General features: G+C 69.2%; 108 protein-coding genes, 1 other RNA gene and 1 riboswitch (2 of these 110 running past the window's edge). Of the genes, 72 read left to right on the top strand and 37 right to left on the bottom strand.

Translation table 11 applies throughout. From position 1 onward, the window contains the following. Positions 1–156 carry the 5' end (the start) of an SGNH/GDSL hydrolase family protein gene (locus MPE_RS01800; RefSeq protein WP_011827956.1) on the bottom strand. 591 nt of this gene lie to the left of the window's left edge, so only the first 156 of its 747 coding nucleotides appear in the window; it begins with the start codon at positions 154–156; its stop codon lies off the left edge, out of view. A gap of 237 nt (positions 157–393) precedes the next feature. Between MPE_RS01800 and MPE_RS01805 the strand changes: the two genes are divergently transcribed. Further along, positions 394–789, top strand: coding sequence for a hypothetical protein (locus tag MPE_RS01805; protein ID WP_011827957.1), 396 nt, complete (start codon positions 394–396; stop codon positions 787–789). 19 nt (positions 790–808) lie between these two features. Here the strand turns inward: MPE_RS01805 and MPE_RS01810 are convergent, their stop codons facing one another. The 8 genes from MPE_RS01810 to MPE_RS01845 form a co-directional block, all read right to left on the bottom strand. After that, a complete protein-coding gene (locus MPE_RS01810; protein WP_011827958.1) occupies positions 809–1,441 on the bottom strand; it encodes a response regulator in 633 nt (210 codons plus the stop codon). Then, positions 1,438–2,874 (bottom strand): sensor histidine kinase, encoded by a 1,437-nt coding sequence (locus MPE_RS01815; protein WP_148210869.1) that lies wholly within the window; start codon positions 2,872–2,874, stop codon positions 1,438–1,440. Before MPE_RS01815 ends, MPE_RS01810 begins: the two co-directional genes overlap by 4 nt. Positions 2,875–3,044: 170 nt before the next feature. Further along, positions 3,045–4,190 (bottom strand): porin, encoded by a 1,146-nt coding sequence (locus MPE_RS01820; protein ID WP_011827960.1) that lies wholly within the window; start codon positions 4,188–4,190, stop codon positions 3,045–3,047. Between the two features lie 121 nt (positions 4,191–4,311). After that, on the bottom strand, positions 4,312–5,484 hold the full coding sequence (locus tag MPE_RS01825; RefSeq protein ID WP_049820743.1) for an alpha-hydroxy acid oxidase: 1,173 nt from the start codon (positions 5,482–5,484) through the stop codon (positions 4,312–4,314). Between the two features lie 153 nt (positions 5,485–5,637). Beyond that, positions 5,638–7,077 carry an aldehyde dehydrogenase gene (gene aldA / locus MPE_RS01830; protein ID WP_011827962.1) on the bottom strand — a complete coding sequence of 480 codons (1,440 nt, stop codon included), beginning with the start codon at positions 7,075–7,077 and terminating at the stop codon, positions 5,638–5,640. A 66-nt stretch (positions 7,078–7,143) separates the two neighbouring features. Further along, entirely contained in the window at positions 7,144–7,614 is a 471-nt protein-coding gene (locus MPE_RS01835) for a DUF1097 domain-containing protein (protein ID WP_011827963.1), read from the bottom strand. Between the two features lie 97 nt (positions 7,615–7,711). Beyond that, positions 7,712–9,430 (bottom strand): methanol/ethanol family PQQ-dependent dehydrogenase, encoded by a 1,719-nt coding sequence (locus tag MPE_RS01840; RefSeq protein ID WP_011827964.1) that lies wholly within the window; start codon positions 9,428–9,430, stop codon positions 7,712–7,714. A gap of 95 nt (positions 9,431–9,525) precedes the next feature. After that, positions 9,526–10,149, bottom strand: a complete 624-nt coding sequence (locus MPE_RS01845) for a QcrA and Rieske domain-containing protein (RefSeq protein WP_011827965.1) — start codon at positions 10,147–10,149, stop codon at positions 9,526–9,528. A 422-nt stretch (positions 10,150–10,571) separates the two neighbouring features. On the opposite strand from MPE_RS01845, the gene MPE_RS01850 reads away from it, so the two are divergent. The 3 genes from MPE_RS01850 (at position 10,572) to MPE_RS01860 (ending at position 14,763) form a co-directional block, all read left to right on the top strand. Beyond that, complete coding sequence (locus tag MPE_RS01850) at positions 10,572–12,602, top strand: sigma-54-dependent Fis family transcriptional regulator (protein WP_011827966.1); 2,031 nt, start codon at positions 10,572–10,574, stop codon at positions 12,600–12,602. Between the two features lie 25 nt (positions 12,603–12,627). Next, positions 12,628–12,799: riboswitch (yybP-ykoY riboswitch) on the top strand. 11 nt (positions 12,800–12,810) lie between these two features. Further along, positions 12,811–13,386 (top strand): TMEM165/GDT1 family protein, encoded by a 576-nt coding sequence (locus MPE_RS01855; RefSeq protein ID WP_011827967.1) that lies wholly within the window; start codon positions 12,811–12,813, stop codon positions 13,384–13,386. Between the two features lie 117 nt (positions 13,387–13,503). Then, positions 13,504–14,763 carry a putative Na+/H+ antiporter gene (locus MPE_RS01860; RefSeq protein ID WP_011827968.1) on the top strand — a complete coding sequence of 420 codons (1,260 nt, stop codon included), beginning with the start codon at positions 13,504–13,506 and terminating at the stop codon, positions 14,761–14,763. Between the two features lie 4 nt (positions 14,764–14,767). Here the strand turns inward: MPE_RS01860 and MPE_RS01865 are convergent, their stop codons facing one another. Continuing rightward, complete coding sequence (locus MPE_RS01865) at positions 14,768–15,625, bottom strand: LysR substrate-binding domain-containing protein (protein WP_011827969.1); 858 nt, start codon at positions 15,623–15,625, stop codon at positions 14,768–14,770. Positions 15,626–15,756: 131 nt separating this feature from the next. Between MPE_RS01865 and MPE_RS01870 the strand changes: the two genes are divergently transcribed. From MPE_RS01870 to MPE_RS01890, 6 genes are all read left to right on the top strand, one after another. Next, positions 15,757–16,311, top strand: a complete 555-nt coding sequence (locus tag MPE_RS01870) for an amino acid synthesis family protein (RefSeq protein ID WP_011827970.1) — start codon at positions 15,757–15,759, stop codon at positions 16,309–16,311. Next, positions 16,308–16,649 carry an EthD family reductase gene (locus tag MPE_RS01875; RefSeq protein WP_011827971.1) on the top strand — a complete coding sequence of 114 codons (342 nt, stop codon included), beginning with the start codon at positions 16,308–16,310 and terminating at the stop codon, positions 16,647–16,649. Before MPE_RS01870 ends, MPE_RS01875 begins: the two co-directional genes overlap by 4 nt. A 34-nt stretch (positions 16,650–16,683) precedes the next feature. Beyond that, positions 16,684–18,042 carry an aminotransferase family protein gene (locus MPE_RS01880; protein ID WP_011827972.1) on the top strand — a complete coding sequence of 453 codons (1,359 nt, stop codon included), beginning with the start codon at positions 16,684–16,686 and terminating at the stop codon, positions 18,040–18,042. A gap of 235 nt (positions 18,043–18,277) precedes the next feature. Next, positions 18,278–18,700 carry a zinc-ribbon domain-containing protein gene (locus tag MPE_RS01885; protein ID WP_011827973.1) on the top strand — a complete coding sequence of 141 codons (423 nt, stop codon included), beginning with the start codon at positions 18,278–18,280 and terminating at the stop codon, positions 18,698–18,700. A gap of 118 nt (positions 18,701–18,818) precedes the next feature. Further along, positions 18,819–19,130 carry a hypothetical protein gene (locus MPE_RS23835; protein WP_011827974.1) on the top strand — a complete coding sequence of 104 codons (312 nt, stop codon included), beginning with the start codon at positions 18,819–18,821 and terminating at the stop codon, positions 19,128–19,130. A 121-nt stretch (positions 19,131–19,251) separates the two neighbouring features. Next, complete coding sequence (locus tag MPE_RS01890) at positions 19,252–19,602, top strand: hypothetical protein (RefSeq protein ID WP_011827975.1); 351 nt, start codon at positions 19,252–19,254, stop codon at positions 19,600–19,602. 412 nt (positions 19,603–20,014) lie between these two features. On the opposite strand, the gene MPE_RS01895 is transcribed toward MPE_RS01890, so the two are convergent. After that, a complete protein-coding gene (locus MPE_RS01895) occupies positions 20,015–21,112 on the bottom strand; it encodes an IS110 family RNA-guided transposase (protein ID WP_011827982.1) in 1,098 nt (365 codons plus the stop codon). A 227-nt stretch (positions 21,113–21,339) separates the two neighbouring features. Here MPE_RS01895 and MPE_RS23105 point away from each other — a divergent pair, with 227 nt between their 5' ends. Together MPE_RS23105 and MPE_RS01900 are read left to right on the top strand one after the other, a co-directional pair. Beyond that, the gene (locus tag MPE_RS23105) at positions 21,340–21,825 is read left to right on the top strand and encodes a rod shape-determining protein (RefSeq protein WP_011827978.1); all 486 of its coding nucleotides are present in this window, start codon (positions 21,340–21,342) and stop codon (positions 21,823–21,825) included. Positions 21,826–22,779: 954 nt separating this feature from the next. After that, the gene (locus MPE_RS01900; RefSeq protein WP_011827981.1) at positions 22,780–23,205 is read left to right on the top strand and encodes a hypothetical protein; all 426 of its coding nucleotides are present in this window, start codon (positions 22,780–22,782) and stop codon (positions 23,203–23,205) included. Positions 23,206–23,540: 335 nt separating this feature from the next. Here the strand turns inward: MPE_RS01900 and MPE_RS01905 are convergent, their stop codons facing one another. Next, entirely contained in the window at positions 23,541–24,638 is a 1,098-nt protein-coding gene (locus MPE_RS01905; RefSeq protein ID WP_011827982.1) for an IS110 family RNA-guided transposase, read from the bottom strand. A 277-nt stretch (positions 24,639–24,915) separates the two neighbouring features. Between MPE_RS01905 and MPE_RS01910 the strand changes: the two genes are divergently transcribed. Further along, a complete protein-coding gene (locus MPE_RS01910; protein WP_011827983.1) occupies positions 24,916–25,875 on the top strand; it encodes an IS5 family transposase in 960 nt (319 codons plus the stop codon). A gap of 226 nt (positions 25,876–26,101) precedes the next feature. Here MPE_RS01910 and MPE_RS24260 read toward each other — a convergent pair whose 3' ends face one another. The 4 genes from MPE_RS24260 to MPE_RS01920 all read right to left on the bottom strand — a co-directional run bounded on the left by MPE_RS24260 (position 26,102) and on the right by MPE_RS01920 (position 29,215). Continuing rightward, complete coding sequence (locus tag MPE_RS24260) at positions 26,102–26,563, bottom strand: hypothetical protein (protein WP_158304593.1); 462 nt, start codon at positions 26,561–26,563, stop codon at positions 26,102–26,104. A 201-nt stretch (positions 26,564–26,764) separates the two neighbouring features. Next, on the bottom strand, positions 26,765–27,862 hold the full coding sequence (locus tag MPE_RS01915; protein ID WP_011827982.1) for an IS110 family RNA-guided transposase: 1,098 nt from the start codon (positions 27,860–27,862) through the stop codon (positions 26,765–26,767). A 475-nt stretch (positions 27,863–28,337) separates the two neighbouring features. Then, positions 28,338–28,463: a hypothetical protein gene (locus MPE_RS24830; protein WP_259372574.1), complete on the bottom strand. Its 126-nt coding sequence runs from the start codon at positions 28,461–28,463 to the stop codon at positions 28,338–28,340. A gap of 311 nt (positions 28,464–28,774) precedes the next feature. Continuing rightward, positions 28,775–29,215: a cupredoxin domain-containing protein gene (locus MPE_RS01920; RefSeq protein ID WP_011827985.1), complete on the bottom strand. Its 441-nt coding sequence runs from the start codon at positions 29,213–29,215 to the stop codon at positions 28,775–28,777. A gap of 244 nt (positions 29,216–29,459) precedes the next feature. Between MPE_RS01920 and MPE_RS01925 the strand changes: the two genes are divergently transcribed. The 10 genes from MPE_RS01925 (at position 29,460) to MPE_RS01970 (ending at position 38,230) form a co-directional block, all read left to right on the top strand. Further along, positions 29,460–29,834 carry a hypothetical protein gene (locus MPE_RS01925; protein ID WP_041929495.1) on the top strand — a complete coding sequence of 125 codons (375 nt, stop codon included), beginning with the start codon at positions 29,460–29,462 and terminating at the stop codon, positions 29,832–29,834. Between the two features lie 111 nt (positions 29,835–29,945). Further along, positions 29,946–30,506, top strand: a complete 561-nt coding sequence (locus tag MPE_RS01930) for a hypothetical protein (RefSeq protein WP_011827987.1) — start codon at positions 29,946–29,948, stop codon at positions 30,504–30,506. 77 nt (positions 30,507–30,583) lie between these two features. Beyond that, positions 30,584–31,129 carry a hypothetical protein gene (locus MPE_RS01935; RefSeq protein ID WP_011827988.1) on the top strand — a complete coding sequence of 182 codons (546 nt, stop codon included), beginning with the start codon at positions 30,584–30,586 and terminating at the stop codon, positions 31,127–31,129. Next, a complete protein-coding gene (locus MPE_RS01940) occupies positions 31,107–31,685 on the top strand; it encodes a hypothetical protein (RefSeq protein ID WP_148210870.1) in 579 nt (192 codons plus the stop codon). The genes MPE_RS01935 and MPE_RS01940 overlap by 23 nt, the downstream gene beginning before the upstream one ends. 25 nt (positions 31,686–31,710) lie before the next feature. Continuing rightward, positions 31,711–32,214: an SMI1/KNR4 family protein gene (locus tag MPE_RS01945; RefSeq protein ID WP_041929496.1), complete on the top strand. Its 504-nt coding sequence runs from the start codon at positions 31,711–31,713 to the stop codon at positions 32,212–32,214. Between the two features lie 92 nt (positions 32,215–32,306). Then, positions 32,307–32,762 (top strand): hypothetical protein, encoded by a 456-nt coding sequence (locus MPE_RS01950; protein WP_011827991.1) that lies wholly within the window; start codon positions 32,307–32,309, stop codon positions 32,760–32,762. Positions 32,763–32,824: 62 nt separating this feature from the next. Then, complete coding sequence (locus MPE_RS01955) at positions 32,825–33,292, top strand: DM13 domain-containing protein (protein WP_011827992.1); 468 nt, start codon at positions 32,825–32,827, stop codon at positions 33,290–33,292. Positions 33,293–33,494: 202 nt separating this feature from the next. Then, positions 33,495–35,126 carry a flavin-containing monooxygenase gene (locus tag MPE_RS01960; protein WP_011827993.1) on the top strand — a complete coding sequence of 544 codons (1,632 nt, stop codon included), beginning with the start codon at positions 33,495–33,497 and terminating at the stop codon, positions 35,124–35,126. An 18-nt stretch (positions 35,127–35,144) separates the two neighbouring features. Then, positions 35,145–36,338 carry a serine hydrolase domain-containing protein gene (locus MPE_RS01965; protein ID WP_011827994.1) on the top strand — a complete coding sequence of 398 codons (1,194 nt, stop codon included), beginning with the start codon at positions 35,145–35,147 and terminating at the stop codon, positions 36,336–36,338. Next, on the top strand, positions 36,335–38,230 hold the full coding sequence (locus MPE_RS01970) for a propionate--CoA ligase (protein WP_011827995.1): 1,896 nt from the start codon (positions 36,335–36,337) through the stop codon (positions 38,228–38,230). The genes MPE_RS01965 and MPE_RS01970 overlap by 4 nt, the downstream gene beginning before the upstream one ends. Before the next feature lie 33 nt (positions 38,231–38,263). Here MPE_RS01970 and MPE_RS01975 read toward each other — a convergent pair whose 3' ends face one another. Next, positions 38,264–40,258, bottom strand: coding sequence for a sigma-54-dependent Fis family transcriptional regulator (locus MPE_RS01975; protein ID WP_011827996.1), 1,995 nt, complete (start codon positions 40,256–40,258; stop codon positions 38,264–38,266). Between the two features lie 410 nt (positions 40,259–40,668). Between MPE_RS01975 and MPE_RS01980 the strand changes: the two genes are divergently transcribed. From MPE_RS01980 to MPE_RS02020, 9 genes are all read left to right on the top strand, one after another. Further along, complete coding sequence (locus MPE_RS01980; protein ID WP_011827997.1) at positions 40,669–43,086, top strand: efflux RND transporter permease subunit; 2,418 nt, start codon at positions 40,669–40,671, stop codon at positions 43,084–43,086. 71 nt (positions 43,087–43,157) lie between these two features. After that, on the top strand, positions 43,158–44,525 hold the full coding sequence (locus tag MPE_RS01985) for a DUF1329 domain-containing protein (RefSeq protein ID WP_011827998.1): 1,368 nt from the start codon (positions 43,158–43,160) through the stop codon (positions 44,523–44,525). Between the two features lie 2 nt (positions 44,526–44,527). Further along, entirely contained in the window at positions 44,528–45,535 is a 1,008-nt protein-coding gene (locus tag MPE_RS01990; RefSeq protein ID WP_011827999.1) for a WD40/YVTN/BNR-like repeat-containing protein, read from the top strand. Positions 45,536–45,557: 22 nt separating this feature from the next. Continuing rightward, the gene (locus tag MPE_RS01995) at positions 45,558–47,405 is read left to right on the top strand and encodes a DUF1302 family protein (protein WP_011828000.1); all 1,848 of its coding nucleotides are present in this window, start codon (positions 45,558–45,560) and stop codon (positions 47,403–47,405) included. A gap of 284 nt (positions 47,406–47,689) precedes the next feature. After that, positions 47,690–47,962, top strand: coding sequence for a hypothetical protein (locus MPE_RS02000; protein WP_011828001.1), 273 nt, complete (start codon positions 47,690–47,692; stop codon positions 47,960–47,962). A 79-nt stretch (positions 47,963–48,041) separates the two neighbouring features. Then, positions 48,042–48,599: a hypothetical protein gene (locus MPE_RS02005; RefSeq protein ID WP_011828002.1), complete on the top strand. Its 558-nt coding sequence runs from the start codon at positions 48,042–48,044 to the stop codon at positions 48,597–48,599. Positions 48,600–48,827: 228 nt separating this feature from the next. Next, positions 48,828–49,073 carry a hypothetical protein gene (locus tag MPE_RS02010; RefSeq protein ID WP_041929497.1) on the top strand — a complete coding sequence of 82 codons (246 nt, stop codon included), beginning with the start codon at positions 48,828–48,830 and terminating at the stop codon, positions 49,071–49,073. Positions 49,074–49,150: 77 nt separating this feature from the next. Continuing rightward, on the top strand, positions 49,151–49,801 hold the full coding sequence (locus tag MPE_RS02015; RefSeq protein WP_011828004.1) for a hypothetical protein: 651 nt from the start codon (positions 49,151–49,153) through the stop codon (positions 49,799–49,801). A gap of 67 nt (positions 49,802–49,868) precedes the next feature. Beyond that, a complete protein-coding gene (locus MPE_RS02020) occupies positions 49,869–50,522 on the top strand; it encodes a glutathione S-transferase family protein (protein WP_011828005.1) in 654 nt (217 codons plus the stop codon). A 47-nt stretch (positions 50,523–50,569) separates the two neighbouring features. Here MPE_RS02020 and MPE_RS02025 read toward each other — a convergent pair whose 3' ends face one another. After that, positions 50,570–50,947, bottom strand: a complete 378-nt coding sequence (locus MPE_RS02025) for a carboxymuconolactone decarboxylase family protein (protein WP_011828006.1) — start codon at positions 50,945–50,947, stop codon at positions 50,570–50,572. Between the two features lie 19 nt (positions 50,948–50,966). Continuing rightward, complete coding sequence (locus tag MPE_RS02030) at positions 50,967–51,164, bottom strand: YgaP family membrane protein (RefSeq protein WP_011828007.1); 198 nt, start codon at positions 51,162–51,164, stop codon at positions 50,967–50,969. A gap of 166 nt (positions 51,165–51,330) precedes the next feature. Between MPE_RS02030 and MPE_RS02035 the strand changes: the two genes are divergently transcribed. Next, positions 51,331–52,161: a 2-keto-4-pentenoate hydratase gene (locus MPE_RS02035; protein WP_011828008.1), complete on the top strand. Its 831-nt coding sequence runs from the start codon at positions 51,331–51,333 to the stop codon at positions 52,159–52,161. A 45-nt stretch (positions 52,162–52,206) separates the two neighbouring features. Here MPE_RS02035 and MPE_RS02040 read toward each other — a convergent pair whose 3' ends face one another. After that, on the bottom strand, positions 52,207–52,620 hold the full coding sequence (locus tag MPE_RS02040; RefSeq protein WP_011828009.1) for a GFA family protein: 414 nt from the start codon (positions 52,618–52,620) through the stop codon (positions 52,207–52,209). Between the two features lie 207 nt (positions 52,621–52,827). On the opposite strand from MPE_RS02040, the gene MPE_RS22610 reads away from it, so the two are divergent. The 3 genes from MPE_RS22610 to MPE_RS02055 are packed head-to-tail and all read left to right on the top strand — an operon-like array spanning position 52,828 to position 55,165. Next, complete coding sequence (locus MPE_RS22610; RefSeq protein ID WP_083767922.1) at positions 52,828–53,433, top strand: copper resistance protein NlpE; 606 nt, start codon at positions 52,828–52,830, stop codon at positions 53,431–53,433. A 20-nt stretch (positions 53,434–53,453) separates the two neighbouring features. Next, complete coding sequence (locus tag MPE_RS02050) at positions 53,454–54,263, top strand: mechanosensitive ion channel family protein (protein ID WP_011828011.1); 810 nt, start codon at positions 53,454–53,456, stop codon at positions 54,261–54,263. 53 nt (positions 54,264–54,316) lie between these two features. Then, a complete protein-coding gene (locus tag MPE_RS02055) occupies positions 54,317–55,165 on the top strand; it encodes a hypothetical protein (protein WP_011828012.1) in 849 nt (282 codons plus the stop codon). Positions 55,166–55,186: 21 nt separating this feature from the next. Here the strand turns inward: MPE_RS02055 and MPE_RS02060 are convergent, their stop codons facing one another. The 10 genes from MPE_RS02060 to MPE_RS02105 form a co-directional block, all read right to left on the bottom strand. Continuing rightward, entirely contained in the window at positions 55,187–56,023 is an 837-nt protein-coding gene (locus MPE_RS02060; RefSeq protein ID WP_011828013.1) for an SDR family oxidoreductase, read from the bottom strand. A gap of 46 nt (positions 56,024–56,069) precedes the next feature. Then, positions 56,070–56,840, bottom strand: a complete 771-nt coding sequence (locus tag MPE_RS02065; protein ID WP_011828014.1) for an enoyl-CoA hydratase — start codon at positions 56,838–56,840, stop codon at positions 56,070–56,072. A gap of 55 nt (positions 56,841–56,895) precedes the next feature. After that, positions 56,896–57,462, bottom strand: coding sequence for a DUF1569 domain-containing protein (locus MPE_RS02070; RefSeq protein WP_011828015.1), 567 nt, complete (start codon positions 57,460–57,462; stop codon positions 56,896–56,898). Positions 57,463–57,468: 6 nt separating this feature from the next. After that, positions 57,469–58,668 carry an acetyl-CoA C-acyltransferase gene (locus MPE_RS02075; RefSeq protein ID WP_011828016.1) on the bottom strand — a complete coding sequence of 400 codons (1,200 nt, stop codon included), beginning with the start codon at positions 58,666–58,668 and terminating at the stop codon, positions 57,469–57,471. A gap of 134 nt (positions 58,669–58,802) precedes the next feature. Further along, positions 58,803–61,199: a 3-hydroxyacyl-CoA dehydrogenase/enoyl-CoA hydratase family protein gene (locus tag MPE_RS02080; RefSeq protein ID WP_011828017.1), complete on the bottom strand. Its 2,397-nt coding sequence runs from the start codon at positions 61,197–61,199 to the stop codon at positions 58,803–58,805. Positions 61,200–61,240: 41 nt separating this feature from the next. Then, the gene (locus MPE_RS02085; protein ID WP_011828018.1) at positions 61,241–61,684 is read right to left on the bottom strand and encodes a DUF2147 domain-containing protein; all 444 of its coding nucleotides are present in this window, start codon (positions 61,682–61,684) and stop codon (positions 61,241–61,243) included. 14 nt (positions 61,685–61,698) lie between these two features. Next, positions 61,699–63,489, bottom strand: coding sequence for an acyl-CoA dehydrogenase C-terminal domain-containing protein (locus tag MPE_RS02090; RefSeq protein WP_011828019.1), 1,791 nt, complete (start codon positions 63,487–63,489; stop codon positions 61,699–61,701). 53 nt (positions 63,490–63,542) lie between these two features. After that, entirely contained in the window at positions 63,543–64,223 is a 681-nt protein-coding gene (locus MPE_RS02095) for a TetR/AcrR family transcriptional regulator (RefSeq protein ID WP_011828020.1), read from the bottom strand. Positions 64,224–64,365: 142 nt separating this feature from the next. Continuing rightward, positions 64,366–65,349: an FHA domain-containing protein gene (locus MPE_RS02100; RefSeq protein ID WP_011828021.1), complete on the bottom strand. Its 984-nt coding sequence runs from the start codon at positions 65,347–65,349 to the stop codon at positions 64,366–64,368. After that, a complete protein-coding gene (locus tag MPE_RS02105; protein ID WP_011828022.1) occupies positions 65,346–66,761 on the bottom strand; it encodes a S1C family serine protease in 1,416 nt (471 codons plus the stop codon). The genes MPE_RS02100 and MPE_RS02105 overlap by 4 nt, the downstream gene beginning before the upstream one ends. A 75-nt stretch (positions 66,762–66,836) precedes the next feature. Between MPE_RS02105 and MPE_RS02110 the strand changes: the two genes are divergently transcribed. From MPE_RS02110 to MPE_RS02120, 3 genes are all read left to right on the top strand, one after another. Beyond that, on the top strand, positions 66,837–67,829 hold the full coding sequence (locus MPE_RS02110; RefSeq protein ID WP_041929498.1) for a 2-dehydropantoate 2-reductase: 993 nt from the start codon (positions 66,837–66,839) through the stop codon (positions 67,827–67,829). A gap of 141 nt (positions 67,830–67,970) precedes the next feature. Next, a complete protein-coding gene (locus tag MPE_RS02115) occupies positions 67,971–68,528 on the top strand; it encodes an HNH endonuclease (protein ID WP_011828023.1) in 558 nt (185 codons plus the stop codon). 143 nt (positions 68,529–68,671) lie between these two features. Beyond that, positions 68,672–69,157: a glycine zipper 2TM domain-containing protein gene (locus tag MPE_RS02120; protein WP_011828024.1), complete on the top strand. Its 486-nt coding sequence runs from the start codon at positions 68,672–68,674 to the stop codon at positions 69,155–69,157. 15 nt (positions 69,158–69,172) lie between these two features. On the opposite strand, the gene MPE_RS02125 is transcribed toward MPE_RS02120, so the two are convergent. Further along, positions 69,173–70,978: a SulP family inorganic anion transporter gene (locus MPE_RS02125; protein WP_011828025.1), complete on the bottom strand. Its 1,806-nt coding sequence runs from the start codon at positions 70,976–70,978 to the stop codon at positions 69,173–69,175. A 188-nt stretch (positions 70,979–71,166) separates the two neighbouring features. Between MPE_RS02125 and MPE_RS02130 the strand changes: the two genes are divergently transcribed. From MPE_RS02130 to MPE_RS02150, 5 genes are all read left to right on the top strand, one after another. Further along, positions 71,167–71,895, top strand: coding sequence for a P-loop NTPase family protein (locus MPE_RS02130; protein ID WP_011828026.1), 729 nt, complete (start codon positions 71,167–71,169; stop codon positions 71,893–71,895). 216 nt (positions 71,896–72,111) lie between these two features. Beyond that, positions 72,112–72,402, top strand: coding sequence for a co-chaperone GroES (locus tag MPE_RS02135; protein ID WP_011828027.1), 291 nt, complete (start codon positions 72,112–72,114; stop codon positions 72,400–72,402). A 123-nt stretch (positions 72,403–72,525) separates the two neighbouring features. Beyond that, complete coding sequence (gene groL / locus MPE_RS02140; protein WP_011828028.1) at positions 72,526–74,172, top strand: chaperonin GroEL; 1,647 nt, start codon at positions 72,526–72,528, stop codon at positions 74,170–74,172. Between the two features lie 126 nt (positions 74,173–74,298). Then, complete coding sequence (locus tag MPE_RS02145) at positions 74,299–76,482, top strand: DUF1631 family protein (protein ID WP_011828029.1); 2,184 nt, start codon at positions 74,299–74,301, stop codon at positions 76,480–76,482. A 60-nt stretch (positions 76,483–76,542) separates the two neighbouring features. Then, positions 76,543–78,891, top strand: coding sequence for a patatin-like phospholipase family protein (locus MPE_RS02150; RefSeq protein WP_148210872.1), 2,349 nt, complete (start codon positions 76,543–76,545; stop codon positions 78,889–78,891). 15 nt (positions 78,892–78,906) lie between these two features. Here the strand turns inward: MPE_RS02150 and yihA are convergent, their stop codons facing one another. After that, positions 78,907–79,608 (bottom strand): ribosome biogenesis GTP-binding protein YihA/YsxC, encoded by a 702-nt coding sequence (gene yihA / locus MPE_RS02155; RefSeq protein WP_011828031.1) that lies wholly within the window; start codon positions 79,606–79,608, stop codon positions 78,907–78,909. A 71-nt stretch (positions 79,609–79,679) separates the two neighbouring features. On the opposite strand from yihA, the gene MPE_RS02160 reads away from it, so the two are divergent. From MPE_RS02160 to msrQ, 6 genes are all read left to right on the top strand, one after another. Beyond that, entirely contained in the window at positions 79,680–80,297 is a 618-nt protein-coding gene (locus tag MPE_RS02160; RefSeq protein ID WP_011828032.1) for a c-type cytochrome, read from the top strand. 131 nt (positions 80,298–80,428) lie between these two features. Continuing rightward, positions 80,429–82,546 (top strand): cytochrome c biogenesis protein ResB, encoded by a 2,118-nt coding sequence (locus MPE_RS02165; RefSeq protein WP_041929499.1) that lies wholly within the window; start codon positions 80,429–80,431, stop codon positions 82,544–82,546. After that, the gene (gene ccsB, locus MPE_RS02170; protein ID WP_011828034.1) at positions 82,543–83,964 is read left to right on the top strand and encodes a c-type cytochrome biogenesis protein CcsB; all 1,422 of its coding nucleotides are present in this window, start codon (positions 82,543–82,545) and stop codon (positions 83,962–83,964) included. Before MPE_RS02165 ends, ccsB begins: the two co-directional genes overlap by 4 nt. 37 nt (positions 83,965–84,001) lie before the next feature. Beyond that, complete coding sequence (locus tag MPE_RS02175; RefSeq protein ID WP_011828035.1) at positions 84,002–84,358, top strand: hypothetical protein; 357 nt, start codon at positions 84,002–84,004, stop codon at positions 84,356–84,358. 139 nt (positions 84,359–84,497) lie between these two features. After that, on the top strand, positions 84,498–85,496 hold the full coding sequence (gene msrP / locus MPE_RS02180; RefSeq protein ID WP_041929500.1) for a protein-methionine-sulfoxide reductase catalytic subunit MsrP: 999 nt from the start codon (positions 84,498–84,500) through the stop codon (positions 85,494–85,496). 2 nt (positions 85,497–85,498) lie between these two features. Beyond that, complete coding sequence (msrQ, locus tag MPE_RS02185) at positions 85,499–86,152, top strand: protein-methionine-sulfoxide reductase heme-binding subunit MsrQ (protein WP_011828037.1); 654 nt, start codon at positions 85,499–85,501, stop codon at positions 86,150–86,152. A gap of 10 nt (positions 86,153–86,162) precedes the next feature. On the opposite strand, the gene MPE_RS02190 is transcribed toward msrQ, so the two are convergent. After that, positions 86,163–86,594, bottom strand: a complete 432-nt coding sequence (locus tag MPE_RS02190) for an acyl-CoA thioesterase (protein WP_011828038.1) — start codon at positions 86,592–86,594, stop codon at positions 86,163–86,165. Between the two features lie 45 nt (positions 86,595–86,639). Here MPE_RS02190 and MPE_RS02195 point away from each other — a divergent pair, with 45 nt between their 5' ends. Next, the gene (locus tag MPE_RS02195) at positions 86,640–88,505 is read left to right on the top strand and encodes an ABCB family ABC transporter ATP-binding protein/permease (RefSeq protein WP_011828039.1); all 1,866 of its coding nucleotides are present in this window, start codon (positions 86,640–86,642) and stop codon (positions 88,503–88,505) included. A gap of 15 nt (positions 88,506–88,520) precedes the next feature. Here the strand turns inward: MPE_RS02195 and MPE_RS02200 are convergent, their stop codons facing one another. Next, positions 88,521–88,715: a hypothetical protein gene (locus MPE_RS02200; RefSeq protein WP_011828040.1), complete on the bottom strand. Its 195-nt coding sequence runs from the start codon at positions 88,713–88,715 to the stop codon at positions 88,521–88,523. Next, positions 88,716–89,021, bottom strand: a complete 306-nt coding sequence (locus MPE_RS02205) for a hypothetical protein (RefSeq protein WP_041929840.1) — start codon at positions 89,019–89,021, stop codon at positions 88,716–88,718. A 13-nt stretch (positions 89,022–89,034) separates the two neighbouring features. Between MPE_RS02205 and MPE_RS02210 the strand changes: the two genes are divergently transcribed. The 6 genes from MPE_RS02210 (at position 89,035) to MPE_RS02235 (ending at position 94,001) form a co-directional block, all read left to right on the top strand. Continuing rightward, positions 89,035–89,595 carry a YaeQ family protein gene (locus MPE_RS02210; RefSeq protein WP_011828041.1) on the top strand — a complete coding sequence of 187 codons (561 nt, stop codon included), beginning with the start codon at positions 89,035–89,037 and terminating at the stop codon, positions 89,593–89,595. 42 nt (positions 89,596–89,637) lie between these two features. Next, on the top strand, positions 89,638–90,609 hold the full coding sequence (locus MPE_RS02215) for a LysR family transcriptional regulator (RefSeq protein WP_011828042.1): 972 nt from the start codon (positions 89,638–89,640) through the stop codon (positions 90,607–90,609). 131 nt (positions 90,610–90,740) lie between these two features. Continuing rightward, the gene (locus MPE_RS02220) at positions 90,741–91,634 is read left to right on the top strand and encodes an amino acid ABC transporter substrate-binding protein (RefSeq protein ID WP_011828043.1); all 894 of its coding nucleotides are present in this window, start codon (positions 90,741–90,743) and stop codon (positions 91,632–91,634) included. Positions 91,635–91,765: 131 nt separating this feature from the next. Next, positions 91,766–92,506, top strand: coding sequence for an amino acid ABC transporter permease (locus MPE_RS02225; protein ID WP_011828044.1), 741 nt, complete (start codon positions 91,766–91,768; stop codon positions 92,504–92,506). A gap of 78 nt (positions 92,507–92,584) precedes the next feature. After that, the gene (locus tag MPE_RS02230) at positions 92,585–93,253 is read left to right on the top strand and encodes an amino acid ABC transporter permease (protein WP_011828045.1); all 669 of its coding nucleotides are present in this window, start codon (positions 92,585–92,587) and stop codon (positions 93,251–93,253) included. Positions 93,254–93,266: 13 nt separating this feature from the next. Beyond that, positions 93,267–94,001 (top strand): amino acid ABC transporter ATP-binding protein, encoded by a 735-nt coding sequence (locus tag MPE_RS02235; protein WP_011828046.1) that lies wholly within the window; start codon positions 93,267–93,269, stop codon positions 93,999–94,001. Positions 94,002–94,019: 18 nt separating this feature from the next. Here the strand turns inward: MPE_RS02235 and MPE_RS02240 are convergent, their stop codons facing one another. Continuing rightward, on the bottom strand, positions 94,020–94,910 hold the full coding sequence (locus MPE_RS02240; RefSeq protein WP_011828047.1) for a DUF4394 domain-containing protein: 891 nt from the start codon (positions 94,908–94,910) through the stop codon (positions 94,020–94,022). A gap of 159 nt (positions 94,911–95,069) precedes the next feature. Between MPE_RS02240 and pyrC the strand changes: the two genes are divergently transcribed. Continuing rightward, positions 95,070–96,116 (top strand): dihydroorotase, encoded by a 1,047-nt coding sequence (pyrC, locus tag MPE_RS02245; protein ID WP_011828048.1) that lies wholly within the window; start codon positions 95,070–95,072, stop codon positions 96,114–96,116. A 31-nt stretch (positions 96,117–96,147) separates the two neighbouring features. Further along, positions 96,148–96,903 carry an NYN domain-containing protein gene (locus MPE_RS02250; RefSeq protein ID WP_011828049.1) on the top strand — a complete coding sequence of 252 codons (756 nt, stop codon included), beginning with the start codon at positions 96,148–96,150 and terminating at the stop codon, positions 96,901–96,903. On the opposite strand, the gene cysK is transcribed toward MPE_RS02250, so the two are convergent. Then, positions 96,904–97,824 (bottom strand): cysteine synthase A, encoded by a 921-nt coding sequence (gene cysK, locus MPE_RS02255; protein ID WP_011828050.1) that lies wholly within the window; start codon positions 97,822–97,824, stop codon positions 96,904–96,906. It lies immediately after the preceding gene. Positions 97,825–97,881: 57 nt separating this feature from the next. Between cysK and rnpB the strand changes: the two genes are divergently transcribed. From rnpB to murG, 13 genes are all read left to right on the top strand, one after another. Beyond that, an RNA gene (rnpB, locus tag MPE_RS22930) (RNase P RNA component class A) lies at positions 97,882–98,220 on the top strand. Between the two features lie 51 nt (positions 98,221–98,271). Next, positions 98,272–99,486: a multidrug effflux MFS transporter gene (locus MPE_RS02260; protein WP_036231897.1), complete on the top strand. Its 1,215-nt coding sequence runs from the start codon at positions 98,272–98,274 to the stop codon at positions 99,484–99,486. A 75-nt stretch (positions 99,487–99,561) separates the two neighbouring features. After that, a complete protein-coding gene (locus tag MPE_RS02265; RefSeq protein WP_011828052.1) occupies positions 99,562–100,029 on the top strand; it encodes an SRPBCC family protein in 468 nt (155 codons plus the stop codon). 199 nt (positions 100,030–100,228) lie between these two features. Then, complete coding sequence (locus tag MPE_RS02270; RefSeq protein WP_011828053.1) at positions 100,229–100,669, top strand: division/cell wall cluster transcriptional repressor MraZ; 441 nt, start codon at positions 100,229–100,231, stop codon at positions 100,667–100,669. A gap of 5 nt (positions 100,670–100,674) precedes the next feature. Then, positions 100,675–101,631 carry a 16S rRNA (cytosine(1402)-N(4))-methyltransferase RsmH gene (gene rsmH, locus MPE_RS02275; RefSeq protein WP_011828054.1) on the top strand — a complete coding sequence of 319 codons (957 nt, stop codon included), beginning with the start codon at positions 100,675–100,677 and terminating at the stop codon, positions 101,629–101,631. After that, positions 101,628–101,933: a cell division protein FtsL gene (gene ftsL, locus MPE_RS02280; RefSeq protein ID WP_011828055.1), complete on the top strand. Its 306-nt coding sequence runs from the start codon at positions 101,628–101,630 to the stop codon at positions 101,931–101,933. The genes rsmH and ftsL overlap by 4 nt, the downstream gene beginning before the upstream one ends. Further along, positions 101,930–103,753, top strand: coding sequence for a peptidoglycan D,D-transpeptidase FtsI family protein (locus MPE_RS02285; RefSeq protein ID WP_011828056.1), 1,824 nt, complete (start codon positions 101,930–101,932; stop codon positions 103,751–103,753). The genes ftsL and MPE_RS02285 overlap by 4 nt, the downstream gene beginning before the upstream one ends. Continuing rightward, positions 103,753–105,264 (top strand): UDP-N-acetylmuramoyl-L-alanyl-D-glutamate--2,6-diaminopimelate ligase, encoded by a 1,512-nt coding sequence (locus MPE_RS02290; protein WP_011828057.1) that lies wholly within the window; start codon positions 103,753–103,755, stop codon positions 105,262–105,264. The genes MPE_RS02285 and MPE_RS02290 overlap by 1 nt, the downstream gene beginning before the upstream one ends. Positions 105,265–105,269: 5 nt before the next feature. After that, positions 105,270–106,673 carry a UDP-N-acetylmuramoyl-tripeptide--D-alanyl-D-alanine ligase gene (locus tag MPE_RS02295; protein WP_148210998.1) on the top strand — a complete coding sequence of 468 codons (1,404 nt, stop codon included), beginning with the start codon at positions 105,270–105,272 and terminating at the stop codon, positions 106,671–106,673. Positions 106,674–106,693: 20 nt separating this feature from the next. Next, the gene (mraY, locus tag MPE_RS02300; protein WP_011828059.1) at positions 106,694–107,875 is read left to right on the top strand and encodes a phospho-N-acetylmuramoyl-pentapeptide-transferase; all 1,182 of its coding nucleotides are present in this window, start codon (positions 106,694–106,696) and stop codon (positions 107,873–107,875) included. A 10-nt stretch (positions 107,876–107,885) separates the two neighbouring features. Continuing rightward, positions 107,886–109,610: a UDP-N-acetylmuramoyl-L-alanine--D-glutamate ligase gene (gene murD / locus MPE_RS02305; protein WP_011828060.1), complete on the top strand. Its 1,725-nt coding sequence runs from the start codon at positions 107,886–107,888 to the stop codon at positions 109,608–109,610. After that, positions 109,607–110,899 carry a putative lipid II flippase FtsW gene (gene ftsW / locus MPE_RS02310; protein WP_011828061.1) on the top strand — a complete coding sequence of 431 codons (1,293 nt, stop codon included), beginning with the start codon at positions 109,607–109,609 and terminating at the stop codon, positions 110,897–110,899. The genes murD and ftsW overlap by 4 nt, the downstream gene beginning before the upstream one ends. 115 nt (positions 110,900–111,014) lie before the next feature. Beyond that, on the top strand, positions 111,015–111,305 hold the 5' end (the start) of the coding sequence (murG, locus tag MPE_RS02315) for an undecaprenyldiphospho-muramoylpentapeptide beta-N-acetylglucosaminyltransferase (RefSeq protein ID WP_011828062.1). It continues 813 nt past the right edge of the window; 291 of the gene's 1,104 nt are visible here — the first part of the coding sequence; it begins with the start codon at positions 111,015–111,017; its stop codon lies beyond the right edge, outside the window.

Here is a 111,305-nt window from a genome sequence, read left to right on the forward strand (position 1 = left end):
CTGCCAGCGCGCCTCGACGGGCGTCGCGGCGGCCGCGGGCCCGCCGCTGCCGTTCGCGCGCGCCTGCACGGCAGGCCGCGTGGTCTGCGCATGCGCGCCCAGCACCCCGAGACCGAGGCCGCACAGCGCGAGCAGCCAGCGTGTCGATCGCTTCATCGTCTGTCACTCCTTGCCCGCCGCGGGCGCGGCGGGGCGAACTCCGGGAACGACCCCTTGAGGTCGGCTGCGGGCCTCGCGGTTCCGCGCCACGGCCCATTCTGCGCCGCGGTGATGCAAGGCCGCGCAAGACTTGCGACAGAACGTGGCTCGGGCAACTTGCCCTCGGCGGAACGCGCCGGCTTCTGCACACTCGCGGCGGCATCTGGACAACAAGGCCGAACCCCGGAGGAGACCATGATCGGAACCTGGAGCGCCCAAGCCCCCACCTACCTGCTGTGGCTGTGCATCGTGACCACGCTGGTGTTCGCACTGCCCATCACCTTCACGCCGCTGGCCTGGGCCCGGCTGATGCGCTGGCGCATCCCCGAGCACACCGACCTGGCGGTCTACTTCGGGCGCTGCCTCGGCTGCTTCATCCTGATCCTCGAGGCGATGATGCTGCGCGCCGCACTGACCGGCGTCGCACTGCAGCCCACCTTCGAGTTCCTCACCGCGGTGTTCGCGCTGATGCTGGTGGCCCACGTGGTCGGCGCACTGCAGCGCATCCAGCCCTGGACCGAGACCGCCGAGATCGGCATGTACGCGGCCCTGCTGCTCGTGACGCTGGCGTTTTTCCCGCGCGCGGGCTGAGCGCGCGCGCCCGCGGCGCTCAGCCGATCCAGCCGCGCTGCCAGGCCATGCGCGCGAGCTCGAAGTCGCTGGCCGTGCCGAGCTTGGACTTGATCTGGTAGTGCACGTTGTGCACCGTCTTCACGCTCAGGCTCAGCGACTGCGCGATCTCCTGCGGCGTGCGGCCGCCCACCAGCAACCGCATCACCTCGAACTCGCGCGGCGACAGGCCGTGCGCGGCGCTGTCCTGCGGGTCGAGCAGGGCGCTGGCCACCTCGCCCGAGACATCCGGGCTCAGCACGCGGCGGCCCTGATTCACCTCGCGCACCGCAGCCACCAGCTGCGAGGGCGCGCTGCTCTTGGTCACGTAGCCCAGCGCGCCGGCGCGCAGCGCCTGCGCCACCCAGACCGCGTCGCGGTGCATGCTGAAGGCGAGCATGCGGCAGGCCTCGTCGCGCTGGCGCAGCCGGGCGATCAGTTCCAGCCCCCCCATGCCCGGCAGGCCCAGGTCGATCACCACCACCGCCGGCCGCAGCGCGCGCCACTGGTTCAATGCCTCGCCGCCGTCGCCCGCCTCGGCCACCACGACGATGTCGCTCTGCAGCTCCAGCAGGCGCTTGTAGCCCTCGCGCACGATCGCGTGGTCGTCGACCAGCATCACGCGGATCGTCATGCCAGCGTCTCCTCCAGCGGTGGCAAGGGCAGCGTCACTGCCAGCCGCATGCCGCCGGGCAGGCAGGGCGCCACGTCCAGCGTGCCGCCCAGTGCCGAGACCCGCTCGCTCATGCCCAGCAGACCGTGGCCCGGCACCGGCACCGCCACGCCGACGTGGCTGCCGTTGTCGGTCACCTCGATGCTCACCTGCCGCTCGGTGCAGGCGAGCCGAACGCGCGCCTGTGCGGCATCGCCGTGGCGCACCGCGTTCGTCAGCGCTTCCTGCACGATGCGGTAGACGTGCACCCGCATCGAGTCCGGGATGCGTTCGGTGTCGCCGTCGATCTCCAGCGTGGCGTGCAGGTCGCCCTGCGCGGCCCGGCGCCGCGGCTGCGCCACCAGCGCCTGCAGGGCCTGTGCGAGCCCGAAGCGGTCGAGCGCCGGAGGCCGCAGGTCCGACAGCACCCGCTGCAGGCCCTCGAGCAGGTGCTCGGTGGTGCGTGACATCGCGTCGGCGCTCGGCCGCAGCTGCGGCAGCGACTGGCCGGCCAGCGTGGACACCACCTCGGCCTCGGCCCACAGCGCGGCCAGGCTCTGACCCATCTCGTCGTGCAGCTCGCGCGCGAGGCGCCGGCGCTCCTCTTCGCGCACCTGCAGCAGCCGCTCGGTCAGCAGGCGCTGGCGCGCCGTGGTGGCGGCCCAGCGCGCCGCCAGCCGGTTGAAGCTGCCGGCGATGCTGCGCAGCTCGCTCAGCGCGAACGGCGGCAGCCGCACGCTCAGGTCGCCGCCCTCCAGCCGCGCCAGCGCCGTCAGCACCTCGTTGGCCGGGCGCAGCGAGCGGTCCACCAGCAGCGCCACCGCCGCCACCACCCCCACGAAGCCGAGCGCGAAGCCGCCCAGCACCAGCCAGCGCTGCCACAGCATCTGGCCGAGGCTGTCCCAGTTCGGCGTGACCACGATGGTTCCGGCGCGGATGCCGGCCTGCAACTGCAGCAGCCGCGTGGCCTGGGCGTTGCCGATCGCGCCGGCGCGCAGCCACGGCGCCAGCAGGCGCCCGGCGTCCGTCACCGGCTCCTCGGACAGGCAGGACTGCGCCAGCGGCCGGTCGCGCATCAGGTGCTGGACCTCGACGCAGAACGAGATGCGCCGTCCCAGCCGCTCCAGCGGCGTCAGCGGCACCTCGATGTCGATGCGGTCGAACGACGAGGTGCGTCGCGCCAGATCGTCGTTCAGCAGCTGCGCCACCAGCGACGCGGTGGCCGGCAGCTCGGCGGTCGCCGCCTGGCGCAGCACGCGCACCTCCCAGGCGGCCAGCGACAGCAGCACCGCCACGGCGATCAATACGATGCGCCAGATCAGCGCGCGCCGCAGGTGCAGCACCGGCCGCGCGCCGGTGTTGGTGCCGGGCGCGGCGAGCGGCGGCGCGGGAAGGACGGAAGGGGGCAGGGACATGGGCGGCACGGTGTGCCGCGCATCTTGCATCAAGCAGGCGGCCGGCCCGGGGCGGGTGCGTCGCGGAAGGCAGTTTGCCCGTGGGCCGCCGGCGGGCGCGCCACAAAAAAGGGGTGCCCCCCGGGCACCCCAAAAGCCGTCGGCTCAGCTCTCTAACAAAACGGATCGGATTAGAAGGTGTGGTTGATGCCCACGTTCAGCAGCGTCGTCCTGGCGTCCTGCGCCGGCACGCCGGCCGCGACGATGGTGGTCTTGATGGTCGCGCCGGCCTTCGCATCGACGTAGGCGCCCTGCACGTAGAGCAGCGTGCGCTTGGACAGCGAGTAGTCGTTGCTGATCACCAGGCTGCGCGCCGCGTCGCTGCGGTTGCGCTGGTCCTCGTTGTCGTAGTACGCCACCGTCAGCTTGTTCTTCGGGCTCCAGTCGTAGTCGACGCCGAAGCTCAGGCCGTCGACGTCGGACAGCTCCGCGCCGCTCGGATCGGCGTTCTTCACGTTCAGGTAGTTGGCCTTGAGCGTGAAGTCGCCGATCGGCACCGCGCCGCCGAAGCCGACATGCTTCACCACCGGCTCGCCGGTCGTGCCGTCCTTCATGTTCTGGTACGAGAACGACAGCACCACCGGGCCGGTGTAGGTCACGCCGGCGGCGACCACGCTGTTCTTCTTCAGGCTGCCGGCGGCCTCGCCCAGGGCGTAGGCCAGGCCCACCTGCACCGGGCCGAAGGCGTTGCGGTACTGGATCGCGTTCTTCAGGAAGATGCCGACGTCGTTGTTCGCGTTGATGCCGGCCGGCGCCGGGCCCAGCGTGGCCGCGTACTGGTTGTAGGCGAACAGGTAGATGTTCGAGAACTGCTCCTTGAACGCGCGCGGCTCGGTCGCCAGGTGGGCCAGCAGCGCCGGGCCGTACTGGCGCCCGAATGCCACCTGCCCCCAGTCACCCGACAACCCGAGGTTGGCCTGGCGACGGAACAGGATGGGGCCGGAGCCGGCCGCGTCGCCGGTGCCGTGGAACTCGCCGGTGTCCACGTCGAAGTGCGTCTCGAGGTTGAAGAAGACCTTCAGGCCGTTGCCCAGGTCTTCCTTGCCGCGAAAGCCCCACACGCTCTGGCGGTAGCCGCTGGTGGCGACCTGCGTCAGGCGCCCCGAGGTGCCGGACTTCGACTGCGTCAGCACGCCGATGTCGACGATGCCGTAGATCTGTACCGAAGGCTCGTCGGCGGCGCCGGCGAGGCCGGCGCCCAGGCCGAGGGCCAGGGCGGCGGCCGTGGCGCGCCAGGGAAGGGCGGGCACGGAAAGGTGGGTGTGCTTGGTGAACATGCTGGGTGTCTCCTCTGTGCTTGTTGGTGTTCGATGCGCGGCCGCATGCGCCCGTCGGGGGCCGGGCGGCCGGTGTGTCTTTTGTCGGTGGGGTGTGCGTGCGTCGGGATCGAGGGCGGGCTCACCTCCCTCGGTCCGTGCGGACAGGCGGCGTCGGCGCGTTCAGCAGGATCTCGCGCCCCACCCGTCTGATATCGGTATGGCCGGTGAAGGCCATGGTGATGTCGAGCTCGTTGCGGATGATCTCGAGGGCGCGTGTCACGCCGGCCTGGCCCATCGCGCCCAGCCCGTACAGGAAGGCCCGCCCGATCATCGTGCCGCGCGCTCCCAGGGCCACCGCCTTGAGCACGTCCTGGCCCGAGCGGATCCCCCCGTCCATCCACACCTCGATCCGGTCGCCCACCGCCTCGGCGATCGCCGGCAGCGCCGCGATCGAGGACGGCGCCCCATCGAGCTGCCTCCCCCCGTGGTTCGACACCACGATCGCGTCGGCCCCGCTGTCGGCCGCCAGCTTCGCGTCGGCCACCTCCATGATCCCCTTCAGGATCAGCCGGCCGCCCCAGCGCTGCTTGATCCACGCCACATCGTCCCAGCTCAGCCGCGGATCGAACTGCTCCTTCGTCCACGTCCCCAGCGAAGACATGTCGCTCACCCCCTTGGCATGCCCCACCAGGTTGCCGAAGCTGTGGCGCCGCGTCCCGGCCATCCCCAGGCACCAGCGCGGCTTCATCGCCAGGTTGATCAGGTTCGCCAGCGTCGGCTTGGGCGGCGCCGTCATGCCGTTCTTCAGATCCTTGTGGCGCTGCCCCAGCACCTGCAGGTCCAGCGTCAGCACCAGCGCCGAGCAGCGTGCCGCCTTGGCTCGCTCGATCAGCCGCTCCATGAAATCGCGGTCGCGCATCCAGTACAGCTGGAACCAGAACGGCGCCTTCGTGTGCGCGGCGATGTCCTCGATCGAGCAGATGCTCATCGTCGACAGCGTGAACGGCACCCCGAAGGCCTCGGCCGCGCGCGCGCCCAGGATCTCGCCGTCGGCGTGCTGCATGCCGGTCAGGCCGGTGGGGGCGATCACGACCGGCATGGCGCAGTCCTGGCCGGCCAGGGTGGTGCGCAGCGAGCGGCCCTCCATGTTCACCGCCACGCGCTGGCGCAGCAGGATGCGGGCGAAGTCGGTCTCGTTGGCGCGGTAGGTGCCCTCGGTCCAGGAGCCCGAGTCGGCGTAGTCGTAGAACATCCTCGGCACCCGGCGCCGGGCCAGAACCCTCAGGTCTTCGATGCAGGTGATCACGGGCATGGGAGTGGCGTCGCAGTGGCGGGGCGTGCGCGGTCCGGCATCGGCGAGGAACTCGCCGTCACCGGGCCGTTGTGATGTCGGGAAAAAAGGCCCGCCCCGCAGGGCGGAGCGGGCTCAAGCGTCGCTGCGAGGCGACACGATGACGAAACTGGCTCAGCCGTGCTGGATGTAGACCACGTGCGTCTCGGTGAACTCGTACAGGCCGTGCTTGCCATCGGCCCCGCCGATGCCCGACTTCTTGCGGCCGGCGTGGAAGCCCTGCATCGCCTCGAAGTGCTCGCGGTTCACGTAGGTCTCGCCGAACTGCAGGTCGCGCACCGCGCGCATGGCCGAGTTCAGGTCCTTGGTGAAGATCGACGAGGTCAGGCCGTAGTCGGAGTCGTTCGCCAGCGCGATCGCCTCGTCGAGCTCGTCCACCACCTGGATCGGCAGCACCGGCCCGAAGATCTCCTTGCGCATGATCTCCATGTCGGCGCTGCAGTTCGCGATGACGGTGGGCTCGTAGTGGTAGCCCTTGTCGCGGTTGGCCTTGCGGCCACCTTGCACGATGCTGGCGCCGGCCGCGCGGGCGCGGTCCACCATGCCCGCCACCTTGTCGAGGCCGGCCTGGCTGACCAGCGGACCCATCGCCACGTCGGGCTGGGCCAGCGGGTCGCCGTACAGCGTGCCGGCCATGCGCGCGGCGATCTTGCTGGTGAACTCGTCGGCCACCTTGCGCTGCACGTACACGCGCTCGGCGCAGTTGCACACCTGTCCGGTGTTGATCACGCGCGAGTCGTAGATGGCCTTCACCGCCAGGTCGAGGTCGGCGTCGGCCAGCACGATGGCCGGTGCCTTGCCGCCGAGCTCGAGGTTCACGCGCGTGAGGTTCTTCGACGCCGCGGTCATGATGCGCGTGCCGGTCTCCACGCTGCCGGTGAACGACACGATGCCCACGTCGCGGTGCGAGGTGAGCTGCGCGCCGGCGCCGGCGCCGGTGCCGCCCACCAGGTTGAACACGCCGCGCGGCAGGTCGGTCTGCGAGGCCAGGCGCGCGAACTCGAAGGCGTTGATCGGCGTGATCTCGCTCGGCTTGATCACGATGGTGTTGCCGGTGATCAGCGCCGGCGCCAGCTTGCGCGCGATCAGGAAGAACGGGAAGTTCCACGGCAGGATGCCGGCGGCCACGCCGATCGGCTTGCGCATCAGGAAGATGCTCTCGCCGACGCGGTCACTGGTGAGCACCTCGCCCTCGAGGCGGCGCGCCCACTCGGCCATGTAGTCCATGTAGTCGGCGGTGAAGTTCACCTCCACGCGCGCCAGACCCAGCACCTTGCCCTGCTCGGCGGTGATGGTGTGGGCCAGTTCCTCCACGTTCTCGCGCAGCCGGGCGGCGATGGCACGCAGGTGCTGGGCGCGCTGGATCGCGGGCAGCTTCGCCCACCCCGGCTGCGCGGTGCGTGCGGCCTGCACGGCCAGGTCGACGACGTCGTTCGGGGCGTCGGGCACACGGGCGAGCAGCTCGTGGGTGGCCGGGTTGTGCACGTCGATCAGGGCGCCCGAGCGGTTGGCCAGGAACTCGCCGTCGATGTAGTTTCTGTATTCGGTGACCATGGTGGTCTTCTCCTTATGGGGTGGGGATGAGCGCTGGCGGGGGGTGGAACGGGGGAGGAAGCGGCGTCACATCGCGGGCCGCGCGAAGCGCTTGCCCATCAGCTCGGACGCGAAGCCGAAGGCCACGCCGGCGAGCCAGGTGATCGAGACGAGCAGGATGGTTTCGTCGGCCTTGCCGCCGGCGCCGAAGAAGGACGCGGCGCCCAGGAAGGCGGCCGGCGTGTAGGCCAGCGCGGGGATGTCGGCCATCGCCACCAGCACGAAGGCCAGCACCGCGATCAGTCCGATCATCCAGGGCAGGCCGCCGCCGAGCGCGCCGACGGCCGCCATGGTGCCGGCCGTCAGCAGGATCGCGGCAATGCCGCCGGCCACCGACTTGTAGGCGCCCTGCGTGCCGCCGCCGGCGGCGAAGAACGCCGCCCAGGCCACGAAGCCGATCCACGGGTTGAAGCGCAGCTCGGGCCGGCCGATGCTGAGGTAGACCCACAGGCCCACGAGGGCGGCGATGCTGAGGGCGAGCGCGTGCAGCAGTTTCATGATGTCTTGTCTCCGGGTGAGTTGTTTTGGGGACGAGTCACCCCAGCGGCAGCGGACCGAGGGGTCCGCTGCCGTCCGGGATCGAACGGGGGAGGGCTTACTTGCCCAGCTTGAAGACCATCACCGTGCCGCCCTGCGGCACGACGGTCTTGTTCTTGAGCACCGCGTTGAAGGCCCCCTGCATGCGCTCGGCGTCGACGCCCCAGCCCGACTGCACGGCGATGTACTGCTCGCCGTCGACCTCGAAGGACGAGGGCACGCCGGTCACGCCCGAGCTGGCCGGGAACTCCCACAGCAGCTTGCCGGTGCTGGCGTTGAAGGCGCGGAACAGGCGGTCGTTGGTGCCGCCGCCGAAAACCAGGTTGCCGCCGGTGGCCAGCAGCGGGCCCCAGTTCATCTCGGGGTAGGTGTGGGTCCAGGCCTTCTTCTTGTCGCCCAGGTTCCAGGCCTGCACCTCGCCGACGTGGGTCTTCGAGGCCTCGGTCATCCGCACGTTGGTGAGGATGTTGTCCAGCGCCACGCCGATGTAGAGGTCACCCTTTTTGTAGGTGACCGCCTCGCCGGTAAGCTCCGAGCAGAGGTTGTTGTTGGCCGGCACGTAGAACATCTTGGTCTTCGGGCTGTAGGCCTCGGGCACCCAGTCCTTGCCACCCCACAGCGAGGGGCAGAAGTTCACCGTCTTGCCGGTCGCCGGGCGGCGGCTCTCGTCGTAGGTCGGGCGGCCGGTCTTCGGGTCGATCGAGGTGAAGACGTTCTGCTTCACGTAGGGCCAGGCGTCCACGAACTTGATCGGGCCGCTGGTGCGCTCGAGCTGCCACAGGTAGCCGTTGCGTCCCGCGTGCACCAGCGACTTCACCTTCTTGCCGTTGCGGTCCACGTCGACCAGCAGCGGCGCCGAGACCTCGTCCCAGTCCCAGGTGTCGTTCCAGTGGTACTGGTGGTAGCCCTTGAGCTTGCCGGTCTCGATGTCCAGCGCGATCACCGAGGTGCTGTAGAGGTTGTCGCCCGCGCGCGTGTCGCCCATCCACGGCGCGGCGTTGCCGGTGCCCCAGTAGGACAGCTTGGTCTCGGGGTCGTAGGTGCCGGTGATCCACACCGAGCCGCCGCCCTTCTTGTAGGTCTCGCCCGGCCAGGTGTCGCCGCCCGGCTCGCCGGGGGCGGGGATCGTGTAGGTGCGCCACGCTTCCTTGCCGGTCTCGGCGTCGAGCGCGATCACGTAGCCGCGCACTCCGTACTCGCCGCCCGACACGCCGGTCACCACCTTGCCGTTGGCCACCAGCGGCGCCAGCGTCGAGTAGTAGCCCGCCTTCCAGTCGCCGACCGAGGACTTCCACAGCTCCTTGCCGGTCACCGGGTCCAGGGCCACGAGCATCGCGTCGGTGGTGGCGAGGTAGAGCTTGTCGTTGTAGAGCGCCACGCCGCGGTTGGTGGGGTGCAACTGCTGCAGTTCCTCGGGGATCTGCTTCTTGTAGCGCCACAGCTCCTTGCCGCTCTTGGCCTCGAAGGCGATCACCTGGTTGTTCGGCGTCGTCACGTACATGTAGCCGTTGTTGACGATCGGCGGCGACTGGTGCCCCTCGCTCATGCCGGTCACGTAGGACCACGCGAGCGTGAGCTTGGAGACGTTCTTGTCGTTGATCTTCTCCAGCGGGCTGTAGCCCCAGCCGGCGTAGTTGCCGCGGTACATCAGCCAGTTCTTCGCCTCCGGGTTGGTGAGGCGCGCGTCGGTGACGGGCGCGTAGGCGGGCAGGTCGGCCAGCGCGGCCAGCGGCGCCAGGGCCAGGCAGGCCGCGATGTGCGTCAGTTTGAGTTTCATGGGTCGTGTCTCCTCGGGTTGGTTTTTCTTGCGGTGGGAAATCGATCAGGGCGGGGCCGGCCGTTGCCGCAGCCGGTCCGTCGTGGGGAAATGGGTCAGGCCTTCTTCACGCCCGGGCTGGCGCTGAACGGGCCGTTCACGGCGAGCTCGCCGCGCTCGAGCGCGATCGGCAGGTGCGGCAGGCTGCGTGGCGCGGGCCCTGCCAGTACCTGGCCGGACTGGCAGGGATCGAAGCGCGAGAAGTGGCAGAAGCACAGCAGCGACCGGCTCTCGGGGACCCACTCGCTGACGTCGCAGCCCTGGTGGGTGCACACCGCCGAGAAGGCCAGCACGCCGTCGGCCGAGCGTGCGCGCGTGGCCTCGTCCAGCGAGCCCGGCTCCAGGCGGATCAGCAGCACCTTGTTCAGGCGCGAGCCGTCGCGCACCAGCTTCTTGTCGGCGTCGTACGGGAACGCGAACACCGGCTTCTCGCCGAGCTTCACGTCGGCGGCGGCCAGCAGCTTGGGCGTGCCGTCGGCCCCGACGACGACCAGCCGGTCGCCCTTGGTCGGGCGTTGTTCGGCAGGTTCGTCGGCCAGTGCGCGGTTCAGTCCTGCGGCGTCGAGGCCGAAGCCGATGCAGGCACAGGCGCCGAGCTTCAGGGCTTCGCGGCGGCTCGCGCAGGCGGGGGTCTGGGGCGCGTTCGTCGCGCTCGGGGGCGTTGTCTCGTTGTCGTTCATGGCAGCGTCATCGGGGGTCGGTGGCGGGGCCTTTTTGCAAACCACATGCCACCGTCGGCGGGCCCGATGCGCTGTCTCTCCGGGCATCGATTTGTCCATGCGAATCAAGCACTTGCGTTGTCGCATTCGGGTAATTGCGAGTGATGCGGCGGGCGCCGACAGGTGTGGCGCGCGAGGCCACAGGTGAGGCCTTCGGTGTGGCGTTGCGGCGCGCTCGACCGCCGCACGGCCCGTGCAACGCAGCGCCGATGCCACCGATGCGCAGACGGGCTTGCGGGCCGATCCCGACACACGACAACGCGCGCTTCGCTTAGAGTCCCGCTCGCGCAGCCGGACGCAGACGCCGGCATCAGGAGCCGTGAGCTCCTCGCACTGCGAGGCCACTCAACCACCGCCGTGCCGACTCTCAAGGAGCAGCCGACTTGATCCTGTCCCACCAACACGTCGACGAGATCCGCCGCATCGCCGCGGGTCACGCCCCCGCGGCCGGCACGCCCGACAGCCTGATCCACCGCTCCTGGCACCGCTGCGTCAACACGCACGGCCTCGATCCCGCGCAGTCCTTCGGCCCGCGCGTCGAGAGCCCGACACGGCTGCGCGAATCGCGCGAGCGCATCGAGGAGTACCTGCAGGTCGCGCGCGGCGGCATGGAGCAGCTCTTCAAGCGCGTGTCCGACCTCGGCTACGTGCTGCTGCTGACCGACGCCGACGGCGTGACGGTCGACTACATCGGCAACGACTCCTGGGGCAAGGACGCGCAGCGCGCCGGCCTCTACCTCGGCGCCAACTGGAAGGAAGAGATCGCCGGCACCAACGGCATCGGCACCTGCATCTACGAACAGGCCGCGCTCACCTGCCACCGCGACGACCACTTCTACACCGGCAACGTCGGCCTGAGCTGCAACACCGCGCCGCTGTTCCATCCCGACGGCAAGCTGATGGGCGTGCTCGACGTGTCGGCGCTGGCCATGCCCAACGCGCGCGAGAGCCAGCACCTCGCGCTGCACCTCACCACGCTGTACGGGCAGATGATCGAGGACGCCAACTTCGTGCGTCACTTCCGCGATCACTGGATCCTGCGGCTGGCCACCAGCTGGGCGCTGGTCGACGTGCTGGGCGACATGATGCTGGCCTTCGACAGCGACGGCGTGCTGGCCGGCGCCAGCACCGGCGCCCGCAAGTGGCTGTCCGGCCTGGCGCTGCAGGGCGGCGACGACGCCCCCATCGAGGGCCGCCACCTGACCGACGTGTTCCGCTGCTCGATGGACGACATCTGGCGCCTCGCGCGCTCGTCCAACGTGATGGACCGCGCGCTGCTGTCGGCGTTCGACCACCAGAGCTACTTCGGCAGCGTGGTCGCGCCGCGCATGCGCAGCGCGGCCAGCAGCGCCGCGGGCCCGCGCGACGTGACCGACGCGGCGCCCGCGCTCGCGCCGGCCAGCCCGGCGCTCGAACGCCTGGCCGGCGACGACAAGCAGATGCGCGCGCTGCAGGACCAGGCGCGCCGCCTGGCCAACAAGCGCATCAACATCCTGATCCAGGGCGAGACCGGCACCGGCAAGGAAGTGTTCGCGAAGGCGCTGCACGAGTCGAGCACGCGCCACGACAAGCCCTTCGTCGCCGTCAACTGTGCGTCGATCCCCGAGTCGCTGATCGAGAGCGAGCTGTTCGGCTACACCGCCGGCACCTTCACCGGCGCGCGCAGCCGCGGCATGAAGGGCCTGATCGTGCAGGCCCACGGCGGCACGCTGTTCCTCGACGAGATCGGCGACATGCCGCTGCATCTGCAGACGCGCCTGCTGCGCGTGCTGTCCGAGCACGAGGTGCTGCCGCTCGGCGCCGACCGGCCCATCCGCGTGGAGCTCACCGTCATCGCCGCCTCGCACCGCGACCTGCGCCAGCTCATCGCCGCCGGCAGCTTCCGCGAGGACCTGTACTACCGCCTGTGCGGCGCCACACTGCCGCTGCCGGCGCTGCGCGACCGCCGCGATCTCGGCTACCTGATCGAGCTGATCCTGCGCGAGGAAGCCGAGCACCTGGACACCCGCGCCTACATCGCCGACGAGGCGCTGGAGCTGCTGGAGCGCTACGAATGGCCGGGCAACGTGCGGCAGCTGCGCAACGTGCTGCGCTTCGGCCTCGCGCTGTCGGACGGCGAGGGCATCTATCCCGAGCACCTGCCGCCCGAGGTGACCGCGCCCCCGGTGCTGCTGTTGCTGCCGCCGGCCTCGGGCGCGGTGCCGGCGGTGTCCGTGGCGCAGTCGCCTCCGGCGCGCGCGATGACGCGTCCGCCGGAGGCCGAGCGCCTGCTCGCTGCGCTGCAGGAGCACCGCTGGAACATCACCGCGGTGGCCGCGCAGGCCGGGCAGAACCGCACCACCATCTACCGGCAGATGAAGCGCTTCGGCATCGTCTCGCCCACGCAGCTGCCGCCCGAGGGCGAACGCTCCTAGCGGGCCCTGGCTAGAATCGCGGCTCCCACCCGTCATCGGGGAGTAGCCGCCCTGCATCCGTTGCAGGGGCTCGCGTCAACACACTTGGCCTGCAGGCCATGGTGCGAGCAGCTTCCACAGCCTGGCAAGACCTTTGACCGCACAGCCTCCGCGTGGCCGGAGAGGCCGTGTGGTCATTGCGTCATCCGGCCCAGGACCTCTCGCACGCATGGAAGCCTTTCTCGTCTCGACCGGCATCGTCGCCCTCGGTGAAATGGGCGACAAGACGCAGCTCCTCGCGCTGCTGCTCGCGGCCCGCTTCCGCCGCCCGCTGCCCATCATCCTGGGCATCCTGGTCGCCACCCTCGTCAACCATGCCTGCGCCGCCGCGGTGGGCGACTGGATCGCCCGCGCGCTGGGCCCCGACGTGCTGCGCTGGGTGATCGGCGGCTCCTTCCTCGCCGTGGCCGCCTGGATGCTGGTGCCCGACCGGCTCGACGACGAGGCGGAGGGCAGCGGCCGCCTGCGCCTGGGCGTGTTCGGCACCACCGTGGTCGCGTTCTTCCTCGCCGAGATGGGCGACAAGACGCAGATCGCCACCGTGGCGCTGGCGGCGCGCTACACCGATCTGTGGGCGGTGGTGACCGGCACCACCTTCGGCATGATGCTGGCCAACGTGCCGGCGGTGCTGCTGGGCGATGGCGTGGCGAAGCGGGTGTCCATGAGGCTGGTGCACGGCATCGCCGCGCTGCTGTTCGCGGTGCTGGGCGTGCTGACGCTGTTCAACGTGGGCCATCTCCTCTGATCCACGGCGCCCTCCAGCGCCCCGTACACTCCCCCCGGGTGTCGGACCGCGAGCGCGGTGCGGCAGGTTCATGCGAAGGTCGGGCCGCCTCGCGGTTGCTTCACGACCCTGCTGCCCATGACCGACCCCACGATCGACTGGATCGCCGCCGCCCTCTTCGGTGTGGCCCTCGTCCACACCTTCGCTGCCAAGCAGCTCGAGCGCCTCTCGCACCGCCATCCGCGCCACGCCGGCCTGTTCCACCTGCTGGGCGAGGTGGAGGTGGTGTTCGGCTTCTGGGCCATCGTGCTGGTGCTGGTCATGGCGCTCGTCGCCGGCCGCGGCGCGGCGCTCGACTACGCCGAATCGCGCAACTACACCGAACCGCTGTTCGTCTTCGTCGTGATGGTGGTGGCGGCCTCGCGGCCGGTGCTGCAGACCGTGATGCGTGCCGTGGGCGCGATCGCGCGGCTCGCGCCGCTGCCCACGCCGCTGGTGTCGGCCTGGCTGGGCCTGGCCGCGGTGCCCCTGCTCGGTTCGCTGATCACCGAGCCTGCCGCCATGACCATCGCGGCGCTGCTGCTCGCGCCGCTGGTGTTCCGGCCCGGCGTGCCCGAGCGCATCAAGTACCTGGCGCTGGGCGTGCTGTTCGTCAACGTGTCGATCGGCGGCACGCTCACCTCCTACGCCGCGCCGCCGGTGCTGATGGTGGCCGCCGCCTGGCAATGGGACAGCGCCTTCATGCTGGCGAACTTCGGCTGGAAGGCGGCGCTTGCCGTGCTGGTGAACGCCTCGGTGGCCGCCTTCCTGCTGCGCCGGCACCTGGTGGCCGGGCCCGACGAAGCGGGCGCCGCCGGTGCGGAGCCGGTGCCGCTGGCGGTGGTGGGGGTCCACCTGGCGCTGCTGGCCGGCGTGGTGATGCTGGCCCATCACCCGGTGGCCTTCCTGGCGCTGTTCCTGCTGTTCCTCGGGTTCACGCAGGCCTACGCGCGCCACCAGGACCCGCTGATCCTGAAGGAAGCGCTGCTGGTGGGTTTCTTCCTCGCGGGCCTGGTGGTGCTCGGCGGCCTGCAGCGCTGGTGGCTGCAGCCCATCGTGGCGGGGCTGGAGCCGCTGGCGCTGTTCTTCGGCGCGCTGGCGCTCACGGCCGTGACCGACAACGCGGCGCTCACCTACCTGGGCTCGCTCATCTCCGGCATCTCCGACGCGTCGAAGTACATGCTGGTGGCCGGTGCGGTGGCGGGCGGCGGGCTGACGGTCATCGCCAACGCGCCCAACCCGGCCGGCGTGGCGCTGCTCAAGCGCGGCTTCGCCGACGAATCGGTCGGCGCCGGCGGCCTGCTGCTCGGCGCTCTGGGCCCCACGCTGGTGGCTGCCGCCGCCTTCCTGCTGCTCTGACGCGCTAGCCCCTCACCCGCCTCAACGGCCCCCGCATCTGCTCCCCCAGACGCTGCGCCAGCGCCGCGTCGGTGGCCGGCGAGGCGGCCAGGATGATCGTCACCGCCGGCAGCGCCGGAAAGCCCTGCTGCGGCGTGAGCACCACCGCATCGGGCGGCACGCAGCTCTCGGCCACCACCGACACCGCGAAGCCGGTGCGCACCGCCGCCTGCACCGCCGCCATGCTGCGGCTGGTGCAGACGATGCGGTGCTCGCGCCGCCGCTTGCGCAGCTGCGCCAGCGCCCACTTGCGGAAGATGCAGCCCTCCGGGAACAGCGCCAGCGGCAGGCAGTCGGCGTGCGCCACGTCGTGCTGGGCCGAGGCCGTCCACACCACGCGCTCGGTGCGCAGCACCACGCCCTCCTGGGTGTCGGTCTCGGCCGACAGGATGGCCAGGTCGAGCTGGCCGTCGGCCAGCAGCGGGCGCAGCTCGGCGCTGGGCGCGCACTGCACCTCCACGTGAGCGCGCGGCGCCAGCCGCGCCAGCGCCGCCAGCAGCGGCGCCATCAGCACCGGGATGTAGTCGTCGGGCAGGCCCACGCGCAGCGTGCCGCCGAACTCGGGCGCGCGGAAGTGCGCCAGCGCCTCGCTCTGCAGCGCCAGCATGCGCCGCGCGTAGCGCACGAGCTCGGTGCCGTCGTGCGTGAGCACCAGGCGCCGGCCCTGGCGCTCCAGCAGCGGCCGCTCCAGCGAGGCCGCCAGCTTGGCCAGGTGCACGCTCACCGCCGAGGGCGTCTTGTGCACCAGGTGGGCCGCGCCCTTGCAGCTGCCGGCGTCGGCAAACGCCACCAGCGTGCGGAGCTGATCGATGTCCAGCAGCATGGGCGCTGAGTTTACGAAACGTGAACTGTCGCGCCATGAAGTTTCGTTTTTCAGCGGCTTTCGATCCGCCTAGAGTGAAACGCTGACGTTCCCGTTTTCCCCCTCCCTTGTCTTCCAGGACGAACCCGACGATGTCGCTGCTGCAACTGCGCAAGCTGGTGGTCCAGCTCGAGGAGATCCACACCGAGATCGGCCGCCCGGTCGACCCGCCTGCCCGCAAGGTGGTGGTGGCCGCCGTGGTGAAGAACCCCTATGCCGGCCGCTACGTGGAGGACCTTTCGCCGCTGTACGAGCTGGGCGCCGAGCTCGGCGACCTGCTCGGCCGCCGCGGCGTGCAGGCGCTGGGCGTGGCGCCCGACGCGGTGCAGAGCTACGGCAAGGGCGCCATCGTGGGCCTGGACGGCGAGATCGAGCACGCCGCGGCCATCCTGCACCCGAAGTTCGGCGCGCCGGTGCGCCGCGCGGTGCACAAGGGCGAGGCCATCATCCCCGGCAGCAAAAAGATGGGCGGGCCGGGCTCGCTGATCGTGATGCCGGTGACCAACAAGAACGACATCTGGAATTTCGACGACATGGATGGCGCGGAGATCGCCATCGCCGACGCGCCGCATCCCGACGAGATGCTGGTGGCGCTGGTGCTGGCCATCGGCGGGCGACCGCTCCATCGTGTGAGGAAGCCCGCATGAGTGCGAAGGAGACCTCCATGTTCTTCAAGGCCATCATCCTCCTCAAGCGTCGCGAGGACATGAGCGCGCAGGACTTCGCCGCGTGGTGGCTGGGCCAGCACGCCGCCCTGGCGCGCCAGCTGCCCGGCCTGCGCGGCCTGCGCTTCAACCTGGTGACGGCCGACGGCGAGGGCGCCATCGACGGCGTGTCCGAGCTGTGGTTCGACAGCAAGGAAGCCTTCGACGCCGCCTACGACACCAAGCACGGCCGCGCCGTGGCCGCCGACTCCATGGCCCACGTGTCGCGCCGCGAGCGGCTGTTCGTCGACGAACACACGCTGGTGGACACCGGCGTCTGAACCCGCGACCCCCGCAACGCACGGAGCCAGCCACATGGGCGACAGCCTCAACGCCGCGCTGCTGCAGCGCGACCACCGCCACCTGGTGCATTCGCTGCACAACGAGGCCGCCCACCTGGCCGGCAACGTGTGGGTGAAGGGCGAGGGCACCACGCTGACCGACGCCGACGGCAAGCGCTACGTCGACGCCATGTCGGGCCTGTGGAACGTGACCCTGGGCTACGGCCGCCGCGAACTGGTGGACGCCGCCGCCGCGCAGATGGGCGAGCTGGCCTATGCCTCCGGCTACGCCGGCAGCACCAACCTGCGGGCGATGGAGCTGGCCGAGAAGCTGGCGGCCGACCGCGTGTACCCCAACATGCACCGCTTCTTCTTCACCTCCGGGGGCGGCGAGTCGACCGACAGCACCATCAAGACCGCGCGCTACTACTGGAAGGCGCAGGGCAAGCCCGGCAAATTCAAGACCCTCAGCGTGATGGGCGGCTACCACGGCGTGACGCTGGCCGCCATGTGCGCCACCGGCATGCCGGCCTACTGGCCGTCCTTCGAGCCGCGCATGCCGGGCTTCGTGCACATACCGAACCACGACGCCTACCGCTACACCGTGCCGCCCGGTGGCGACCCGGCCACCGCCGCGGCCGACGAGCTGGAGCGCGCCATCCTGGCCGAGGGCCCCGACACGGTGGCCCTGTTCATCGCCGAGCCGGTGATGGGCGGCGGCGCCTATGTGCCGCCGGCGGGCTACTTCCGCCGCATCCGCGAGATCTGCGACCGCTACGACGTGCTGTTCGCCACCGACGAAGTCATCACCGGCTTCGGCCGCACCGGCAAGCTGTTTGCGCTGGGCCACTGGGGCAGCGACGTGCAGCCCGACCTGGTGCAGTTTGCCAAGGGCATCACCAGCGGCTACGTGCCGATGGGCGGCGTGGGGTTGTCCGACAAGGTGGCCGCGGTGTTCGACCGCCCGGGCGCCGACACCTGGATGCACTGCTACACCTACAGCGGCCACCCGGTGGCCTGCGCGGTGGCGCTGGCCACGCTGGACGTCATAGAACGCGAAGGCCTGCTGGCGCGCGCGCAGGTGCTGGGCGACCGGCTGCTGCGCGGCCTGCGCGGCGCGCTGGGTGGCCACCCGAACGTGGGCGACATCCGCGGCCTGGGGCTGATAGCCGCGGTGGAACTGGTGGAAGACCGCTTCTCCAAGAAGTCCTTCGACCCCGCCCGCAAGATGGGCCCGCAGGTGCTGGCACAGGTGCGCCAGCGCGGCGTGATCACGCGCGGCCGCGGCGACACCATTTACCTGGGCCCGGCGCTGGTGAGCGACGAGGCCACCATCGACCGGATCGTGGAGGCGGTGGCGGAGGGGGTGGGGGCGCTGTTGCCTGCTGCTTGAGCGCCCACCACGTCGCGCGCTGAGCGCGAGCGGGATCGAAACGCCTTCTTCTTTTCACGGCGTCGGGTACTCAGCCGACGCCGTGGTCATTTGGGCCGCCTAAACGCCACTGCGCATCGGCATGGAACGGGCCTTCTCCAGGGCGTAGCGCAGGTGCTGGCGTCCAAGCAGGGGTTGCGTTAGCTCAACAGCGCCAGTACGGTCGCGCATGTCTAAATCTAGTTAGGCGTTTCGTATGAAGCAAACGGACAGGCCAACGACGATCCCGGCAGATCCGGAGCAGTGGACGGAGGAGAACAAGCAAACCTTGTCGTATCACTTCATTCGCGAGTACACCGACAAGCCATACAAGTGCTGGCGTTGCCATGCTGAGAGTGTTTTCACAGCACAAGATCAGAAGTACACGTACGAGGTCAAGAAGGCCAACATCGACCAGCAGCGCTTGCTCTGTGCAACCTGCTGGTCGGAGTCGCATCAAATACGCGCCGCGCTTGAAGACTGTGAAGAGCAGTGGAGCGCGGGCAAACCTCAGCTGCAGAGCAACAAGCCTTTCCTTTCTCGTTGGTTAGAACTTTTGGTCGCTTTGGAGGCATATGTTCCGTACAAGCCAGACACAGCCAAGAAAAACATGCTCACGAAGTTGCTGGGGAACGCCTAACCAGTCGGTCAAGCGGACCCACAACGGCGGGCAACAGGTGCGCCCTTCGGGTCCATCGGCGGCGCCGTTGCGGTCCGCTTACCGCCAACGTTAGGCGCCTCCCTACCACCGGAAGTCGATGACTATGCGCGATCTCAATGAGTGGAGCGTTCTTTACGGGCGGTTGCTTGAAGAGTTGGCCGTTCATGGCCGGAACGATCCCTTTGGTGATGGTGACTTCTATCTGATTGACGACGACTATGGTTCCAAGCAACAGAAGATTGAAGTTACATCATCCGGCTCGTTTACACCAGCTTTGGTTACGGGCATTCAGCGAATCCTCGCTAGTTTTCCTGGTTGGGAAGTAATCGTTTCACTGCCCTCAGATAATGGGGTTGAACATGGTTTTAGCGTCACTGCAACTTCTTGTGTTGAGTCTCGCGGCGCCTAACCATTCGTTCAACCGGAAGCAGTGGGGCATGCCGCCGTTTGGGGCTCCATTTCATTCTGCTCCAAACGTCGTCATACCCCACTGCTCCGGTTAACTCGCACGTTAGGCCGCATGCAACCCAATGGCGTACCTCAAAGCCTTGTTCAAGGACCCGCTCTTCTTTCGGGTGTGCATGCTCATCTGGGCACTTGCACTCGGCCTCTTTGCTGGTTTCGTTCTTGTAGCCTGGCGCCCCACCGACGCCATCGAATGGGCAATCTACGCCTTGGTCGCAAGCATCGGTGTTCTTGCCACGTATCTTGCGTACACGGCGCTCCGTGGCTCGGAAGCCTCAGTAGATAAGGCCGCCGGTTTCATGGGCGACGGGGCTGACATAGTCGGTTTGGTTGCTGCCATCGCGGTCTGTGTCGTAGCGCTTCCTACTGTTGCACTGCTCCGCGTCTTCTTTCCCCGTCGGAGCGCTGACCCCTAGAAGCGCAGCAATCGCGCATGTGGCGGGTAAGCCTGCGCCCTTCCTCCTGGCAAATCCAGTCGCTGTCATCTTGGGCGGTCACCGAATGCGGCCTAACCCTTCTACAGGGACTTCCCTTCGCGTCAACGATCTTGGTTGATGGCATTGCCTCTCTGATCTTCTCGATGTTCGTGCGCTGAAGCTGCATGGCCACAGAGAACAGACTGCACATCTACAGGCGGCCTTGTTGCGCACGATGTCGGCGCGGGCCCAGATACCAACCGCTCGGCGGGGCTCCATTCGCTCATCGTCGGCGCCTTGCGGCGCGACACAGGGTTAGTCGAGCTAGCCCGCCGCCGGTCTGACCTGTGGATGCATCTACGTGCGCACGTCCTCGGGAAGATCGATTTTCGTCAGATGCCTGGGTCGTTGGTCAGGCCGCCGTGGCCGGGACAGCCATCGCGCAACCATCGGGCTTGACCGAGACGTGATCGGCGTCGAAGCGCCGCCCCCTGGCCAGCACCGCCCACAGGATGCGCGCGTTCTTGTTGGCCATGGCCACCACGGCCTTTTGCCAGCCCACACGCGCCGTGAGCTGAACCAGCCACTGCGAGATCCGGTCTCGTCGCTTGTGCGCCGTCATCACCGCCGACTTCGCCCCTTGAATCAGCAGCGTGCGCAGGTAGTCGTCGCCGCGCTTGGTGATGCGCCCGAGGCTGGTCTTGCCGCCGCTGGAGTGCTGGCTCGGCACCAGCCCGAGCCAGGCGCCGAACTGCGCGCCGGTGCGGAACTGCCGGAACTCGCCCACGCTGGCGGCCAGCGCGGAGGCCGTGACCGGCCCGATCCCCATGAGCTGCGCTGCCGTCTTGGCTTGCTCGTCCGTCTTGACGTGCGCCGCGATGCGCTCGTCGCACCAGGCGAGGTGGCCTTCCAGCTCGCTCCATTGCAGCTGAGCACGCTGCAGCGCCACGCGCGCCAGGTGCGGCAGCTCGTTGCTTGCGTCCTCGATGACGTCGGCCAGCTCGGTGCGCAGCACTTCGGGACGTTGCGCGAAGACCAGGCCGAACTCGGCGAGCAACCCGCGGATGCGGTTGATGCACGCGGTGCGTTCTTCCTTGACACCTTCGCGCAGCCGGTGCACGGCCAGCACGGCTTGCTGCTCGGCGGTCTTGGTCGGCACGAAACGCATGTGCGGGCGGCCCGCGGCTTCACACACCGCGGCCGCGTCGTTGGCGTCGTTCTTGCCGCGCCGGCCTTCCATGCGGTACGGGCCGACGAAGTGGCCGGCGACGAGCCGGGACTCCAGACCCATGGCCCTCAATCGGCGCGCCCAGTGGTGCGCACCGCCACAGGTCTCCATCGCCACGACGCAGCCCGGCGGCAACTGCGCGCACCACGGCAGGAACTTCTCGCGTGCCAGCGCGCGCGCCGTCACCACCCGCCCGACCGCGTCCACCGCGTGCACCTGCATCAAGCGCTTGGCCAGATCCACCCCTACTCGAACGATTGGCCTTGCAGTAATCTGTTCCACGGACTTCCCCTTTCAATGGCTTGAGATTGATGACTCGACACCACCAATCTTGGCGCTTTGACGCCGTGGCCCGAAGGTGGGAAGTCCCTTCGTATTCGCTCGAGCCGACCCGCTCCGGCATGGCACCTTGGCCGCGAACCGGTCATGTTTATCATCCGTTTCGCGGCCAAGGCGCCATGCCTCCACGGTCGGCTCAGCTCAAACGTTAGGCCGCACAGCGCCCACATATGTTCTCCGCATTCCAGCCGATCGTCTACGTCCAAATTTCGCCCGAGCGGCTCACGCTCAGGAACCTCAAGACAGGTGAGTCAATCGCGGAGGTGCCGGAACTCGCGATCAGCGCGCCTCCGAAGCCGAAGATTCTCGCGGTCGGTCCGCAAGCAAGAGTGGCGGCCGCTTCACAGCCTGCAGAAGTCGTCAATCCATTTGCGCATCCGCGGAGCCTCGTCTCTGACTTCACCGTTGCAGAGCAACTCCTGAAGCATCAGTTGCGCAAGGTCTTGGGCAACTCCCTGCTATCTCTTTCGCCCTGCGTCGTCGTCCATCCCCTCGGTTCGCCAGCCGGAGGATTTACTCAGGTCGAGCGCAGAGCCTTCCGAGAAATGGCACTCGGTGCCGGGGCCTCGGAGGTGCACGTGTGGACGGGGCGGCCGCTCACCGATCAAGAACTCTTGTCCAGGCGGCCGCCTCCAAGTGGTGGCGAGTGGGAGTGATGGGTGTGGCCTAACCATTCATTCCAGCGGACCGCCTCCGGCGGCCGCTGAATTCAAACGTTAGGCGCCGCACACATGCGAATCGTTGCCGTAGTCATGGCCATGTTGGTGCTGCTTGCCGTCGCTGGGAAAGAGTTCATGTGGCGCATTGATCACCCCCTCGTCCAGGCTGCCTCTTTCTCCCCTGACGAGTCGCAAGTTGTAGAGGTTCGCTCATTGCCGGAAGGGTCCGCGGCCCCCTACGGCTACGGAGTATTCGTATTCCAATCATGGGCGGCGCTACGCAGCGCTCAAGCGAGTCTTGCGTATGCCGGCTATTGCCGGCAGATCGTCACTAGCTGGCAAACTGCCAGGCAACTGAGGATTAAGTGCTTGCAGCCCGAAGGGGAGCCAAAGTTGCTGGCACCAAAGGTCAAAGGCGTCTCGGTAGAACTCGTGGCCTACCAACGAGCGGCGCCTAACCCTTCCTTCAAGCGGACTGGCTTACGGCCAGCCGCTTAAGTCAAACGTTAGGCGCCATGAATCATCGTCGAACTATTGGGCTTGCTTGGGCGCTTGCGTTTGGCGGCGGTGCGGTCTTTCTCGCTAACCACCTGCTTCGGGTGGCCATGGGCGCAGGTACTGGCGGTCATGAGGTTTCGTTTTGGGTGGTTCAAGTCGCAGCTCTGGCTGCTGTTACAGGGTGTGCGGCCGTGGGCGGAGGTCTTGCTGTCGGCGCCCGCTGGGGCTCCCTCGGTATGCGGGTGCTGGGACCCCTCGTCTTGCTCTACTTGTTTGCCTACAACGTGTTCGGCGGTGAAAGGCCATGGTGGCTCGGCGCTGGCGCGCTTGTTCTAACAGCCTTGGTCGCGGTCTCTGTTTTTCTCGCCTACAAGAGTCCAACCAAGGTGCCGCCTAACCCTTCCTTCAAGCGGACGCCTGACGGCGCCGCTTAAGTCACACGTTAGGCCGCACTTGAACCAACCGCGCTCAAAGGGTCGCACTGTCGAGCGGAAGCCCCAGCCTACGGAAAGCTGGTGGTGGCGCGCACTCGAATGGCTGTTCGAGCGGGAGATCAGGTTTGTGCTCCTGTTCGCCATCATCTTCGCCGCTGCTGTAGCGGTTCGAATCTTTGGGGTCAGCCACTGGTCACTCGACCTTGCGACCGTTCAGATCCTTGCCAGTCTCTTAATCATTGGCGCGTTCCTCGGCGTAGTCGTCGCCACCGACTCAGCGCGCGCCTACAAGAAGACTGGCCTGCGCATTCGCACAGTTTCTGGTGTAGTTGCGGGAGCTGGCGTCGCCGTGGTCTTTGGGGCACCGTTCGAGGCGGCAGCCTTGTGCGCACTGGTTGGCGGGGTGCTCGGCTACTTCGGCATGCGGTGGGCCCAGCACATCTAGCCACCGCAGTGCGGCCTAACCCTTCTACAGGGACTTCCCTTCGCGTCAACGATCTTGGTTGATGGCATTGCCTCTCTGATCTTCTCGATGTTCGTGCGCTGAAGCTGCATGGCCACAGAGAACAGACTGCACATCTACAGGCGGCCTTGTTGCGCACGATGTCGGCGCGGGCCCAGATACCAACCGCTCGGCGGGGCTCCATTCGCTCATCGTCGGCGCCTTGCGGCGCGACACAGGGTTAGTCGAGCTAGCCCGCCGCCGGTCTGACCTGTGGATGCATCTACGTGCGCACGTCCTCGGGAAGATCGATTTTCGTCAGATGCCTGGGTCGTTGGTCAGGCCGCCGTGGCCGGGACAGCCATCGCGCAACCATCGGGCTTGACCGAGACGTGATCGGCGTCGAAGCGCCGCCCCCTGGCCAGCACCGCCCACAGGATGCGCGCGTTCTTGTTGGCCATGGCCACCACGGCCTTTTGCCAGCCCACACGCGCCGTGAGCTGAACCAGCCACTGCGAGATCCGGTCTCGTCGCTTGTGCGCCGTCATCACCGCCGACTTCGCCCCTTGAATCAGCAGCGTGCGCAGGTAGTCGTCGCCGCGCTTGGTGATGCGCCCGAGGCTGGTCTTGCCGCCGCTGGAGTGCTGGCTCGGCACCAGCCCGAGCCAGGCGCCGAACTGCGCGCCGGTGCGGAACTGCCGGAACTCGCCCACGCTGGCGGCCAGCGCGGAGGCCGTGACCGGCCCGATCCCCATGAGCTGCGCTGCCGTCTTGGCTTGCTCGTCCGTCTTGACGTGCGCCGCGATGCGCTCGTCGCACCAGGCGAGGTGGCCTTCCAGCTCGCTCCATTGCAGCTGAGCACGCTGCAGCGCCACGCGCGCCAGGTGCGGCAGCTCGTTGCTTGCGTCCTCGATGACGTCGGCCAGCTCGGTGCGCAGCACTTCGGGACGTTGCGCGAAGACCAGGCCGAACTCGGCGAGCAACCCGCGGATGCGGTTGATGCACGCGGTGCGTTCTTCCTTGACACCTTCGCGCAGCCGGTGCACGGCCAGCACGGCTTGCTGCTCGGCGGTCTTGGTCGGCACGAAACGCATGTGCGGGCGGCCCGCGGCTTCACACACCGCGGCCGCGTCGTTGGCGTCGTTCTTGCCGCGCCGGCCTTCCATGCGGTACGGGCCGACGAAGTGGCCGGCGACGAGCCGGGACTCCAGACCCATGGCCCTCAATCGGCGCGCCCAGTGGTGCGCACCGCCACAGGTCTCCATCGCCACGACGCAGCCCGGCGGCAACTGCGCGCACCACGGCAGGAACTTCTCGCGTGCCAGCGCGCGCGCCGTCACCACCCGCCCGACCGCGTCCACCGCGTGCACCTGCATCAAGCGCTTGGCCAGATCCACCCCTACTCGAACGATTGGCCTTGCAGTAATCTGTTCCACGGACTTCCCCTTTCAATGGCTTGAGATTGATGACTCGACACCACCAATCTTGGCGCTTTGACGCCGTGGCCCGAAGGTGGGAAGTCCCTTCGTATTCGCTCGAGCCGACTCGCACCGGCATGGCACTTGGCCCGCGAGCCCGTGGTTCTTATCATCGGTCTCGCGGGCCAAGCGCCATCCCGGCGCTCGCGCCTCAGCTCAAACGTTAGGGAACGTCTGCAAAACTCGTCCGAATCTTGCATGAGTTGAAGCGACGACGCATCGGAGCACGACGACCATGAAGCAGCTGGGTTTGGGCCTGAACCTGTCGACCAAGAAGACGCGCAAGCGCGAGTTCCTGGAGGACATGGAGCGCGTGGTGCCGTGGGCGGTGCTGGTGCAGATCGTGGCGCCGCACTACCCCAAGGCCAAGACCGGCCGCCCGCCCTTCGGCATCGAGACCATGCTGCGCATCCACTACCTGCAGCAGTGGTTCGGCCTGAGCGACCCGGCGATGGAAGAGGCGCTGCACGACGTGCCGCTGTACCGGGAGTTCGCCAAGCTCGACAGCGTGACGGCACGGCTGCCTGATGAGACCACCATCCTGAGGTTCCGCCACCTGCTGGAGCGCCACAACCTGGCCGTGGACATGCTGCGCGTGGTCAACGATCTGCTTCAGCACAAGGGCCTGATGATGCGCACGGGCACGGCGGTGGACGCCACGCTGATCTCGGCGCCGAGTTCGACCAAGAACGCCGAAGGTGAGCGCGACCCGGAGATGAAGCAGACCCGCAAGGGCAACAACTGGTACTTCGGCATGAAGGCCCACATCGGCGTGGACGCGCAGTCGGGTCTGGTGCACACCGTGGCCACCACGGGGGCCAACGTCAACGACCTGAACATGGCCGGCGCGCTGCTGCACGGCGATGAGGAAGCTGCCTTCGGTGACGCGGGCTACCAGGGCGTGCACAAGCGGCCCGAGGCCAAGGGGCCGACCTGGCACGTGGCAATGCGCCCGGGCCTGCGCAGGAAGCTCAACCCCTTCATCGAGCCCGACTTCATCGCCGAGCGCATCGAGAAGATGAAGGCCAGCATCCGGGCCAAGGTCGAGCATCCGTTCCGGGTGATCAAGCGCCAGTTCGGGTTCACCAAGGTGCGCTACCGGGGGCTGAAGAAGAACACCGCGCAGATCGTCACGCTGTTCGCGCTGTCGAACCTGTGGATGGCGCGACGGCAGTTGATCGGAGCGCGGGGATGAGTGCGTCCGCGATACCCGCAGCGGGCTCGCGAGGTGCCAAAAGCACCTGCGAAACGGCACGACCGAGCCGCAGAACAGACCGGATCGAGGGCTTCGGCGCGGCATCGCCATCACGTCACTTCAAACAGCACGGCGCATCGCGTTGTGCAGACCTTCCTTAGGCCTCATGACGACGACCGCAGTGTCACCGCCAACAGTTCTCCGAGTTCTTCGATGGACCTCGTTGCTAGTTGCACTCGCTGTCGGCCTCTTCTTCCTGAACGATGCATTCTTCAGTGCTTGGGTTGCGGGCGGTCCGCCGAGCGAGCACAAGCTCGGTTGGGAGCGCCGTTCGCAAGGAAGTTTGGCCTTTGCTCTTGCAAGCCTCTTCGCAGGCGCGTTTCTCTTCCGGGCGCTCGTTCGCTTGCCCAAACCAGGCCGCCTTTCTTGGTTCCTTGCCGCAGTCGCAATCCTTCTCGCAGCGGCCCCGCTCGTCGCCAGAGAGGTTCTCATCGATAAGTGCCTCGATAGTGGAGGTCGCTGGAACAACATGTTCATCGAGTGCGAGCGCTAGAGCCACGAGATGAGGCCTAACCCTTCTACAGGGACTTCCCTTCGCGTCAACGATCTTGGTTGATGGCATTGCCTCTCTGATCTTCTCGATGTTCGTGCGCTGAAGCTGCATGGCCACAGAGAACAGACTGCACATCTACAGGCGGCCTTGTTGCGCACGATGTCGGCGCGGGCCCAGATACCAACCGCTCGGCGGGGCTCCATTCGCTCATCGTCGGCGCCTTGCGGCGCGACACAGGGTTAGTCGAGCTAGCCCGCCGCCGGTCTGACCTGTGGATGCATCTACGTGCGCACGTCCTCGGGAAGATCGATTTTCGTCAGATGCCTGGGTCGTTGGTCAGGCCGCCGTGGCCGGGACAGCCATCGCGCAACCATCGGGCTTGACCGAGACGTGATCGGCGTCGAAGCGCCGCCCCCTGGCCAGCACCGCCCACAGGATGCGCGCGTTCTTGTTGGCCATGGCCACCACGGCCTTTTGCCAGCCCACACGCGCCGTGAGCTGAACCAGCCACTGCGAGATCCGGTCTCGTCGCTTGTGCGCCGTCATCACCGCCGACTTCGCCCCTTGAATCAGCAGCGTGCGCAGGTAGTCGTCGCCGCGCTTGGTGATGCGCCCGAGGCTGGTCTTGCCGCCGCTGGAGTGCTGGCTCGGCACCAGCCCGAGCCAGGCGCCGAACTGCGCGCCGGTGCGGAACTGCCGGAACTCGCCCACGCTGGCGGCCAGCGCGGAGGCCGTGACCGGCCCGATCCCCATGAGCTGCGCTGCCGTCTTGGCTTGCTCGTCCGTCTTGACGTGCGCCGCGATGCGCTCGTCGCACCAGGCGAGGTGGCCTTCCAGCTCGCTCCATTGCAGCTGAGCACGCTGCAGCGCCACGCGCGCCAGGTGCGGCAGCTCGTTGCTTGCGTCCTCGATGACGTCGGCCAGCTCGGTGCGCAGCACTTCGGGACGTTGCGCGAAGACCAGGCCGAACTCGGCGAGCAACCCGCGGATGCGGTTGATGCACGCGGTGCGTTCTTCCTTGACACCTTCGCGCAGCCGGTGCACGGCCAGCACGGCTTGCTGCTCGGCGGTCTTGGTCGGCACGAAACGCATGTGCGGGCGGCCCGCGGCTTCACACACCGCGGCCGCGTCGTTGGCGTCGTTCTTGCCGCGCCGGCCTTCCATGCGGTACGGGCCGACGAAGTGGCCGGCGACGAGCCGGGACTCCAGACCCATGGCCCTCAATCGGCGCGCCCAGTGGTGCGCACCGCCACAGGTCTCCATCGCCACGACGCAGCCCGGCGGCAACTGCGCGCACCACGGCAGGAACTTCTCGCGTGCCAGCGCGCGCGCCGTCACCACCCGCCCGACCGCGTCCACCGCGTGCACCTGCATCAAGCGCTTGGCCAGATCCACCCCTACTCGAACGATTGGCCTTGCAGTAATCTGTTCCACGGACTTCCCCTTTCAATGGCTTGAGATTGATGACTCGACACCACCAATCTTGGCGCTTTGACGCCGTGGCCCGAAGGTGGGAAGTCCCTTCGTATTCGCTCAACCCCCGACCCGCTACGGCAGGCGCTGTAAGCCCGGCCTGCGGTGCTCGTAGCAACATTGAAGTCCGGGCTTACAGCACCTGCCTCCGCGGTCGGGGTTAGCTCGAACGTTAGCCGTCATGCAAGAGCCTCCGCTGCGGCCGCCTCAACCGCTCGTGCGCACATACCTCTACGTGCTGGCAGCTGTTGTCGGCGTCGTCGGAGGTATTGGGGTTTGGCTCGGCACTGAGCTCTGGCACCTTGCCGTAGGTGCTCCATTGCTACTCATCGCGGGTGCACTTATCCGCCTTGCGCGGCATGGTGGCTAACCAGTCAATCGAGCGGACGGCTTCCGGCACACTTCGTGTGCCTCCAGCGTCCGCTCATCTCCAACGTTACTCGGCAACGACATCGGCACGCGAGAGGGCGGTGCCCATGCCGGCGTGGTCCATCGTGGTCATCGCCTGGGCGGTGCCCATGAATGACAACGCAACGAAGGCCAGAGTGGTCAGCTTGTTCATGATGAATGTTCCTTGGTGAGTGGGTTCGTGTCGTGTGGCAGCGCCCACCGCGGCCACAGGGTTCTGTCGTGGCCGCACCGAAATCATTACCACCATATTTCTTCGAGGCTGCGTAAGGTTTCGGTGGTTCGGGGCGACGGGCGGCTGCCGGCGCTGGGTTCACCACCCGCCTCGCATTCGTCAGATGCAGAGGGCACCCCGCCAGCCAGCTCGAATCACGAGGGTTTCGTGGTCTGGCCTGCTGTTTCACCACGCTCAAGCGCAGCGCGTCGATCTGTCGGGCCGCGCGCGGTGGCCTCGGTCGCCAGGCTTCATTTCACGTCGATGGTGGCTCGCATCCCAGCTTCCGTGTGCGTCCGCGTCGACATCACGTCTTCGAAGCGTCCTGTCCTCACCGGAAGGAACCACCACTCCACGACGCTGCCAGGCTTCAGCTCGACTCGCCGAACCGGCCCATACACCTCCGCCACCGCCTTCGCATCTGGCCCGAGCACCACCACCTTGCGCGAGTACACGGCATCCGCCAGTCCCTGCGAGCCAAAGTAGTACTCGTTGGCACTCGGGTTCTCCAGGCGCAGCACGTAAAGCTTTCCGGTCTCCAGCGTCAGCGAGTCCGGGCTGAAGCGATGCTCACCCTTCGCGTTCCCAAGCACCATCGTCACCCGGGTGGGTTCCTGTCGTGTCAGGTCGCCAGCGCCATAAGCGCTTGCGCATGCCAGGGCCAATGCCAGCGCGAGACCCGTCGTCTTCATTGTTGTCTCCTCGAGTGTCCAAGTCGGTCGCCATGCTGCCGGTTCGGTGGGCACCGACCCCAGCTTCTCGAACCTGATTCAACTCTATCGGACCGAAGCAGTTGAACGGGTGCTTTCTGTCGCTGGCGCGCCGTCGTGGGTGTCCTTCTTGTCGATGCGGCCTGCCAGAATGTCGTGCGTCAGGCCCCTGGTCCCCCCTATGCAGCCCACCGCTCATCCCCGCAAGCGTCCCGCTCGCCGGGTCATGCTCGGCTTGCTCACGATCACCATGGCCGCGTGCACCACAGCCATGTACGACGGTGCGCCGCGCCCCGACGGTGAACTGGCCACGCTGGTCGGTGATCGCATGTACCTCGTGTCGGTCGATGGCAAACCCGTTCCCTACAGCGGCGGAAACTTCGCAACCATCAAGGTCTTGCCTGGGCAACGCACCATCACCGCGCGACTCAACGACGCGGGACCGTATCGCACGGTCACCTCGAACGCGGAACCCCCTGTCACGTTCAGCGCCGTGGCAGGCAGGCGCTACGCGATTCAGCCGCAGTTCGTTGAACGTCAACGGTGGTATCCGCAGGTCATCGACGTGCACACCGGGGAGGTTGTGGGGCGAGCCGACTAGCTCGGCTCTCCCCCGATTTCCGGGACGCGTCGAGACACGCTGTGGACAGGAGAGCGCCATGAGCCGGACAAGAACGCGCTTCACAGTCGAGCTCGAACCTTCGGCGTCGTCATGAAGCGCCGCACCTTCCTTGCTGTCACCTCGGTGGCGATGTCGGCACATGCGCAGCTCCGCTCGCCTGCGCAGTGGCTGGAGCCTGACGCCACGCCGCGGATCGGCTCGGAGGCCTACGGAGCCAACGGTCCGCTTCGCGTCTGGCTGGTCGCCATGCCCATGCCGCTCTGGCGGGACTGGTGGAACCTGCTGCCGGTGGTGTCCGAAGCGCCACGGCTGGTCGACGGCCTCGTCCAGAGCTACCGGGCCGATGACGAGATCGCGCTCTCGGTGCTGGTCGCTGGTGCACTGCGCGACGATGCACGCAAGCGCAAGCTCGTCGCGAGCCTTTCCGCTGTCGGGCCCGACGGCCTTACCCATCCCCCGATGCGGCAGGACTATTTCTGGGAAGGCATGCCGTTCAATCGCGCCAACAGCGTTGGCATCCTCGAGCCGGTCCTCAGCATGAGCGATCTGCTGGGCCGCTCCGCGGGGACCTGGACGCTGCAGCTGGAGCTCACCGACACGCTTGCCTTGGTGAGCGTCGCCGTGTCTCAGAAGGTGGAGGTGGGGGCATGATGCCGAGCGCTCGGCGCGAGCGGAGCCGGGGCCTGTCGCGGTTTCGCCGACACTCCGACCCGCCGAAGGAGTGACCGATGCGCAAGCCCAGTTTCCTCGTCGTATTGCTGTTCGCCCTCGCCGCCGGCGCGCAGGCCGCTCCGCCCGGCGAGTTCGCCGGCGTGAACCCCAAGGATCTGCAGCCGTCCCCGGAGGCCGGAGCGGTGGACCTCGCCGAACGCCTGGTCTGGACCCGCAGCGCCAGGAACACCGAACTCGGCGTGCTGCCCGGCAAGTACACCGCCCATGGGCAGGACGCCCAGGGCCGGTACTTCCTGGCCACCAGCCCCGCCTTCGCCTTCTACATGCGCTCGGTCCGCGGCCAGTACCTGCTGGCCCGTGGCGGCGTTCTCCTGCCGCACGCGCCGACGGCGCGTGCCCGCTTCTTCTTCGTCCAGGACGATCGCGTGAAGACCGGCAAGACCCTCGAGGAGGCCATGGCCCACACGCCGGACGAGCCTGCTGCGGTGCCCCTGCTCGACGCGCTGCTCAACTGGGCGAGCCAGGGGCACCTGGTGGCCCTGGCCGAGATCGACGACGACGCGCTGAACGAACGGTTGCGTGCTGCCTTCGCCGCCCGGTAGCCGCCGCTGCGCGCGGCAACTTTGCAATCATCCCGGTCCGCTGCTTCCCCTTCTTCGTGCCGACACCATGCTGCAACTCGCCAAGACGCTTTCTGCACCGGTTGCCGCCGCCCTGTTGGCCGGCTGCGCCTTTCATCAGGCGCCCTACGTTGCGCACGAGCCCGGTCTCGCGCCCAGCGAAACCAGCGTGTTCTCGGTGATCACCGAGAACGCGGCCAGGAACGGCGCGCTGGAGATCACGCATGTGGACGGCAAGCCCACCGCCTGTGCCCAGGCGGGGTGTCCGGTGTGGGTGCGGGTCAAGCCCGGCACGCACGCGTTCGGCCTGCGGTTCAACGGCGACTACAAGCTCGCCGGTGCCTTCATCCGGTGGCAGACCGCGGTGCTGTCGGTCGAGGTGCCGGACATGCAGGCGCGGCACGTCTACCTCGGCCGGCAGGTGCTCTCGAACGACCGCGTGGCCGTGCAGCTGCAAGACCTGGGCGAGCGGCCCGACCATGGCCTCTCCCTGGGCCTGGAAGGCGCCAACCGGAAGTACCACCCGGTCACCTTCTAGCCGTCGTCGGCTGGAGTCCATCGCCATGCCTGCCCCCAGCACCGAAGACACCGCGGCATTTGCGGCCGTGCTCGCCCGGCTCGACACCGCTCTCCCGCCGCAGGTGTGCGCCACCCTGCGGCCGCCGGCGCGCGCAGAAGACCTGGCCGCGCTGGCCGCCCTGCTGCCAGAGGGCGCCAGGCTTCCGGCCGACCTTCAGGCACTGCTCGCCTGGCACGACGGCCAGTCCTGGAACGCGCCTCTCAGCACGAAGAACAATCGCCGCCTGCTGTCGGCTGGCGAGATCCGGAGCGAACTGGCCTACTTTTCCGATCCCCGCTCCGATGTCATGGCGCCGTGGAGCGCGTCGTGGCTGCCGGTTCTCACCAACGATGCCGGTGACTTCGTGGTGCTGGAGACGGTGGGCCCGCAGGCGGGCTGCCTGCGGCTCTACTGGCACGACGATCCCTCGCGCAGCGTGGCCCATCCCTCACTGCTGAAGTGGGCGGAAGCCCTGCTCGGCGAGTACCTGCCGCCGCCCGCAGGCTGAGCGGCCCGGCATTCGCGACGAGTTGGGGATGGCGGCCGGGTCGTCGGCGCGGTCCCATGCAGCCCTGACGGCACATTCCCGGGAGTCCACGCATGCAGTCCCTGCTCAGCAGTTTGCTGGTTACGTTGGCGTTGGTGTTCGTCGCCGCGCCCGCCGCCGCCAACCCGCCGCTCACCCCGTCCGCCGTGGTGGGCCCGTGGAAGAAGCTGTCGCACACCGTCGTGCTCGACGGCCGGTCGATGGACTCGCACGCCGCGCTGCTGCAGCAGCGGCCGTGCGCGGCGCAGGTGGTCTACGAGATCCACGCCGACGGCCGCTATCGGCTCGACGCCAGCGGCAGCCACTGCGACGACAAGTACAAGCGCATGCAGGAGAAGCTCTACGCCAAGACGCAGTGGAAGCTCGAAGGCCAGAAGTTCACCACCTCGGCCACGAACTTCGCCGTCGGGCAGAGCTACAACGTCAGCGTTGCGGGGCAGCGCATGACCTGGGTCGGCACCGAAGGGCAGGGCACGCTGGTGTTCGAGAGGGTGAACCCGGCGAAGTAGCGGCCGTCGCGCGCCGGGCCTCAGGCTGTAAGCCCCGGCCCCCTCGCCGCGACTGAACCGCCATGAAACGCACCGTGCTCCTGGTCTCCCATCTCCTGGCGCTGGCCATCGGGTTCGCGCTGGGCATCTACGCGCTGCCCATCCTGGTGGCGCCCAGCGCGCTGGCGCCGAAGGACATCGAAGCGCTGATGGGCCCCGCGCAGTGGACGGCGCAGTTCCGTCGTGAGCTGAAGGACAGCGACGCGCTGCACTGGGGCGAGGGCATGGTGTTCGTCGGCCCCCGGAGCATCAGCCTGCTGGGCAGGCTGGCGCCGGGGCCCGACTACAAGCTCTATCTGTCGCCGGAGTTCGTGGAGACCGAAGCCGACTTCCAGCGTCTCAAGCCGCAGATGCTGCGGGTCGGCGACGTCAAGACGTTCGAGAACTTCCTGGTGCCCGTGCCGCAGGGCGTGGATCCGTCCCGGTTCAACACGGTCATCGTGTGGTGCGAGGCCTTCGGCCAGTTCATCACCGCGGCGAAGTACCGCTGACGGGTCGTTTCCCTGGCCGCCGTCGTGCCTGTCCTATTTGTCGGACACGCTGTCCGAGGGTGGGCGCGCGGCGGCGGCGCCGAGCCGGCCGGCAGGCCCTGATCGCGCCGTCGATCGAGGGTGAACCCTCAGGAATCCGTGGGCCGGCCGTGGTCCGTGAATTGCGATCTGCCCCGGCAAATCGCGAACCCCCGGAGACCCCATGGCTGCCTATTCGAACCCCAACGCCCCCGTCACGCGACTCGATGCCGTCGTCATCGGCGCCGGTGTGGCGGGCCTGTACCAGTTGCACAAGCTGCGCGAGCTCGGCCTGAATGTGCGCGCCTACGAAACCGGTTCCGGCGTCGGCGGCACCTGGTACTGGAACCGCTACCCCGGCGCCCGCTTCGACTCGCAGGCCGAGATCTACCAGTACTGGTTCTCGGAGGACCTGTACAAGGCCTGGAAGCCGACCGAGCGCTTCCCGGCGCAGCCGGAAACCGAGAGCTGGCTGAACTGGGTGGCCGACCGGCTGGACCTGCGCAAGGACATCCGCTTCGGCGCACGCATCGACTCCGCCCACTACGACGACACCATCGGCCGCTGGAGCCTCGTCACGCAGCAGGGCGAGACCATCGACACGCAGTACCTGGTGTGCTGCATGGGCATGCTGTCGGCGCCGCTGACCAACCGCTTCCACGGGCAGTCCAGCTTCAAGGGGCAGATCCACCACACGGCGCTGTGGCCCAAGGAGGGTGTGGACCTGAAGGGCAAGCGCGTGGCGGTGGTGGGTGTGGGCGCCACCGGCATCCAGGTGATCCAGTCCATCGCGCCCGAGGTGGCCGAACTGAAGGTGTTCGTGCGCACGCCGCAGTACATGATCCCGATGCGCAACCCGAAGTACGGCGAGAAGGAGTGGGCCGACTTCGCCGCGCGCTTCCATGAGCTGAAGGCGCGCGTGCGCGGCACCTTCGCCGGCTTCGACTACGACTTCGACGCCGGGCCCTGGGCCGACAAGACGCCGGCCGAGCGCGAGGTCGTGCTGCAGGGCCTGTGGGAGGACGGCTCGCTGTCGATGTGGCTCGCCTCCTTCCCGGAGATGTTCTTCGACGAGTCGGTGAGCTTCGAGGTCTCGGAGTTCGTGCGCCGCAAGATGCGCGAGCGGCTGGGCAACGACCCCGCGCTGTGCGAACTGCTGATCCCCACCGACTACGGCTTCGGCACGCACCGCGTGCCGCTGGAGAGCGGCTACCTGGAGGTCTACCTGCGCGACAACGTGGAGGGCGTGAACTGCCGGGCCACGCCGATCGAGCGCATCGTGCCCGAGGGCATCCAGACCTCCGATGGCAAGGTGCACGAGGTCGACGTGATCATTCTCGCGGTGGGCTTCGACGCCGGCTCCGGCGCGCTGACGCGCATGGACATCCGCGGCCGCGGCGGCCGCTCGCTGAAGCAGGAGTGGAGCAAGGAGATCCGCACCGCCATGGGCATGCAGATCCACGGCTACCCCAACCTGTTCAGCACCGCCTCGCCGCTGGCGCCCACCGCGGCGCTGTGCAACATGCCCACCTGCCTGCAGGCGCAGGTGGAGTGGGTCACCGACTGCATTGCCTACGCGCGTGCCACCGGCAAGAAGGTGGTCGAGCCGACCCGCGAGTTCGAGGAGTCCTGGGTCCGGCACCACGACGAGGTGGCCAACCGCACGCTGCTGGTGAAGACCGACTCCTGGTACATGGGCTCCAACGTCGAGGGCAAGCCGCGGCGGCTGCTGTCCTATGCCGGCGGCGTGGGCAACTATCACCGGCAGTGCGACGAGCAGGCGGCCATGGGCTACCCCGGCTTCGCCATGCGCTGAGCGCCAGGGAGACCCGCCATGAACAAAGACAGGCTGGGCAGCGCGCTCGACGCGCTGCTGGATCGCAGCGTGCTGCAACCAGGCGGCGTGCCCGGCGTGGTGGCCATGGCCACCGACCGCAAGGCCGACGTCTACCGCGGCGCGGCGGGCGTGCTGCAGCTGGGCCAGGACGCTCCGATGTCGACCGACAGCGTGTTCGCCATCTTCTCCACCACCAAGCCGCTGACCGCCACGCTGGTGATGCAGCTGGTGGAGGAGGGCGAGCTCGCGCTCGACGACGAGGCCGGCCGCTACGCGCCCGAGATCGACGAGCTGCAGGTGCTCGACGGCTTCGATGCGGCCGGGCAGCCGCGGCTGCGCGCGCCCAGGCGCCGGATCACGGTGCGCGACCTGATGCTGCACACCTCGGGCCTGTGCTACGAGTTCTTCAGCGCCGACGACCTGAAGTTCCGCGCCGCGCGCGGCATTCCCACCGTGGTGTCGTGCAGCCTCGACTCGATCCGCACCGTGCTGCTGCACGACCCCGGCGAGGCCTGGACCTACGGCGTCAACATCGACTGGATCGGCCGCATCGTGGAAAAGCTGCGCGGCGACCGGCTGGGCCACGTGATGCGCGAGCGGCTGTTCGACCCGCTGGGCATGGAGGAGATCGGCTTCGGGATGTCGGATGACATGCAGCCGCGCCGCGCCGTCATCCATGCGCGTGCCGACGATGGCACGCTCACGCCGCAGCCCGACCTGAAACTGCCCGACCCGCCGCCGATGGACATGGGCGGCCAGGGCCTGTACGCGACGGTGGGCGAGTACATGAAGTTCATCCGCATGCTGCTCAACGACGGCAGCGGGCCGTTCGGTCGGGTGCTGAGGCCGGAGACGGTGGACGCGCTGGCGCAGGACGGGCTGAAGGCCCTGGGCCTGTCGGCGGGTGGGTGGACCACGTCGATCCCCTCGCTGGCCAACACCGGCGAGTTCCTGCCCGGCACCGACAAGGGCTGGGCCTACAGCTTCATGACCAACCGGGAGCGCGCGCCCACCGGCCGCAGCGCCGGTTCGCTGATGTGGGCGGGCCTGGCCAACTGCTTCTTCTGGGCCGACCGCCGGGCCGGCATCGGCGGCTACTGGGCCACGCAGATCCTGCCGCTGATGGACGCCGCGTCCTACCCGGGCTTCGTGGAGTTCGAGTCCACCGTCTACCAGCACCGCAGCGCATGACCGACTACGCCACCTTCTACCGCCGCTCGATCGAAGACCCGAAGGGTTTCTGGGCCGAGCAGGCCGAGCTGATCGACTGGCACCGCCCGTTCGACGAAGTGCTCGACGACAGCCGGCCGCCCTTCACCCGCTGGTTCGTCGGCGGCCAGACCAACCTCTGCCACAACGCCGTCGACCGCCACGCCGCCCGGCGCCCCGACGACAACGCCCTCATCTGGGTCTCCACCGAAGTCGGTCAGGAACGCACCTACAGCTACGCCCAACTCCAGCGCGAAGTCGAACGCATGGCCGCCGGCCTCGTCGAACTCGGCGTCGGCCAGGGCGACCGCGTCCTCATCTACATGCCCATGATCCCCGAGGCCGCCTTCGCCATGCTCGCCTGCGTGCGCATCGGCGCCATCCACTCCGTCGTCTTCGGCGGCTTCGCCAGCGTCAGCCTCGCCAGCCGCATCGACGACGCCCAACCCAAACTCATCGTCAGCGCCGACGCCGGCAGCCGCGCCGGCAAAGTCGTCCCCTACAAACCCCTCCTCGACGAAGCCATCCGCCTGGCCAAGAACAAACCCCGGCACGTCCTCATGGTCGACCGCGGCCTCGCCCCCAGCCAACCCGTCGAAGGCCGCGACATCGACTACGCCACCCTCAGGGCGCGCCACCTCGACAGCCGCGTCCCCTGCACCTGGGTCGACGCCACCCACCCCAGCTACACCCTCTACACCAGCGGCACCACCGGCACCCCCAAGGGCGTACAGCGCGACACCGGCGGCTACGCCGTCGCGCTGGCCGCCAGCATGAAACACATCTACCTCGGCAACGCCGGCGAAACCTACTTCTCCACCAGCGACATCGGCTGGGTCGTCGGCCACAGCTACATCGTCTACGGCCCGCTCCTCGCCGGCATGGCCACCATCATGTACGAAGGCCTGCCCATCCGCCCCGACGCCGCCATCTGGTGGAGCCTGGTCGAGAAATACAAAGTCACCGCCATGTTCAGCGCCCCCACCGCCGTGCGCGTGCTCAAGAAACAAGACCCCGCGGCCCTCAAGAAACACGACCTCAGCAGCCTGCGCGCCCTGTTCCTGGCCGGAGAGCCGCTCGACGAACCCACCGCCCAGTGGATCGCCGACGCCCTGGGCGTGCCCATCGTCGACAACTACTGGCAGACCGAATCCGGCTGGCCCATCCTCAGCATCGCCAACGGCGTGCAGCGCCAGCCCAGCAAGTTCGGCAGCCCCGGCATCCCCACCTACGGCTACAAGGTCAAGCTCGTCGACGACGCCAGCGGCGAAGAACTGCACGGCGCCCACCAGAAAGGCGTGCTCGTGGTCGAAGGCCCGCTGCCGCCCGGCTTCATGCAGACCGTCTGGCGCGACGACGACCGCTTCGTCAACACCTACTGGAAAAGCGTGCCCGGCCAGAGCGTCTACAGCAGCTTCGACTGGGGCATCCGGGACGAAGACGGCTACTACTACATCCTCGGGCGCACCGACGACGTCATCAACGTCGCCGGGCACCGGCTGGGCACCCGCGAGATCGAGGAAAGCGTCTCCAGCCACGCCAACGTGGCCGAAGTGGCGGTGGTCGGGGTGGCCGATCAGCTCAAGGGCCAGGTGGCCGTGGCCTTCGTGGTGCCCAAGGACGCGCGGGGGCTGGAGGAGCCGCAGGCGCGGCTGAAGCTCGAGGGCGACATCATGAAGACGGTGGACCAGCAGCTCGGGGCGGTGGCGAGGCCGGCGCGGGTGCACTTCGTGACGCTGCTGCCCAAGACCCGCTCGGGCAAGCTGCTGCGCCGTGCGCTGCAGGCGGTGGCCGAGGGCCGCGACCCGGGCGACCTGACCACCATCGAGGACCCCACGGCCTTGCAGGCGATCCGGGAGTTGCTCGGGCGGTGAGGCAGGGGGCGGTGGCCGCGCGGCGGCCACCGTTCAGTGGATGCCGTCGCGCGCGATCGGCCGCTCGTCGTGGCCCGCCTGGGTGAACTCGCTCTGGTCGATGGCGAGTTCCGCGAACTTGCGGTACAGCGTGGAGCGCGCAATGCCCAGCGCGCTGGCCACGTGGTTGACCTTGCGGTACTTGCGCAGCAGGCCCAGGATCAGCTGGCGCTCGTAGTCGCGCACGGCGGCCAGACCTTCGCCGGCCGTGCCGGCCACCACCGGTTCGGTGCTGGTCTCGGGTGGACGGGTCACTTCGGGCGGCAGGCATTCGAGGCCGATCGCGCCATCGGCGCACAGCACGGCGGCCTCGATCACGTTGCGCACCTCGCGCGCATTGCCCGGCCAGCGGTAGCGTTCGAGCGCGGCGCGGGTGTCCGGCGGGAGCTGCACCGTGGGCAGGCCGTGCTTCTGGCGCATGGCGTCGCCGAACTGGTCGATCAGCAGCGTCAGGTCGCAGGGCCGCTCGCGCAGCGGCTTGATGGACTTCTGGACGATCTTCAGTCGGAAGTACAGGTCTTGGCGGAACCGGCCCTGCGCGACCAGCTGCTCCAGGTTGCGGTGCGTCGCGGCGATGATGCGGCAGCGCGCCTGCTGGGTTTCGCAGGAGCCCACGCGCTGGTAGCTGCCGTCCTCGAGCACGCGCAGCATCGCGGCCTGCATGGCCAGCGGCAGCTCGCCCACTTCGTCGAGGAACAGCGTGCCGCCCTTGGCGGACTCGAAGTAGCCGGCCCGGCCGCGCGGGTCGGCGCCGGAGAACGCGCCCCTCACGTAGCCGAAGAAGGTGCTCTCCATCAGGTCTTCGCTGATCGCGCCGCAGTTCACCGCGATGTAGGGCTCGGCGCGGCGCGGGCTGCTGGCGTGCAACTGGCGCGCGAGCAGCTCCTTGCCGGTGCCGGTCTCGCCGATGATCAGCACGTTCACGTCGGCCGCCGCCACGCGCTCCAGCTCGGCCAGCATGCGCCGGGTGTCCGGGTCGCGGGTGAGGAAGTGGCCGAAGCGCTTGACCGGCTCCACCGCGTCGCGCAACGAGGACGGCGTGTTCGACGGCAGGAACACGCGGTCGTAGCTGGCGGGCTTGGCCAGCAGGATGAGGGTGCCGATGCGCGATTCGGAGTTGGGAGCCGTCACCTCGAAGGTTTCGCGCACGGCGGGGGTGCCCTCGAAGCCGCCCGAGGCCCAGTTCTCGGCGATGCGCCGGCAGCGGTCGCTGGGCGTGTGGATGGCCAGGCGCCCGGCATGGTCCAGCGCCAGCATGTCGTCGAAGGGGTAACGGCGAGCCGCCTCGCTGAAGGCGGTGACCAGGCGGCTGCGCTCGAGCTCGCGGTGCATGGTCATGCGCGCCTGGATGGAGTTCGCGACCGAGACCGTGAGTGCGAGCGCCTGTTCGCGGAAATCCGACGCCATGGTCGTGTAGTCGATGACGCCGAGCACGGTGTGGCCGTCGGCGTCGAAGATGGGCGCGGCGCAGCACGACCACGACTGCCAGCCCTCGCAGAAGTGCTCGGAGGCGAACACGTGCACCGGCTGCCGCTTCGCGAGTGCCGTGCCGATGCCGTTGGTGCCTGCCGTGGCCTCGTCCCATTGCGAGCCCACGACGATGCCGGTGCGGCTGGCTGCGAACTCGCCGACACGCGGGTCGCCGCTGATGTGCAGCGCGCAGCCGGAGCGGTCGATCAGGATCATGATCCCCGGCACGTCGGCGAGGAAGCGGTCGACGTCCCTCACGATCGGCACCGCGGTTTCGAGCAGCAGCTGTTCCGCCTGCATGCGCAGGCGGAATTCGCTGTCGCTCAGGCGGCGGCCCATGGTCATGGCGACATCGACGCCCAGCGCCTTGCAGCGCTGCCATTCGTGCAGCAGGAGCTGCTGGTAGGTGTCGCGGCGCTCCTCGGTGTCGATCAGCCCGGCGTTGAAGCGCTCCCACAGGCTCTTGACCCCGCGGGCGTCCTTGTCGAAGCCGAGGTAGGGGCTGGCGTTCGGCTTCATGACAGACCTGCGCTCATCGCGTGAATCCCGTGCGGTGGTGAGTGAGGAAAGGTCTGCCGATTACACCGGTTGGCCGGCTTCTTCTCAAGCAGATCAAACCCTGTCCGGTGTCCCAGGAATCGGACAGCCGGCGCCGCGCGGCGCGCGGCGATCGGGCCTGTCCGGAGTCTCGGACACGCTGTCCGAAAGTGGGGCGCGCCCGAACGCCCGGACGGCCCGCCGAGGCCCGCGACAGGGTCGCCGGTTCAGGGTGAACCCTGGCGCCAGGCCGGCAAACGCCATGGCCCGTGATTTGCGATTCCGGGGTCGGTGCCGCTGCGCGATGCAGCGGTCGCTGCGCGCGCTGGCCGCCCCGGGAGCGACGGCATGCGGTTACTCAACGAATGGATGAACGGATGCCCAGGTGCCTGATGGAAAAGATTGACCTGCGACGCAAGCTGGCGCGATTTGCACTGGGGAACCGGTGGGCGATCCTGGTGGTGATGGGGCTGATCACGGCGTTCTTTGCGGTGGGCCTGGTGCGCGTGGACGTGAAGACCATCTTCTCGGACCTGTTCCCGAAGAACCACCCCTTCGTGCAGGTCTACAAGGACCACCCCAACTTCGGCAATCCGCTGACCGTCACGCTGATGATCAAGCGTGTCGATGGCAAGGACGTGTTCCAGGCCGACACGCTCGAGAAGATCTGGCGCATCTCGCGCGACATCGACCTCACGCCCGGGGTCGACCACGACCAGATCCTCTCCATCGCCACCTCCAAGGCGCGCTACACCGTCATCACCCCCGACGGCATCTTCTCGCAGCCCATCATGGACGACGAGCTGCCCAAGACGGCAGAGCAGCTCGCCGAGATCCGCCGCCGCGTCGACGAATCCCCCGGAGCCAACACCTTCCTCGTGTCCTCCGACGGCACCGCCACCATCGTCAACGCCACCTTCATCGAACAATCCGTCGACTACGGCAAGGTCTTCGACGCCGTCCAGGCCATCGTCAAGAACGAGACCGACGCTGCGCACGAGATCCACGCGGCCGGCTTCCCCGTCATGACCGGGTGGATCTACGCCTTCGGCGACAACACCCTCGAGATCTTCGCGATCACCCTGATCCTGATGTTCGGCGTGCTCGCCTTCCACATGCGCAACGTCGCCGGCATCCTCGTGCCCGTGCTCGTCAGCGCCGTCTCGGCCATCTGGGGCTTCGGCCTCGTCGGCTGGCTCGGCCTGCCCGTCGAGCCCCTGCTCATGGTCGTGCCGCTGCTGCTCATCGCCCGCTGCTTCAGCCACTGCGTGCAAGCCACCGAGCGCTACTTCGAACTCCTGCACGACGGCCACCCCAAGGACAAGGCCGCCGAACTCTCCCTCGTCTCCCTCGTCTACCCCGGCACCCTGGGCATCTTCACCGACGTGTGCGGCCTGCTCCTCGTCGCCCTCGCGCCCATCCCGGCCATGGAGCGCTTCGCCCTCTTCACCGGCCTGTGGGCGCTCAACCTCGTCCCCTGCAGCGTCTTCCTCACCCCCATCCTGCTCAGCCTCATGCCGAGGCCGAACAACATCGAGCACCTGCTCGGCAACGACCAGCACAGCGGCCCCGTCCAGCGCGGCATCCAGGGCACGCTCGGCGGCTTCGCTGCCCTCTCCACCGGACGCAACGCCCGCTACACCGGCATCGTCTTCATCGTCCTCGGCATCGTCGCCGTCTTCCTCATGCTGCGCGTGCAGGTCGGCAACCCCGTCGAAGGCACCAACCTGCTGCGCTACGACTCCAAGTTCAACCTCGCCGTGCGCGAGATCAACCAGCACTTCCCCGGCTCCATGACCATGGAAGTCGTGTTCGAAGGCAAGGGCAACGCCCGCATCGTGCGCCAGAGCGACACCCTCACCACGATGCGCGACCTCCAGCACTGCCTGGAGAGCAGCCCCAACCCGCCCACGGCCACCCTGTCCTTCGCCGACCTCGCGCCCGAAGCCAACCGCGTCTTCAGCGGCGGCAACCCCAAGTGGTCGCCGCTCGACAACGACGATGCCTCCGCCTCGGCCGCCGTCACCGGCCTCATGGCCGGCACCAACGCCAAGGCCTTCCTGCACGTCACCGACTTCGAACAGAAGAACGGCACCGTCTCGCTCTGGTACTCCAACAACAAGCAAGAGACGGTGGACACCGCGCTGGCCCAGGCCCGTGCCTGCGTCGAGAAAGTCGGCCCCGAGCACCCCACCTTCACCATCCGGCTGGCCTCCGGGGCGATCGCGCTGCAGCAATCCATCAACGACACCGTGGTGCGCTACGAAAGCCGCATCCTGCTGGCCTTGAACCTCGTCATCCTGATCGGCTGCTCGCTCGCCTACCGCTCCATCGTCGCGGGCCTGCTGCTGCTCATCCCGGTGAACCTGGCCAACGCCATGCTCACCGCCTCCATGTCGCTCGCCGGCGTCGGCCTGGACGTCAACTCGCTGCCCATCCTGGCCATCGGCATCGGGGTCGGCATCGACTACGGCATCTACCTCATGACGCGCATCTGCGAGGAATACCAGGTGGCCAACAAGGACCTGGGCGTGGCGATCCGGGTGGCGCTCAAGACCTGCGGCAAGGCCATCTTCTTCACCGCCTCGCTGATGACGATCGGGCTGGCGCCGTGGTACTTCCTGTCGGAGCTCAAGTTCCTCTCCGACACCGGGCTGCTGCTGGTGATCCTGATGCTCATCAACATGGTGCTGGCGCTGGTGCTGCTGCCGCTGCTGGTGTACCTGATCAAGCCCAAGTTCCTCGACAGCGACATGTCGGCCCTGTCCGAATCCCTGGAGAAGAAGCCTCAGACGGCGGTGCCTGCCTGAGCCCTGTGAGAGTGCGCCGCCCCCCGCTGGGTGGGGACTGCGAATTGTCGACAACGAAGTAGGAGACGACCATGCATATCAGAAAGTACGACCACGACTACAGCCGACGCTTCTTCATGGAGCAGGCCGCCAAGGGCATTGCGACGGCGGGGGTGCTGGGTCCGCTGTGGCCGATGATCGCGAACTCCGCGGACATCACCAAGGCCTACCCGGACGAGCTGATGTCGATCGACGCCTGGTCCAAGGGCAAGATCAAGACCGGTGACTTCATCACCGCCGAGAACGTCGACATCGTCAAGGACCTGCTCGACCCCGTGGCTTACCAGGAAGTCAAGACCATGGGGCGGCGCATCCGCATCGTGCCGACCACCAAGGATGTGACCCGGATGTTCCCGCACGAATACCTGGAGGCGACCCTGCGCAACCAGGGCAAGGCGAAGTTCGACGCCGGCGGCAACATCGTGTCGCCCGATGGCAAGCCCTGGATCGGCGGCAACCCCTTCCCCGATGCGAAGACCGGTGTGGAGGTGGCGGCCAACCTCACGCTGTGCTGGGGTCGCCACGACAACTCCATCTACGCCATCCGCGACTGGGAGATCGCGCCCGACGGTTCGCAGAGCTACCAGTACGACTTCGCCTGGGTGGAGGAGAACTCGGTCGCGCGCGCCCAGGCCAAGAGCTTCCCCGGGGGCGAGGACAAGCTGCGCTACCAGGCCGTGTTCTTCACCTCGCCGGTCGACGTGAAGGGCACCAGCTACCTGAGCACCTGGTACTACGACCAGCGCAAGTTCCCCGATCTCTCCGGCTACCTGCCCGCCTTCAAGCGCGTGCGCAAGTTCCCGACCAACCAGCGCTTCGAGCCGCTGGTGGCCGGGGTGAACTTCTATCTGTCCGACGCCTGGGCGTCCGGCGACCCGATGCTGACCTGGGGCAACTACAAGATCGTCGGCCGCGGCCCGATGCTCGGTGCGCAGTCGCAGACCTGGTACGGCGATCACCCGAACTGGGAACGCCCGGTGCATGGCGGTCCCAAGGGCATCACCTTCTTCGACACCAACATGGAGCTGTGCCCCGACGTGGTGGTGTTCGAGGCCGAACCCGTGGGCTACCCGCGTGCGCCGGTCAGCAAGAAGCGGGTGTGGGTCGACACGCGGAACATGATGTTCGTGGCCTACGTGACCTACGACCGCCGCGGCGATCTCTTCAAGTCCTTCGAGCCGCAGTTCAGCCTGTACGAGAAGGGCGACAAGAAGCTGATGGACGGCAGCCACACCGCGTGGTCGTGGACCGCGGTGACCTGCCACAACATCCAGGACGGCCGCATGACGCGCTTCCTGCAGACCAAGAGCATCGCCGGAGGCGTTTCGCAGGGCTACAACGTCGAGGGCACCTTCGACAAGTACCTGACCGAGCAGGCGCTGCAACGTCTGGGGACCTGAGCATGTCCGAAGGTCGGCAACACGCGCGGCCCGCCGCTCGCGCCGGGCTGTTCGCGCGGTTCGCGGCGATGGCGGTGCTGCTGTCGGGGGCTGCGGTGTCGATGGCGGCACCGCCGTCATCCGGCGCCAAGCTTCTGCGCCACGGCACGGCGCACGATGCTCTGTACGACGTGGTGTTCGAAGGGGAGAAGGGCATCGCGGTGGGGGCGTTCGGCAACGTGCTGGCCACGACCGACGGCGGGGCGACATGGCAGGTCCAGGCCTTCCCGATGAAGCACCTGGCGCTGATGGCCGTGGCGATGCGCGAAGGCAAATGCATCGCCGTCGGCCAGACCGGCCTGGTGTATGCGGCAGCCGACTGCAAGACCTGGAAGGCTGCGCCCTCCATGACCAAGTCGCGCCTGCTCGCCGTCGACGTCACCCGCCAAGGCCTCGCCTACGCCGTGGGCGCCTTCGGCACCATCCTCAAGTCCACCGACTGGGGCCAGTCCTGGGCCGTGCAGACCGTCGACTGGAGCACCATCACCGATGACGGCGCCGAACCCCACCTCTACGACATCCACGTCGCCGAGGACGGCAGCGTCACCGCCGTGGGCGAATTCGAACTCGTCCTGCGCAGCAGCGACGGCCAGCAGTGGAAAGCCCTGCACAAGGGAGAACGCTCCCTGTTCGGCCTGTCCGTCGTCGAAGGCGGCAAGAAGATGTACGCCAGCGGCCAGAGCGGCGCGCTGCTCAGCAGCGCCGACGGCGGCGCCACCTGGACCTCGCACAAGACCGGCACCGGCGCCATCCTGACCGGCGTGCACGCGACCGCCCAGGGCGAAGTGCTCGCCAGCGGCATCAACGCCGTGGTCCTCAGCCGCGACGGCGGGGCCACCTGGAGCCCGCTGAACTCCAAGCTCGTGCGCAACGCCTGGTACCAGGCGCTGGCTGCGAGCGAAGGCACCGGCGGCAAGCGGCGCCTGGTGGCGGTGGGAGCCGGTGGAACGATCCTGGAACTCGATCTTTGACCTACAACGAGGAGACAACAGCGTGAAGAAGATTCGTACAGAAATCTCTCAGCGGCACGCCATCGCAGTAGCTGCGTTGGTCGCGCTGTGCGGGTCGGCCCAGGCGGCCGAATGGGCCTTCTCGGGCTTCATCCGACAGGAGTTGGCGGTCAAGACCACCGACGACCAGAACCTCACGACCCAGAACGGCAACTCCACCAACGGAGTGACCTACCCCAACAACAGCGTGCTGTTCCCAGGTACCACGCTGACCCGCCCGGGCGAGTACAAGAAAGACGCCGACATCAACTGGTTCGCCACCCGCGTGGACCTCAACTTCGACGGCAAGCTCACCGAGTCACTCAAGGCCACCATCAAGCTGCGCGGCATCGTCGACGAGACCCGCGCCGTCGAAGACGCCTACGGCACGCGCACCGTCGGCGGCGCCAGCACCGGCGTGGGCGACATCAACTCCGGCAGCAGCTTCCGCCAGGCCTTCGGCGGCACCGCTGGCGGCCCGCTGGCCTACGCCACCGACCGCGCGCTGATCGACCTGCCCGCCTTCTACCTCGACTACAACAACGGCCCGCTGTGGCTGCGCGCGGGCAACCAGCAGATCGCCTGGGGCGAGGCGCTGTTCTTCCGCGTCGCCGACCAGCCCAACGGCCTGGACCTGCGCGGCCACCTGTTCGGCGTCGCCGCCGAAGAGTACTCCGACACCCGCCGCTCCGCGCTCGGCCTGCGCGCCAACTACCGCGTCAACGAGAAGATGGATGTCGACGGCTTCGTGCAGCGCTTCGCGCCCACGCTGCTGCCCAACGGCGAGACCGGCTACAACCTCATCCAGGACCAGTTCACCGTCGACCAGCGGCCCGGCTACGAGGACGTCAAGAACAAGTGGAACGTCGGCTTCCGCCTGAAGGGCGAGGCCGGCGGCTTCGGCTACCAGGCCTTCGCCATCAACCGCACCAACCCCGACGGCGTCTACAAGTGGTCGGCCGCCAAGGGAGAGAACGTCTTGCCGGGCACCGCGTTCGCGGTGCAGCCGACCGGCGTCTGGAGCGCCGAGGAATGGTTCCGCGGAGCCTCCAACTCGCGCCTGAACGGTATCGAGGGCGTGGCCACCTCCATGAACTTCATCACCGCGGCCGGCGACCCCTACGGCCTGGTCGGTCTGGCCACCGCCTGCGGTGCCGAACGCGCGGTCTACGGCGACTTCAAGCTCGGCAGCAAGGCGGCAGCGTCGTGCATCCTGGACACCTTCTTCACGCCGGGCGTGGCCGGGCCGCTGCGCGGCTGGCTGAGCCGCGAGTACAAGCGCGAGACGGTGTTCGGTGGCGGCATCAACCGGGTGTTCGAGGGCGAGCCCGACTCGCTGCTCGACCAGCTGATCGGGCGCTTCGAGTTCTCGTACACGCCCAACAAGCACTTCACCAACCCGACGCTGGGCGACTACATCGAGAAGGACGAGTACCAGTTCGCCTTCATCATGGAGAAGTACCACAAGTTCACCAGCGCCTTCCCGGCGACCTACTTCGTGGCGCAGTGGCTGCACAAGTCCAGGAGCGACCTGTTCGGGCGCTACCTGGGCGGCGTGGGCAACACCCCGGGCGACAACCCGAGCGGGCAGTCGGGCGGCTTCAACGCGGTGGCGCTGGCGCTGCAGCAGCCGTCGCCGACGCTGGAGTACCGCTTCGACTTCGCGATCCTGACCGACCTCAAGGGCGGCTGGTACGCGCAGCCGGGCGTGAAGTGGAAGCCCACCAAGTCGATCCAGGCCGACCTCTACCTCAACGCCGTGTACTCCCAGAACAAGGGCGAGTACCGCGACTTCGTCGACGGCCTGCAGCACAACAACGAAATCTTCGCCCGCGTGGCTTATCAGTTCTGAGTGGTCGTCATGGTGTATCGATCCTGACCCTGTCGCGCTCGCGGCAGGGCTCGATACCCATTTGCACCGGCTGCCTGTCCGGCAGCCGGTGTCTTTTTGCATTTGCAGAACGCTGCCGGCGCTGCTGCACCGTTGTGGGCGGGCCGCAGACCCGAGGCCGTGCATGCGCGAGCCAGCCTGGCGCAGGCACTCCCCAGCTTGGACGCCGCGTTTCACGGCGGGCCCCCACCATCCCCCCTCCGGCGGGGTGGATGGTGCCGGGCGCTGGAACTACGCTCATTCGCATGAGCTACGCCGCCTTCCTGTCGTTCAACAATCGCGCCGCGCTGGCGCGCTCCGCCAGCGCCGGGTGCTACACCTGCCTGGGCAGCTTCACGCCCGCCGACGTTCGCCACTGGATCCACGACGACACCACGGCGCTGTGCCCGATCTGCGGTGCCGACACGGTGCTGCCCGGCGTGAGCGATGCGGCGACGCTGCATTCGGCACGCGCTTCGCAGTTCGAGGAAGCCGAGACGGTGCCCGCCGCTCTGTCGATCACGCCCGAGTGGCTGTAGCCGGCGCCGGCTGTCGCGCGTTCGGCGCACCTGGCGCTGCGTACACTGGCGCCGCTCGCACCGGGGAGAGGGGTCACCGATGAACAATTGCAGGCGCCATGGCGCCCTCACGCCGGCTCGAACCGGCGGAGACGGCGGCCCCGTCGGGTCGCTCGATGCCCATCCGCGGCGGCCCCTCGAGGGCCGTGCTTGCGGTGGGGGCCGGCGGGGGCTCATTCCGGTCCTGGCAGGTTCGCTGCTGCTGTGGCTGCCGGTCGCCTCCTCGGCCGGCGAACGCGCCTACCGCTGCGAGGTGGTCGAACATTTGATCCAGCAGGGCCCGAACGGCGCGATCGCCCGGCCGGCCAATCCCTACCTGATCGGCGTGGTGTTCACCGTGGATCGCACGGCCGGGCGGCCGGCCGCGGGACCTGCCGTGGGGACCGGTTCGACGCCGGCCTTCGGACGCGTCGACGGCCGGGTGCAGGTGCTGGCCGCTGGCAATAGCGAGAGCTCCTTCGTGGCCACATCGGTGGCGCCTGCCACGGGCGGCGGTGTCCACTTCTCGGCCATCCGGGTGGAGGAGTACGCATTCGAGGCAAAGAAGCCCTTCGTGCTGATGGAAGGTTCGATGGTGATCTCCGGGACCTGCGAATAACTCCGGCGACGACGACGATGACGAAAGGGGTCCGTGCGACCCGGGCCGCCGCCGCGCTGTTGCCGCGGCTGCTGTCCGGCTGCGCCAGCCACTACTCCAGCCGCCGCCGGGCCCCACCGCGCAGCTGCGGTTCAAGACCTGGAGCACATATGCGCACATCGACCCCGAACGCTCGTGCAAGACCCGCTGGCGGCTCGACGTACCGGTGGTCAAGGGCAAGGACGCGTGGTGAGCATCCAGGCCGGCGTGCCGCTGCGCATCGAGGAGGGCATGACGATGGACACGGTGTTCTCCGGCGGCCATTGCACGGTGGCGGCGAGTTTCCTGCCCGAGGCCGATGCGGTCTACGAGTCGGAGTTCATCACCGACGCCCGACGCTGCCGCCTGCGTCGGCGGCTCGATCCCGATGGCGCCCGCATGCCCGAGCCCAGCGCGAAACCCGACACGCCGATACATTGCGAGTTCTCGCTGTAGCGTGGTGGGCGCCGCGGATCTCGCTCCGTGCACGTTGCGTTGCTGATTCGCTTGCGTAGCCACTTGAAAGGACAGCCTTGATTCGACGAAAACTGATCATCGCCACCGGACTGTTGTCGTTCTTGGTCGGGTGCGGCACCCCTGTTTCTCGCAACACAACGCCGGCCGCGCTTGCGGAGAAGGCCGTCATCATCGTGTCGGTTTCGCACGATGTCGAGTTTCGCGCAGGGGCCAATGCGATCGTCCACATGGACGCGGAGTCGATGAGCACGCAGGTGCTGCTCAAGTCCGTCCAGGAGGGTCTGGTCGTGCCGGTGGCCAGCGATTTCAGTGATCGAAGAGGGCATCTGTACGTGCTGGAAGTCGAGCCAGGTCCGCACAGGTTCAACGGGTGGCAAGTCGTCAGTGGCGGCATGCGAATCGTCCGCAAAGAGCCCGTCGGTGATCTGACTTTCGACGTGAAGAAGGGTGACGTGCTTTACCTCGGCAACATCCACTCGCGGCTCGAGGATGGTCATTGGGTGCTTGGGGGGCGGTCGGCGCGCAGCGGCGTTCCGGTGGTCGTCGACCGAAGCGACCAGGACATCCCTCTCGCGGAAGCGAAGATTCCCGCGCTCGCCGGCAAGGTGCAGAGCGCCGTGCTGCCGGTCGGGCTGTGGGCACGGAGTTTGTCCAACGACGCGCGGAGCGTTGCACCGATCGTCGTCCCCCCGCCGATCCGGAAGTAGCGCCGGGAAAGCCCGAAACCTCCGCAGCGCTGTCTTCTCTCTTCGTCCGCCATCGGAGTCCGTGACCATGCAACTCATTGGCATGCTCGATTCGCCCTACGTCCGCCGCGTCGCGGTGTCGCTGCAGCTGCTGGGGCTGCCGTTCGAGCACCGCTCGATCTCGGTGTTCCGGGGCTTCGACACGTTTCGCCAGATCAGCCCGGTGGTCAAGGCGCCGTCGCTGGTGTGCGATGACGGCAGCGTGCTGCTCGACTCGAACCTGATCCTCGAACACGCCGAGACGCTGGCGGCGGCCCTGCCCGCGGCGCGGCGCCGCAGCCTGATGCCGGCCGACCCGGCCGCGCGGCTGCGCACGCTGAGCCTGCTGGGCCTGGCGCTCGCTGCCTGCGAGAAGAGCGTGCAGATCGTCTACGAGAACCTGCGCCCGGCCGACAAGGTGCATGCGCCGTGGTTCGACCGCGTCAGCGGCCAGCTGCGCGTGGCCTACGGCGAACTGGAGGCTGCGCTGGCGCAGCGGCCGCTGGCGGTGGACAGCGACCACATCGACCAGGCCGGCGTCTCCATCGCGGTTGCCTGGCGCTTCACGCAGGCGCTGATCCCCGAGATGGTGGACGCCGCGGCACATCCGCGGCTCGCCGCGCATGCGGCGCAGGCCGAGGCGCTGCCGGCCTTCCGTGCCGCGCCCCACGGCGAGGGCAGCTACCCGGCCGCGACCGTGTAGCGCCGGCCGGCGCATCGCCGTCTCATCTCGCGTGTGACGGCGGTGCGCTAGATGTCGGGGCCACGCGCGAACTCGTCGTAGGCGGCCACCGCATGGGCCGCATACATCAGCGACGGTCCGCCGCCCATGTAGACGGCGACGCCCAGCGCTTCATCCAGCTCCTGCCGCGACGCGCCGAGCTTCGCCAACGCCTGCATGTGAAACCCGATGCACGGGTCGCAGCGCGCGGCCACGCTCAGTGCCACCGCGATCAGCTCCTTGGTCTTCTTGTCCAGCGCGCCATCGGCCATCGCTGCGCGGCCCAGCTCGCCGAAACCCTTCATCACGTCGGGGACGCCCGTGCGCAGGGTGGCGAGCCGAGCGGAAATATCCAGCGTCAGCTCTCGGTACGGGGCGGGAGGGCGGTTGTCGGTGCGGTCGGCCATGGCAGTGCGTGCCTGTCGCTCACTTGCCGCTGCGCGTGGCGCAGGTGTTCAGCCCGAACGGCAGGTAGGCGGGGCAGAAGCGGAACAGACCGGTGGCGATCGGCACCACGCCGAGCCAGCCCCAGGGACCGATGACGCCTGCCACGGTGGCGGCGATCAGTGCGGCGCCGACGACGATGCGCACGCTGCGGTCGAGGGTTCCGACGTTGGGGTTCATGGCGTTTCTCCTGGAGTGAAGCCGGCCTCATCATCTCGCCGTGCGGCGGGTGCGGCGCTGACGTGGATCAAGACTGCGGTTCGAACAGGAAAAGGGATTGACTTCGTTCGACCGCCGCCGCTAGCGTGCCGCTGTCGATTTCGAGCGACGCCTCGGGGATGCACGCATGTCGATGACCATCGCACCGCCTTCTCTCGATGCCCTGGCTCGGCAGATCCAGACCGCACAGGACGCGACCCGGCAGATCGAGCCCTTCACGTCGCAGCTCGACGGCTTCGACGTGCCGGCCGCGTACGCGGTGGCGCAGCTCGTGCACGAGGCACGGCTGCGGGAAGGCGCGCGCGCGATCGGTCGCAAGATCGGCTTCACCAACCCGGACATGTGGTCGCTGTACGGCGTGCGCGACCCGGTATGGGCCCACGTCTACGACCGGACCGTGGTGCGCGTGGCGGGCGGACGGCACGTGTGCCGGCTGGCGCCGTTCACCGAGCCGAAGATCGAGCCCGAGATCGTGCTGCACTTCCATCGCGCGCCGCCGGCGGGTGCCGACGCGGCCGCACTGCTGGACTGCATCGACTGGGTGGCGCATGCGTTCGAGATCGTGCAGTCGCATTTCCCGGGCTGGAAATTCCGCGCTGCCGATACGGTGGCCGACGCCGCGCTGCACGGCGCGCTGCTGGTCGGCGAGCCGCAGCCGGTGGCTCGCCTGCAGCCAGGCCTGCGCTCGGCGTTGGCGGCCTTTTCCTTGGAGCTGGTGTGCGACGGCGCGGTGCGCGAGGTGGGCGTGGGCGCCAACGTGCTGGGCAGCCCGCTGGCCGCGCTGGCGCACCTGGCCGGCGTGCTGTCGCGTCAGCCGCAGGCGCTGCCGCTGCAGGCCGGCGAACTGGTGACCACCGGCACGCTCACCACCGCGCAGCCGGTGCGTGCGGGGCAGACCTGGCACACGGTGCTGCGTGGCATCGATCTGCCGGGGCTGGCGGTCGAGTTCGTCGACTGACGTGCCCGCGGCGCGGTGCGGCGCCGCGGGGTTCTCGGCGGCTCCTCAGCCCAGCGGCGGATTGGCCGGCATGCGGGCCCGGCTCGGATCCTGCGCCACCCAGGGCTGGGCGTGGTCGCACCAGATCTCCATCTGAGGCTGCAGCGCCGACGTGTCGTCGAGCGTGCCGGCCTTCAGGAAGGTGAGGGCAGGTGCAGCCGCCACTTCGGAGACGATCGCCGAGCCGCAGTTCGGGCAGAACTTGCGATCCACCGGCAGGCCGCTCTCGCCGGTGTCGCGGTAGGTGGACACCGGGCCGCCTTCGATCACCAGGCTCTCGCGCGGCAGGCCCAGCACGATGGAGAACGAGGTGCCCGACTGCTTCTGGCAGTGCTTGCAGTGGCACACGGCGGTGAACACCGGTTGTGCCGAGCCGTGATAGCGAACCTTGCCGCACAGGCAGCCGCCGACGATTTCCATGGGAAAGTCTCCTTCAGATCCGGGCATCGGACGTGCCCGCTGGGACGACGCTAGCACCGCGGGTGGCGACGCGCCAGCGGGCGGTTGCGGGTGTTCCGGCGCATGACAGTCGGATCGGCGCAAGACGGCGGTGCGGTCGCGCCGTGACGGCCTGGAAATCGGCTACAAAGCGGTGGGAGCCAGTGGGGACTGGAGCGAGGGCGGTCGATGATTCGAACAGTTGGCGGCGGCGCCATGGCGCTGGCGCATCGCGCGTCGGGACTGCGGCGGTGGCTCGCGCCGTGTCTGGCTTTCGTCCTGATGGGCGGAGCGCTCGCCAGCGCGTGGGCGCAACCGACCCTGCCGGTGCCCGCCACTTTCGCCGGCGTCCTGCCCTGTGCCGACTGCGCCGGCGTGGCGCAGACGCTCACGCTGCGTGCGGACGGCCTGTACCGCCTGCGCCGCACCTACCTGGGCAAGCCGGAAGGGCCGTTCTCCGAACTTGGACACTGGAAGCTGAACGCCGCCGGCACGCTGCTGATGCTGCGCGGCGAGACGGACACGCTGCTGTTCGCGGTGATGCCCTCGGGCGCCGAGGACGAGGGCGGGCTGCGCCTGCTCGACCGCCGCGGCCAGCCCATCGAGTCGGACGCCAACCTGGCCCTGCGCCGCACGGCGGCGCTCGACCCGGTGGCGTTCACCGACTGCGACGGCGGCGTGCGAGAGCGCGTCGCCGACGATGGGCCGGGCAGCGCCGACGCCCCACCTGGCGTGGCCTGCGGGGCGCCGCAGGTGCCGGCGCACGATGCCCCGGAGCCTCAGCCCAGGCACTGACCACGCAACCGGAGGATCCCATGGACATCGACGCATTGCAGACCTTCCTCGGCACCACCGTGACTGCGGTGATCCTCAAGATCCTGGCCGCGCTCGCGTTCTGGCTCGTCGGCCGCTGGCTGATCGGCCGGGTGATCGCGCTGGTGCAGGCGGCCATGAGCCGCAACCACGTCGACCCCACCCTGACCAAGTACCTGGGCTCGATCATCGCCGTCGCGCTGAACATCGCGCTGGTGCTCGGCATCCTGGGCTACTTCGGGATCGAGACCACCTCCTTTGCGGCGATGCTGGCCGGCGCCGGCGTGGCGATCGGTGCGGCGTGGAGCGGGCTGCTCGGCAACTTCGCGGCCGGCGCCTTCATGCTGATCCTGCGGCCCTTCAAGGTGGGCGACTTCGTCAGCGTGGGCGGCGTGGTGGGTACGGTGCGAGAGCTCGGCCTGTTCGGGACCACGATCGTCACGCCCGACAACGTGATGACGATCGTGGGCAACGGCAAGATCTTCGGCGACACGATCCAGAACTTCTCCGTGCTGCCGGTGCGGCGCGTCGAGCGGGTGGCGCAGCTGGCCCACGGCGTGGATCCGCTCGATGCGATCGCGCGCCTGAAGGCCGCGGTGGCGCAGATCCCGAACATCTCCAAGGACATGCCGCCCGAGGTCAACCTGCTCGACTTCAAGCTCGAAGGACCGCAGATCGCGGTGCGCCCCTACGCCCACACCGACCACTACTGGCAGGTCTACTTCGACACCAACGAGGCGATCGTGCGGGTGTGCCAGGAGGCCGGCTGGCCGGTCCCGTCGGCGCTGCACCAGATCGTGAAGCCGGCGTGAGCCGCGGCGCACTGTCGGCCCCGGCACATCCCTTTTCACGCTGAGCCGTCCGCGTGGCCGCGCTGCTCGAAGTCCTGGCATCGATCCCGGCCGCGGTGTGGTCGGGCCTGCTCGGGGCGCTGCTGGCCTTGAGCGGCGTGCTGCTGTCCAACCGCGGCAACACCCAGCGGCTGAAGGTGCAACTGGCACACGACGCCGCCGAGAAGGCGAAGGAACGCACCGCCACGCTGCGCCGCGAGACCTGCCTGCGCACCGTGGAGTCGCTGGCCAACGTGAGCGCCTTTCTCGGCGGCCTGCCCCAGGCGGATCTGGCCAAGGCGAACGCCACCGAAGCCCTGCAGGGCTTTCTCGCCGCGGCGGCCCGCCTGCAACTGGTGGGCGAGCCGAAGACCGCGTTGCTGGTCAGCGAACTGGCCGCGGCCTACGGCGAGTTGCTGTTGCGCCTGATGGTCGACCTGCAGCCGATGCAGCTGCTGCGTGCCGAGATCGCGGCGTGCGATGCGTTCCACGACAAGGCGCAGGCCGAGATCAACCGACTGCTGGGCGAGATGTCGAAGCTCGACGAGACGGCGCAACCCCATCCCGCGGTCTTTCAGGCCTTGAGCCGCACGCTCGACTTCCATCGCGGTCGCGCCGCCGAGCTGAACGCCGAGCGCATCCGACACGGCCTGCGCTTCGCCGAGCTCCAGGCCGTCTTCATTCGCCATCTGTTCGCCGAGATGAAGCACATCGGCGCGCAGCAGATCCCGGTGCTGGTGGAGATCCGCCGCGACCTGGGCCTGGGAGGCGACCTGACGGCATACCGATCGCAACTCGAGGCCCAGCACCAGCGCGTCGCCGAGCAGCTGGACCGCACGCTGGCCGCACTGCAGGCGGCCGCGCCGCCGGGGGCCGCTGCCTGAGCGGAAGAACGCCCGCGCGTCTCAGTCGACGAAGAAGTCCAGCACGAAGTCCTTCGTGCCGGGCGTGACGCTGTACTTCTCCAGGTCGGTGATGCCGTGCTGCGCGAGCAGCGTGTCGTCGATGAAGAAGTTGCCGGTCACCGTCTTCGCGTCGCGGGTCAGCACCAGCCAGGCGGCGTCGGCCAGGATCTCCGGCGTGCGGCAGCGGGCGATGTCGATGCCGGGGATCATCTGCAGCGCCGCGGTGGCGATGGCAGTGCGCGGCCACAGGCTGTTGACGGCGATGCCATGGCTCCTGAACTCGGCTGCGTGACCCAGCGTGCATTCGCTCATGCCGTACTTCGCCATCGTGTATGCCACGTGGTTCTTGAACCAGTGAGGCTTCATCGACAGCGGGGGGCTCATGTTCAGCACGTGCGGGTTGCGGCCGGCCGCGGCGCTCTTTAGCAGCTCCGGCAGGCAGGCCTGGGTGCACAGGTAGGTGCCGCGCACGTTGACGCCGAACATCAGGTCGAAGCGCTTCATCGGCGTCATCGGCGTCGGCGTGAGGCTGATCGCGCTGGCGTTGTTGACCAGGATGTCGATGCCGCCGAAGCGCTCGACGGTCTGCGCCACCGCGGCCAGCACGCTGGCCTCGTCACGGATGTCGCCGGCGATCGCCAGTGCCTGGCCGCCCGCGGCCTCGATTTCCGCCGCCGCGCTGTAGATGGTGCCCGGCAGCTTGGGGTTGGCCTCGGTGGTCTTGGCCACGATCGCGATGCGCGCACCGTCGGCCGCGGCGCGCTTCGCGATCGCCAGGCCGATGCCGCGGCTGGCGCCGGTGATGAACAGGGTCTTGTCGCGCAGGGTCGTCGTCATGGCAGCATCCTCGAGGCAGGGCAGGCAGGGGCGGGAGTGCGTGGGCTCAGACCTTGCTGAAGTCCGGCTTGCGCTTGTCCATGAAGGCCGAGAACGCCTCGCGTGCCGCCGGCCCGCGCAGCAGCGGACCGAACACCTCGCCTTCGGCGGCCATCGCCGTGGCCACCGCGTCGGCCGATGCGGCCTTCATCAGGCGCTTGGTCGCGACCAGCGCGCTCTGCGGCTTGTCGGCCAGCCGGCGCGCCTGCGCCTGCGCGAAGCTGTTCACCTCGCCGGGCGGCAGGATGCGGTTCACCAACCCCCACTCCGCCGCCTGCTCGGCGCCGAAGGGCTCGCCGAGCAGCAGCGCCTCGGCGGCGCGCACATGGCCGAGGCGCGCCGGCAGCAGCAGGCTCGACGCCGCCTCGGGGCACAGGCCCAGGTTCACGAAGGGCAGGCTGAACTTCGCGTTGTCGCCGGCGTAGACCAGGTCGCAATGCAGCAGCAGCGTGGTGCCGATGCCGACCGCTGCGCCGCAGACGCCGGCCACCAGCGGCTTCGGGAAGCTGCGCAGGCCGTGCAGGAAGCGCCACACCGGCGCATCGGCGCTGGCCGGCGGATCGTTCAGGAAGTCGGCGAGGTCGTTGCCGGCGCTGAAGATCAGCTCGTGGCCCTGGATCACCACGGCGCGCACCGCGGCGTCGTCGCGGGCCGCGGCCAGTGCGTCGGCGAGCGCCGCGTACATCGCTGCGGTGATCGAGTTCTTCTTGTCGAGGCGGTTGAAGGTCAGCGTCAGCACGCCGGCTTCGGCGTGGCTCAGGAGGTCGTCGTGGCTCATGTCGGGGCTCCGAGGGGTTGTGCGAGGGCGAGGGGTGTCGATCCGGTGCGGCGCCTCAGGCGAGCCGGGTTTCCTCGAACTGCTGCCAGTGTGCGGCCAGGTGCATCTGGTGGGCGCGGGCGTAGGCCGGCTTGTCGAGCACACCGTAGGCGAAGTGCGGCGCCAGCGTGCCATCGTGCGCCTCGAACGCATCCATCGCGCGCAACAGGCGGAGCGCCGCGGCGTCGGGCGGCAACGCCGCATCGAGCGGCGCAGCACCGGGGAGGGGCTCGTCGAGCGGGTGCGTCATCCGGCCGCGCGCTTCGAACACCGCATGCGCCGCGGCGCCGACGGTGTGCGTGAACCAGGCCGGCTTCAGGCGTGGATAGCCGGCCAGCGAGCCCTCGACGCTCTGCGCGAGGTGCTGCAGGGCCTGGCTCAGCGACCAGTGGCCGTTGCTGCGCCAGCGTGAACCCGGCTGCGCCAGCGCGAAGACCGCGTTGCGTGCTTCGGCCCAGGTCGCGAAGCGCTCGATGCGGCCGGGCGCGCAGCCGGCCAACCCGCCGGTCGCGAGGCTTGCGAGGCCGGCCACCAGGACGCGCCGGCGTGGCAGGACGCCCGAGGTCAGGGGAATCGCGTTCACCGCGCGTCAGACGCGTTCAAGGATGCCCGCCGCCCCCTGGCCCATGCCGACGCACATCGTCACCATGCCGTACTTCAGGTTGTGGCGTTGCAGCGCGTGCACGACGGTGGCCGAGCGGATGGCGCCGGTGGCGCCCAGCGGGTGGCCGAGGGCGATGGCGCCGCCCATCGGGTTGACCTTGGCCGGGTCGAGCCCGACGCTTCCGATGACCGCCAGCGCCTGGGCCGCGAAGGCCTCGTTCAGCTCGATCCAGCCCAGGTCGTCGAGCTTCAGCCCGGCGTGCTTCAACGCCAGCGGGATCGCCTCGATCGGACCGATGCCCATGATCTCGGGCGGCACGCCGCGGATCGCATAGCTGACGAAGCGGGCCAGCGGCTTCAGGTCGAACTGCCGCACCGCCTTCTCGCTGGCGAGGATCAGCGCGCCGGCGCCGTCGCTGGTCTGCGAGCTGTTGCCCGCGGTCACCGACCCCTTGGCGGCGAACACCGGGCGCAGCCGGGCCAGGCCTTCCAGCGAGGTGTCGGGGCGCGGGCCTTCGTCGAGGGTGACCGTACGGGTCTTGCTGCCGACCTCGCCGGTGGCCAGATTCGGAAAGCGGTCGACCACGTCGATGGGCGTCATCTCGTCGGTGAACTCGCCGGCCGCCTGGGCCGCGAGCGCCCGCTGGTGCGACTGCAGCGCGAAGGCGTCCTGCGCCTCGCGGCTCACCTTCCACTGCGCCGCGACCTTCTCGGCGGTGAGGCCCATGCCGTAGGCGATGCCCACGTTCTCGTCCTTCTCGAACACGGCGGGGTTGAACGAGGGCTTGTTGCCGCCCATCGGCACCAGGCTCATCGACTCGGCGCCGCCGGCGATCATCACGTCGGCCTCGCCGATGCGGATGCGGTCGGCGGCCATCTGCAGCGCGGTCAGGCCCGAGGCGCAGAAGCGGTTGACCGTGACGCCGCCCACCGACTGCGGCAGGCCGGCCAGCAGCATCGCGGCGCGCGCGATGTTCATGCCCTGCTCGCCCTCGGGGAAGGAGCAGCCGACGATGGCGTCCTCGATCGCCTTCGGGTCGAGCGTGGGCACCTGCCGCAGCGCACTCTGCACCGCCGCGACCAGCAGATCGTCGGGCCGCGTGTTGCGGAAGTAGCCCCGCCCGGACTTGCCGATCGGGGTGCGGGTGGCGGCGACGATGTAGGCGTCTTGAACTTGCTTAGCCATTTGAAGACTCCTTGATGTTCACTCGCTCTCCCGCGGGCGGAAGAGAGTCGGGGTGATGTCCTGCCCCCTATCCCGCAAGCGGGAGAGGGAGTCCGTTGGTGCCGGCTCGCGGGTCATGCGCGTCTCGTCGAGGATCAGTTCCGGACCGGCTTGCCGGTCTGCAGCATGCCCATGATCCGTTCCTGGGACTTGGGGTGCTCCAGCAGCGAGCAGAAGTGCCTGCGCTCCAGCGCCATCAGGTACTCCTCGGTGACCAGCGATCCGGCGTCGACCTCGCCGCCGCACACCACGTCGGCGATCAGCGCGCTGATGTGGAAGTCGTGGGAGCTGATGAAGCCGCCGTCGCGCATGTTGGCGAGCTGGCCCTTGATGGTGGCGATGCCGCTGCGGCCGGCCACCGGGAACAGCCGCTTCACCGGCGCGCGGTAGCCCGACGCGAACAGCGCCTTGGCTTGCTGGGTCGCCACGTAGAGCAGCTCGTCCTTGTGCGGCACGATGACGTCGCCGTCGACCAGGTAGCCGAGCTTGCGGCTCTCGATCGCGCTGGTGCCCACCTTGGCCATCGCAGCGCTGGTGAAGCCGTCGGTCACGAACTTCAGGAGGTCGGCGTTGGCATTGCCGGCGTTCGCCATCTCGGCCGCGCGCCGCGCGATGTAGGTCAGCCCGCCGGCGCCGGGGATCAGGCCCACGCCCACTTCCACCAGGCCGATGTAGCTCTCCATCGCCGCCACGCGCCGCGCGCTGTGGAGGGCCAGCTCGCAGCCGCCGCCCAGCGCCAGGCCGCGCACCGCGGCGACCACCGGCACGCCGGCGTAGCGGATGCGCAGCATCGCGTCCTGCAGCTTCTTTTCCTCCGGCGCGATGCCCTTGGCGCCGCTCTTCATGAACACCGGCATCAGCGCCTCGAGGTTGGCGCCGGCCGAGAACACGTCGTCGGGCGACCAGATCACCAGGCCCTGGAACGTCTCCTCGGCGATCTCGACCGCCTTCAGCAGCCCTTCGGTCACCGTCGGGCTGATCAGGTGCAGCTTGGCAGTGATCGATGCAATGAGCACCTCGCCGTCGAGCGTCCAGACGCGGATCTCGTCGTTGCGGTACAGCTCGGTGCCGCTCTTCAGCGCATCGACCGCACCGCTGCCCAGCACGCTCTCGGGGAAGGGCTGGCGCTGGTAGGCCGGCAGCTCGCTGCGCGGCACGAAGGCCTGGCGCGACGGCGACCACGAGCCCTCGGGCGTGTGCACGCCGCCGCGCTCGGCGACCGGGCCGTCGAACACCCAGGCCGGCAGCGGCGCCTTCGCCAGCGCCTTGCCGGCGTCGATGTCGTCCCTGACCCAGCCCGCCACCTGCAGCCAGCCGGCGGCCTGCCACAGCTCGAACGGGCCCTGCTGCATGCCGAAGCCCCAGCGCATCGCGAAGTCGACGTCGCGCGCGTTGTCGGCGATGTCCTCCAGATGCACCGCCGCGTAGTGGAAGGCGTCGCGCAGGATCGCCCACAGAAACTGCGCCTGCGGGTTGCTGCTCTCGCGCAGCAGCTTCAGGCGCTCGGCCGGCGGCTTCTTCAGCATGCGGGCGACGATCTCGTCGGCCTTGCCTCCGCCGGGCACGTAATCCTGCTTGGCAGGGTCGAGCCGCAGGATGTCCTTGCCGACCTTCTTGTAGAAGCCGGCGCCGACCTTCTGGCCCAGCGCGCCCTTGGCGATCAGTGCCGACAGCACCGGCGGCGTCGCGTAGCTCGGGTAGAACGGGTCATCGGCCAGGTTGTCCTGCAGCGTCTTGATGACGTGCGCCATGGTGTCCAGGCCCACCACGTCGGCGGTGCGGAAGGTGCCGCTGCTGGCGCGGCCGAGCTTCTTGCCGGTGAGGTCGTCCACCACGTCGACGCTGAGGCCGAAGGTCTCGGCCTCCTTGATCGTCGCCAGCATGCCGGCGATGCCCACGCGGTTGGCGATGAAGTTCGGCGTGTCCTTCGCGCGTACCACGCTCTTGCCGAGGAAGGTGGTGACGAAGCTCTCCAGCTCGTCGAGCACGCGATCGTCGGTGGTCGGCGTGTCGATCAGTTCCACCAGCGCCATGTAGCGCGGCGGGTTGAAGAAATGGATCCCGCAGAAGCGCGGCTTGATGGATTCGGGCAGCGCCGCCGACAGCCGGGTGATCGACAGGCCCGACGTGTTGGACGCCAGGATCGTGCGCGGCGCCACGTGGGGCGCGATCTTCGTGTACAGGTCGAGCTTCCAGTCCATGCGCTCGGCGATCGCCTCAATCACCAGGTCGCACTCGCCGAGCAGCGCCAGGTGCTCCTCGTAGTTGGCGGCGCCGATCAGCGCGGCGTCCTCGGGCACGCCGAGCGGCGCCGGCTTGAGCTTCTTCAGGTTCTCGATGGCCTTCAGGACGATGCCGTTCTTCGGCCCTTCCTTGGCCGGCAGGTCGAACAGCACGACCGGCACCTTCACGTTGACGAGGTGGGCCGCGATCTGCGCGCCCATCACGCCGGCGCCGAGCACGGCGACCTTGCGGACTTGGAATCGACTCATTTCGGTGTTCTCCAGGGATTCATTCGGGGCGTGCGCCAGCGTCACTCGACGCGCGTCCAGGTCTGCGTGCGGCCGAGCAGCGGTGCGCCGATGTAGCCGCGCACCTCGAGCTTCTGTCCGCCGTCGACCGGCTTCACGCGCAGCTTGTAGGTCTTGCCGTTGTTCGGGTCGAGGATCTCGCCGCCGTCCCACAGCGCCGCGTCGCCGGCGTTCTGCTTGATGTTGCGGAGGATCGTCATGCCCAGCACCGGCTGGTCCTTGCGCTCGTCGCTGCACTTGTCGCACCTGGCGTCCTGGCGGGCCGGGTCGAGCAGCTTCTCGACCTTGCCGGTGTACACGCCGCCGGCCTCGGAGATGCGCACCAGCGACTTCTCCTTGCCGGTGTCGTCGTCGACGGTCTTCCACAGGCCGGCCGGCGTGGCCTGGGCCTGGACGGCCAGGGCGGCAAGCGACAGCAGACAGGCGGTGATCACGTGTTTCATCATCGTCTCCTCGTGTTTCAGAACAGCGCCTCGTCCATCGCGAGCAGCGGCTGGACGCCGCTGCGGGCGGTGCGGATCAGGCTCGCGGTCTCGGGCAGCAGCTTGGCGAAATAGAAGCGCGCGGTGGCGAGCTTGGCGGTGTAGAACGGGTCACCGGTGCCCTGCTTCTCCAGCGCGACCTTGGCCGAGCGCGCGAAGAAGTAGGCGAACACCAGATGGCCGACGACGCGCAGGTAGTCGACTGCGGCGCCACCCACCTCGTCGGCGTTGCCGAAGGCCTTCATGCCGAGTTCGCTGGTCAGCTTGGTGACCTTGTCGCCCAGGTCGGCGAGGGGGTTCACGAACTCCTGCATCGCCTCGACCACGCCTTCCTCCTCGACGAAGTCGACGATCAGCTGGCCGAACTTCTTCAGCTTCGCGCCGTTGTCGGCCAGCACCTTGCGGCCCAGCAGGTCGAGCGACTGGATGGTATTGGTGCCCTCGTAGATCATGTTGATGCGGGCATCGCGCACGTACTGTTCCATGCCCCATTCCCGGATGTAGCCGTGACCACCGTAGACCTGCAGGCAATGCGAGGTGGCGAGCCAGGCGTTGTCGGTCAGGAAGGCCTTGACGATGGGCGTCAGCAGTGCCACCTGGTCGGCCGCGTCCCGGCGAACCGCCTCGTCGGGGTGCGAAAGCTCGCGGTCGATCAGCAGCGCGCAGTACAGCGACAGCGCGCGGCCGCCCTCGGCATAGGCGCGTGCCGTCAGCAGCATCTTGCGCACGTCGGGGTGCACGATGATCGGGTCGGCCGGCTTGTCGGGCGCCTTGGGGCCCGACAGGCTGCGCATCTGGATGCGGTCCTTCGCGTAGGCCACCGCGTTCTGGTAGGCCACCTCGGTGAGGCCCAGCGACTGCATGCCCACGCCGAGACGGGCCGCGTTCATCATCACGAACATCGCGGCCAGGCCCTTGTGCGGCTCGCCGACCAGCGTGCCCACGGCGCCGTCCAGGCTGATCTGCGCGGTCGCGTTGCCGTGGATGCCCATCTTGTGCTCGAGGCCGGTGCACCAGATCGGGTTGCGCGCGCCGAGCGAGCCGTCGGGTTGCACCAGGAATTTCGGCACCACGAACAGCGAGATGCCCTTGCTGCCCTGCGGCGCGTCGGGCAGGCGGGCGAGCACCAGGTGGACGATGTTCTCGGCCAGGTCGTGCTCGCCGGAACTGATGAAGATCTTGCTGCCGGTGATCCTGTAGCTGCCGTCGGCCTGCGGCTCGGCCTTGCTGCGCAGCAGGCCGAGGTCGGTGCCGCAGTGCGGCTCGGTCAGGCACATCGTGCCGGTCCAGTGGCCGCTGGTCAGCTTGGGCAGGTAGGTGCGCTTCTGCTCGTCGGTGCCGTGCGTGTGCAGCGCCTCGTAGGCGCCGTGCGTCAGGCCGGGGTACATGGTCCAGGCCTGGTTGGCACTGTTGAGCATCTCGTACAGGCACTGATTCAGCACGATCGGCAGGCCCTGGCCGCCGTAGGCCGGGTCGCAGCTCAGCGCCGGCCAGCCGCCCTCGACGTATTGCGCATAGGCGGCCTTGAATCCCTTCGGGGCGGTGACCTCGTGGGTGGTCTTGTCGAGCGTGCAGCCCTGCTCGTCGCCGCTGGCGTTGAGCGGGAAGGTCACCTCGGCGGCGAACTTGCCGCCTTCCTCGAGCACGGCGTTGAGCGTGTCGGCGTCGATCTCGGCGTGCGGCGGCATGGCCTTCAGTGCATCGGTCACGCCCAGCAGTTCGTGCATCACGAACTGCATGTCGCGGATCGGGGGGGTGTAGGTGGCCATCGGTTGCTCCGGAGAGGGATAGAACGAAGAGGAGGGACGAGACCCGAAGGCCCTCAGCGGGCCGGCATCGGCGGCGCGGTCGCGGTCAGGTGGTCGGCGAGGATGCGTTCGAAGCCGCGACCGGCACGCTCGACGGCGCCCGGGTTGCGCATGAAGCGCGCATCGTGGTGCAGCGCGAGGATCAGCCCGTGGATCTCGAACAGCAGTTGCGCGGGGTCGGTGTCGGGTCGCAGGTGGCCCGCGTCGATCGCGAGGCGGATCGCGCGCTGCAGGGCCTGGTGCCAGGTGCGCACCATGGCCACCAGGGCGTCGCGCACCGGGCCGGGCCGGTCGTCGAACTCGACCGCACCGCTGATGTAGATGCAGCCGGAGTCGACCTCGACCGACACCCGCTTGACCCAGCGCTGGAACAGGCTGCGCAGCCGTGGCAGGCCGCGCGGCTCGTCCATCGAGGGCACGAAGATCTCCTCCTCGAACCGCGTGTGGTACTCGCGGATCACCGAGATCTGCAGTTCCTCGCGCGAGCCGAAATGGGCGAACACGCCCGATTTGCTCATGTGCGTGACTTCGGCCAGCGCGCCGATGGACAAGCCCTCCAGGCCGATCTGCGAAGACAGGCCGAGCGCCGCCTCGAGGATCGTCGCGCGGGTCTGCTGGCCCTTGTGCTGGCCGCGCGGCTGGGCGCGGACGGTGCGGCTCGCGGGGGTGTCGGGGTCGAGCGTCGGGTCGGCCAAGCGGGTCTCCGATGAAAATCGAACGATCGTTCTATTTTGCAGAAAACCCTGCCCTCGGTGTGAGGGGATGAGGCCCTTCTGTAGGGCCGTGCGCCTAACGCACCCTGGGGTTTTCCTGGGGGCGAAGCCAGACGCCGAGCGTTCAGTCCTCGTCGAACGGCGTCAGCCAGGACGGCGCTTCGGTGTCCTTGGCGCGCTGCTCGAGCGGCGCGCGCAGGGCGCCGGCTTCTTCGATGAAGCGCCGGGGATCGACCGTGGGCGCCAGCCGCAGGGCCGGCGGGCCCAGCATGCTCAGGTAGAGCGGCGCGAACCAGCGGTCGCTGCGCTGGTGGTTCAGCGCCAGCTTCAGGCCGGCGCCGACGACGAACATCGTGGCGAAGCCCACCGCCAGCATCTGGCGGCGCGTCGGCAGGATCAGGCTCAGGTGGCCCCACACCAGGCCGCAGCCAAGGGCCAGCGTGATCAGTTCGCCGCATCGAGCCAGACCTTCCCAGGACAGTGCGAAGGCCGCCAGCGGCAGCAATGCATCGAGCAGCAGTGACACCAGCAGCACACCCAGCGCGAGCTGCAGGTGCGCCAGGTAATCGAAGTGGCGCGTGAAGAGCTTGGAGCCCAGCGCCCACAGGAAGCACCACACGCCCAGCATCACCGGCGTGCCGACCAGCACCGGCAGGTAGCTGCTGAACGGGTCGCCGGGATCGGTCTGCAGCCAGTGCTCGGCCAGCACCCAGGCCAGCAGCAGCACCAGCCCGATCACGAGGCGGCGCGCATGGACCGGCGGCGCAGCGGCCCACGGCAGCTCGGGCGCCAGGGTCTCACCGGCCAGGCGCACGCGCAGGCGCGTGCGGCCGATCTGCCATTCGCTGCCACCGACGAGCGTGCCGGTCTCGCCGGCCCGCAGCGTGCGGCCGCCCAGGCGCACGCCGTTCACGCTGTCGCCGACCTGCAGTCGGGGCACGCCGTCCGGGGCGTCCAGCAGCGCGTGGCGCGGCGCGGCATGCGGATCGTCGAGCACCACGTCGCAGTCCAGCGCGCGGCCGATCGAGACCGGCCACCGCAGCACCGGCACGCGGTGCGCCACGGCGCCGTCGCGGTCGAGCAGCTCGATCAGGCCGAGACGGCTCATGGCGCCGCCTTCACGCCGTAGCCCTGCAGGTAGTGCGAGGCCAGTTTCATCGCGTTGTCGAAACTGACGCCGCGGGCGTCGAGGCGGCCCTGCGCGCCGACGCGGGCCTGGTCGAGTGTGGCGACCAGCACGCTGACGTCGTAGAGTCCGGCGAGGCGCTTGTAGGCCGACAGGCACAGCACTGCGCGCAGCGGCAGGCCGTCGCGGTCGACGAAGCGCTCGCTGCACTGCGGCGCGGTGAATTCCTTCGGGTTGCGGCGCCCGAAGCTCTCGTTGCGGAAGCTCGCGCTGTAGCGCTCGGTGAAGCGCAGCCAGCCGAGCTTGCGGCCGTCGTAGGCCTCGTGGCGCGCGCCCAGCGAGCCGGTGAGCAGGCTGCCGCTGACGAAGATCTGCGTGTCCATCTCGCAGTCGGAGCGCTCGAACTCCAGGCCCTTGGTGTCCGCCGGCGTGCTGCGGCCCCAGCAGCGCATGAAGTCTTCCTGTGGCACGGGGATCAGGTAGTGCGGGTGGCCGGCGCTGCGCCAGGGCTGCTGGACGAAGCGTTGCACCACGGCCTCCTGGTGCGCGAGCAGCTGCGCGGTGAGCTGCGGATAGACCGGCGCGGTGATCGGCGCCGCGCCGCGGGCCCGCTCCACCAGGGCCTGCGCGAACGGCGCCGGCACCAGGAAGCTCACCTGTTGGCCGTCGCGCCGTGTGGCGACGTTGACGCCGACCACGCGGCCGGCCTCGTCGAGCGCGGGCCCGCCGCTCATGCCGGAGTTGAGCGCGCCGCCGAAGAAGATGCTGGGGTAGAAGCTGCGCTCGACGAGCCCGTTGTAGTTGCCTTCCAGCACCGCGAAGCCGACGTCGAGCGGGTTGCCGAGCGAGTAGATGCGTTCGCCCTGGGCCAGTGCGTCGTTCGCGGCGCGGAAGGCGAGCGGCTCGCCCGCTGCGTCGACCACGCTGACGCCGCTCTTGCGAGACGGGCCGTTCGGCGGCAGCGCCTTCACGAGCGCCAGGTCGTGGATCGCGTCGAAGCCCAGCAGCTGCAGCGCGCCCTCGCGGCCGTCGACGCGGGTGTAGGTGAGCCGGTAGCGATCGGGCTGCAGCGCCACCTGGCTGACGACGTGGTAGTTGGTGACGATCAGGCCGTCGTCGCTGACGAAGAAACCCGAGCCGACCGAGGCCTGGCTGTCCTGCCCCTTCAGCAGCGTGCGCACCTGCAGCAGCTGGCCGCGCGCGCGCTCGTAGAGCCGCTGCGCGGACGGCGACACGGGCAGCGGCGCGGTGGCGACCGATGGCGCGCCGATCCCGGGCAGCGGGGCGGAGGAGGGAGCGGAGGCGGGGGCGGCGGTCTGCGCACCGATGGCGCCGCTCGCCAGCGCGAACAGCAGCCCGAGTGCACGCTGCCGCCAGGCTCGGGGTCGCGTCATGGCGCCGATTCTGGCAGGTGGCTGCGGCTTACCATGGCCCGGGTTCAGGGCGCGTGAGCGCAAGGAGGACGATCGATGCGGATTGCCGTGGTGGGCCTGGGGGCGGTCGGCGGTTTCCTTGCCGCGCGGCTGGTGCGCGGCGGCCATCGGGTCAGTGCGCTGGCGCGTGGTGCCGCGCTCGCGGCGGTGCGTGAACACGGCCTGCGGCTGGACGAGGGCGGGCGGGTCACCGCGCACCCGATCGACAGTGCCGACGATGCGGCGGCGCTCGGCCCGCAGGACCTGGTGATCGTGGCGGTCAAGTCGCCGGCGCTGGCGGCCGTGGCCGAAGGTCTGGCGCCACTGCTGGGCCCCGACACGCCGGTGCTCACCGCGATGAACGGCGTGCCCTGGTGGTTCCTGCAGACGCTGCCGGCCGGCCGCATCGATCCGCGGCTGGCGAGCGTCGATCCCGAGGGCCGCATCGCTGCCGCGCTGCCGCTGGCGCGCGTGCTCGGCGGCGTGGTGCACCTCACCTGCAGCCAGCCCGAACCGGGTCTCGTGCGCCACGGTTTCGGCGAGCGGCTGATCGTCGGCGAGCCGGCCGGCGGCGCCAGCGCGCGCGTCGCCGCGGTGGTGCAGGCCCTGCGCGACGGCGGCCTGGAGGTCGAGGCCACGCCGGACATCCGCCAGGCGATCTGGTTCAAGCTGTGGGGCAACATGACGACCAATCCGGTGTCGGCACTGACCGGCGCGACGGCGGACCGGATCTTCGACGATCCGCTGGTCAATGCCTTCTGCCTGCGCGCGATGGCCGAGGCGTCGGCCATCGGCGCGCGCATCGACTGCCCGATCGCGCAAAGCGGCGAGGAACGCCAGGCGGTGGGCCGCAAGCTCGGGGCCTTCAAGACCTCGATGCTGCAGGATGTGGAGGCCGGCCGCCCGATCGAGCTCGACGCGCTGGTCACCGCCGTCCACGAGATCGGCGCGAAGCTCGGCCTGCCCACGCCCAACATCGACGCGCTGCTCGGGCTCACCCGGCTGATGGCCGGCACGCGCGGTCTGCTGCCGGCGGCGACCGGTCGATGACTCGCGCATGACACGCCGGCGCGCGCGGCGCGCGGTGTCGCGCCGACCCCGCAGATCGACCCCCGGCCCGCTGCCGCTAGCGTTGCTCCGCTTGAGGCGGCGGGCCGCCGTGCTCTATGCTCCGTGTCAAGGAGTTTGTGCATGGACGTGCTGCAGCTCGACGTGTCGGGCCGACCTCAGGCTTGGATCACCGCCCGCGAGGCGGCGGTTCTCTACGCCAGCGATGGCGTCGCGTGGACGCTGGGCGACGCCTGCGTGGTGCTGCGTGGCGGCATCCAGCGCCGCACCGGCCTGCAGTCGCGCATCGAGGTGCACTCCATCATCGCCGTGCGCGGCAGCGTGCCCAGCCGCGCCTGGCGGCAGACGCCGGCGCTGTCGAACCCCAAGCTGTTCGTGCGCGACCGCTACATCTGCGCCTACTGCGGAGGCCAGTTCCATGCCGACGACCTGACCCGCGAGCACATCCAGCCCACCTCGCGCGGCGGGCTCGACAGCTGGATGAACTGCATCACCGCCTGCCGCAGCTGCAACGGTCACAAGGCCAACCGCACGCCGGAAGAGGCGCGCATGAGCCTGCTCTACCTCCCCTACGTGCCGAGCCTGCACGAGGACATGATCCTGCGCGGCCGCCGCATCCTGGTCGACCAGATGGAGTTCCTGCTGGCCAGCGTGCCGCGCTCCAGCCGCCTGCATGGTTGAGGTCGGGGTGAAATAATTCCGCCCGGGCGCCGCGCGCGGCTGAACCGCGGACGCGCGCCTCGACTCCAACCGCTCCGTGGCGTCAACGCCCCCGAGGGCGGCCTCGTTGTGCCGTGATCGCCCAGTGCGTGAAGGAAGCTCACATGAAGAACCTGTTGATCGCCGGCGTCGTGCTGGCCCTGGCCGCCTGCTCCACCACCAGTCCCGATGTGGTCCAGCGCGGCGACGCGCAGCGGCTGTCGACCGTGCAGGACGCGGTCGTCGTCAACGTGCGCGAGGTCACGGTCGACGGCAGCCAGTCGGGCATCGGCGGTGTGGCCGGCGGCGTGGCGGGTGGCGTGGCCGGCAGTTCGGTCGGCGGCCGCCGTGAAGCCGTGGTGGTGGGCGTTCTGGGCGCGGTGGCGGGCGCGGTGGTCGGCAATGCCACCGAGCGGCTCGCGACGCGCGAGCAGGCGCTGGAGATCATGGTGCAGCTGCGCAATGGCGAGCGGCGTGCCATCGTCCAGGCGCAGGGCAAGGAAAGCTTCCAGCCCGGCGACCAGGTGGTGCTGATCTCGACCGGCGGCACCACGCGCGTCGCGCGCGCGCAGTCGGTGCAGCCGCCGCCGGCACCGCAACCGCGCAGCTGATCGGGCCGCGGCGGTTCAGATCTCCGGCGCCGGCGGCGCGCCGGGCTGGCGGGCGCACTCGCCGAAGATCCTGACCTTGCAGCCGACGCAGATCGCCGGGTCGAGGCGCGGCACGATCCGTGCGATTGCACTGTGCTTGTCGGAAAACACATGGTCCCGACCGAGCGCGTCGAGGAAGCCCGAGCGTTCCCACAGCTCCAGCACCGGCGGGCGCGGGCGGTGGAAATAGAGGTCGCCGCCGTCGGCCCGGCGGGCGCGCAGCTCCTCGTCCCAGACCTGGGCCCCGGCCGGGTCGATGAAGTTCATGCTCTTGCTCATGACCAGCAGGTGGCGCGGCGCGGCGGGCGCCGCGCGCAGGTGGTGCAGGGTGTCCGACACGTGCTGGGCGGCGCCGAAGTAGACCGCCCCCTCCATGCGCAGCAGCTTGAGCTGCGGGCACTCCGGCAGCGCCTCGGTCTGGCCGTCGAGCACGACGAAGGGGCGGTCCGGCGCCACGGAATCGAACCCCATCGTGCGCATGGCCGGCCGCGCCGTGCGTTGCAGGTAGCTGCTCAGCGACAGGATGCTGCCGAGCAGTATCGCGATCTCGAGCCTGAGGCTCACGGTGGCCACCGCGGTGGCCGCAGCGATCGCGAAGTCGCTGCGTTCTAGCCGCATCAGGCGCCGCCAGCCGGGCAGGTCGAGCAGGTTCCAGGCGACCGGCAGCAGCACCGCGGCGATCGCCGCGTTCGGGATCAGCGCCAGCAGCGGGGCGCTCACCAGCACCAGCAACAGCAGCAGCCCGGCCGAGAACACCGAAGCCAGTGGCGTGCGCGCACCGGCCTCGAGGTTGGGGATCGAACGGTTCAGCGATCCGCAGGAGACATAGGCGGAGGTCAGGCCTCCCACCACGTTGGACAGGCCCTGGCCGAGGAACTCGCGGTTGGCGTCGATGCGCTGGCCCGAGCGGGCGGCCACGGCCTTGGCGATCGAGATCGACTGGGCGAGCGCCACCAGCGTCAGGGCGAAGGCGATGCTGACCAGGTCGCGCAGCCGCGAGATGTCGATGTCGGGCCAGTGCCAGCGGGGCCAGGGCAGCGGCACCTCACCGATCTGCTCGACGTGCCAGAACGTGCCGTCCTCATGGCCGGCGTTCAGCAGCACCGCGACCAGCGTGCCGGCCGCCAGCCCCAGCAGAAGCGCGGGCCAGCGCCGCTGCCAGTGCCGCACGGCGAGCGTGACCGCGAGGGCCACCACGCCGACGACCAGCGAACCGAGGTGCACCACCTCGAGCGGCCGCTGCCAGAGGGCCTCGAGCATCGGCCTCAACCCGGTGCCGGAACTCATGCCCAGCAGGTCGGGCAGGGCATGCAGCGCAATCAGCACCGAGGCGCCGGCGGTGAAGCCGAGCAAGGCCGCCGGCGAGATGAAGTTGGCGATGCTGCCCAGGCGCAGCGCGCCGATCAGGGTCTGCATCACGCCGACCAGCAGCGTGACGGTCAGCGCGAGCTCGATGTAGTCGGGGCTGCGCACCCAGGCGAGCGGCGTGAGCATGGCCGCCAGCGCCAGCGAGTTCGCGTTCGTCGGCCCCGACATCACGTGAAGGCTGGAGCCGAACAGCGCCGCGACGATGCACGGCAGGATGGCGGTGGCCAGGCCGTACTGCGGCGGCAGGCCGGCGAGCGAGGCGAAGGCGATGCCCTGAGGCAGTACCAGCACGGCGCCCAGCAGGCCGGCCAGCAGGTCGGCGCGCAGCGTCTCGCGCGACACGAGCCTGACCCACGGACCGAAGCAGCGTTGTAGCCAGGGCGGGCCGGCAGCCGGCGCAGCGGGTGAGGACATGCCGAATGATAGAAGCCGTTCCGGCCCCGCCGAGGGGCCGTGTCGCGGAGCAGAACGCGATGCGATATCGCGCGGCCCACCGTGTGGCCCAACTCGCTGCGTTGCACAATGTCCCGCACCGGGCGACGAATTCGACCTGGCATCCCGCCGGCCGACGTTCCGCCTTTCGCCATGGAGAGCTGAGCAGCATGACGCAGATTCCCACGCTCGAGACCGCGACCACGTCGAGGATCCACATGATCGGCGGCGAGAAGGGCGGTGTCGGCAAATCGCTCGTGTCGCGTCTGCTGGCGCAGTACCTCATCGACCACGAGGTCCCGTTCACCGGCTTCGATACCGACCGTTCGCACGGCTCGCTGATGCGCTTCTATGCAGGCTACGCCTCGCCGGTGCTGGCCGATCGCTACGAGGCGCTGGATGCGATCGTCGAGGCGGCCATCGAGGCCCCGGGCCGCCGTGTGCTGGTCGACCTGGCAGCGCAGACCCATGATCCTCTGGTGAAGTGGATGGATGAGTCGGGCGTGCTGGACCTGGCCGACATGTCCGGTGTCGCCATCCACTACTGGCACGTGATGGACTCCGGCAAGGACTCGGTCGATCTGCTCAAGCGCCTGCTCGACCGCTTCGGCCGGCGCCTGCGCTACGTGCTGGTGCGCAACCAGCTCCGCGGCGACGACTTCAGCCAGCTCGAGAAGTCGGGCGAACAGGATCGCGCGCTGGCACTGGGCGCTCGTGTGATCACGCTCAAGCGCCTGCACGACTCGGTGGTGCAGAAGATCGACGCCAGCAACAGCAGCTTCTGGGCCGCGCGCAACTCGCCCGGCAGCGAAGGCCCGAGCCTGGGTCTGATGGAGCGCCAGCGTCTCAAGCTCTGGCTGAACCACGCCTTCAGCGAGATCGAGACGGCGGGGGTCTGACCGCGGCGGCCCGCCGCAAGTCGGGCCTTCGTCACGCTCCGGGCGCGGCGCTATTGAAACGCCGTGAGCGACCCCTATAATCTGTCGCTAGCACTCGCGCAGACTGAGTGCTAACAAGCCGGAGACGGCATCATCGTCTCTGGCTGCGCAATTGTGAGCTTGCGCTAACTGCGCGAAACAAGTCCGTAGATATTCGATACCCATCAAGGAGATGCGATGAAACTTCGTCCTTTGCACGATCGCGTGATCGTCAAGCGCCTCGAACAGGAAACCAAGACCGCTTCGGGCATCGTGATCCCCGACAACGCCGCCGAGAAGCCCGACCAGGGTGAAGTGCTGGCCGTGGGTCCGGGCAAGCGCAACGACAAGGGCGACTTCATCGCCCTGAACTGCAAGGTCGGCGATCGCGTGCTGTTCGGCAAGTACAGCGGCCAGACCGTCAAGGTCGACGGTGACGAACTGCTGGTGATGCGCGAGGAAGACCTCTTCGCCGTGGTTGAAAAGTAAATCGCGTGCGATTTGCTTTCGTCGCAGGCTGACTTCGCGCAGCGAAGTCAAGGCCCCAAGGGTCGGCCGTAGACAGAAGAATTCCCCGGCGCGAGCCGGCAAATCAGATTTCGGAGAATACAAATGGCAGCTAAAGACGTCGTTTTCGGAGGTGAAGCCCGCGCGCGCATGGTCGAAGGCGTGAACATCCTGGCCAACGCGGTCAAGGTGACGCTGGGCCCGAAGGGCCGCAACGTGGTGCTCGAGCGTTCGTTCGGCGCCCCGACCGTGACCAAGGACGGTGTGTCCGTGGCCAAGGAAATCGAGCTGAAGGACAAGCTCCAGAACATGGGCGCCCAGATGGTCAAGGAAGTCGCTTCCAAGACCTCGGACAACGCCGGTGACGGCACCACCACCGCCACCGTGCTGGCCCAGGCGATCGTGCGCGAAGGCATGAAGTACGTGGCCGCGGGCATGAACCCGATGGACCTGAAGCGCGGCATCGACAAGGCCGTCGTGAGCTTGGTCGAGCAGCTGAAGAAGCAGTCGAAGCCGACCACCACCAGCAAGGAAATCGCCCAGGTCGGCACCATCTCGGCGAATTCGGACGACGACGTCGGCCAGATCATCGCGTCGGCGATGGACAAGGTCGGCAAGGAAGGCGTCATCACCGTCGAAGACGGCAAGAGCCTGAACAACGAGCTCGACGTGGTCGAAGGCATGCAGTTCGACCGCGGCTACCTGTCGCCCTACTTCATCAACAACCCGGAAAAGCAGAGCGCGGTGCTCGACAACCCGTTCGTGCTGCTCTACGACAAGAAGATCAGCAACATCCGTGACCTGCTGCCGACGCTGGAGCAGGTGGCCAAGTCGGGCCGTCCGCTGCTGATCATCGCCGAGGAAGTCGAAGGCGAAGCGCTCGCGACGCTGGTGGTCAACACCATCCGCGGCATCCTGAAGGTCGTGGCCGTCAAGGCGCCGGGCTTCGGTGACCGTCGCAAGGCGATGCTCGAGGACATCGCGATCCTGACCGGCGGCAAGGTCATCGCCGAGGAAGTCGGCCTGACGCTCGAGAAGGTCACGCTGGCCGACCTGGGCCAGGCCAAGCGCGTCGAGGTGGGCAAGGAAAACACCACGATCATCGACGGCGCCGGCGCCGCGGGCGACATCGAAGCCCGCGTCAAGCAGGTGCGCGTGCAGATCGAGGAAGCCACCAGCGACTACGACCGCGAGAAGCTCCAGGAGCGCGTGGCCAAGCTCGCCGGCGGCGTGGCCGTCATCAAGGTCGGTGCCGCCACCGAAGTCGAGATGAAGGAAAAGAAGGCCCGTGTCGAAGACGCCCTGCACGCCACGCGTGCCGCGGTGGAAGAAGGCATCGTGGCCGGCGGTGGCGTGGCGCTGCTGCGCGCCAAGCAGGCCGCCGGTGCGATCAAGGGCGACAACGCCGACCAGGACGCCGGCATCAAGCTGATCCTGCGTGCGATCGAGGAGCCGCTGCGCATCATCGTCACCAACGCCGGTGACGAAGCCAGCGTGGTGGTGAACGCCGTGCTCGCCGGCAAGGGCAACTACGGCTACAACGCCGCCAACGGCACCTACGGCGACATGATCGAGATGGGCATCCTGGACCCGACCAAGGTGACCCGCACCGCGCTGCAGAACGCCGCCTCGGTGGCCGCGCTGATGCTGACGACGGAAGCCATGGTCGCCGAGTCGCCCAAGGACGACGCGCCGGCCGGCGGCATGCCGGGTGGCATGGGCGGCATGGGTGGCATGGGCATGGACATGTGATGTCCCGCCGGCCTCCCACGGGAGGCCGGCCGCCTGGGCTCTGCCCAGAACCGCGTCAGCAAGGGCCGCAGAAATGCGGCCCTTTTTCATGCGCGTTCGGCGAACGCTCCCGGGATAATCGGGCGCATGGATGTCTCGCCGCTGCTGCAGCGCTACCTCGACAGCTGTCTCGCGGAGGTGCCGCGCTGGATGAGCCGGGTCGCGAACGAGGCCCTGCAGGCGCTGCACGCACCGACCACCCGCAGCGCGCTGCGCGAACTGCCGGCGCGCCCGCGCGACGACGCCGAGCTGGCCCTGCGTCACAACCATCCGCTGTGGGCGCGTCGCGTCGGTGAGTTGCTGGGTTCGCGCTGGCGCAGCGAGATCGAGGCCGGCGCGCCCGACGCGGGCGCGACGCTGTCGCCGCGTCCGGCCTGGTCGGCCGAAGCGCTGACGCTGGTCGACGAAGCCGAGGCCGAAGAGAACATCGAGCTGCTGCGCGCGGTGCAGCTGGTCGACCACGCCGCCGAGCACGAGCTGCACGAGCTGCAGTCGCGCACAGCGACGCTGCGCGGCCAGGACGCGGTGCGCGCGACCTCCAACCTGCTGCGGCCCGAGCTGCTGGTGCGGGCGGTGTGGGACGCCAGCGAGGTGCTGGGCCTCGGCGCACCGGCCCGCAAGGCACTGATGCGCGCCAGCGGCGAGCCGCTGGCACAGGCGCTGAAGCAGGTCGCGATCGACGCCGGCCGGCGCCTGGCCGACTGGGGGGTCGGCCAGGCGGCCTGGAAGGCCAGCTCCACGCCGGCGGCACGGCGGGTCGCGCCGCCGAATTCCGGCTACGACCTGACGCGTCCCGGCGCACTCGACAGCCTGCGCAGCCGCCTCAGCACGCGCTACGCGAACATCGACGGTGCCACGCGCGCCGGTCCGATGGACGAGGCCGATTCGCTGCAGCAGCTCGACCGCAATCTGGTGCATGTGCTGGCGCGGCGACCGCTGGGGATCCAGGGCGCCGACCGCCTGATGGCCCGGCTGCCCTTCCTCGAGGCGGCCGGCCGCCACGACGACGACCGCGAGATCATGCTGCTGGTGGCCCACCTGAGCGGCGCCGTGCTCGACGACGCGCTGCTGCCGCTGCCGGTGCGTTCCACGCTGGCCAGCTTGCAGGCACCGTTGCTGCGCGTGGCGCTGCGCGAGCCCCGGGTGCTGGAGGATCACTCGCACCCGATCTGGCAGATGATGATTCGGCTCGCGTCGCACACGGCCGGCTTCCAGGACGACGATGATCCCCGGCTGTGCGCGTTGCTGCTCGACGTCGAGGTGCTGTTCACGCGCCTGCAGGCGGCCACGCCGGCGATCGCGGTGCACGCGCAGGCGCTGACCGCGCTCGATTCGCTGCTGGTCGGCGAGCTCGACGCCGAGCGGCGTGAGGCCGCTGCGCCGATCGCCAAGCTGCAGGCGGCCGCGCGGCGCGTCACGATGGTCGAGGCGCTGCGCCGGCAGGTGCGACTCGAACTGCAGGACGCGACCTCGCCGTGGCGCATCGAGGGCAGTACGCCGGCCCGCCCGGCCGCGGCGGTGGTGCTGGACGAGACGCTGCAGCACTTCCTCACCGGGCCGTGGCCCGAGGTGCTGGCGCATGCCCTGATCAACGACGGCGAGCAGGCCGACACGACGCGCGGTCTGCTGGCCGTGGTGCCGGATCTGCTCGCCAGCCTTGCGCCGCTGCGCAGCGAGGACGACCGTCGCCGCCTGGTGGCCGCGGTGCCGGGCCTGGTGCAGCGACTGCAGCAGGGCATGGCGCGCATCGCCACACCTCCCTCGCAACGCGATGCCGTGCTGGCCACCCTGATGGCATGCCACACCGACCTGTTGCGGCCGATCGGGAGTGCGGCGGTGTCCCTCACGCCAGAGGAAATCGTGCGCCGGATGCGCGAGGAAGAACTGCCGGACGAGCCAGCGCCGCGCACGCCGGCCGGCGACTCGATGTTCGACATCGCGACGCTCGACACCGTGCCGGCGGCGCTGATGCCCGAGGCGCCGGTGGCGGGCGCGCGCGGCTGGCTGCAGCACCTGGCGGTCGGTACCTGGTGCCGGTTGGTCGCCCGCGGCGACTGGACCGTGGCGCGCGTGTTGTGGGTCGACGAGTCGCGCGAGCACTGGCTGTTCAGCGACGCCGAACTCGGACTCACGCACGGCCTCACGCGGCGTGCGCTCGAGCGCCTGGCCGACGGCGGCCTGGCCGGGCCACTGGAGCAGCGCAACCTCATCGAGCGCGCCGTCGACGCCCTGATGGCGCCGCCGCGCGGCCGCGACACCACGTTGGGCTGAGGCGCGGCGTCATCGCGCCACCGTCGCGGGGATCGTGCGAGAGCCCCGCACAATCCCGGCATGTACCGCATCCGCGTCCTGTCGTCGCTCCGGGGAGGCTTGATCGTTGCGATCGTCGCAGCGGCGGCAATGGCCGAGGCGGGCGGCATGTCACCGTCGCCACTGCCGGCCGCCGCGTCTGCCGCCTCCGCCCCGGCCGCGGCCCGTGCCGCGGCACCCGAGCCTCGATCCTTGCAACCCGCGGGGCGGCCGCGCATCGGCCTCGTGCTGTCGGGTGGGGGAGCGCGCGGTCTCGCGCACGTCGGCGTGCTGAAGGTGCTGGAGCGCGAGCGCATCCCGATCGATGTGATCGCAGGCACCTCGATGGGCGCGATCATCGGCGGCTTGTATGCGAGCGGCATGAGCGCCGAGTCGCTGGAGCGCGAGCTGCTCAAGGTCGACTGGGACCAGCTGTTCGCGACCCGCGTCGCGCGCCGCGAGCTGTCGCAGCGGCGCAAGGAGACGGACTTCGAGATCGCCTCGGCGCTCGAGATCGGCCTGCGCGACGGCGAGCTGCGCGTGCCGATCGGCACGCTGTCGAGCCGCGGGCTGGAGTCGCTGCTGCGCCGGTACACGCTGCCGGTGCGTGCGGTGCGCGATTTCGACCGCCTGCCCACGCCCTTTCGTGCCGTCGCCACCGACATGGAGAACGGTCAGCCGCTGGTGCTGAAGGAGGGCGATCTGGCGCTTGCGATGCGATCGAGCATGAGCGTGCCCGGCGTGTTCGCACCGACCGAGATCGAGGGGCGCATCCTCGGTGACGGCGGGCTGGTGAACAACCTGCCGGTCGACGTGGCGCGTGCGATGGGCGCCGATGTCGTGATCGCCGTCAACATCGGCACGCCGCTGGGTGCGCGCGACACGCTGGGCTCGCTGATCGGCGTGACCACGCAGATGATCAACATCCTGACTGAGCAGAACGTTCAGCGCAGCCTGGCGACGCTGGGCCCGCGCGATCTGCTGATCGCGCCGCAGCTCGGCCTGCTGAGCTCGGCCGACTTCGCGAAGGCCATGGAGCTCATCGAGCTGGGCGAGCTGCAGACGGCCCAAATGGTGCTGCAGCTCGAGGCCTATGGCGTCGATCAGGCCAGCTACCAGAGCTGGGCGCAGGCGCGGGCGCGGCCCGGTCTTCCTCAGCCCGTATTGGAGTTCGTGAAGTTCGACGGCAGCGAGGTCACGCGGCCGGAACGCTTCGCCGAGCAGCTCGAGACCCGTCCCGGCAAGCCCTTCGCCGCCGATGCCGCCGAGCGGGACGCGCGCCGCCTCGCGGCCAGCGGCGACTACACCCGCGTCGACTATCAGTTGCTGCGCACCGGCAGCGGCGACGACGGCGTGGTGTTCAACCTCGAGGAGAAGTCCTGGGGGCCGAACTACTTCCGCTTCGGGCTCGGTCTGTCCACCGACTTCAGCGGGCGCAGCAGCTTCAACGTCAAGATCGCCCACGTCTGGCGCTGGCTCGACGAGGTCGGCAGCGAGTGGCGCAACGTGGTCGAGATCGGCTCGCGGCCGGGCTGGTCCACCGAGTGGTACCGCCCGCTGGGCTGGAACACCTCGCTGGGCCACGATTGGTTCATCGCCCCGACAGCCAGCGCCGACCGCCGCGAGGTCGTCACCTACGCTGGTGCCGAAGGGCCCGAGAGCGGTCGCTTCCGCCGCAGCAGCCTGCGCCTCGGCGTCGACCTCGGCCAGCCCTGGGGCGAGTTCGGCGAGCTGCGACTCGGACCCTATCTGCAGCGCTGGGATGACAAGACGCTGATCGTCAGTCGCGACTTCGCCGCGCCCGGCGGCGGCACCGAGCGGCGCGAGATCGGCCTGCGTCTGCGGGCCATCGTCGACCAGCTCGACTACGCCTTCTTCGCGCAGGAGGGCTACCGGCTGGTCGGCGAGCTGGCCGGAGGGCGTGTGCGCAGCGGCAGCGATGCCGGTGAAGCCGAGCGCGACTTCAGCCGCGTCGAGGCCAACGTGAATGTCGCCACCACCTGGGCCGCCAAGCACACGCTGAACTTCTACGGCAGCACGCTGTTCGCCGGCCGCTCGGCGCCGCTGGGGCGCGGCCTGTATGCGCTCGGCGGCTTCCAGAATCTTTCGGGCTACGAACCGGGCCAGGTCGAGGGCAACTACCTGCTGTTCGGTCGCGCCAGCTACTACTACCGGCTGACCCCGCCTGCACTGACCCGTGGCTTCTTCGCCGGCTTGTCGTTGGAGGCTGGCAATGCCTGGGCCGAACGCCGCCAGATGAGCCTCGGCGACCTGCGCACCGGCACGAGCGTTTTCCTCGGTGCGGATACCGGGCTGGGCCCGCTCTATGTCGGCGTGGCCTACGCGCCGCGCGGCGACACCGCGGTCTACCTGCTGCTCGGCCGCCCCTGAGCGGCGGCGGCCGGTTCAGCCAGCCGGCGTCGATCCCGGCGCCGGCTCGCCGTGCGCCCAGGTGTGCAGCACCTGGGCGGCATCACCGACACCGCGCCGGCTCAGTGCCGAGAACAGCGCGAGGCTCAGGTCGGCGTCGTCGGTCGCCAACTGGCGAAGCACCCCCTGCGCGGCAGCGAGCGCGGCATCGGCCTCGCGGCGGTTGAGCTTGTCGGCCTTGGTCAGCAGCACCAGCAGCTTGATCTCTCCGGTGCCGACGCGCGGCGCCACGAAGGCCAGCAGCTGTTGATCGAGTTCGGTGAAGCCCAGCCGGGAATCGACCATCAGCACCACGCCCGACAGGCTGCGCCGCGTTTCCAGATACTCCGCCATCACCTGCTGCCAGCGCAGCTTTGCTCCGCGCGCGACGGCCGCGTAGCCGTAGCCGGGCAGGTCGGCGAACAGCGCGTCGGGCGCATCCTTCGGGCCGAGCGAGAACAGGTTGATGTGCTGGGTGCGGCCGGGCGTCTTCGAGGCGAAGGCCAGGCGCTTCTGCTGCGTCAGCAGGTTGATCGCGGTGGACTTGCCGGCGTTCGAGCGGCCCACGAAGGCAATCTCCGGCAGCTCGTTGACCGGCAGGTGTTCCATCCGCGCGGCGGTGGTGAGAAAGCGGGCGGTGTGGGTCCAGGCCAGCGCCACTTTGGCGGGGTCCGGGACCGCCGGAGTGGGCGAGTTCATGCGGCATTGTAAAATCGCTGGTTAGCCGACGGGTCTGACCCGTTCGCCACCCACTCCTCCATTGCTCGCCCATGAAGTCTCTCCTGTCGTTCCTGTTGGCCGCCGCCCTCGTGACCCCGGTTCTGGCGGAGGAGGCCAAGGCGCCTGCCAAGCCCGACCTCAAGAAGGGCGAGGCGATCTCCACTGCGGTGTGCGCCGCCTGCCACACCGCCGACGGCTCGCGCGGCAGCCCCGCCAACCCCATCCTGGCGGGCCAGCATCCCGAGTACCTCGCCAAGCAGCTGGCCGAGTTCAAGTCGGGCAAGCGCAACAACGCGATCATGAAGGGCTTCGCCTCGACCCTGAGCGAGGACGACATGCGCAACGTGGCGGCCTTCTACGCGAGCAAGCAGGCCAAGCCGGGCTTTGCCAAGAGCAAGGACACCGTCACGCTGGGCCAGCAGATCTACCGCGGCGGCATCGCCGACAAGCAGGTGCCGGCCTGTGCCGGCTGCCACAGCCCGACCGGTGCGGGCATCCCGGCCCAGTACCCGCGCGTCGGCGGCCAGCACGCCGACTACACCGAGGCGCAACTGGTGGCCTTCCGCGGCGGCGCACGCAACAACAACGCCCAGATGAGCGTTATCGCGGCCAAGCTCAGCGACAAGGAGCTCAAGGCCGTCGCCGACTACATCGCCGGGCTGCGCTGACCCGGACGCGCCGGCGCGCTTTCCCGAAGGCCGGCTCGACGCCGGCCTTCGTGTTTGTGCGGCGCGCCGGTTGAACTTTCGGGCTGTTGCCGCCTCTGCCTGTTCGCCCTTCGTCGAATCGTCCCTTTCCCATGACCGTCAGTACCACCGGCCTCGAACTGCCGACTCGCTCGCGCACGTTGCGCGCAGCGGTCGAGGTGCTGTCGTCGATGCGGTTCTCGATCACGCTGCTGACCGTGATCTGCATCGCCTCGGTCATCGGTACCGTGCTGCGGCAGCACGAGTCGATGAACAACTACGTGAACCAGTTCGGGCCGTTCTGGGCGCAGGTGTTCGACGCACTCGACCTCTATGCGGTCTACAGCGCCTGGTGGTTCCTGCTGATCCTGGCCTTCCTGGTCGCGTCGACCAGCCTGTGCATCGCGCGCAACGCGCCGAAGATCCTGGTCGATCTCAAGGCCTACAAGGAGCAGATCCGCGCGAGCAGCCTCAAGTCCTTCCATCACCGCGCCGAGGGCACACTCGCCGCGCCACGCGCCGAGGTGCTGGACCGCGTGTCGGCGTTGCTGGTCGCTGGCGGCTGGAAGGCCAAGCTGCAGGAACGCGAGGGCGGCGTGATGGTGGCGGCCCGAAAGGGCGCTGCCAACAAGCTCGGCTATCTGGCCGCGCACTCGGCGATCGTGCTGATCTGCATCGGCGGCCTGTTCGACGGTGACCTGGTGGTGCGTGCGCAGATGGCGCTGTTCGACAAGTCCGCCTGGCCCGGGGCCGGCCTGCTGCGCAACGTGCCGGCCGAGCATGTGCTCTCCGAGGGCAACCCGACCTACCGCGGCAACATCCTGGTCGGCGAAGGCCAGCGTGGCGGCACCGCGGTGATCCAGCTGAAGGACGGCGTGGTGCTGCAGCCGCTGCCGTTCGACATCGAGCTGAAGAAGTTCCTGGTCGACTTCTACCCGACCGGCATGCCCAAGCGATTCGCCAGCGACATCGTGCTGCACGACCGCGACACCGGCGCCACCCGCACCGCGACCGTGAAGGTCAACGAGCCGGTGCAGCACCGCGGCGTGATGATCTACCTGTCGAGCTTCGAGGACGGCGGCTCCAAGCTCAAGCTCCGGGGCTGGCCGCTGGGCGGCGGGACGCCGTTCCAGATGGACGGCGAGGTCGGCACCGAGACCAAGATCCAGAGCGAGCGCGACGGCCAGACGCTCGGCCTCGAGTTCACCGGCCTGCGCGTCATCAACGTCGAGAACCTCACGGCCGTCGATGCGAGCGGCGGCACCGACGTGCGCAAGGTCGATCTCGTCAACCGGCTCGAGAGCCACCTCGGTTCCGGCGCGAAGACGCGAACCGAGAAGACGCTGCAGAACGTCGGGCCGTCGATCAGCTACAAGCTGCGCGACGCGGCCGGCCAGGCCCGCGAGTACAACAACTACACGCTGCCGCTCACGCTCGATGGCCAGCGCGTCTTCCTCGCTGGGGTGCGTGAGACGCCCAACGAGCCATTCCGCTACCTGCGCATTCCGGCCGACGATGCCGACGGCCTGGCCGGCTGGATGCGGCTGCGCGGCGGCCTCAACGAGCGGGCGTTGCGCGAGGCCGCGGTGCAGCGCTACGTGGCCCGCGCCACGCCGGCCGACAAGCCCGAACTGGCGGAGCAACTGACAGTATCGGCGCGGCGCGCGCTGGACCTCTACGCCGGCATCGAGCCGGTGCGCGCGGGCGAACCGGCCGTCGGCGGGCTGCAGGCGCTGTCGGGCTTCCTGGAGGCCAGCGTGCCGGAAGCCGACCGCGAGCGCACCTCGGACGTGCTGCTGCGCATCCTCAACGGCACGCTGTTCGAGTTGCTGAACCTGACGCGCGAGCGCGCCGGCCTCAAGCCCCTCGTGCCCGACGAGGCCACCCAGGCCTTCATGACACAGGCCGTGCTGTCGCTCTCGGATGCCTTCTTCTACCCGGCGCCGGTGTTGCTGGCGCTGGACGACTACACCCAGGTGCAGGCCAGCGTGTTCCAGGTCACGCGCACGCCGGGCAAGACGCTGGTCTACCTCGGCTGCCTGTTCCTGATCATCGGCGTGTTCGCGATGCTCTATGTGCGCGAACGCCGCCTGTGGGTGTGGCTCGAGGACGCATCGGACGGCGGCGGCACGCGCCTGACCGCCGCGCTGTCGTCGACCCGGCAGACGCTCGACACCGACCGTGAGTTCGAGCAGATACGCGACAGCCTCCTAGCGAAGGAAAGCGCATGAACACCACCACGCCCCCCGCCATGCTGACGATCGGTCGCGGCGGCTACTTCGCCCGGCGCAGCGCCTTCGACTGGATCTTCGCGCTGCTGGTCGTGGCCGGTGCCGGCTATGCCTTCCAGCGCTATGGCAGCCACATGGACGGCTACGAACTCGGCATCCTCGCCGGCGCGACACCGCTGGTCATCGGCCTGGGCTGGTTCTGGGGCCCGCTGCGGGGCCTGGCGATCGCCGTCGCGCTGGCCAGCTTCCTCGCGATCGGCCTCTACAGCCGCACCACCGACGGCTTCGGTGCCGACCTCGAGGCCGGGCAGCAGCTGTTCCTGCTGAAGTACCTGTTCGCGAGCCAGACGGCGATCCTGTGGATGTGCACGCTGTTCTTCATGAGCACGCTGTTCTACTGGATCGGTTTCTTCAAGCAGCGCGACAGCCAGGCCACGGCCGAGAAGATCGGCTCGCTGCTGGCCTGGGGCGCGGTGTTCATGGCGCTCACCGGCACCATGGTGCGCTGGTACGAGAGCCACCAGATCGGCGCCGACATCGGCCACATCCCGGTCAGCAACCTCTACGAGGTGTTCGTGCTGTTCGCCTGGATGACGGCGCTGTTCTACCTGTACTTCGAGGCCAACTACCTGCAGCGCGCCGCCAGCACGGCCAGCGGCCAGGCCGCCAATGCCGGCAGCGGTGAGGGCAGCGTGCGCTCGCTCGGTGCCTTCGTGATGCTGATCGTCAGCGCGTCGGTCGGCTTCCTGCTCTGGTACACGGTGGCGCGCGAGGCGCAGGAGATCCAGCCGCTGGTGCCGGCGCTGCAGAGCTGGTGGATGAAGGTGCATGTGCCGGCCAACTTCGTCGGCTACGGCACCTTCGCGCTGGCCGCGATGGTCGCCTGGGCCTACCTGCTGAAGACGGCCGCGACGCGGGCCCTGGTGACCGCTTTCATCGTCCTGCCGGTGGGCTTGCTGGCGGTGCTGGGGGCCTTTGCGGCGTTCGCGCCGCTGCAGGCCGAAACGGTGGGTTCGCTCGGCTCGGCGATGCGCCTGATCGGCGGCGTCGGCGCCTTCTTCGCGCTGACGCTGGCGCTGCGCCGGCCGATCGTCGCCAAGCTGCCGGCGCTGGAACTGCTCGACGACGTGATGTACCGCGCCATCGCGGTCGGCTTCGCTTTCTTCACGATCGCGACCGTGCTCGGCGCGCTGTGGGCCGCCGAGGCCTGGGGCGGCTACTGGAGCTGGGACCCGAAGGAGACCTGGGCGCTGATCGTCTGGCTCAACTACGCGGCCTGGCTGCACATGCGGCTGATGAAGGGGCTGCGCGGCACGGTGGCTGCCTGGTGGGCGCTGGTCGGCCTGGTGGTCACCACCTTTGCCTTCCTCGGCGTGAACATGTTCCTGTCGGGCCTGCACTCCTACGGGCAGTTGTAAGCGGCAGGACGCTGCGCCGATTAAAGTCGGCAGCGTCATGCCCTATGCCTTGCGCCACGCCGACGGCCGCGTCCTAAGCCTGCACCGCCACCCGGAAGCGGGCGCGGAGTTTCTGCCGCCTGACCACCCGGAGGTGCAGGCCTTCGTCGGCGCCGGCAGCACGCCGCAGAGCGAGTTCGCGAAGCTCGACGCCGACGTCGTGCGCGTGCTCGAAGACCTGATCGACGTGCTGATCGCCCGCCAGGTCCTGCGCATCACCGACCTGCCGGTGCAGGCGCAGGAGAAGCTGTACGCACGCAAGAGCTTCCGCGATCGCAAGCCGGCCCAGGCGCTGCGCCTGTACGGCGACGAGGACGACGACGGCATCCTCTCCACCGATTTCTCGGCGCTCTGACGGGTCGCCCGGGACGCGTGCCCGGGCTGTAAGGTTGCTCGTCGCGCCGCGACTGTTGTGCAAGGATGTGCGGCCCGTGACGGAACTCCCGCCCCGCGCCGGCCTTCGAACCTCCGCGTTCCTCACCAGGCGACCGACCATGCTGATTCCCCGACAGGCCCGCGCGGGCTACCTCCATCCCGTGGCCAGCGAGATCACGCCGCGTGCGGCCTACGAGCAGCGGCGCGAGTTCCTGCGCCTGCTGGCCGCCGGCGGCGCCGGCGCCGCGCTGGCCGGCTGGGCGCAGCGCGACGCGCTGGCGCAGGCTCCCCGCGCCGGCAAGCTCGCGGCCCTGCCCGGCGCGCGCAGCGGCGTAGCCGGCGCCTCGACAGTCGAGAAGCAGACCGCCTACGCGGACGCCACCAGCTACAACAACTTCTACGAGTTCGGCACCGGCAAGGAAGACCCGGCGCGCAATGCCGGCAAGCTGCAGACGCGGCCCTGGACGGTGGCGATCGAGGGCGAGGTGAAGAAGCCGCAGACCCTCGGCATCGAGGACCTGCTCAAGCTCGCCCCGATGGAGGAGCGCATCTACCGACTGCGCTGCGTCGAGGGCTGGTCGATGGTGATTCCCTGGGTCGGCTACTCGCTGGCGGAACTGATCAAGCGCGTCGAGCCGACCGGCAACGCGAAGTTCATCGAGTTCGTGACCCTGGCCGACCCGAAGCAGATGCCCTTCGTCGGCTCGCGCGTGCTCGAGTGGCCCTACGTCGAAGGCCTGCGCCTCGATGAGGCCCTGCACCCGCTGACCCTGCTGGCCTTCGGCATGTACGGCGAGGTGCTGCCCAACCAGAACGGCGCGCCGGTGCGGCTGGTCGTGCCGTGGAAGTACGGGTTCAAGAGCGCCAAGTCCCTCGTCAAGATCCGCTTCGTCGAGCAGCAGCCGAAGACCGCCTGGTTCAAGGCGGCCTCGCACGAGTACGGCTTCTACTCGAACGTGAACCCCAAGGTCGACCACCCGCGCTGGAGCCAGGCCACCGAGCGCCGCATCGGTGAGGACGGCATCTTCCAGAAGAAGCGCCCGACGCAGATGTTCAACGGCTACGAGGCGCAGGTCGGTCAGCTCTACGCGGGCCTCGATCTCGCCAAGAACTTCTGACGATGAGCGCCACGCTGCCGGCGCCCCGGGGTGCGCGCCGCAACGCATCGGTGCTGCTGCGGCCAGCCGCCAAGCCACTGCTGTTCGTGGCGAGCCTGCTGCCGCTCGCCTGGCTGCTCTACGGCGCCCTGGCCAACACGCTGGGCGCCAACCCGGCCGAGGCGCTGATCCGCGCCACCGGCGACTGGACGCTGCGCTTCCTCTGCCTCACGCTGGCCGTCACGCCGCTGCGGCAATGGACCGGCCAGCCGGCTTTGCTGCGCTTTCGGCGTATGCTGGGCCTGTTCACCTTCTTCTACGGCGTGCTGCACTTCCTCTGCTACGCTTGGCTGGACATGGGCTTCGATCTCGCCGAGATCACGCGCGACATCCCGAAGCGGCCGTTCGCGCTGGTCGGCTTCGCCGCCCTGCTACTGATGGCGCCGCTGGCGGCCACCTCGTTCAACCGCGCAATCCGGGCGCTGGGCGCGAAACGCTGGCAGGCGCTGCACCGGCTTGTCTACGCCGTGGCGCTGCTAGCGATCCTGCACTTCTTCTGGATGCGCTCGGCCAAGCACAACTATGCCGAGGTCGCGGTCTACGCGGCCATCCTCGCGGTGCTGCTGGGCTGGCGCCTGGTCGCGCACCTGCGGCGCCGGCCGGTCGCCGCAGGTTGACGGCGGAGGCTCAGCTGCGCGGGATCTCGCGCGGGCTGCCGTCCATGTTGATCGCCACGTAGGTCAGGTTGGCCTCGGTCACCTTGACCACCACCGGGTCCGCCGGGTTGCGTTCGGCGTAGACCACGACGTGCACCGTGACGGACGTGCGGCCGATGCGCTCGACGCGGGCGTAGAAGCTGAGCAGGTCACCGACCGACACCGGCTGCTTGAAAACGAACTGGTTGACCGCCACTGTGACAATGCGGCCACGCGCCACGCGGGCCGGCAGCACCGCGCCCGCCAGGTCGACCTGGGCCATGATCCAGCCGCCGAAGATGTCGCCGTTGGGGTTGGCGTCGGCCGGCATCGGCATGACCCGCAGCACGAGCACGAGGTCAGGATCGACCTGGGTGAGGTTGGCGCCCAGCTGGTTGGGCTGGTGGTGCGGGCTGTCGTTCATCGTGGGCTCGGCGGCTGAGGGCGGGTCTTGTGGAGATTGTGATTGATGCGTCGCGCTGAAACCCTGAGTCCGCCGCCGGCCGCTGCCGGCCCGGCTGCACCTGCTGCGGGCCCGGCCGCTGCGGCGCGCTCCGACTGGGCGACGCTCGCCCGGCTGCTGCCCTACCTGTGGGTCTACAAGTTCCGCGTGATCGCGGCGCTGGCCTGCCTGATCACGGCCAAGGTCGCCAACGTCGGCGTCCCGTTGCTGCTGAAGCAGTTGGTGGATGCGCTGTCCATCCCGCTGGGCGATCCGCGTGCCGCGCTGGTGGTGCCGGCGGGACTGCTGCTGGCCTACGGCGCGCTGCGGCTGTCGACCTCGCTGTTCACCGAGCTGCGCGAGCTGGTGTTCGCCAAGGCGACCGAGGGCGCCTCGCGCAGCATCTCGCTGCAGGTGTTCCAGCACCTGCACGCGCTGAGCCTGCGTTTCCACCTCGAGCGCCAGACCGGCGGCATGACGCGCGACATCGAGCGAGGCACGCGTGGCGTGCAGTCGCTGATCTCGTATTCCCTCTACAGCATCCTGCCCACGCTGGTCGAGGTCAGCCTCGTGCTCGGGCTGCTGGCGGTCAAGTTCGACGCGATGTTCGCGTGGATCACGCTGGCCGCGCTGGTGGTCTACATCGGGTTCACGGTGCTCGTGACCGAGTGGCGCACGAAGTTCCGCAAGACGATGAACGAGCTGGACTCGAGCTCGCATTCCAAGGCGATCGACTCGCTGCTGAACTACGAAACCGTCAAGTACTTCAACAACGAGGACTTCGAGGCGAAGCGCTACGACGAGAGCCTCGATCGGCTGCGCCGGGCGAAGCTCAAGTCGCAGTCGACGCTGTCGCTGCTCAACACCGGCCAGCAGCTGCTGATCGCCATCGCGCTGATCGCGATGCTGTGGCGCGCCACGGAGGGCGTGGTGTCCGGACGCATGACGCTGGGCGACCTGGTGATGATCAACGCCTTCATGATCCAGCTCTACATCCCGCTCAATTTCCTGGGCGTGATCTACCGCGAGATCAAGCAGGCGCTGACCGACCTCGACAAGATGTTCGACCTGCTGGAGCGCGAGCGCGAGGTGCGCGACGCACCCGACGCTCAGGACCTGCACGCCGAGGCGCCGCCGGTCGTGCGCTTCGAGAACGTCGGATTCGCCTACGAAGCGGGGCGGCCCATCCTGCACGGCCTGAGCTTCGAGATCCCGGCCGGCCACACGATCGCGGTGGTCGGGCCGTCGGGTGCGGGCAAGAGCACGCTGGCGCGGCTGCTGTACCGCTTCTACGACGTGAGCGAGGGCCGCATCACGATCGCCGGCCACGACATCCGCCAGCTCACCCAGGCCAGCCTGCGCCGCGCCATCGGCATCGTGCCGCAGGACACCGTGCTGTTCAACGACACCGTGGCCTACAACATCGCCTACGGCCGACCCGGGGCGACCCAGGCCGAGATCGAGGCGGCGGCCCAGGCGGCTCGCATCCACGGTTTCATCGCATCGACCCCGAAAGGCTACGGCACGATGGTCGGCGAGCGTGGCCTGAAGCTGAGCGGCGGCGAGAAGCAGCGCGTGGCGATCGCGCGCACGCTGCTGAAGAATCCGCCGATCGTGATCTTCGACGAGGCCACCTCGGCGCTCGACTCGGCCAACGAGCGGGCCATCCAGGCCGAGCTGCAGACCGCGGCGCGCAACAAGACCGCACTGGTCATCGCGCACCGGCTGTCGACCGTGGTCGACGCCGATCAGATCCTGGTGATGGAGGCGGGCCGCATCGTCGAGCGCGGCACGCATGCGGAGCTGCTGGCCCGAGAAGGGCGCTATGCACAGATGTGGGCGCTGCAGCAGCAAGGCGGCGCCGAGGCGGCGGCCGACGTCGCCGCGTCCTGAGCCGCGGGGGGCCGTTCAGCCCGCGCTGGAGCCACCCGCGGGCGGGGTGCCGTCGACCGGTGGCGTGTCGTCCGCCGCTTCGCCGGCCTCGGGCTCGCCGCCTTCACCGGCACCCGAGCCGGTGGACTTGCGCTTGAGCTTCTCTTCCTTCTTGCGCTTCTTCGCCAGCTCGCGCTGGCGCTTCTCGTAGGAGTAGTTCGGGGTGGCCAATCAGCCCTCCTGGGTGTCAGTGCCTGCATGGTAACCGGGCAGCCCGGCCTGCAGCAGCCGCGCCAGCAGCGCGCCCGGCGTCTCGCCGCCGGCCTCGGCGGCGGCATGGAGCGCCGCCACCAGCGGGGCTGGCAGCTTGGTGGCGAACGGCACCAGCCCGGCCGCCTGGTCCAGACGGCGCTGTTCACGCCGGTCGAGCGCCGGCAGGGCCGCCGCGCCGAAGCGCTGCGGTGTGCCAGACTGCGAGAGCCGCCCCAGGGTCTTCTTGGCCTTGTCCTTCTCCAGATCGAACTTCTTGCTCGGCATCGCGACACTCTCCATGGCTCTCAAATCAACGGTCTTCAAGGCCGAACTCCAGGTCGCCGACATGGACCGTGCCCACTACGGCACCCATGCGCTGACGCTGGCCCAGCACCCGTCGGAGAACGACGAGCGGATGATGGTGCGGCTGCTCGCCTACGCCTTGCATGCCGAAGGCGAGGATCGGGCGCCATTGTCCTTCGCCAACGCGATGACCGAGATGGACGAGCCCGATCTGTGGCGGCGCAGCCTGGTCGGCGACATCGAACTGTGGGTCGATGTCGGCCAGCCGGAAGAGAAATGGGTGCGCAAGGCCAGCCACCGTTCGCGCGAGGTGGTGCTGTACATCTACGGCCGCAACGGCAGCCTGTGGTGGGGGCAGAACCGCGGGCCGCTGGAGAAGCTGGCGAACCTGCGCGTTCGCCAGGTCCCGGCCGAGGCGAGCACGGCGCTCGCGCTGCTGGCCCGCCGCAGCATGCGGCTGCAGTGCACGGTGCAGGACGGGACGGTCTGGCTCGGCGATGGCGACGCGACCGTGGAGGTGGAGTTGGTGGAGCTGAAGGAAGCCGTGCTCCGTTGAACCGGCGCCGCGAAGCGCCGGGCGCTGGCTACACTGCGGCGCGTGGAGACCAAGTGGCTGGAAGACTTCGTGAGCCTGGCCGAGACGCGCAGCTTCTCGCGCTCGGCCCAACTGCGCCACGTCACCCAGCCGGCGTTCTCGCGCCGGATCCAGGCGCTGGAGGCCTGGGCCGGCACCGATCTGGTCGACCGCTCGTCCTACCCGACCCGCCTCACGCCGGCCGGCGAGAGCTTCCACGCCCAGGCCCTGGAGATCCTGGTGGCGCTGCAGGCCACCCGCAACCTGCTGCGCGGTCACCGGGCCGCGGGGCCGGACATGATCGAGTTCGCGGTGCCCCACACGCTGGCATTCGCCTTCTTTCCGCACTGGATCATGGAGCTCAACCGCGACCTGAAGCGCGAATCCGGTGCGCTGAAGAGCCGCCTGATCGCACTCAATGTGCACGATGCGGTGCTGCGCCTGACCGAGGGCAGCTGCGACCTGCTGATCGCCTACCACCACCCGGCGCAGCCGCTGCAGCTCAACACCGACCGCTACGAGATGCTGACGCTCGGCGAGGAGTCGCTGCGCGCCTACGCCAAGGCCGGGCCGGACGGCGAGCCGCTGTTCCGCCTGCCCGGACGTGAGCGCGAGCGGGTGCCCTTCCTGGGCTATGCCAGCGGCGCCTACCTCGGGCAGCTGGTGGACCTGATCATCAAGCAGACGCCGCTGCCGGTGCTGCTCGACCCGATCTACGAGACCGACATGGCCGAGGGCCTGAAGGCGATGGCGCTCGAGGGGCATGGCCTGGCCTTCCTGCCGGCCAGTTCGGTGCGCAAGGAGCTGAAGACGCGCAAGCTGGTGCCGGCCGCGCCGTCGGGCAGCTTCGAACTCAGCATGGAGGTGCGCATCTACCGCGAGCGCCCCGAGGTCGCGAAGCACGTCAAGCCGGGCGTCCGGGCGCTGTGGGCACACCTGTTGCAGGCCGGCGCCGGGCCGCTGTCGGCCGGCGCGGCGCCGCGGGCAGCGGCCTGAGCCGCGCGGGGTATGGCACGAACCCTGCTCGCGTTCCGGGGCGATGCACCTGTGGCGACCCCGTATGGCCTGCACGCCGAGCCTCCTGTAGATTTTTGCTCTTCCGTTACCGATCCCCACAAGGAGTCTTCATGAAGAAATCGCTCTTGATCCTCGTGACCGCGCTGGCCGCCACCGGCCTCGCCCAGGCCGAGGACACCCTGAAGAAGGTCAAGGACTCCGGCGCCATCACCCTCGGTGTGCGCGAGTCCTCCGGTGTCCTGTCGTACACGCTGGGTGGTGCCAAGTACGTCGGCTACCACGTGGCGATCTGCGAGAAGGCGGTCGAGGACATCGAGAAGGCGGTCGGCCGCAAGCTCAAGGTCAACTACCAGCCGGTGACATCGCAGAACCGCATCCCGCTGGTGCAGAACGGCACCGTCGACCTCGAGTGCGGCTCGACCACCAACAACGCCACCCGCCAGAAGGACGTGGCCTTCGCCAACACCACCTTCGTCGAGGAAGTGCGGATGGCGGTCAAGACCAGCTCGGGCATCAAGTCGATCGCCGACCTGCAGGGCAAGACGGTGGCCACGACCACCGGAACGACCTCGGTGCAGACGCTGCGCAAGAACAAGCGGGCCGAGAACATGGAGTTCAAGGAAGTGTTCGGCAAGGACCACTCCGACAGCTTCCTGCTGGTCGACAGTGGCCGCGCCGACGTGTTCGTGATGGACGGCAGCCTGCTGGCCGGGCTGATCGCGCGCAGCAAGAATCCGGCGGACTTCAAGATCGTCGGCGAGGTGCTGTCGGTCGAGCCGATCGCCATCATGATGCGCAAGGACGACGAGGCGCTGCTGAAGCTGGTCAACGCCACGATCGCCGGCATGGTGAAGTCGGGCGAAATCAACGCGCTCTACGACAAGTGGTTCATGCAGCCGACGCCGCCCACCGGCGCGAAGGTCGGCCTGCCGATGAGCGACACCCTCAAGGACACGCTGAAGCACCCCAACAACAAGCCGATGGAAGACTACGCGAAGAAGTGATCCAGGCAGACCGGGCCGGGGCAGCAGCATCGCCCCGGCTTGAGTCGGGCGCGCGATAAGGGTACAACCCAACCGCGCCGCTCCGTCGGGCGCAGAAAGCGCGCTCGCACACCCCAGGAAAGGGAGGCCTCGTGGCCACATGGGACTGGCAGGTGTTCTGCAAGAACACCCTCGATGGCGAGGTCATCCCCCGCTGCTTCGGCAGCGGCGGCGACATCACCTATCTCGACTGGATGATCTCGGCCTGGGGCTGGACGCTGTCGGTGGCCCTGCTGGCGCTGCTGGTCGCGCTGCTGGTCGGCTCGCTGGTCGGCATCCTGCGCACGCTGCCCGACAAGCGGCTGGTGTTCCTGGGCAATGCGTGGACCGAGATCTTCCGCAACGTCCCGCTGCTGGTCCAGGTGTTCCTCTGGTACCACGTGATCCCGTCGCTCTTCACCAGCCTGCGCAGCGTGCCCAGCTTCGTGCTGGTGGTGTTTGCGCTGGGCTTCTTCACCTCGGCGCGCATTGCCGAGCAGGTCAAGGCGGGCATCCAGAGCCTGCCGCGCGGCCAGAGCTACGCCGGCCTCGCGATGGGCCTCACGCTGGGCCAGACCTACCGCCATGTGCTGCTGCCGATGGCGTTCCGCATCGTCATTCCGCCGCTCACCAGCGAGTCGATGAACATCATCAAGAACTCGTCGGTCGCGTTCGCGGTGAGCATCGCCGAGCTGACGATGTTCGCGATGCAGGCGCAGGAGGAAACCTCGCGCGGGGTCGAGGTCTACCTGGCGGTGACGGCGCTGTACTTCATCTCGGCCTTCGCCATCAACCGCATCATGCTGGTCGTCGAGGAACGCCTGCGCGTGCCCGGCATGGCGGGAGGCAAATGATGAACCCCCACGTCCCTTTGCTCCTTCCCCCCAAGGGGGCTCGGCCTGCCCTTGGGGTGGCCCGGCGGGAGGCCTGAGATGCTGAACCTCGATTTTTCCTTCCTGAACTGGGACGTCGTCTCCGGCTTCGTCCTCAAGGGCCTGGTCTTCTCGGTGCAGCTCACGCTGATCGCGATGGTCGGTGGCATCGTGCTGGGCACCCTGCTGGCGCTGATGCGGCTGTCGGGCAAGAAGTGGCTGGTGGTCCCGGCGGCGTTCTACGTCAACACGCTGCGTTCCATCCCGCTGGTGATGGTGATCCTGTGGTTCTTCCTGCTGATCCCGTTGCTGATCGGGCGGCCGATGGGCGCCGAGCTGTCGGCCATCATCACCTTCACGGTGTTCGAGGCGGCCTACTACTCCGAGATCATGCGCGCCGGTATCCAGAGCGTGCCCAAGGGCCAGGTCTATGCCGGCTACGCGGTCGGCATGACCTACTCGCAGAGCATGCAGCTGATCGTGCTGCCGCAGGCCTTCCGCAACATGCTGCCGGTGCTGATGACGCAGACCATCATCCTGTTCCAGGACACCTCGCTGGTCTACGCGATCGGCGCCTACGACCTGCTCAAGGGCTTCGAGGTCGCCGGCAAGAACTTCAACCGTCCGGTCGAGACCTACCTGGTCGCCGCCGTCGTCTACTTCGTGATCTGCTTCAGCCTGAGCATGCTTGTGCGCCGGCTGCAGAAGAAGATCGCCATCATCCGCTGATCAGGAGAGCGCCGTGATCGACATCAAGAACATCAGCAAGTGGTACGGCAGCTTCCAGGTGCTGACCGACTGCACCACCAACGTCAAGAAGGGCGAGGTGGTGGTGGTGTGCGGGCCCTCGGGCTCCGGCAAGAGCACGCTGATCAAGACCGTGAACGCGCTTGAGCCGTTCCAGAAGGGCGACATCGTCGTCGACGGCATCAGCATCGCCGACCCCAAGACCGACCTGCCCAAGCTGCGCTCTCGCGTCGGCATGGTGTTCCAGCACTTCGAGCTGTTCCCGCACCTGAGCGTCACCGAGAACCTGACCCTCGCGCAGATCAAGGTGCTCAAGCGCAACCCCGACGAGGCCAAGAAGCGCGGCCTGAAGATGCTCGAGCGCGTGGGCCTGATCGCTCACAAGGACAAGTTTCCCGGCCAGCTCTCGGGTGGCCAGCAGCAGCGCGTGGCCATCGCCCGCGCGCTGAGCATGGACCCGATCGTGATGCTGTTCGACGAGCCGACCTCGGCGCTCGACCCCGAGATGGTGGGCGAAGTGCTCGACGTGATGGTGCAGCTGGCCAACGAGGGCATGACCATGATGTGCGTGACCCACGAGATGGGCTTCGCGCGCAAGGTCAGCCACCGTGTGATCTTCATGGACCAGGGCAAGATCTGCGAGGACTGCAAGAAGGAAGACTTCTTCGGCGATCCCTCGGCCCGCTCCCCGCGCGCGCGCGACTTCCTGTCGAAGATCCTGCAGCACTGAAGCCGGGCGCCCCGCGGCTCAGGGCTCGATCGCGATCCCGACCACCGGCTGGCCACCGGCGATGCGGCCGATGGCCGTGGCGGCGCCCGTGGCGAGGTCGATCCGCACCCAGCGCGACACCTGGCCGTCGTGGTCGGTGAGGGCGGCATAGGCGGTGTTGTTCACGTCGCCGATGTCGAAGCTGGCGCGCTCGAAGGCGCCGGCGTTCAGCGGGCCCACCGTCCGCAACCGGCCGGTGTTCGGCGACACCGCGGGCTGCACGCCCTCGCGGCTGCCCTGCGTGATCAGCACGCCCAGGCGGGCGTCGATCGCGAAGTTGGTGGTGAGCTTCTCGTCCTGCTGGTTGTAGGTGTAGCCGGCGGCCACCACGGCCGGCGTGCGGCCGGCGTTGACGTCGGCGGCGTCGTAGGCGAGCGGGCCGTCGATCTGTGTGCCCTCGGTCTTCGGGTCGGCGTCGACGACGGCCCCGGTGTCCGGGTGCAGCCGCAGGTTCTGGCCGGTGTCGCTGACGATGCGCAGGCGGTCCACCGTCGGGTTGAAGTCGACGCCGAACTCGCTACCCTGCAAGGCGATGGCCAGCGGCGAGCCGACCGGCGTGGCGGCGGCGCTGGCCGTGTCGATGCGGTACAGCCGGCCGCTGCTGCCCAGCGCGAACAGTTGCCCGCGGGCGACGCGGTAGTCGAGGCCGAGCACCCGCTCGCCGGGCTGCAGGCCGGTGAGGGTGCGCCGGTCGAGCAGCTTCTGCGGCTGGCCGGCGTTGAAGCGCAGCAAGCGCTGCTCGGCATCGACCGCGACGATGGTTTCCTTGGCCGGCGGGCCGAGCGGTTCGTCGGTGGAGGGCGCCATGACGGCACAGCCAGCCGCCGCGAGCGTGGCCAGCACGCCGGCGGCGAGGAAGGTTCGGGTCATCCAGGGTCTCCGGTGAAGGTTCGTGGGCAGGGGCCTGACGGCCCGGTCGCGGATGCTGCCGGGCCGGCCGCGGTCGTGATCGCCGGAACAGCGCAACGCTTCCCGGCCAGTTCGGGCGGTGCCGCGGGGCGGTCGCGCGTGCAGGCGACAATCCAGCGCATGAGTTCTGCTGCCCCGGACACCCTGACCCTGAGTCGGCCCGACGACTGGCACCTGCACGTGCGCGATGGCGCCGCGCTGGCGGCCGTCGTGCCGCACACCGCGCGACAGTTCGGCCGCGCGATCATCATGCCCAATCTCAAGCCGCCGGTCACCACTGCGGCCCAGGCGCTGGCCTACCGCGAGCGCATCCTCGCGGCTGTGCCGGCCGGCCTCGCGTTCGAGCCGCTGATGACGCTCTACCTGACCGACAACATGCCGCCCGAGGAGATCGGCCGCGCGAAGGCGGCCGGCGTCGTGGCCGTCAAGCTCTACCCGGCGGGCGCCACCACCAACAGCGATGCCGGCGTGACCGACCTGCGCAAGACCCAGGCCACGCTCGAGGCGATGCAGCGCGAGGGCCTGCCTCTGCTGGTGCACGGCGAGGTCACCGATGCCGAGATCGACCTGTTCGACCGCGAGGCGGTGTTCATCGACCGCCAGCTGATCCCGCTGCGGCGCGACTTCCCGGCCCTGAAGATCGTGTTCGAGCACATCACCACCCGCGAGGCCGCGCAGTACGTGGCCGGGGCCGGGCCGCACACCGCGGCCACGATCACCGCCCACCACCTGCTCTACAACCGCAACGCCATCTTCACCGGCGGCATCCGGCCGCACTACTACTGCCTGCCGGTGCTCAAGCGCGAGCTGCATCGCGAGGCGCTGGTGGCCGCCGCCACCTCGGGCAGCGACCGCTATTTCCTCGGTACCGACAGCGCACCGCATCCGGCCCACCTGAAAGAGCACGCCAGCGGCTGTGCCGGCTGCTACACCGCGTTCAGTGCGCTGGAGCTGTATGCCGAGGCCTTCGACGCCGCCGGCGCGCTGGATCGGCTGGAAGGCTTCGCCAGCGTCCACGGTCCGGCCTTCTACGGCCTGCCGCGCAACGCCGGCACGGTGACGCTGCGCCGGCAGGCCTGGACGCCACCCGAGACGCTGCCGTTCGGCGAAGCGACGCTCAAGCCGCTGCGCGGCGGCGAGTCGCTGGCCTGGCGGCAGGTCGAGTGAAGAACGCCGCATCCGCGGCCCAGGAGACGCCATGACGACCCCGACGATCCGCACCGCGCTGCTGGTCGATGCCGACAACGTGAAGGTCGAGCTGGTGGCCGAGGTCATCGAGCGACTGCAGGCGGCCGGCCGCGTGCTGCAGCACCGCCGCGCCTACGGCAGCGTGCAGAAGGCGACCGAGTTCGCGGCGCTGTCGCAGGATCACGCGATCCGTTTTCTGCCCAGCACCTTCGCCGGCCCCAACGCGACCGATCTCGCGCTGGCCATCGACGCGGTCGAGCTGGTGCTGCGCCAGCCGGTGGACGAGGTGGTGCTGGTGTCCTCGGACCGCGACTTCGCGCCGCTGATCGTGCGCCTGCGCGAGCTGGGCTGCCGCGTCGTCGGCTACGGCCAGCACGGCAAGACGGCCCAGGACGTGGAGCGCGACTACCTGCGCGTCTACGATGAATTCCATGTCCTCGGCGCGGCCCGGCCGGCTGCGCGCGGTACCGCTTCGAAGGCGGTCGCGAAGCCGCGGGTGGCGAAATCCGCTGCCCGCCCCGCGAAACCCGCCGTCGTGGCACCCCCCACGCCGCCGGCGTTCCCGGCCGAGGTCGAGGCCGTGCTGGACGCCTGCCCCGACCTGCGCCAAGGCCGGGCCATGCGGCTCAACGCCGCCGGCAAGGCGCTGCACGACAGTGGCGTGCTGAAGAAGAACGGCCGGCCGTCGGCGCTGTTCAAGCGGCTCGAGCCGCACTTCGAGATGCTGCCGGCCGACAAGCCGGAGCAGGTCCGGCTGCGGTCCTGATCACTCCGCCGGCAGGAAGCCCTCGATCGACAGATAGCGCTCGCCGGTGTCGTAGTTGAATCCCAGCACACGGCTGCCGGCCGGCAGCTCGGGCAGCTTCTGGGCGATCGCCGCCAGCGTGGCCCCGGACGAGATGCCCACCAGCAGGCCTTCGTCACGTGCCGAACGCCGCGCCATCTCGCGGGCCGCTTCCGCCTCGACCTGGATCACGCCGTCGAGCAGCGCGGTGTGCAGGTTGGTCGGCACGAAGCCGGCGCCGATGCCCTGGATCGGGTGCGGAGACGGCTTGCCGCCCGAGATGACCGGGGAGGCGCTCGGCTCCACCGCGAACACCTTGAGCTGCGGCCACTGCGCCTTCAGCACCTGCGCGCAGCCGGTGATGTGCCCGCCGGTGCCCACGCCGGTGATCAACGCGTCCAGGCCCTGCGGGAAGTCGGCCAGGATCTCCTGCGCCGTGGTGCGCACGTGCACGTCGATGTTGGCCGGGTTGTCGAACTGCTGCGGCATCCACGAACCGGGTGTCGCGGCGATCAGTTCCTGGGCCTTGGCGATCGCGCCCTTCATGCCCTGCTCGCGCGGCGTCAGCACGAAGCTCGCGCCGTAGGCCAGCATCAGGCGGCGGCGCTCCACGCTCATGCTGTCGGGCATCACCAGCACCAGCCGGTAGCCCTTGACCGCGGCCACCATCGCCAGGCCGACGCCGGTGTTGCCAGAGGTCGGCTCGATGATCGTGCCGCCGCTGCGCAGCCGGCCGTCGCGTTCGGCCGCCTCGACCATCGACAGCGCGATGCGGTCCTTGATCGAGCCGCCGGGGTTGCTGCGCTCGGACTTGATCCACACCTCGTGCCCGGCGCCGAACAACCGCTGCATGCGGATGTGCGGGGTGCTGCCGATGGTGTCGAGGACGGTGTTGGCTTTCATAGGGTCTCCTCAGCGTTGGGCGGACGGTGCTCGCGGCTGCAACGATAATCCATCGGTGAAGTGGGCCAGACCGCCGCTGGCACACCGGCCGAAAGGCCGTGCTGGAGGAAGGTCCGGACTGCACAGGGCAGCGCAGCAGCCAACGGCTGTCCACCGCAAGGTGAGGATCAGAGCAACAGAGACGAGTCCGGGCGGCGTAGCCGTCCGGGGTGAAACGGGCAATCTCTGCGCGCAGCAACACCAAATAGGCCAGCGTCGATGTGGCTCCGCGGAGCTGGCGGGTAGGTGGCACCGAGCCGTTCCCGCGAGGGGCGGCCCAGAGGAATGGCGGTCACGGCCGCGACGCCGCAAGGCGCCGCGGCCGCACAGAATCCGGCCTATCGGCCCGCTTCACACTTATTCGTTCGACGCGCCGCGCGCCGGTACGGCGCGGCCACACTGGACCCGATGAACCCCGACGCCCAAACGCTCTGGCGCGCGCCCCTGTGGGCCCTGTCCGTGCTGCTTGCCTGCCTGGCCATGCTCGGGCCGTTCGCGATCGACACCTACCTGCCGGCCTTCACCGGCATCGCGGCATCGGTCGACGCGACGCCGCTGCAGATGCAGCAGACGCTGTCGATCTACCTGATCGGCTTCGCGGTGATGAGCCTGTTCCACGGCGCGCTGTCCGACAGCTTCGGTCGCCGGCCGGTGGTGCTGTGGGGTGTGGCGGTGTTCGCGGTCGCCTCGGCCGGCTGCGCGCTGTCGCAGACCATCGGCCAGCTGGTGTTCTTCCGGCTGCTGCAGGGCCTGTCCACCGGGGCCGGCATCGTGGTGTCGCGCGCGGTGATCCGCGACATGTTCCCGCCGGCCGACGCGCAGCGCGTGATGTCGCAGGTCACGATCTTCTTCGGTGCCGCGCCGGCCATCGCGCCCATCATCGGCGGGCTGCTGTTCGTGCACGCCGGCTGGCATGCGATCTTCTGGTTCCTCACCGCCGTGGGCGTGGCGCTGTGGATCGCCAACTGGAAGCTGTTGCCCGAGACGCTGCACCTCGGCGCGCGGCAGCCCTTCAAGGTGCGCCACCTGCTGCGCGGCTACTGGCAGATGGGCAGCAGCGGGCGCTTCGTGCTGCTTGCGCTGGCCAGCGGCATTCCGTTCAACGGCATGTTCCTCTACGTGCTGTCGGCGCCGGTGTTCGTGGGCGAGCACCTGGGCCTGGCGCCGCAGCAGTTCTTCTGGTTCTTCCTGTTCACCATCGGCGGCATCATGGGCGGCGCCTGGTGGAGCGGGCGGCTGGCTGGCAAGCTGCCGCCGCAGCGCCAGATCCGCCGCGGCTTCCGCGTCATGGTCGCGGTGTCGATCGTCAACGTGATCGCCAACGCACTGATGCCGGCCCAGGCCTGGTGGGCGCTGCCGCTGATCGGCGTGTTCTCGTTCGGCTGGGCGCTGATGGTGCCGGTGGTCACGCTGATGGTCCTCGACCTGGTGCCGGAGCGGCGCGGCATGGCCTCGTCGATGCAGTCCTGCCTCGCGGCCAGCGCGAATGCGCTGGTGGCCGGGCTGCTGGCGCCGCTGGTGATGCACTCGACGCTGCTGCTGGCGCTGGCGTCGATGGGGCTGATGAGCATCGGGCTCGCATCCTGGCTGTGGGTCAGGTCGCGGCTGCCCACCGTGGCTTGACCCGCCCCGGTGCGGCGGGGCACGGCTTGCTCGCCGCAGGCATCATGCAGACCTGACTGTCTCGGCTCTCCCGCCATGCGCTACGAACACCTGCTCCAAGTCACCGACCCTGCCGACCCGCGGGTGCCGCCGATGAGCCGTGCCGAACTGTGGCGCGGCCTGCTGGTGCGTGTCGAATCGCCGCAGCAGTTCCCCCTCGGCCCCGACCGTTGCGAGGCTCGCGCCGGGGCCCACGCGCGCGAACGCCGGCGCAGCGTCCACTTCGGCGCACTGCGCTTCGAGGACACGGTGCAGCTCGAGCCCGAGCAGCGCATCGTCTTCACGCCCGAGCCGCACGAGGGCGCCGCGCCGGTCCGGCTCACCGTGACGATCGAGGAGCCGGCGCCCGGCGCGCTGTTCCTGCGCTTCGTCTACGAGACCGACGACGCGGGGTCCGCCGAGGAGAAGGCGCTGCAGGGCTACCGGCAGCAGGCCTGGCTGGAGCTCGACCGCGACATGCTGCGCACGCTGCGCGAATGGCAGACCCAGGGGCGGCTCGCCTGAAGCCCCCCGAGAGTTGCGCTGAGTTCATCTTTCACTTCCAGAGGGCTCCGCAAGTCCTTCTTTTAGAACGACATTTTCTTTTTTGTGCATCAGAAATCACGCCTAAGTGCTTGATTTCATTGAGATTTCCTTACATCTCTGGTTGACCCGCCCGAGGGGGTCCGCTAAAGTGGAGCAAAGTGCACTTTAGTGGGATTTCGTGGCAGAAATAGTCTTTCAGGGGGCTTCGGCGCTCGCGCTCGACGCAAAGGGGCGGCTGGCCGTCCCGGCGCGCCACCGCGATGTGCTGGGCGCGCTGGCCCAGGGCCGGCTCACGCTCACGAAGCATCCGGTCGGCTGCCTGCTGGTGTTTCCACGCCCGGCGTGGGAGGGCTTTCGCGACAAGGTCGCGGCGCTGCCGCTGCGCGCCGAGGGCTGGAAGCGCATCTTCCTCGGCAACGCGATGGACGTCGAGATCGACGCCAGCTCGCGCGTGCTGGTCTCGCCCGAACTGCGCCAGGCAGCGGGTCTGGTCAAGGACGTGATGCTGCTCGGCATGGGCAGCCATTTTGAACTCTGGGACGTCCAGCGCTACCAGGCCCACGAGGCCGAGGTGATGCAGCAGGGGCTGCCCGAGAGCCTGGGCGACTTCTCGTTCTGACGGCGATGAACCAGGGAGTCGGGCCTTGGCAGCACACCACCGTCCTGCTGCACGAGGCGGTCGATGCGCTCGTGCACTCGCCGGACGGCTACTACGTCGACGGCACCTACGGCCGCGGCGGGCACTCGCGGCTGATCCTGTCGAAGCTGTCCGCGGCGGGCCGCCTGCTGGCGATCGACCGCGACCCCGACGCGGTGGCGCACGCCACCTCGGGCGCGGCGCGGGTCACGGACCCGCGCTTCCACATCGAGCACGCGCCCTACAGCGAGCTGCCGGCGCTGCTGGCGGCGCGTGGCGTGTCACGCATTGACGGCCTGCTGCTGGACATCGGTGTGAGCTCGCCGCAGATCGACAACCCGGAGCGCGGCTTCAGCTTCCGCGCCAGCGGTCCGCTGGACATGCGCATGGACCCGACGCGTGGAGAGAGCGCGGCCGACTACCTGGCGCGCGCCGATGAACGCGAGATCGCGGCGGTGATCCGCGACTACGGCGAGGAACGCTTCGCGACCGCGATCGCCCGTGCGCTGGTGGCGCGCCGCCTGGCCGGCCGTCCGGTACGCACCACCGAGGAACTCGCGGAGCTGGTGGCGCAGGCGGTCAAGACCCGCGAGCCTGGGCAGAACCCGGCCACCCGCACCTTCCAGGCGCTGCGCATCTTCGTCAACGCCGAGCTGACGCAGCTCGAACAAGGCCTGGCGGCGGCACTCCAATGCCTGAAGCCGGGCGGCCGGCTGGTCGTGATCAGCTTCCACTCGCTCGAGGACCGCATCGTCAAGACCTTCATCGCGAGTCACAGCAAGGCGGTGGTCGACCGCCGGGCGCCGTTCGCGCCGCCGGCGCCGATGAGGCTGCGCGCGCTGGCGCGCCTGAAGCCCGGCGCCGACGAGGTGGCAGCCAATCCGCGCGCGCGCTCGGCCATCCTGCGCGTGGCCGAACGGACCGACGTGGGGATCGCCGCATGACACGCCTCAACATCGTGGTGCTGATCGCGCTGGTGTGCAGCTCGCTCTACCTCGTCAAGGTGTCCTACGAGTCGCGCCGTCTGTTCGCCGAACTCGATCGCGCGCAGGCCCAGGCGCTCAAGCTCGAGAGCGAGCACGACCGGCTGCTGGTCGATGCGCGTGCGCAGTCCACGCCGCTGCGTGTCGAGAAGGTCGCGCGCGAGCGACTCGGCATGCGCAGCGCCACACCGGCGGTCACCGAGTACGTGGTGGTGCCGGTGGCCGCTGCGCCGGCGCCTGATGTCGCGGAGCTGCGCCGATGAGCGCCTGGCGCGAATGGCTGGGCCGCCTCGGCCGGGGCGGTTCCCGCCGGCCCGGTGCACGCGCCGCCAGCGGTGCCGTGAGCGCGCGCAGCGTGCGCTACGCGAGCAGCCCGCTGCTGGCGTCGAAGACGCCGCCGTGGCGCTCCAAGTTCCTGGTCGCTCTGGTCGGTGCCGGCTTCCTGCTGCTGCTCGGCCGCGCGGTCTACGTGCAGGTGATCGGCACCGAGTTCTACCAGCAGCAGGGCGCGAGCCGCTACGCGCACAAGCTCGAGCTGCCGGCCAACCGCGGCCGCATCACCGACCGCGGTGGCGAACTGCTCGCCTCCAGCGTGGAGGCACCGACGCTGTGGGCCATCCCGCGCGACGTCACCGCCACCTCTGCCGAGAAGCGCCAGCTCGCCAGGCTGCTCGGCATGTCGGTCGGCGATCTGGAGAAGCGTCTGGCGGACAACCCGAACTTCGTCTACCTGCGCCGTCAGGTCGACGACTCGGTGGCGCTGCAGGTGCGCGCACTCAACCTCAAGGGCGTGCACCAGCTCACCGAGTACAAGCGGCGCTACCCGGCGGGCGAGGCGGCGGCCCACGTGGTGGGCTTCACCAACGTCGAGGACCGGGGGCAGGAGGGCATCGAACTCGCCTTCCAGTCCGACCTGGCCGGCCGCGACGGCAGTCGCCGCGTCATCAAGGACCGTCGCGGCCGCGTGGTCGAGGACATCGGCGAGCGCGTGCCACCGGTCGACGGTCGCGACATCGAGCTCGCGATCGACACCAAGGTGCAGTTCTTCGCCTACCAGCGCATCCGTGACGCGGTGGCCGAGCACAAGGCCAAGGCCGGCAGCGTGGTGGTGCTCGACGTGCAGAGCGGCGAGGTGCTGGCGCTGGCCAACTACCCGAGCTACACGCCGGGTGACCGCCGCAACCTCAGCGGAGCGCAGCTGCGCAACCGGGCGCTGACCGATACCTTCGAGCCCGGCTCGACCATGAAGCCCTTCATCATCGGCGAGGCACTGCAGGCCGGACGCGTGTCGCCCTCGACGGTGATCGACACCGCACCCGGCCGCATGAGCGTCACCGGCAGCACCATCAGCGACGCCCACCCGCACGGCGCGCTCACCGTCGAGCAGGTGATCCAGAAATCGAGCAACGTCGGCACCGTGAAGATCTCCCAGCTGCTCTCCGAGCGGGAGATGTGGGAGACCTTCAGCGCCATCGGCCTGGGCCAGAAGCCGCAGATCGACTTCCCCGGCGCCGTCACCGGCCGGCTGCGTCCCTACAAGACCTGGCGGCCGATCGAGAAGGCGACCATGAGCTACGGCTACGGCCTGTCGGCCAGCCTGTTCCAGCTCGCGCGCGCCTACACCGTGTTCGCGCGCGACGGGGAGCTCATCCCGGTCAGCATCACCCGCGCGCAGCAGCCCGGCGCCGGCGTGCGCGTGTTCTCGCCCGAGGTCGCGCGCGATGTGCGCCACATGCTGCAGATGGCGGCGGGCCCCGGCGGCACCGGCCCGAAGGCGCAGACCATCGGCTACTCGGTCGGCGGCAAGTCAGGCACCGCGCACAAGCAGGAAGGCAAGGGCTACGCCGACAAGAAGTACCGCGCCTGGTTCGTCGGCCTGGCGCCGATCGACAAGCCGCGCATCGTGGTCGCGGTGATGGTCGACGAGCCGAACGCCGGCAAGTACTTCGGCGGCGAGGTCGCCGCACCGGTGTTCAGCGAGGTGGTGCAGAAGACGCTGCATGCGATGGGTGTTTCGCCCGATCTCGACGTCAAGCCGCAGATCGTGGCGCGCCACGAGGACGCTGTGGAGGAGAGCTTCTGATGCTCACCGCGTTGCGTTCGCCCGCCGCCGCGGCCCGCTGGCTCCAGGAATGGACCACCGGCACGCTGCGCACCGACAGCCGCCTGGTGCAGCGCGGCGATGCCTTCATTGCCTGGCCCGGCCATGCCACCGATGGCCGCCGCTTCGTGAAGGCCGCGCTGGCCGCCGGTGCGGCGACCTGCCTGGTCGAGGCCGAGGGGGTGGACGCCCACGGCTTCGACGACGCACGCATCGGCGCGCTGCCCGGGCTCAAGGCCGCCACCGGTGCGATCGCCGACGCCTACTTCGGCCAGCCGTCGCAGCAGCTGCGGGTGGTGGCCACCACCGGCACCAACGGCAAGACCTCCACCGCGTGGTGGACCGCGCAGGCGCTGAGCCTGCTGGGCCGGCGCTGCGGCGTGGTCGGCACGCTCGGCATCGGCGAGCCGCCGCTGCCCGGCCGCGAGACGCACATCGACTTCACCGGCCTCACCACGCCCGACCCGGTCACGCTGCACGGCGGGCTGCGCCGCATGGCCGACGCCGGCTTCGAGGCCTGCGCGATCGAGGCCTCGTCGATCGGCATCGTCGAGCACCGGCTCGCGGCACTGCGCATCGAAGTGGCGCTGTTCACCAACTTCACCCGCGACCACCTCGACTACCACGGCAGCATGGACGCCTACTGGGCCGCCAAGCGCGTGCTGTTCGGCTGGCCCGGGCTGAAGGCCGCTGCGGTCAACCTCGACGATGCCCAGGGCGCCGAACTGGCACGCAGCCTGGCCGGGCACGTGCCCGAACTCTGGACCTATTCGCTCGAGCGCGACGACGTGCGGCTGCGCGCGCGCGACCTCGGCTATGTCGACGGCGGGCTCGCGTTCACGCTCTACGAGGGCGGCACTGCCCTGCCGGTGCGCAGCCGCCTGATCGGCGACTACAACGCCGCCAACCTGCTGGCCGTGATCGGCGGCCTGCGCGCGCTGGGCGTGCCGCTGGCCGACGCGGTGCGCGTGGTGCCGCAGCTCACGCCGGTGCCGGGCCGCATGCAGAAGGTGGACGGCGACGCGGGCGTCGCCCCGCAGCCGGAGGTGGTGGTCGACTACGCGCACACCCCCGACGCGCTGGAGAAGGCGCTCGGTGCGCTGCGTCCGCTGGCCGCGGCGCGCGGCGGCCGGTTGCTGTGCGTGTTCGGCTGCGGCGGCAACCGCGACGCCAGCAAGCGCCCGCTGATGGCCGCGGTCGCCGAGCGACTGGCCGACCGCGTGATCGCGACCAGCGACAACCCGCGCGACGAGGCGCCGGCGGCGATCCTGGTCGATGTCGCCGCAGGCTTCGCGGCGCCGGCCGCCGTCGAGATGATCGAAGACCGCCGCGCGGCGATCGCCCGCGCGATCGGCAGCGCCGAGGCCCGCGACGTGCTGCTGATCGCCGGCAAGGGCCACGAGGACTACCAGGAGATCGCCGGCGTCAAGCAGCCGTTCTCCGATGTGGCCGAGGCGCGGCAGGCGCTGGCGGCGCGCGGGTTGGCGTCATGAGCGTGATGATGGACTTGCGGTTGGCGCATGCGCTGCTGCCGGGCTCGACGCTCGTCGGCGACCCGGCCACGCCGCTGTTGCGCGTGCACAGCGATACCCGCACGCTGCGCGCCGGTGACCTGTTCGTTGCGCTCAAGGGCGAGCGCTTCGACGCGCACGACTTCCTGCCGCAGGCGCGTGCCGCCGGCGCAGTGGCGGCGATCGCCGAGCACGGCCTCGCCGAGGCCGGCCTGGCCGGGCTGCACGTGGCCGACAGCCGCGCCGCGCTCGGCACGCTGGGCGCGAACTGGCGCGCCCGCATGAGCCTGCCGCTGATCGCTGTGACCGGCAGCAACGGCAAGACCACCGTCACGCAGATGATCGCGAGCATCCTGCGCGCCTGGGTCGGCGACGCGGCATTCGCGACCGAGGGCAACTTCAACAACGACATCGGCGTGCCGCTCACGCTGCTGCGGTTGCGCCAGGACGCCGACACCTGGCACCGCGCGGCGGTCGTCGAGCTGGGCATGAACCACGTCGGCGAGATCGCCCAGCTCGCGCGCATGGCCGCGCCGACGGTCGCGCTGGTCAACAACGCCCAGCGCGAGCACCAGGAATTCATGGCCAGCGTCGAGGCGGTGGCCCGCGAGAACGGCGCGGTGATCGAGGTGCTGGGTGCCAACGGCACGGCGGTCTTCCCGTCCGACGACGCGCATGCCGCGGTATGGCAGGCGCTGGCCGGCACGCGGCCGACGTTGACGTTCTCGCTCGAAGGTCCGTCCGACTTGGTGGCCGAGGCGGTGTGGAGCGGCGACCATTGGGCGGCGGTGCTGCACACGCCGGCCGGCGCCACCGCGATCCGCCTGCGCGTGGCCGGCTGGCACAACGTGAAGAACGCGCTCGCCGCGACCGCCTGCGCCCTGGCGGCGGGCTGCCCGCTGGAGGCGGTGGCGCGTGGCCTCGAGGCCTTCGAGCCGGTGAAGGGCCGCTCGCAGGTCAAGGCCCTGCAGCGCGGCGGCCGCGCGGTGACGCTGGTGGACGACAGCTACAACGCCAACCCCGACTCGGTGCGCGCGGCGATCGACGTGCTGGCCACGCTGCCCGGCCCGCGCTGGCTGGTGCTGGGCGACATGGGCGAGGTCGGCGACCAGGGCCCGGCCTTCCACGCCGAGGTCGGCCGCTATGCGGCCGCTTGCGGCATCGACGCGCTGTGGACCGCCGGCGCCGCCAGCGCCGCCGCCGCCGCCGCCTTCGGCCCGGCCGCACGGGCCCACGCGAGCGTGGCCGAGCTGATCGCGGCGCTGGGGCCGGACACGCACGCCGCCCCGGAGGCCGCGTCCATCGTCGTCAAGGGCTCGCGCTTCATGAAGATGGAGCAGGTGATCGCCGCGCTGCAGGCCGCTGGCGCCGCATCGCCCACCCCGCACTGAACCGAAGGCACCGCAACTTCATGCTGATCTCCTTGTCGCAATGGCTGCAACTGCTCTACCCCGAGCAGCTCGGTTTCCTGCGCGTGTTTCAGTACCTCACCTTCCGCGCCGTGATGGCGGCGATGACGGCCCTGCTGATCGGCCTGGCGCTCGGCCCGATCGTGATCCGGCGGCTCACCGAGCTGAAGATCGGCCAGCCGATCCGCGAGTACGGCGTCGCCGAGCACATGGTGAAGCAGGGCACGCCGACGATGGGCGGCGCGCTGATCCTGCTGGCCATCGCGATCAGCACGCTGCTGTGGTTCGACTGGAGCAACCGCTTCGTCTGGATCGTGATGATCGTGACCTTCGGCTTCGGCGCGATCGGCTGGGTCGACGACTGGCGCAAGGTGGTCGACAAGAACCCCGAGGGCATGCGCTCGCGCGAGAAATACTTCTGGCAGTCGCTGATCGGGCTGGTGGCCGCGCTCTACCTGGCGTTCAGCGTGTCCGAGACCTCGAACCTGCGCGTGCTGGAGCTGTTCATCCGCTGGGTGCAGAGCGGCTTCTCGAACGACCTGCCGCCCAAGGCCGACCTGATCGTGCCCTTCTTCAAGAGCATCAGCTACCCGCTGGGCGTGTTCGGCTTCATCTTCCTGACCTACGTGGTGATCGTGGGCAGCAGCAACGCGGTCAACCTGACCGACGGCCTCGACGGGCTGGCGATCATGCCGGTGGTGATGGTGGGCTCGGCGCTCGGCATCTTCGCCTACGCGACCGGCAGCTCGGTGTACGCCAACTACCTGCTGCTGCCGCACATTCCCGGCGCCGGCGAGCTGATGATCTTCTGCGCCGCGATGGCCGGCGCGGGGCTGGCCTTCCTGTGGTTCAACGCCTACCCGGCGCAGGTGTTCATGGGCGACGTGGGCGCGCTCGCGCTCGGCGGCGCGCTCGGCACCATCGCGGTCATCGTGCGCCAGGAGGTGGTGCTGGCGATCATGGGCGGCATCTTCGTGCTCGAGGCGCTGTCGGTGATGGCGCAGGTCACCTGGTTCAAGTACACGAAGCGGCGCTACGGCGCCGGGCGGCGCATCCTGCTGATGGCGCCGCTGCATCACCACTTCGAGAAGTCGGGCTGGAAGGAGACGCAGGTCGTCGTGCGCTTCTGGATCATCACCATGCTGCTGTGCCTGGTCGGGCTGTCCAGCCTGAAGCTGCGCTGAACCGACGCCCATGAAACCTCTGGACCACCAGACCGTGCTCATGCTGGGCCTCGGCGACTCGGGCCTCGCGATGGCGCAGTGGTGCGCGCGCCAGGGCGCCGCGGTGCGCGTGGCCGACAGCCGCGAGGCGCCGCCGCAGGCCGCAGCGTTGGCCCAGGCGCTGCCGGGCGCGACGCTGCACCACGGTTTCGACGCTGGCCTGCTGGACGGCGTGCAGCGCGTGCTGAAGAGCCCGGGCCTGTCGCCGCTGGACCCGGTGCTGGCGCCGCTGCTGGCGCGCGCGGCCGAGCTTGGCGTACCCGTCGAGGGCGAGCTCGACCTGTTCGCGCAGGCCCTGGCCGGGCTGAAGGCCGAACGCGGCTACGCACCCAAGGTGATCGCCATCACCGGCACCAACGGCAAGACCACCACCACGGTGATGTGCGGCCAGCTGATCGAACGCAGCGGATTGCGCGTGGCGGTGGCCGGCAACGTGGGCCCGACGATGCTGGGCACGCTGGCGGCGGCGCTGGAGCAGGAAGGTGAACCGGAATGCCCCTCACCCCAGCCCTCTCCCGCCCCAGGGGGAGAGGGAGACGAACCGCCGGCTCCCACTCCGATCTCAGCGGGAGAGAGCGGGGGTGAGGGCCTTCCCGTGTCCGAACCTGCCGACGACGACGAAGCCCCGCTGCAGCTCGCCCCGCCGCCGCCCGCGGCGCCGGTGTTCGGGCACCTTCCCGAGGCCTGGGTGCTGGAGCTGTCGAGCTTCCAGCTCGACGGCGTGCGCGGCTTCGTGCCGGACGCCGCGGTGGTGCTGAACATCACGCAGGACCACCTCGACTGGCACGGCTCGATGCCGGCCTATGCCGCGGCGAAGGCGCGCATCTACGGCCCGGCCGACGCCTGGGGCTGCACGATGGTGGTCAACCGCGACGACGTGCAGGTCGAGGCCATGGTCCCGGCGCCATTGCCGCAGAAAGGCCGCTTCGCGAAGCCGCTGGCGCGCAAGGTGGTCCGCTTCGGGCTCGACGCGCCGCAGCGCCCCGGCGACTACGGGCTGGTGGTCGAGAACGGCATGGCCTGGCTGGTGCGCGCGCTGGAGGCCGACGAGACGATCAAGCGCCGCAAGGGCGACACCGAGGACGAGGAGATCCACCTGCAGCGCCTGATGCCGGCCGACGCGCTGCGCATCCGCGGCCGCCACAACGCCGCCAACGCGCTGGCCGCGCTGGCGCTGGCCACCGCCATCGGCCGGCCGCTGGCGCCGATGCTGCACGGCCTGCGCGAGTACGGCGGCGAGCCGCACCGCGTGGCTTTCGTCGCCACGGTCGGGGGCGTCGAGGCCTACGACGACAGCAAGGGCACCAACGTCGGCGCCACGGTGGCCGCGCTCGAGGGTCTGGGCGCCGACAAGACGCCGGCCAAGCTGGTGGTGATCCTCGGCGGCGACGGCAAGGGCCAGGACTTCACGCCGCTGGTCGCGCCGGTGGCGCGCCATGTGCGCGCGGTGGCGCTGATCGGCCGCGATGCGCCGGCGATCGAGGCGGTGCTCGCGGCCGGCAGTGTGCCGCTGGCGCGGCACGACACGCTGCAGACCGCCACCCGCTGGTGCTTCGAGCAGGCGCGCGCCGGCGATGCCGTGCTGCTGAGCCCGGCCTGCGCCAGCCTGGACATGTTCCGCAACTACGCGCAGCGCGCCGAGGTGTTCTGCGACACCGTGCGCGAGCTGGCGTGCGAGCACGGGGAGACGGCATGAGCCGCGCCGCGTCGTCCGCCGCCGTCGGCGCCCGCCCGGGGCTGGCCGCGCTGAAGGAGCGCGCGGCGCGCTGGCTGGGCCGCGGTGCGGGCAGCGAGACACTGCCGATCCGCGACTGGGTCAGCGTGTCCAACGGCCAGCCGGCGCGCCTGCTGGGCTTCGACCAGATGATGGTCTGCGTGGTGATCGCGCTGCTCGCGCTCGGCCTGGTGATGGTCTATTCGACCTCGATCGCGCTGCCGGACGACCCGCGCACCGCGCGCGTCGCGCCCACCCACCACTACCTGATGGTGCGCCATGCCTTCGGCCTGTTGATCGCGCTGGGCGCCTCGCTCGCGGTGGTGCAGGTGCCGCTGCGGCTGTGGGAGCGCTGGGCGCCGTGGCTGTTCGTCGCCGCGCTGGTGCTGCTGGTGCTGGTGCTCATCCCGCACATCGGGCGCGCCAGCAAGGGCGCGCGGCGCTGGATCCCGCTGGGTTTCATGAGCTTCCAGCCCAGCGAACTGGCCAAGCTGGGCATCGCCATGTATGCCGCCAGCTACATGGTGCGCAAGATGGAGATCAAGGAGCACTTCACGCGCGCCGTGGCGCCGATGGCGGCCGCGCTCGCGGTGATCGGCGTGCTGCTGCTGGCCGAGCCCGACATGGGCGCGTTCATCGTCATCGCAGCCATCGCGATGGGCATCCTGTTCCTCGGTGGCGTGAACGGCCGCATGTTCCTGCTCAGCATCGCGGTGCTGCTGGGCGCCTTCGTGTCGATGATCATCGCGAGCCCCTGGCGGGCCGAACGTATCCTGGCGTTTCTCAGCCCCTGGGACCCGCTGTACGCGCAGGGCAAGGGCTACCAGCTCACGCACTCGCTGATCGCGCTGGGCCGCGGCGAGATCTTCGGCCAGGGCCTGGGCTCCAGCGTCGAGAAGCTGCACTACCTGCCGGAGGCGCACACCGACTTCCTGCTGGCGGTGATCGGCGAGGAGCTGGGCTTCGTCGGCGTGGCGCTGGTGATCGCCGCCTTCTTCTGGCTCACGCGCCGCATCTTCCACATCGGCCGCCAGGCGATCGCGCTCGACCGCGTGTTCTCCGGCCTGCTGGCGCAGGGCATCGGCATCTGGATGGGCGGTCAGGCCTTCATCAACATGGGCGTGAACCTCGGCGTGCTGCCGACCAAGGGTCTGACGCTGCCGCTGATGAGCTACGGCGGCTCGGCGATCCTGATGAACTGCGTGGCGTTGGCGATCGTGTTGCGGGTCGATATCGAGAACCGGCAGCTCATGCGGGGAGGGCGCGCGTGAGCGGCGCTTTCATCCAGGGCATGGCTGAGGCTATCGGCTTGGTGCAGTGCCGTGCGCGGCAGCCCGCCGGGTCTCGCCCCGGCGCGGTGCCGTCCGCAGGCGCGGGAGTCACGCCATGACTCAACGCCACCTCGTCGTCATGGCCGCCGGCACCGGCGGCCACATCATTCCCGGTCTGGCCGTCGCCCAGGAGATGCAGCACCGCGGCTGGACCGTCAGCTGGCTCGGCACCGAGCAGGGCATGGAGAACCGCCTCGTGCCGCCGGCCGCCGAGTCGGGCATCGAGATGGACACCATCGCCTTCAGCGGGCTGCGCGGCAAGGGCCTGCTGCACACGCTGACCGGCGGCCTGCGGCTGCTGGGCGCGTTCGCGGCCTGCGCGAAGATCCTGCGCCGCCGCGCCACC

Source organism: Methylibium petroleiphilum PM1, from assembly GCF_000015725.1.
GTDB classification, from domain to species: domain Bacteria; phylum Pseudomonadota; class Gammaproteobacteria; order Burkholderiales; family Burkholderiaceae_C; genus Methylibium; species Methylibium petroleiphilum.

What these genes read in the sequence shown, in the direction of transcription:
- MPE_RS02020 (WP_011828005.1), top strand. Translation starts at nt 49,869, where the DNA reads ATGCAACTCATTGGCATGCTCGATTCGCCCTACGTCCGCCGCGTCGCG.
- MPE_RS01880 (WP_011827972.1), top strand. Translation starts at nt 16,684, where the DNA reads ATGGGCGACAGCCTCAACGCCGCGCTGCTGCAGCGCGACCACCGCCAC.
- MPE_RS02030 (WP_011828007.1), bottom strand. Translation starts at nt 51,164, where the DNA reads ATGAACCCCAACGTCGGAACCCTCGACCGCAGCGTGCGCATCGTCGTC.
- MPE_RS01935 (WP_011827988.1), top strand. Translation starts at nt 30,584, where the DNA reads ATGCGCAAGCCCAGTTTCCTCGTCGTATTGCTGTTCGCCCTCGCCGCC.
- MPE_RS02260 (WP_036231897.1), top strand. Translation starts at nt 98,272, where the DNA reads ATGAACCCCGACGCCCAAACGCTCTGGCGCGCGCCCCTGTGGGCCCTG.
- MPE_RS02130 (WP_011828026.1), top strand. Translation starts at nt 71,167, where the DNA reads ATGACGCAGATTCCCACGCTCGAGACCGCGACCACGTCGAGGATCCAC.
- MPE_RS01820 (WP_011827960.1), bottom strand. Translation starts at nt 4,190, where the DNA reads ATGTTCACCAAGCACACCCACCTTTCCGTGCCCGCCCTTCCCTGGCGC.
- aldA (WP_011827962.1), bottom strand. Translation starts at nt 7,077, where the DNA reads ATGGTCACCGAATACAGAAACTACATCGACGGCGAGTTCCTGGCCAAC.
- MPE_RS01985 (WP_011827998.1), top strand. Translation starts at nt 43,158, where the DNA reads ATGCATATCAGAAAGTACGACCACGACTACAGCCGACGCTTCTTCATG.
- MPE_RS01920 (WP_011827985.1), bottom strand. Translation starts at nt 29,215, where the DNA reads ATGAAGACGACGGGTCTCGCGCTGGCATTGGCCCTGGCATGCGCAAGC.
- mraY (WP_011828059.1), top strand. Translation starts at nt 106,694, where the DNA reads ATGCTGATCTCCTTGTCGCAATGGCTGCAACTGCTCTACCCCGAGCAG.
- MPE_RS02250 (WP_011828049.1), top strand. Translation starts at nt 96,148, where the DNA reads ATGACGACCCCGACGATCCGCACCGCGCTGCTGGTCGATGCCGACAAC.
- MPE_RS02150 (WP_148210872.1), top strand. Translation starts at nt 76,543, where the DNA reads ATGTACCGCATCCGCGTCCTGTCGTCGCTCCGGGGAGGCTTGATCGTT.
- MPE_RS02205 (WP_041929840.1), bottom strand. Translation starts at nt 89,021, where the DNA reads ATGCCGAGCAAGAAGTTCGATCTGGAGAAGGACAAGGCCAAGAAGACC.
- MPE_RS01810 (WP_011827958.1), bottom strand. Translation starts at nt 1,441, where the DNA reads ATGACGATCCGCGTGATGCTGGTCGACGACCACGCGATCGTGCGCGAG.
- ftsL (WP_011828055.1), top strand. Translation starts at nt 101,628, where the DNA reads ATGACACGCCTCAACATCGTGGTGCTGATCGCGCTGGTGTGCAGCTCG.
- MPE_RS02025 (WP_011828006.1), bottom strand. Translation starts at nt 50,947, where the DNA reads ATGGCCGACCGCACCGACAACCGCCCTCCCGCCCCGTACCGAGAGCTG.
- MPE_RS01960 (WP_011827993.1), top strand. Translation starts at nt 33,495, where the DNA reads ATGGCTGCCTATTCGAACCCCAACGCCCCCGTCACGCGACTCGATGCC.
- MPE_RS02050 (WP_011828011.1), top strand. Translation starts at nt 53,454, where the DNA reads ATGGACATCGACGCATTGCAGACCTTCCTCGGCACCACCGTGACTGCG.
- MPE_RS02165 (WP_041929499.1), top strand. Translation starts at nt 80,429, where the DNA reads ATGACCGTCAGTACCACCGGCCTCGAACTGCCGACTCGCTCGCGCACG.
- MPE_RS01970 (WP_011827995.1), top strand. Translation starts at nt 36,335, where the DNA reads ATGACCGACTACGCCACCTTCTACCGCCGCTCGATCGAAGACCCGAAG.
- MPE_RS01965 (WP_011827994.1), top strand. Translation starts at nt 35,145, where the DNA reads ATGAACAAAGACAGGCTGGGCAGCGCGCTCGACGCGCTGCTGGATCGC.
- MPE_RS02240 (WP_011828047.1), bottom strand. Translation starts at nt 94,910, where the DNA reads ATGACCCGAACCTTCCTCGCCGCCGGCGTGCTGGCCACGCTCGCGGCG.
- MPE_RS01870 (WP_011827970.1), top strand. Translation starts at nt 15,757, where the DNA reads ATGTCGCTGCTGCAACTGCGCAAGCTGGTGGTCCAGCTCGAGGAGATC.
- ccsB (WP_011828034.1), top strand. Translation starts at nt 82,543, where the DNA reads ATGAACACCACCACGCCCCCCGCCATGCTGACGATCGGTCGCGGCGGC.
- MPE_RS02195 (WP_011828039.1), top strand. Translation starts at nt 86,640, where the DNA reads ATGCGTCGCGCTGAAACCCTGAGTCCGCCGCCGGCCGCTGCCGGCCCG.
- pyrC (WP_011828048.1), top strand. Translation starts at nt 95,070, where the DNA reads ATGAGTTCTGCTGCCCCGGACACCCTGACCCTGAGTCGGCCCGACGAC.
- MPE_RS02285 (WP_011828056.1), top strand. Translation starts at nt 101,930, where the DNA reads ATGAGCGCCTGGCGCGAATGGCTGGGCCGCCTCGGCCGGGGCGGTTCC.
- MPE_RS01950 (WP_011827991.1), top strand. Translation starts at nt 32,307, where the DNA reads ATGCAGTCCCTGCTCAGCAGTTTGCTGGTTACGTTGGCGTTGGTGTTC.
- rsmH (WP_011828054.1), top strand. Translation starts at nt 100,675, where the DNA reads ATGAACCAGGGAGTCGGGCCTTGGCAGCACACCACCGTCCTGCTGCAC.
- MPE_RS01855 (WP_011827967.1), top strand. Translation starts at nt 12,811, where the DNA reads ATGGAAGCCTTTCTCGTCTCGACCGGCATCGTCGCCCTCGGTGAAATG.
- MPE_RS01910 (WP_011827983.1), top strand. Translation starts at nt 24,916, where the DNA reads ATGAAGCAGCTGGGTTTGGGCCTGAACCTGTCGACCAAGAAGACGCGC.
- MPE_RS02290 (WP_011828057.1), top strand. Translation starts at nt 103,753, where the DNA reads ATGCTCACCGCGTTGCGTTCGCCCGCCGCCGCGGCCCGCTGGCTCCAG.
- murD (WP_011828060.1), top strand. Translation starts at nt 107,886, where the DNA reads ATGAAACCTCTGGACCACCAGACCGTGCTCATGCTGGGCCTCGGCGAC.
- MPE_RS23105 (WP_011827978.1), top strand. Translation starts at nt 21,340, where the DNA reads ATGTTCTCCGCATTCCAGCCGATCGTCTACGTCCAAATTTCGCCCGAG.
- MPE_RS02160 (WP_011828032.1), top strand. Translation starts at nt 79,680, where the DNA reads ATGAAGTCTCTCCTGTCGTTCCTGTTGGCCGCCGCCCTCGTGACCCCG.
- MPE_RS01945 (WP_041929496.1), top strand. Translation starts at nt 31,711, where the DNA reads ATGCCTGCCCCCAGCACCGAAGACACCGCGGCATTTGCGGCCGTGCTC.
- msrP (WP_041929500.1), top strand. Translation starts at nt 84,498, where the DNA reads ATGCTGATTCCCCGACAGGCCCGCGCGGGCTACCTCCATCCCGTGGCC.
- MPE_RS02220 (WP_011828043.1), top strand. Translation starts at nt 90,741, where the DNA reads ATGAAGAAATCGCTCTTGATCCTCGTGACCGCGCTGGCCGCCACCGGC.
- MPE_RS02000 (WP_011828001.1), top strand. Translation starts at nt 47,690, where the DNA reads ATGAGCTACGCCGCCTTCCTGTCGTTCAACAATCGCGCCGCGCTGGCG.
- MPE_RS02115 (WP_011828023.1), top strand. Translation starts at nt 67,971, where the DNA reads ATGGACGTGCTGCAGCTCGACGTGTCGGGCCGACCTCAGGCTTGGATC.
- MPE_RS01875 (WP_011827971.1), top strand. Translation starts at nt 16,308, where the DNA reads ATGAGTGCGAAGGAGACCTCCATGTTCTTCAAGGCCATCATCCTCCTC.
- MPE_RS02090 (WP_011828019.1), bottom strand. Translation starts at nt 63,489, where the DNA reads ATGGCCACCTACACCCCCCCGATCCGCGACATGCAGTTCGTGATGCAC.
- MPE_RS01865 (WP_011827969.1), bottom strand. Translation starts at nt 15,625, where the DNA reads ATGCTGCTGGACATCGATCAGCTCCGCACGCTGGTGGCGTTTGCCGAC.
- cysK (WP_011828050.1), bottom strand. Translation starts at nt 97,824, where the DNA reads ATGAAAGCCAACACCGTCCTCGACACCATCGGCAGCACCCCGCACATC.
- MPE_RS01860 (WP_011827968.1), top strand. Translation starts at nt 13,504, where the DNA reads ATGACCGACCCCACGATCGACTGGATCGCCGCCGCCCTCTTCGGTGTG.
- MPE_RS01925 (WP_041929495.1), top strand. Translation starts at nt 29,460, where the DNA reads ATGCTCGGCTTGCTCACGATCACCATGGCCGCGTGCACCACAGCCATG.
- MPE_RS01955 (WP_011827992.1), top strand. Translation starts at nt 32,825, where the DNA reads ATGAAACGCACCGTGCTCCTGGTCTCCCATCTCCTGGCGCTGGCCATC.
- MPE_RS01980 (WP_011827997.1), top strand. Translation starts at nt 40,669, where the DNA reads ATGGAAAAGATTGACCTGCGACGCAAGCTGGCGCGATTTGCACTGGGG.
- MPE_RS02145 (WP_011828029.1), top strand. Translation starts at nt 74,299, where the DNA reads ATGGATGTCTCGCCGCTGCTGCAGCGCTACCTCGACAGCTGTCTCGCG.
- MPE_RS22610 (WP_083767922.1), top strand. Translation starts at nt 52,828, where the DNA reads ATGATTCGAACAGTTGGCGGCGGCGCCATGGCGCTGGCGCATCGCGCG.
- MPE_RS01990 (WP_011827999.1), top strand. Translation starts at nt 44,528, where the DNA reads ATGTCCGAAGGTCGGCAACACGCGCGGCCCGCCGCTCGCGCCGGGCTG.
- MPE_RS02060 (WP_011828013.1), bottom strand. Translation starts at nt 56,023, where the DNA reads ATGACGACGACCCTGCGCGACAAGACCCTGTTCATCACCGGCGCCAGC.
- MPE_RS01885 (WP_011827973.1), top strand. Translation starts at nt 18,278, where the DNA reads ATGAAGCAAACGGACAGGCCAACGACGATCCCGGCAGATCCGGAGCAG.
- MPE_RS01975 (WP_011827996.1), bottom strand. Translation starts at nt 40,258, where the DNA reads ATGAAGCCGAACGCCAGCCCCTACCTCGGCTTCGACAAGGACGCCCGC.
- MPE_RS02230 (WP_011828045.1), top strand. Translation starts at nt 92,585, where the DNA reads ATGCTGAACCTCGATTTTTCCTTCCTGAACTGGGACGTCGTCTCCGGC.
- MPE_RS02265 (WP_011828052.1), top strand. Translation starts at nt 99,562, where the DNA reads ATGCGCTACGAACACCTGCTCCAAGTCACCGACCCTGCCGACCCGCGG.
- MPE_RS02005 (WP_011828002.1), top strand. Translation starts at nt 48,042, where the DNA reads ATGAACAATTGCAGGCGCCATGGCGCCCTCACGCCGGCTCGAACCGGC.
- MPE_RS24830 (WP_259372574.1), bottom strand. Translation starts at nt 28,463, where the DNA reads ATGAACAAGCTGACCACTCTGGCCTTCGTTGCGTTGTCATTCATGGGC.
- MPE_RS02175 (WP_011828035.1), top strand. Translation starts at nt 84,002, where the DNA reads ATGCCCTATGCCTTGCGCCACGCCGACGGCCGCGTCCTAAGCCTGCAC.
- MPE_RS01835 (WP_011827963.1), bottom strand. Translation starts at nt 7,614, where the DNA reads ATGAAACTGCTGCACGCGCTCGCCCTCAGCATCGCCGCCCTCGTGGGC.
- MPE_RS02295 (WP_148210998.1), top strand. Translation starts at nt 105,270, where the DNA reads ATGATGGACTTGCGGTTGGCGCATGCGCTGCTGCCGGGCTCGACGCTC.
- MPE_RS02125 (WP_011828025.1), bottom strand. Translation starts at nt 70,978, where the DNA reads ATGTCCTCACCCGCTGCGCCGGCTGCCGGCCCGCCCTGGCTACAACGC.
- MPE_RS02135 (WP_011828027.1), top strand. Translation starts at nt 72,112, where the DNA reads ATGAAACTTCGTCCTTTGCACGATCGCGTGATCGTCAAGCGCCTCGAA.
- yihA (WP_011828031.1), bottom strand. Translation starts at nt 79,608, where the DNA reads ATGAACTCGCCCACTCCGGCGGTCCCGGACCCCGCCAAAGTGGCGCTG.
- MPE_RS01825 (WP_049820743.1), bottom strand. Translation starts at nt 5,484, where the DNA reads ATGCCCGTGATCACCTGCATCGAAGACCTGAGGGTTCTGGCCCGGCGC.
- MPE_RS02075 (WP_011828016.1), bottom strand. Translation starts at nt 58,668, where the DNA reads ATGGCTAAGCAAGTTCAAGACGCCTACATCGTCGCCGCCACCCGCACC.
- MPE_RS02035 (WP_011828008.1), top strand. Translation starts at nt 51,331, where the DNA reads ATGTCGATGACCATCGCACCGCCTTCTCTCGATGCCCTGGCTCGGCAG.
- MPE_RS01815 (WP_148210869.1), bottom strand. Translation starts at nt 2,874, where the DNA reads ATGTCCCTGCCCCCTTCCGTCCTTCCCGCGCCGCCGCTCGCCGCGCCC.
- MPE_RS01840 (WP_011827964.1), bottom strand. Translation starts at nt 9,430, where the DNA reads ATGAAACTCAAACTGACGCACATCGCGGCCTGCCTGGCCCTGGCGCCG.
- groL (WP_011828028.1), top strand. Translation starts at nt 72,526, where the DNA reads ATGGCAGCTAAAGACGTCGTTTTCGGAGGTGAAGCCCGCGCGCGCATG.
- MPE_RS01805 (WP_011827957.1), top strand. Translation starts at nt 394, where the DNA reads ATGATCGGAACCTGGAGCGCCCAAGCCCCCACCTACCTGCTGTGGCTG.
- MPE_RS02120 (WP_011828024.1), top strand. Translation starts at nt 68,672, where the DNA reads ATGAAGAACCTGTTGATCGCCGGCGTCGTGCTGGCCCTGGCCGCCTGC.
- MPE_RS02210 (WP_011828041.1), top strand. Translation starts at nt 89,035, where the DNA reads ATGGCTCTCAAATCAACGGTCTTCAAGGCCGAACTCCAGGTCGCCGAC.
- MPE_RS02085 (WP_011828018.1), bottom strand. Translation starts at nt 61,684, where the DNA reads ATGATGAAACACGTGATCACCGCCTGTCTGCTGTCGCTTGCCGCCCTG.
- MPE_RS02065 (WP_011828014.1), bottom strand. Translation starts at nt 56,840, where the DNA reads ATGAGCCACGACGACCTCCTGAGCCACGCCGAAGCCGGCGTGCTGACG.
- ftsW (WP_011828061.1), top strand. Translation starts at nt 109,607, where the DNA reads ATGAGCCGCGCCGCGTCGTCCGCCGCCGTCGGCGCCCGCCCGGGGCTG.
- MPE_RS24260 (WP_158304593.1), bottom strand. Translation starts at nt 26,563, where the DNA reads ATGTGCAGTCTGTTCTCTGTGGCCATGCAGCTTCAGCGCACGAACATC.
- MPE_RS01890 (WP_011827975.1), top strand. Translation starts at nt 19,252, where the DNA reads ATGGCGTACCTCAAAGCCTTGTTCAAGGACCCGCTCTTCTTTCGGGTG.
- MPE_RS02040 (WP_011828009.1), bottom strand. Translation starts at nt 52,620, where the DNA reads ATGGAAATCGTCGGCGGCTGCCTGTGCGGCAAGGTTCGCTATCACGGC.
- MPE_RS01930 (WP_011827987.1), top strand. Translation starts at nt 29,946, where the DNA reads ATGAAGCGCCGCACCTTCCTTGCTGTCACCTCGGTGGCGATGTCGGCA.
- MPE_RS02080 (WP_011828017.1), bottom strand. Translation starts at nt 61,199, where the DNA reads ATGAGTCGATTCCAAGTCCGCAAGGTCGCCGTGCTCGGCGCCGGCGTG.
- MPE_RS02190 (WP_011828038.1), bottom strand. Translation starts at nt 86,594, where the DNA reads ATGAACGACAGCCCGCACCACCAGCCCAACCAGCTGGGCGCCAACCTC.
- msrQ (WP_011828037.1), top strand. Translation starts at nt 85,499, where the DNA reads ATGAGCGCCACGCTGCCGGCGCCCCGGGGTGCGCGCCGCAACGCATCG.
- MPE_RS02110 (WP_041929498.1), top strand. Translation starts at nt 66,837, where the DNA reads ATGCGGATTGCCGTGGTGGGCCTGGGGGCGGTCGGCGGTTTCCTTGCC.
- MPE_RS01845 (WP_011827965.1), bottom strand. Translation starts at nt 10,149, where the DNA reads ATGAACGACAACGAGACAACGCCCCCGAGCGCGACGAACGCGCCCCAG.
- MPE_RS02100 (WP_011828021.1), bottom strand. Translation starts at nt 65,349, where the DNA reads ATGAGCCGTCTCGGCCTGATCGAGCTGCTCGACCGCGACGGCGCCGTG.
- MPE_RS23835 (WP_011827974.1), top strand. Translation starts at nt 18,819, where the DNA reads ATGACTATGCGCGATCTCAATGAGTGGAGCGTTCTTTACGGGCGGTTG.
- MPE_RS02105 (WP_011828022.1), bottom strand. Translation starts at nt 66,761, where the DNA reads ATGACGCGACCCCGAGCCTGGCGGCAGCGTGCACTCGGGCTGCTGTTC.